Source organism: Variovorax paradoxus (genome assembly GCA_016806145.1).
Classification (GTDB): domain Bacteria; phylum Pseudomonadota; class Gammaproteobacteria; order Burkholderiales; family Burkholderiaceae_C; genus Variovorax.
In genome coordinates, this window is the sequence record CP063166.1 from 2,719,404 (window position 1) to 2,830,568 (window position 111,165).

104 protein-coding genes, 2 tRNA genes and 4 pseudogenes (1 of these 110 cut by a window edge) are annotated in these 111,165 nt (G+C 70.1%); 71 read left to right on the plus strand and 39 right to left on the minus strand.

The features are described from left to right. The 8 genes from INQ48_12540 to INQ48_12575 all read left to right on the plus strand — a co-directional run. On the plus strand, positions 1-531 hold the 3' portion of the coding sequence (locus tag INQ48_12540; protein ID QRF59989.1) for a TetR/AcrR family transcriptional regulator. 93 nt of this gene lie to the left of the window's left edge; the window shows 531 of its 624 coding nt (coding positions 94-624); its start codon lies beyond the left edge, outside the window; it ends in the stop codon at positions 529-531. Positions 532-623: 92 nt separating this feature from the next. Then, on the plus strand, positions 624-1,226 hold the full coding sequence (locus INQ48_12545; GenBank protein QRF59990.1) for an isochorismatase family protein: 603 nt from the start codon (positions 624-626) through the stop codon (positions 1,224-1,226). A gap of 183 nt (positions 1,227-1,409) precedes the next feature. Then, complete coding sequence (locus tag INQ48_12550; GenBank protein QRF59991.1) at positions 1,410-3,323, plus strand: propionate--CoA ligase; 1,914 nt, start codon at positions 1,410-1,412, stop codon at positions 3,321-3,323. 179 nt (positions 3,324-3,502) lie between these two features. Next, the gene (locus tag INQ48_12555) at positions 3,503-6,379 is read left to right on the plus strand and encodes a 2-oxoglutarate dehydrogenase E1 component (GenBank protein QRF59992.1); all 2,877 of its coding nucleotides are present in this window, start codon (positions 3,503-3,505) and stop codon (positions 6,377-6,379) included. Between the two features lie 138 nt (positions 6,380-6,517). Further along, positions 6,518-7,792 carry a 2-oxoglutarate dehydrogenase complex dihydrolipoyllysine-residue succinyltransferase gene (odhB, locus tag INQ48_12560; GenBank protein ID QRF59993.1) on the plus strand — a complete coding sequence of 425 codons (1,275 nt, stop codon included), beginning with the start codon at positions 6,518-6,520 and terminating at the stop codon, positions 7,790-7,792. Positions 7,793-7,952: 160 nt separating this feature from the next. Then, positions 7,953-9,380, plus strand: coding sequence for a dihydrolipoyl dehydrogenase (gene lpdA, locus INQ48_12565; GenBank protein ID QRF59994.1), 1,428 nt, complete (start codon positions 7,953-7,955; stop codon positions 9,378-9,380). A 73-nt stretch (positions 9,381-9,453) separates the two neighbouring features. Continuing rightward, the gene (locus tag INQ48_12570; protein QRF59995.1) at positions 9,454-10,551 is read left to right on the plus strand and encodes an AFG1 family ATPase; all 1,098 of its coding nucleotides are present in this window, start codon (positions 9,454-9,456) and stop codon (positions 10,549-10,551) included. Then, positions 10,548-11,210, plus strand: coding sequence for a hypothetical protein (locus tag INQ48_12575; GenBank protein ID QRF59996.1), 663 nt, complete (start codon positions 10,548-10,550; stop codon positions 11,208-11,210). Before INQ48_12570 ends, INQ48_12575 begins: the two co-directional genes overlap by 4 nt. Positions 11,211-11,247: 37 nt before the next feature. Here the strand turns inward: INQ48_12575 and INQ48_12580 are convergent, their stop codons facing one another. Next, on the minus strand, positions 11,248-12,015 hold the full coding sequence (locus INQ48_12580) for a serine/threonine-protein phosphatase (GenBank protein ID QRF59997.1): 768 nt from the start codon (positions 12,013-12,015) through the stop codon (positions 11,248-11,250). Positions 12,016-12,129: 114 nt separating this feature from the next. On the opposite strand from INQ48_12580, the gene INQ48_12585 reads away from it, so the two are divergent. Then, positions 12,130-12,333, plus strand: a complete 204-nt coding sequence (locus INQ48_12585) for a DUF465 domain-containing protein (protein QRF59998.1) — start codon at positions 12,130-12,132, stop codon at positions 12,331-12,333. A gap of 11 nt (positions 12,334-12,344) precedes the next feature. Next, a complete protein-coding gene (locus INQ48_12590; protein QRF60711.1) occupies positions 12,345-14,492 on the plus strand; it encodes an ATP-dependent DNA helicase in 2,148 nt (715 codons plus the stop codon). Positions 14,493-14,586: 94 nt separating this feature from the next. On the opposite strand, the gene INQ48_12595 is transcribed toward INQ48_12590, so the two are convergent. Continuing rightward, complete coding sequence (locus tag INQ48_12595) at positions 14,587-15,390, minus strand: outer membrane protein assembly factor BamD (GenBank protein QRF59999.1); 804 nt, start codon at positions 15,388-15,390, stop codon at positions 14,587-14,589. Positions 15,391-15,422: 32 nt separating this feature from the next. Here INQ48_12595 and INQ48_12600 point away from each other — a divergent pair, with 32 nt between their 5' ends. From INQ48_12600 to INQ48_12695, 20 genes and pseudogenes are all read left to right on the plus strand, one after another. Next, positions 15,423-16,430, plus strand: a complete 1,008-nt coding sequence (locus INQ48_12600; GenBank protein ID QRF60712.1) for an RluA family pseudouridine synthase — start codon at positions 15,423-15,425, stop codon at positions 16,428-16,430. Between the two features lie 139 nt (positions 16,431-16,569). Next, a complete protein-coding gene (scpB, locus tag INQ48_12605) occupies positions 16,570-17,466 on the plus strand; it encodes an SMC-Scp complex subunit ScpB (GenBank protein QRF60000.1) in 897 nt (298 codons plus the stop codon). After that, the gene (locus tag INQ48_12610) at positions 17,463-19,340 is read left to right on the plus strand and encodes an rRNA pseudouridine synthase (GenBank protein QRF60001.1); all 1,878 of its coding nucleotides are present in this window, start codon (positions 17,463-17,465) and stop codon (positions 19,338-19,340) included. The genes scpB and INQ48_12610 overlap by 4 nt, the downstream gene beginning before the upstream one ends. Before the next feature lie 158 nt (positions 19,341-19,498). Next, a complete protein-coding gene (ndk, locus tag INQ48_12615; GenBank protein QRF60002.1) occupies positions 19,499-19,924 on the plus strand; it encodes a nucleoside-diphosphate kinase in 426 nt (141 codons plus the stop codon). Positions 19,925-19,945: 21 nt separating this feature from the next. Beyond that, entirely contained in the window at positions 19,946-21,121 is a 1,176-nt protein-coding gene (rlmN, locus tag INQ48_12620; protein QRF60003.1) for a 23S rRNA (adenine(2503)-C(2))-methyltransferase RlmN, read from the plus strand. 4 nt (positions 21,122-21,125) lie between these two features. Beyond that, positions 21,126-21,977 carry a type IV pilus biogenesis/stability protein PilW gene (gene pilW / locus INQ48_12625; protein ID QRF60004.1) on the plus strand — a complete coding sequence of 284 codons (852 nt, stop codon included), beginning with the start codon at positions 21,126-21,128 and terminating at the stop codon, positions 21,975-21,977. Continuing rightward, positions 21,970-22,931, plus strand: a pseudogene (locus INQ48_12630) (helix-turn-helix domain-containing protein). Before pilW ends, INQ48_12630 begins: the two are co-directional and overlap by 8 nt. Then, positions 22,925-24,202, plus strand: coding sequence for a flavodoxin-dependent (E)-4-hydroxy-3-methylbut-2-enyl-diphosphate synthase (ispG, locus tag INQ48_12635; GenBank protein QRF60713.1), 1,278 nt, complete (start codon positions 22,925-22,927; stop codon positions 24,200-24,202). Before INQ48_12630 ends, ispG begins: the two are co-directional and overlap by 7 nt. Positions 24,203-24,216: 14 nt before the next feature. Continuing rightward, complete coding sequence (gene hisS, locus INQ48_12640; GenBank protein ID QRF60005.1) at positions 24,217-25,554, plus strand: histidine--tRNA ligase; 1,338 nt, start codon at positions 24,217-24,219, stop codon at positions 25,552-25,554. A gap of 89 nt (positions 25,555-25,643) precedes the next feature. Next, positions 25,644-26,336, plus strand: a complete 693-nt coding sequence (locus tag INQ48_12645) for a tetratricopeptide repeat protein (GenBank protein QRF60006.1) — start codon at positions 25,644-25,646, stop codon at positions 26,334-26,336. Positions 26,337-26,348: 12 nt separating this feature from the next. After that, positions 26,349-27,491 carry an outer membrane protein assembly factor BamB gene (gene bamB, locus INQ48_12650; protein ID QRF60007.1) on the plus strand — a complete coding sequence of 381 codons (1,143 nt, stop codon included), beginning with the start codon at positions 26,349-26,351 and terminating at the stop codon, positions 27,489-27,491. A 49-nt stretch (positions 27,492-27,540) separates the two neighbouring features. Continuing rightward, the gene (der, locus tag INQ48_12655; protein ID QRF60008.1) at positions 27,541-28,887 is read left to right on the plus strand and encodes a ribosome biogenesis GTPase Der; all 1,347 of its coding nucleotides are present in this window, start codon (positions 27,541-27,543) and stop codon (positions 28,885-28,887) included. Between the two features lie 144 nt (positions 28,888-29,031). Then, positions 29,032-29,295, plus strand: coding sequence for an RNA chaperone Hfq (gene hfq / locus INQ48_12660; protein QRF60009.1), 264 nt, complete (start codon positions 29,032-29,034; stop codon positions 29,293-29,295). 58 nt (positions 29,296-29,353) lie between these two features. Beyond that, entirely contained in the window at positions 29,354-30,523 is a 1,170-nt protein-coding gene (gene hflX / locus INQ48_12665; GenBank protein ID QRF60010.1) for a GTPase HflX, read from the plus strand. Between the two features lie 74 nt (positions 30,524-30,597). Further along, positions 30,598-31,959 carry an FtsH protease activity modulator HflK gene (gene hflK, locus INQ48_12670; GenBank protein ID QRF60011.1) on the plus strand — a complete coding sequence of 454 codons (1,362 nt, stop codon included), beginning with the start codon at positions 30,598-30,600 and terminating at the stop codon, positions 31,957-31,959. A 20-nt stretch (positions 31,960-31,979) separates the two neighbouring features. Further along, positions 31,980-32,879 carry a protease modulator HflC gene (gene hflC, locus INQ48_12675; protein QRF60012.1) on the plus strand — a complete coding sequence of 300 codons (900 nt, stop codon included), beginning with the start codon at positions 31,980-31,982 and terminating at the stop codon, positions 32,877-32,879. 28 nt (positions 32,880-32,907) lie between these two features. After that, positions 32,908-33,096: a DUF2065 domain-containing protein gene (locus INQ48_12680; GenBank protein QRF60013.1), complete on the plus strand. Its 189-nt coding sequence runs from the start codon at positions 32,908-32,910 to the stop codon at positions 33,094-33,096. A gap of 109 nt (positions 33,097-33,205) precedes the next feature. Then, positions 33,206-34,366, plus strand: coding sequence for an ATP phosphoribosyltransferase regulatory subunit (locus INQ48_12685; GenBank protein QRF60014.1), 1,161 nt, complete (start codon positions 33,206-33,208; stop codon positions 34,364-34,366). A 21-nt stretch (positions 34,367-34,387) separates the two neighbouring features. Beyond that, positions 34,388-35,719 carry an adenylosuccinate synthase gene (locus INQ48_12690; GenBank protein QRF60015.1) on the plus strand — a complete coding sequence of 444 codons (1,332 nt, stop codon included), beginning with the start codon at positions 34,388-34,390 and terminating at the stop codon, positions 35,717-35,719. Positions 35,720-35,809: 90 nt separating this feature from the next. Further along, positions 35,810-36,334 (plus strand): phosphoribosyltransferase, encoded by a 525-nt coding sequence (locus INQ48_12695; protein ID QRF60016.1) that lies wholly within the window; start codon positions 35,810-35,812, stop codon positions 36,332-36,334. A 61-nt stretch (positions 36,335-36,395) separates the two neighbouring features. On the opposite strand, the gene INQ48_12700 is transcribed toward INQ48_12695, so the two are convergent. Genes INQ48_12700 through INQ48_12715 form a run of 4 tightly spaced genes read right to left on the minus strand, consistent with a single transcriptional unit; the run spans position 36,396 to position 40,609 of the window. Continuing rightward, positions 36,396-36,854 carry a VOC family protein gene (locus tag INQ48_12700; protein QRF60017.1) on the minus strand — a complete coding sequence of 153 codons (459 nt, stop codon included), beginning with the start codon at positions 36,852-36,854 and terminating at the stop codon, positions 36,396-36,398. Positions 36,855-36,914: 60 nt separating this feature from the next. Continuing rightward, entirely contained in the window at positions 36,915-37,802 is an 888-nt protein-coding gene (locus tag INQ48_12705; protein ID QRF60018.1) for a helix-turn-helix transcriptional regulator, read from the minus strand. A 1-nt stretch (position 37,803) separates the two neighbouring features. After that, positions 37,804-40,125 (minus strand): VWA domain-containing protein, encoded by a 2,322-nt coding sequence (locus INQ48_12710; GenBank protein QRF60019.1) that lies wholly within the window; start codon positions 40,123-40,125, stop codon positions 37,804-37,806. Positions 40,126-40,147: 22 nt separating this feature from the next. Next, positions 40,148-40,609, minus strand: coding sequence for a MerR family transcriptional regulator (locus INQ48_12715; GenBank protein QRF60020.1), 462 nt, complete (start codon positions 40,607-40,609; stop codon positions 40,148-40,150). An 80-nt stretch (positions 40,610-40,689) separates the two neighbouring features. Between INQ48_12715 and INQ48_12720 the strand changes: the two genes are divergently transcribed. Together INQ48_12720 and INQ48_12725 are read left to right on the plus strand one after the other, a co-directional pair. After that, positions 40,690-41,886 (plus strand): PLP-dependent transferase, encoded by a 1,197-nt coding sequence (locus INQ48_12720; protein QRF60021.1) that lies wholly within the window; start codon positions 40,690-40,692, stop codon positions 41,884-41,886. 84 nt (positions 41,887-41,970) lie between these two features. Then, positions 41,971-42,174, plus strand: a complete 204-nt coding sequence (locus INQ48_12725; protein ID QRF60022.1) for a hypothetical protein — start codon at positions 41,971-41,973, stop codon at positions 42,172-42,174. Positions 42,175-42,289: 115 nt separating this feature from the next. Here the strand turns inward: INQ48_12725 and INQ48_12730 are convergent, their stop codons facing one another. Continuing rightward, positions 42,290-42,877 (minus strand): arylesterase, encoded by a 588-nt coding sequence (locus INQ48_12730; GenBank protein QRF60023.1) that lies wholly within the window; start codon positions 42,875-42,877, stop codon positions 42,290-42,292. 81 nt (positions 42,878-42,958) lie between these two features. Here INQ48_12730 and INQ48_12735 point away from each other — a divergent pair, with 81 nt between their 5' ends. The 4 genes from INQ48_12735 to rlmB are packed head-to-tail and all read left to right on the plus strand — an operon-like array spanning position 42,959 to position 45,955. After that, positions 42,959-43,669, plus strand: a complete 711-nt coding sequence (locus tag INQ48_12735) for an ATP-binding cassette domain-containing protein (protein QRF60024.1) — start codon at positions 42,959-42,961, stop codon at positions 43,667-43,669. Between the two features lie 40 nt (positions 43,670-43,709). Beyond that, positions 43,710-44,183: a ribosomal protein L7/L12 gene (locus INQ48_12740; GenBank protein QRF60025.1), complete on the plus strand. Its 474-nt coding sequence runs from the start codon at positions 43,710-43,712 to the stop codon at positions 44,181-44,183. A gap of 5 nt (positions 44,184-44,188) precedes the next feature. Beyond that, the gene (locus INQ48_12745) at positions 44,189-45,172 is read left to right on the plus strand and encodes a hypothetical protein (GenBank protein ID QRF60026.1); all 984 of its coding nucleotides are present in this window, start codon (positions 44,189-44,191) and stop codon (positions 45,170-45,172) included. 36 nt (positions 45,173-45,208) lie between these two features. Then, positions 45,209-45,955, plus strand: coding sequence for a 23S rRNA (guanosine(2251)-2'-O)-methyltransferase RlmB (gene rlmB, locus INQ48_12750; GenBank protein QRF60027.1), 747 nt, complete (start codon positions 45,209-45,211; stop codon positions 45,953-45,955). A 16-nt stretch (positions 45,956-45,971) separates the two neighbouring features. Here the strand turns inward: rlmB and INQ48_12755 are convergent, their stop codons facing one another. Together INQ48_12755 and INQ48_12760 are read right to left on the minus strand one after the other, a co-directional pair. Continuing rightward, a complete protein-coding gene (locus tag INQ48_12755; protein QRF60028.1) occupies positions 45,972-46,145 on the minus strand; it encodes a hypothetical protein in 174 nt (57 codons plus the stop codon). Between the two features lie 92 nt (positions 46,146-46,237). Beyond that, positions 46,238-46,846 carry a helix-turn-helix domain-containing protein gene (locus INQ48_12760; GenBank protein ID QRF60029.1) on the minus strand — a complete coding sequence of 203 codons (609 nt, stop codon included), beginning with the start codon at positions 46,844-46,846 and terminating at the stop codon, positions 46,238-46,240. Between the two features lie 55 nt (positions 46,847-46,901). Here INQ48_12760 and INQ48_12765 point away from each other — a divergent pair, with 55 nt between their 5' ends. Then, positions 46,902-47,423, plus strand: coding sequence for an N-acetyltransferase (locus INQ48_12765; protein QRF60030.1), 522 nt, complete (start codon positions 46,902-46,904; stop codon positions 47,421-47,423). A 3-nt stretch (positions 47,424-47,426) separates the two neighbouring features. On the opposite strand, the gene INQ48_12770 is transcribed toward INQ48_12765, so the two are convergent. The 4 genes from INQ48_12770 to INQ48_12785 are packed head-to-tail and all read right to left on the minus strand — an operon-like array spanning position 47,427 to position 50,133. Then, positions 47,427-47,903 (minus strand): DUF3237 domain-containing protein, encoded by a 477-nt coding sequence (locus INQ48_12770; protein ID QRF60031.1) that lies wholly within the window; start codon positions 47,901-47,903, stop codon positions 47,427-47,429. Positions 47,904-47,913: 10 nt separating this feature from the next. Next, the gene (locus INQ48_12775) at positions 47,914-48,888 is read right to left on the minus strand and encodes an aldo/keto reductase (GenBank protein ID QRF60032.1); all 975 of its coding nucleotides are present in this window, start codon (positions 48,886-48,888) and stop codon (positions 47,914-47,916) included. 52 nt (positions 48,889-48,940) lie between these two features. Further along, positions 48,941-49,540: a chromate transporter gene (locus tag INQ48_12780; protein QRF60033.1), complete on the minus strand. Its 600-nt coding sequence runs from the start codon at positions 49,538-49,540 to the stop codon at positions 48,941-48,943. Continuing rightward, on the minus strand, positions 49,537-50,133 hold the full coding sequence (locus INQ48_12785) for a chromate transporter (GenBank protein ID QRF60034.1): 597 nt from the start codon (positions 50,131-50,133) through the stop codon (positions 49,537-49,539). The genes INQ48_12780 and INQ48_12785 overlap by 4 nt, the downstream gene beginning before the upstream one ends. Positions 50,134-50,220: 87 nt before the next feature. On the opposite strand from INQ48_12785, the pseudogene INQ48_12790 reads away from it, so the two are divergent. Beyond that, positions 50,221-51,069, plus strand: a pseudogene (locus tag INQ48_12790) (YihY/virulence factor BrkB family protein). Positions 51,070-51,147: 78 nt separating this feature from the next. Here INQ48_12790 and INQ48_12795 read toward each other — a convergent pair. Next, entirely contained in the window at positions 51,148-51,720 is a 573-nt protein-coding gene (locus tag INQ48_12795) for a DUF924 family protein (GenBank protein QRF60035.1), read from the minus strand. Between the two features lie 141 nt (positions 51,721-51,861). Here INQ48_12795 and INQ48_12800 point away from each other — a divergent pair, with 141 nt between their 5' ends. The 4 genes from INQ48_12800 (at position 51,862) to INQ48_12815 (ending at position 55,318) form a co-directional block, all read left to right on the plus strand. Next, the gene (locus tag INQ48_12800; protein ID QRF60036.1) at positions 51,862-52,311 is read left to right on the plus strand and encodes a CHRD domain-containing protein; all 450 of its coding nucleotides are present in this window, start codon (positions 51,862-51,864) and stop codon (positions 52,309-52,311) included. Positions 52,312-52,523: 212 nt separating this feature from the next. Further along, positions 52,524-53,654 (plus strand): patatin-like phospholipase family protein, encoded by a 1,131-nt coding sequence (locus INQ48_12805; GenBank protein ID QRF60714.1) that lies wholly within the window; start codon positions 52,524-52,526, stop codon positions 53,652-53,654. Between the two features lie 90 nt (positions 53,655-53,744). Beyond that, complete coding sequence (locus INQ48_12810) at positions 53,745-54,521, plus strand: acetoacetate decarboxylase (protein QRF60037.1); 777 nt, start codon at positions 53,745-53,747, stop codon at positions 54,519-54,521. A gap of 14 nt (positions 54,522-54,535) precedes the next feature. Further along, positions 54,536-55,318 carry a 3-hydroxybutyrate dehydrogenase gene (locus tag INQ48_12815; protein ID QRF60038.1) on the plus strand — a complete coding sequence of 261 codons (783 nt, stop codon included), beginning with the start codon at positions 54,536-54,538 and terminating at the stop codon, positions 55,316-55,318. Between the two features lie 129 nt (positions 55,319-55,447). Here INQ48_12815 and INQ48_12820 read toward each other — a convergent pair whose 3' ends face one another. Then, on the minus strand, positions 55,448-56,392 hold the full coding sequence (locus INQ48_12820) for a bifunctional helix-turn-helix transcriptional regulator/GNAT family N-acetyltransferase (GenBank protein QRF60039.1): 945 nt from the start codon (positions 56,390-56,392) through the stop codon (positions 55,448-55,450). 219 nt (positions 56,393-56,611) lie between these two features. Here INQ48_12820 and INQ48_12825 point away from each other — a divergent pair, with 219 nt between their 5' ends. From INQ48_12825 to INQ48_12850, 6 genes and pseudogenes are all read left to right on the plus strand, one after another. After that, positions 56,612-59,026 carry a YgiQ family radical SAM protein gene (locus tag INQ48_12825; protein QRF60040.1) on the plus strand — a complete coding sequence of 805 codons (2,415 nt, stop codon included), beginning with the start codon at positions 56,612-56,614 and terminating at the stop codon, positions 59,024-59,026. 40 nt (positions 59,027-59,066) lie between these two features. Next, a complete protein-coding gene (locus tag INQ48_12830; GenBank protein ID QRF60041.1) occupies positions 59,067-59,303 on the plus strand; it encodes a hypothetical protein in 237 nt (78 codons plus the stop codon). 27 nt (positions 59,304-59,330) lie between these two features. After that, positions 59,331-59,846 (plus strand): helix-turn-helix transcriptional regulator, encoded by a 516-nt coding sequence (locus INQ48_12835; protein QRF60042.1) that lies wholly within the window; start codon positions 59,331-59,333, stop codon positions 59,844-59,846. A 63-nt stretch (positions 59,847-59,909) separates the two neighbouring features. Beyond that, on the plus strand, positions 59,910-60,845 hold the full coding sequence (locus tag INQ48_12840) for a DMT family transporter (protein QRF60043.1): 936 nt from the start codon (positions 59,910-59,912) through the stop codon (positions 60,843-60,845). A 258-nt stretch (positions 60,846-61,103) separates the two neighbouring features. Further along, positions 61,104-61,901 (plus strand): annotated as a pseudogene (locus INQ48_12845) (hypothetical protein). Positions 61,902-62,040: 139 nt separating this feature from the next. After that, a complete protein-coding gene (locus tag INQ48_12850) occupies positions 62,041-64,113 on the plus strand; it encodes an esterase-like activity of phytase family protein (GenBank protein ID QRF60715.1) in 2,073 nt (690 codons plus the stop codon). Here INQ48_12850 and INQ48_12855 read toward each other — a convergent pair. After that, positions 64,070-65,065 (minus strand): LysR family transcriptional regulator, encoded by a 996-nt coding sequence (locus INQ48_12855; protein QRF60044.1) that lies wholly within the window; start codon positions 65,063-65,065, stop codon positions 64,070-64,072. The two genes, INQ48_12850 and INQ48_12855, sit on opposite strands and share 44 nt — an antisense overlap. Positions 65,066-65,206: 141 nt before the next feature. Between INQ48_12855 and INQ48_12860 the strand changes: the two genes are divergently transcribed. After that, on the plus strand, positions 65,207-66,199 hold the full coding sequence (locus INQ48_12860; GenBank protein QRF60045.1) for a tripartite tricarboxylate transporter substrate binding protein: 993 nt from the start codon (positions 65,207-65,209) through the stop codon (positions 66,197-66,199). Between the two features lie 26 nt (positions 66,200-66,225). Here INQ48_12860 and INQ48_12865 read toward each other — a convergent pair whose 3' ends face one another. Beyond that, on the minus strand, positions 66,226-67,104 hold the full coding sequence (locus tag INQ48_12865; GenBank protein QRF60046.1) for a CoA transferase: 879 nt from the start codon (positions 67,102-67,104) through the stop codon (positions 66,226-66,228). 144 nt (positions 67,105-67,248) lie between these two features. On the opposite strand from INQ48_12865, the gene INQ48_12870 reads away from it, so the two are divergent. After that, positions 67,249-68,151: an SDR family oxidoreductase gene (locus INQ48_12870; protein ID QRF60047.1), complete on the plus strand. Its 903-nt coding sequence runs from the start codon at positions 67,249-67,251 to the stop codon at positions 68,149-68,151. 9 nt (positions 68,152-68,160) lie between these two features. Here the strand turns inward: INQ48_12870 and INQ48_12875 are convergent, their stop codons facing one another. After that, the gene (locus INQ48_12875) at positions 68,161-68,619 is read right to left on the minus strand and encodes an Lrp/AsnC family transcriptional regulator (GenBank protein ID QRF60048.1); all 459 of its coding nucleotides are present in this window, start codon (positions 68,617-68,619) and stop codon (positions 68,161-68,163) included. 131 nt (positions 68,620-68,750) lie between these two features. Between INQ48_12875 and INQ48_12880 the strand changes: the two genes are divergently transcribed. Next, positions 68,751-69,359 carry a glutathione S-transferase gene (locus INQ48_12880; GenBank protein ID QRF60049.1) on the plus strand — a complete coding sequence of 203 codons (609 nt, stop codon included), beginning with the start codon at positions 68,751-68,753 and terminating at the stop codon, positions 69,357-69,359. On the opposite strand, the gene INQ48_12885 is transcribed toward INQ48_12880, so the two are convergent. Beyond that, positions 69,360-69,749, minus strand: coding sequence for a DUF488 family protein (locus INQ48_12885; protein ID QRF60050.1), 390 nt, complete (start codon positions 69,747-69,749; stop codon positions 69,360-69,362). A 12-nt stretch (positions 69,750-69,761) separates the two neighbouring features. Next, complete coding sequence (locus tag INQ48_12890; GenBank protein QRF60051.1) at positions 69,762-71,633, minus strand: PhoX family phosphatase; 1,872 nt, start codon at positions 71,631-71,633, stop codon at positions 69,762-69,764. A 95-nt stretch (positions 71,634-71,728) separates the two neighbouring features. On the opposite strand from INQ48_12890, the gene INQ48_12895 reads away from it, so the two are divergent. Together INQ48_12895 and INQ48_12900 are read left to right on the plus strand one after the other, a co-directional pair. After that, positions 71,729-72,556 (plus strand): crotonase/enoyl-CoA hydratase family protein, encoded by an 828-nt coding sequence (locus tag INQ48_12895; GenBank protein QRF60052.1) that lies wholly within the window; start codon positions 71,729-71,731, stop codon positions 72,554-72,556. 357 nt (positions 72,557-72,913) lie between these two features. Continuing rightward, a complete protein-coding gene (locus INQ48_12900; protein ID QRF60053.1) occupies positions 72,914-73,228 on the plus strand; it encodes a hypothetical protein in 315 nt (104 codons plus the stop codon). A gap of 19 nt (positions 73,229-73,247) precedes the next feature. Here the strand turns inward: INQ48_12900 and INQ48_12905 are convergent, their stop codons facing one another. Then, entirely contained in the window at positions 73,248-74,474 is a 1,227-nt protein-coding gene (locus INQ48_12905) for a DSD1 family PLP-dependent enzyme (GenBank protein ID QRF60054.1), read from the minus strand. Positions 74,475-74,534: 60 nt separating this feature from the next. On the opposite strand from INQ48_12905, the gene INQ48_12910 reads away from it, so the two are divergent. Next, entirely contained in the window at positions 74,535-75,398 is an 864-nt protein-coding gene (locus INQ48_12910; GenBank protein ID QRF60055.1) for a LysR family transcriptional regulator, read from the plus strand. 102 nt (positions 75,399-75,500) lie between these two features. On the opposite strand, the gene INQ48_12915 is transcribed toward INQ48_12910, so the two are convergent. Together INQ48_12915 and INQ48_12920 are read right to left on the minus strand one after the other, a co-directional pair. Then, on the minus strand, positions 75,501-76,058 hold the full coding sequence (locus tag INQ48_12915) for a DUF4865 family protein (GenBank protein ID QRF60056.1): 558 nt from the start codon (positions 76,056-76,058) through the stop codon (positions 75,501-75,503). A 127-nt stretch (positions 76,059-76,185) separates the two neighbouring features. Next, positions 76,186-76,890: an FCD domain-containing protein gene (locus tag INQ48_12920; GenBank protein QRF60057.1), complete on the minus strand. Its 705-nt coding sequence runs from the start codon at positions 76,888-76,890 to the stop codon at positions 76,186-76,188. 133 nt (positions 76,891-77,023) lie between these two features. Between INQ48_12920 and INQ48_12925 the strand changes: the two genes are divergently transcribed. From INQ48_12925 to INQ48_12955, 7 genes and pseudogenes are all read left to right on the plus strand, one after another. Then, a complete protein-coding gene (locus INQ48_12925; GenBank protein ID QRF60058.1) occupies positions 77,024-78,034 on the plus strand; it encodes a VOC family protein in 1,011 nt (336 codons plus the stop codon). 46 nt (positions 78,035-78,080) lie between these two features. Continuing rightward, positions 78,081-78,935 (plus strand): fumarylacetoacetate hydrolase family protein, encoded by an 855-nt coding sequence (locus tag INQ48_12930; GenBank protein ID QRF60059.1) that lies wholly within the window; start codon positions 78,081-78,083, stop codon positions 78,933-78,935. A gap of 111 nt (positions 78,936-79,046) precedes the next feature. Further along, the gene (locus INQ48_12935; GenBank protein ID QRF60060.1) at positions 79,047-79,997 is read left to right on the plus strand and encodes a sulfurtransferase; all 951 of its coding nucleotides are present in this window, start codon (positions 79,047-79,049) and stop codon (positions 79,995-79,997) included. A gap of 79 nt (positions 79,998-80,076) precedes the next feature. Then, positions 80,077-81,287 (plus strand): annotated as a pseudogene (locus INQ48_12940) (YeeE/YedE family protein). Between the two features lie 110 nt (positions 81,288-81,397). After that, positions 81,398-83,029, plus strand: coding sequence for an FAD-binding protein (locus tag INQ48_12945; GenBank protein QRF60061.1), 1,632 nt, complete (start codon positions 81,398-81,400; stop codon positions 83,027-83,029). After that, complete coding sequence (locus INQ48_12950) at positions 83,026-83,355, plus strand: 4Fe-4S binding protein (protein ID QRF60062.1); 330 nt, start codon at positions 83,026-83,028, stop codon at positions 83,353-83,355. The genes INQ48_12945 and INQ48_12950 overlap by 4 nt, the downstream gene beginning before the upstream one ends. Continuing rightward, complete coding sequence (locus tag INQ48_12955) at positions 83,355-84,350, plus strand: ABC transporter substrate-binding protein (protein QRF60063.1); 996 nt, start codon at positions 83,355-83,357, stop codon at positions 84,348-84,350. Before INQ48_12950 ends, INQ48_12955 begins: the two co-directional genes overlap by 1 nt. A 102-nt stretch (positions 84,351-84,452) precedes the next feature. On the opposite strand, the gene INQ48_12960 is transcribed toward INQ48_12955, so the two are convergent. The 4 genes from INQ48_12960 to INQ48_12975 are packed head-to-tail and all read right to left on the minus strand — an operon-like array spanning position 84,453 to position 88,225. Further along, positions 84,453-85,463 (minus strand): transporter substrate-binding domain-containing protein, encoded by a 1,011-nt coding sequence (locus INQ48_12960; protein QRF60064.1) that lies wholly within the window; start codon positions 85,461-85,463, stop codon positions 84,453-84,455. After that, positions 85,456-86,238 (minus strand): ABC transporter permease, encoded by a 783-nt coding sequence (locus tag INQ48_12965; GenBank protein ID QRF60716.1) that lies wholly within the window; start codon positions 86,236-86,238, stop codon positions 85,456-85,458. The genes INQ48_12960 and INQ48_12965 overlap by 8 nt, the downstream gene beginning before the upstream one ends. 47 nt (positions 86,239-86,285) lie before the next feature. Continuing rightward, the gene (locus INQ48_12970) at positions 86,286-87,098 is read right to left on the minus strand and encodes an ABC transporter ATP-binding protein (GenBank protein QRF60065.1); all 813 of its coding nucleotides are present in this window, start codon (positions 87,096-87,098) and stop codon (positions 86,286-86,288) included. Positions 87,099-87,109: 11 nt separating this feature from the next. Beyond that, a complete protein-coding gene (locus INQ48_12975) occupies positions 87,110-88,225 on the minus strand; it encodes an ABC transporter substrate-binding protein (GenBank protein QRF60066.1) in 1,116 nt (371 codons plus the stop codon). Positions 88,226-88,368: 143 nt separating this feature from the next. Here INQ48_12975 and INQ48_12980 point away from each other — a divergent pair, with 143 nt between their 5' ends. Next, entirely contained in the window at positions 88,369-89,088 is a 720-nt protein-coding gene (locus tag INQ48_12980) for a nitroreductase family protein (protein QRF60067.1), read from the plus strand. On the opposite strand, the gene INQ48_12985 is transcribed toward INQ48_12980, so the two are convergent. From INQ48_12985 to INQ48_12995, 3 genes are read right to left on the minus strand one after another with little or no spacing between them, the layout of a single operon-like run. Continuing rightward, positions 89,085-90,248, minus strand: coding sequence for an acetyl-CoA C-acyltransferase (locus tag INQ48_12985; GenBank protein QRF60068.1), 1,164 nt, complete (start codon positions 90,246-90,248; stop codon positions 89,085-89,087). The genes INQ48_12980 and INQ48_12985 overlap by 4 nt on opposite strands. Further along, positions 90,245-91,651: an AMP-binding protein gene (locus INQ48_12990; GenBank protein QRF60069.1), complete on the minus strand. Its 1,407-nt coding sequence runs from the start codon at positions 91,649-91,651 to the stop codon at positions 90,245-90,247. Before INQ48_12990 ends, INQ48_12985 begins: the two co-directional genes overlap by 4 nt. Further along, positions 91,651-92,436, minus strand: coding sequence for a biotin transporter BioY (locus INQ48_12995; GenBank protein ID QRF60070.1), 786 nt, complete (start codon positions 92,434-92,436; stop codon positions 91,651-91,653). Before INQ48_12995 ends, INQ48_12990 begins: the two co-directional genes overlap by 1 nt. Here INQ48_12995 and INQ48_13000 point away from each other — a divergent pair. After that, positions 92,435-92,722 carry a hypothetical protein gene (locus tag INQ48_13000; protein QRF60071.1) on the plus strand — a complete coding sequence of 96 codons (288 nt, stop codon included), beginning with the start codon at positions 92,435-92,437 and terminating at the stop codon, positions 92,720-92,722. The two genes, INQ48_12995 and INQ48_13000, sit on opposite strands and share 2 nt — an antisense overlap. A 34-nt stretch (positions 92,723-92,756) precedes the next feature. Here the strand turns inward: INQ48_13000 and INQ48_13005 are convergent, their stop codons facing one another. Next, positions 92,757-93,026, minus strand: coding sequence for a hypothetical protein (locus tag INQ48_13005; protein ID QRF60072.1), 270 nt, complete (start codon positions 93,024-93,026; stop codon positions 92,757-92,759). Between the two features lie 221 nt (positions 93,027-93,247). On the opposite strand from INQ48_13005, the gene glgX reads away from it, so the two are divergent. The 5 genes from glgX (at position 93,248) to INQ48_13030 (ending at position 99,745) form a co-directional block, all read left to right on the plus strand. Then, complete coding sequence (glgX, locus tag INQ48_13010; protein QRF60073.1) at positions 93,248-95,371, plus strand: glycogen debranching protein GlgX; 2,124 nt, start codon at positions 93,248-93,250, stop codon at positions 95,369-95,371. Positions 95,372-95,580: 209 nt separating this feature from the next. Continuing rightward, the gene (locus INQ48_13015) at positions 95,581-97,080 is read left to right on the plus strand and encodes a DUF4331 domain-containing protein (protein QRF60074.1); all 1,500 of its coding nucleotides are present in this window, start codon (positions 95,581-95,583) and stop codon (positions 97,078-97,080) included. A 13-nt stretch (positions 97,081-97,093) separates the two neighbouring features. Continuing rightward, positions 97,094-97,378 (plus strand): hypothetical protein, encoded by a 285-nt coding sequence (locus INQ48_13020; protein QRF60075.1) that lies wholly within the window; start codon positions 97,094-97,096, stop codon positions 97,376-97,378. After that, positions 97,375-98,562, plus strand: coding sequence for a hypothetical protein (locus tag INQ48_13025; protein QRF60076.1), 1,188 nt, complete (start codon positions 97,375-97,377; stop codon positions 98,560-98,562). Before INQ48_13020 ends, INQ48_13025 begins: the two co-directional genes overlap by 4 nt. Further along, positions 98,549-99,745, plus strand: a complete 1,197-nt coding sequence (locus INQ48_13030) for a HupE/UreJ family protein (protein ID QRF60077.1) — start codon at positions 98,549-98,551, stop codon at positions 99,743-99,745. Before INQ48_13025 ends, INQ48_13030 begins: the two co-directional genes overlap by 14 nt. A 15-nt stretch (positions 99,746-99,760) precedes the next feature. Here the strand turns inward: INQ48_13030 and INQ48_13035 are convergent, their stop codons facing one another. The 7 genes from INQ48_13035 to INQ48_13065 form a co-directional block, all read right to left on the minus strand. Next, positions 99,761-101,848 carry a TonB-dependent receptor gene (locus tag INQ48_13035; protein QRF60078.1) on the minus strand — a complete coding sequence of 696 codons (2,088 nt, stop codon included), beginning with the start codon at positions 101,846-101,848 and terminating at the stop codon, positions 99,761-99,763. Positions 101,849-101,947: 99 nt separating this feature from the next. Next, entirely contained in the window at positions 101,948-102,223 is a 276-nt protein-coding gene (locus INQ48_13040) for a hypothetical protein (GenBank protein ID QRF60717.1), read from the minus strand. A gap of 281 nt (positions 102,224-102,504) precedes the next feature. Continuing rightward, positions 102,505-102,581: transfer RNA gene (locus INQ48_13045), tRNA-Arg, on the minus strand. A 41-nt stretch (positions 102,582-102,622) separates the two neighbouring features. Further along, a tRNA-Pro gene (locus INQ48_13050) sits at positions 102,623-102,699 on the minus strand. Positions 102,700-102,735: 36 nt separating this feature from the next. Then, entirely contained in the window at positions 102,736-103,443 is a 708-nt protein-coding gene (locus INQ48_13055) for a glutathione S-transferase N-terminal domain-containing protein (protein ID QRF60079.1), read from the minus strand. 116 nt (positions 103,444-103,559) lie between these two features. Then, the gene (locus tag INQ48_13060) at positions 103,560-103,823 is read right to left on the minus strand and encodes a UBP-type zinc finger domain-containing protein (protein QRF60080.1); all 264 of its coding nucleotides are present in this window, start codon (positions 103,821-103,823) and stop codon (positions 103,560-103,562) included. Positions 103,824-103,862: 39 nt separating this feature from the next. Further along, on the minus strand, positions 103,863-105,554 hold the full coding sequence (locus tag INQ48_13065; protein ID QRF60081.1) for an FAD-dependent oxidoreductase: 1,692 nt from the start codon (positions 105,552-105,554) through the stop codon (positions 103,863-103,865). Positions 105,555-105,718: 164 nt separating this feature from the next. Here INQ48_13065 and INQ48_13070 point away from each other — a divergent pair, with 164 nt between their 5' ends. From INQ48_13070 to INQ48_13080, 3 genes are read left to right on the plus strand one after another with little or no spacing between them, the layout of a single operon-like run. Next, a complete protein-coding gene (locus INQ48_13070; protein ID QRF60082.1) occupies positions 105,719-106,615 on the plus strand; it encodes a GNAT family N-acetyltransferase in 897 nt (298 codons plus the stop codon). Next, positions 106,612-108,942, plus strand: a complete 2,331-nt coding sequence (ppk1, locus tag INQ48_13075) for a polyphosphate kinase 1 (protein QRF60083.1) — start codon at positions 106,612-106,614, stop codon at positions 108,940-108,942. Before INQ48_13070 ends, ppk1 begins: the two co-directional genes overlap by 4 nt. A 25-nt stretch (positions 108,943-108,967) precedes the next feature. After that, entirely contained in the window at positions 108,968-109,429 is a 462-nt protein-coding gene (locus INQ48_13080) for a histidine phosphatase family protein (GenBank protein ID QRF60084.1), read from the plus strand. An 84-nt stretch (positions 109,430-109,513) separates the two neighbouring features. On the opposite strand, the gene INQ48_13085 is transcribed toward INQ48_13080, so the two are convergent. Next, a complete protein-coding gene (locus INQ48_13085; GenBank protein QRF60085.1) occupies positions 109,514-111,034 on the minus strand; it encodes a Ppx/GppA family phosphatase in 1,521 nt (506 codons plus the stop codon). Between the last annotated feature and the right edge of the window lie 131 nt (positions 111,035-111,165).

Below are 111,165 nucleotides of genomic sequence, written 5' to 3' on the forward strand. Positions count from 1 at the left end.
ATCGAGGGCGCGAGCATTCGCGAGATCGCGCGCCGCGCGGGCTACACGCCGGGCGCCATCTATTCGTATTTCGAGAGCAAGGAGGCGATCTACGCCGCGCTGCTCGACGAATCGCTGCTGCGGCTGTGCACCGCGGTGGCCGAGGCCGAGGCCTTCGCGGACCGGCCCGCGCTGACGCTGGCGTCCAAGGCGCGGGCCTGGTTCGGCTTCTACGCGGCCCATCCGCGCGAGCTCGACCTCGGCTTCTACCTGGTGCACGGCATGCGGCCGCGCGGCCTGACCAGCGAGCTCGACCATGCGCTCAACGACCAGTTGAAGGAAGCGCTCAACCCCTGCGAGGAAGCGCTGCGCGCGATGGGGCTCGATGCCGCCGACGCGCTGCGCGAGAACACCGCGTTGTTCGCGCACGGCGTCGGCCTGCTGCTGATGCGGCACACCGGGCGCATCCGCATGTTCGGGCAGTCGGCCGATGCGCTGTTCGAGGCCTACATCGGGCAGCTTGTGGACCGCGTCGGGGCGCCGGCCGCCTGAGCCGGTCCGCGCGCCGGTGCTTTGGTGTTAGTTTCCAGGGTTTCGGGCGCACGGCCGCCCCGCAACCCTCGTCAGAAGAAAGAACCCCGCCCATGCTGCTCGACGCATCCCAATCCCAACTCGTGCTGGTCGACTATCAGGCCCGACTGATGCCGGCGATCTTCGAGTCGGAGGCGGTGGCGCAGAACGCGGTCCGCCTCGCCAAGATGGCCCGGCTGTTCGACGTGCCGGTCTTCGGCACCGAGCACAACCCGTCCAAGCTCGGCGAGAACCTGCCCGACATCCGCGCGCTGTGCCGCCGCACGCTGCCGAAGATGCACTTCAGTGGCGTGGAAGAGGGACTGGGCGAATGGCTGCGCGTGCCGGCCAAGGCGCCGCAGGGCAATGCGCGCAGCCTGCCCAAGCACCTGCAGAAGCCGGCCGCGGCCGCCGAGGAGCGCAACACCATCGTCATCGCGGGCTGCGAGGCCCATGTCTGCCTGCTGCAGACGGCGCTCGACCTGCTCGAGGACGAGTTCGAGGTCTGGGTCGTCACCGATGCCTGCGGTTCGCGCACCGAGCGCAACCGCGACGCCGCCTTCGACCGCCTGGCCGGCGCTGGCGCCGAACTGGTGACGACGGAGATGGTCGGCTTCGAATGGCTGCGCACGGCCGAGCATCCGGCCTTTCCGGAGCTGCTCGCGCTGGTGCGCTGAGCGGGCCGGGCACCTTCCATCTAATAGAAGAGGGGCGGCAGACGGCCGGCCCCGGTTTCATCCGCTTGTGGTGCGCGTCAGCCTGCTGCAAGATCGGTCTCCATAATTATGAATTCAGTTTCGACGCCAGCCGCTCGCGGGGCCGGCGCCGGACCGATTTCCTAAGATCAGGAGACAACACCGATGAGCCGCTACGAAGATTTCCATCGCCAATCGATCGACGCGCCCGAGGCCTTCTGGGCCGAGCAGGCCCGGCTCATCGACTGGCAGAGCCCGCCGCAGCAGATCCTCGACGCCAGCCAGCCGCCGTTCGCGCGCTGGTTCGTCGGCGGCACCACCAACCTGTGCCACAACGCCGTCGACCGCCACCTCGCGGAGCGCGGCGACCAGCCGGCGCTGATCTTCGTCTCGACCGAGACCGGCACCGAGAAGAGCTACAGCTTCCGCGAGCTGCATGCCGAGGTGCAGCGCACCGCCGCCAGCCTGGTCGAACTCGGCGTGGGCCGCGGCGACCGCGTGCTGATCTACATGCCGATGATTCCCGAGGCCGCGTTCGCGATGCTGGCCTGCGCGCGCATCGGCGCCATCCACTGCGTGGTGTTCGGCGGCTTCGCGAGCGGCTCGCTGGCCACGCGCATCGAGGATGCCGAGCCCAAGGTGGTGGTGAGCGCCGACGCCGGTTCGCGCGGCGGCAAGGTGATCGCGTACAAGCCGCTGCTCGACGAGGCGATCCGCCTGTCGAAGCACAAGCCCGACGCGGTGCTGCTGACCGACCGCGGCCTGGCCCCCATGGCGCTGGTGGCGGGGCGCGACCACCTGGCGAGCGAGCTGCGGCAAAAGCACCTCGACGCGCAGGTGCCCTGCACCTGGCTCGAGTCGACCGAGATCAGCTACACCATCTACACCAGCGGCACCACCGGCAAGCCCAAGGGCGTGCAGCGCGACGTGGGCGGCTACGCGGTGGCGCTGGCCGCGAGCATGAAGCACATCTTCGACGGCCGGCCCGGCGAGACCTATTTCTCCACCAGCGACATCGGCTGGGTCGTGGGCCACAGCTACATCGTCTACGGCCCGCTGATCGCCGGCATGGCGACGGTGATGTACGAGGGCCTGCCCACGCAGGGGCTCGACGGCCAGCCCGACGGCGGCATCTGGTGGCGGCTGGTCGAGAAGTACAAGGTGACGGTGATGTTCAGCGCGCCGACCGCGGTGCGCGTGCTCAAGAAGCAGGACCCGGCGCTGCTCAAGACATACGATCTTTCCACCTTGCGCGCGCTGTTCCTGGCGGGCGAGCCGCTCGACGAGCCCACGGGCCGCTGGATCGCCGAGGGCCTGGGCGTGCCGATCATCGACAACTACTGGCAGACCGAATCGGGCTGGCCGATCATTACCATCGCCAACGGCATCGAGAAGAAGCCCAGCAAGTTCGGCAGCCCGGGCGTGCCGATGTACGGCTACAAGGTGAAGATCCTGCACGAGTCGACCGGCGAGGAGCTCACGGCGCCGAACGAGAAGGGCGTGGTCGTGGTCGAGGGCCCGACGCCGCCGGGCTTCATGCAGACCATCTGGAAGGACGACGCGCGCTTCGTCAACACCTACTGGAAGAGCGTGCCCGGCAAGATGGTCTATTCGACCTTCGACTGGGGCATCCGCGACGAGGACGGCTATTTCTACATCCTCGGGCGCACCGACGACGTGATCAACGTGGCCGGCCACCGGCTCGGCACGCGCGAGATCGAGGAGAGCATCTCGGGCCACGCGGGCGTGGCCGAGGTGGCCGTGGTGGGCGTGGCCGATGCGCTCAAGGGCCAGGTCGCGATGGCCTTCGTGGTGTCCAAGGACGGGCAGGCCGTGAGCGACGAGGCGGTGGCGCTCAAGCTCGAGGGCGAGATCATGAAGACCGTGGCCGACCAGCTCGGCGCGCTGGCCCGGCCGGCGCGGGTGCGCTTCGTGGGCGGGCTGCCCAAGACCCGCAGCGGCAAATTGCTGCGCCGCGCCATCCAGGCGGTCTGCGAGGGCCGCGATCCGGGCGACCTGACCACCATCGACGACCCCGCCACGCTGCAGCAGATCAAGCTGTTGCTCAAGCCGGCCTGAGCCCTCGCCTGGGGGGTTGTGCATCCGCTTTCAACCGTCATATGGTTGGCGTGGCACAATCGCCCGGTACTCAGGCCCTTCCCCAGCCACAGTCGCATCCGCCAATCGGTTCAGCCGTGTCGCGGAAGGTTTCTTAAACCAGCTCGTGCTTCCCACAGGGAAGCGAAGGTCAGCGCAATATGAGCGATTCATCGACTCCATCGGTGTATGCCGCCTACCAAGGCAACACCTATCTCTTCGGCGGCAACGCGCCCTATGTCGAGGAGATGTACGAAAACTACCTCGCCAACCCCGGCAGCGTGCCCGACAACTGGCGCACCTACTTCGACGCGCTGCAGCACGTCCCCGCCGCCGACGGCACCAACACCCGCGACGTTCCGCACCAGCCGGTCATCAACGCTTTCGCCGAACTGGCGAAGCAGGGCACGACCAAGGTCGTGCAGGCCAGCGGCGCCGACTCCGAACTCGGCCGCAAGCGCACCGCCGTCCAGCAGCTGATCGCCGCCTACCGCAACGTCGGCGCCCGCTGGGCCGACCTCGATCCGCTCAAGCGCGCCGAGCGTCCCGCCATTCCCGAACTCGAGCCCTCGTTCTACGGCTTCACCGACGCCGACCTCGAGACGGTGTTCAACACCAGCAACACCTTCTTCGGCAAGGACACCATGTCCTTGCGCGACCTGCTCAACGCACTGCGCGAAACGTACTGCGGCACCATGGGTGCCGAGTACATGTACACCACCGACCAGAACCACAAGCGCTGGTGGCAGCAGCGGCTCGAGAGCGCCCGCACCAATCCCAAGCTCAGCGCCGAGCAGAAGAAGCACGTGCTCAACCGCCTGACCGCGGCCGAGGGCCTCGAGCGCTTCCTGCACACCAAGTACGTCGGCCAGAAGCGCTTCTCGCTCGAAGGCGGCGAAAGCTTCATCGTCTCGATGGACGAGCTGATCAACCAGGCCGGCGCCAAGGGCGTGCAGGAAATCGTGATCGGCATGGCCCACCGCGGCCGCCTCAACGTGCTCGTGAACTCGCTCGGCAAGATGCCGGCCGACCTGTTCGCCGAGTTCGACCACACCGCGCCTGAAGACCTGCCCAGCGGCGACGTCAAGTATCACCAGGGCTTCAGCTCGGACGTGACCACCCCCGGCGGCCCGGTCCACCTGAGCCTCGCGTTCAACCCCTCGCACCTCGAGATCGTGAATCCCGTGGTCGAAGGCTCGGTGCGCGCGCGCATGGACCGCCGCGCCGACCCGCTGGGCAAGCAGGTGCTGCCCGTGATCGTGCACGGCGACGCCGCCTTCGCGGGCCAGGGCGTCGTGATGGAAACGCTGGCGCTGGCCGAAACCCGTGGCTACTCCACGGGCGGCACGGTGCACATCGTCATCAACAACCAGATCGGCTTCACCACCAGCGACCCGCGCGACAGCCGCTCGACGCTGTATTGCACCGACATCGTCAAGATGATCGAGGCGCCGGTGCTGCACGTGAACGGCGACGACCCCGAAGCCGTGGTGCTCGCCACCCAGATCGCGCTGGACTTCCGCATGGAATTCCAGAAGGACGTGGTCGTGGACATCATCTGCTTCCGCAAGCTGGGCCACAACGAGCAGGACACCCCCTCGCTGACCCAGCCGCTGATGTACAAGAAGATCGCCCAGCATCCCGGCACGCGCAAGCTGTACGCCGACAAGCTGGCCGCGCAAGGCCTGGGCGACACGCTCGGCGACGACATGGTCAAGGCGCAGCGCGCCGCCTTCGACGAAGGCAAGAACACGGTCGACCCGGTACTGACCAACTTCAAGAGCAAGTACGCCGTCGACTGGAGCCCGTACCTCAACAAGAAGTGGACCGACGCCGGCGACACCGCGATCCCCTCGAGCGAGTGGAAGCGCCTGGCCGAGAAGATCACCACCGTGCCGCAAGGCTTCACGGTGCATCCGCTGGTCAAGAAGGTGCTCGACGACCGCGCCGCCATGGGCCGCGGCGACGTCAACGTCGACTGGGGCATGGGCGAGCACATGGCCTTCGCCTCGCTGGTGGCCAGCGGCTACCCGGTGCGCCTGTCGGGCGAGGACTCGGGCCGCGGCACGTTCACGCACCGCCACGCCGTGCTGCACGACCAGAACCGCGAGAAGTTCGACGAAGGCACCTACACGCCGCTGTCGAACGTGGCCGACAACCAGGCCCCGTTCGTCGTGATCGACTCGATCCTGTCGGAAGAAGCGGTGCTCGCGTTCGAATACGGCTATGCCTCGAACGACCCGAACACGCTGGTGATCTGGGAAGCCCAGTTCGGCGACTTCGTGAACGGCGCGCAGGTGGTGATCGACCAGTTCATCGCCTCGGGCGAAGTCAAGTGGGGCCGCGTCAACGGCCTCACGATGATGCTGCCGCACGGCTACGAAGGCCAGGGCCCCGAGCACAGCTCGGCGCGCCTCGAGCGCTTCATGCAGCTGAGCGCCGACACCAACATGCAGGTGGTGCAGCCGACCACGGCCAGCCAGATCTTCCACGTGCTGCGCCGCCAGATGGTGCGCAACCTGCGCAAGCCGCTGATCATCCTCACGCCCAAGTCGCTGCTGCGCAACAAGGACGCGACCTCGCCGCTGGCCGAGTTCACCAAGGGCAGCTTCCAGACCATCATTCCGGAAAGCAAGGCGCTCAAGGCCGAGAAGGTCAAGCGCCTGGTCGCGTGCTCGGGCAAGGTCTACTACGACCTGGCCAAGAAGCGCGAGGAACGCGGCGACGAGGACGTGGCGATCATCCGCGTCGAGCAGCTCTATCCGTTCCCGCACAAGGCCTTCGCGGCCGAGATCAAGAAGTACCCGAACCTCGTCGACGTGGTGTGGTGCCAGGACGAACCGCAGAACCAGGGCGCTTGGTTCTTCGTGCAGCACTACATCCACGAGAACATGCAGGAAGGCCAGAAGCTCGGCTACGCCGGCCGCGCGGCCTCGGCCTCGCCGGCCGTCGGCTACTCGCACCTGCACCAGGAACAGCAGAAGGCACTGGTCGATGCCGCCTTCGCCAAGCTCAAGGGCTTCGTGCTGACCAAGTAATAGAACGATCCTTTCTCAACACGAACAACCCGCTCGGGCGCATGTGGCACGGCCACATCGCCCGATCCCCCACGAGGGGCGGGCCGGGCGAACCCCGGCCCCAGGGGCACACACAAATCAAAGCGGAGCAAACTCCAAATGTCTATCGTAGAAGTCAAAGTCCCTCAGCTGTCCGAATCGGTGGCCGAAGCCACCATGCTCACCTGGAAGAAGAAGGCCGGCGAAGCCGTCGCCATCGATGAAATCCTGATCGAGATCGAGACCGACAAGGTCGTGCTCGAAGTGCCGGCCCCCGCCGCCGGCGTGCTGGCCGAGATCGTGCAAGGCGACGGCGCCACCGTCGTGGCCGACCAGCTGATCGCGAAGATCGACACCGAAGGCAAGGCCGGCGCCGCCGCTGCCCCGGCCGCCGCGCCCGCCGCTGCCGCTGCGGCACCTGCCGCCGCCGCACCCGCGGCCGCTGCCGCCGCCACCGGCGGTGCCAAGTCCGACGTCGCCATGCCCGCCGCCGCCAAGCTGCTGGCCGACAACAACCTCAAGACCAGCGACGTGGCCGGCACCGGTAAGGACGGCCGCGTGACCAAGGGCGACGTGCTCGGCGCCGTGGCCTCGGGTGCCACCGCCAAGGCCGCGCCCGCCGCGATCCCCGCGCCGGCCGCCAAGCCCGCGCTGCCGCAGGTCGCCGCGCCCACCAGCGCGCCGGACCTGGGCGACCGCCCCGAACAGCGCGTGCCGATGAGCCGCCTGCGCGCGCGCATCGCCGAGCGCCTGATCCAGTCGCAGTCGACCAACGCGATCCTGACCACCTTCAACGAAGTGAACATGGCGCCCGTCATGGAACTGCGCAAGCGCTTCCAGGACAGCTTCACCAAGGAACACGGCGTGAAGCTCGGCTTCATGAGTTTCTTCGTGAAGGCCGCGGTGCACGCGCTCAAGAAGTACCCGGTGATCAACGCCTCGGTCGACGGCAACGACATCCTGTACCACGGTTACTTCGACATCGGCATCGCCGTCGGTTCGCCGCGCGGCCTGGTGGTGCCGATCCTGCGCAATGCCGACCAGATGAGCTTCGCCGACATCGAGAAGAAGATCGCCGAGTACGGCAAGAAGGCCCAGGACGGCAAGCTCGGCATCGAAGAGATGACCGGCGGCACCTTCTCGATCTCGAACGGCGGCACCTTCGGCTCGATGCTCTCGACCCCGATCATCAACCCGCCCCAGTCCGCGATCCTCGGCGTGCACGCCACCAAGGACCGCGCCGTGGTCGAGAACGGCCAGATCGTCATCCGCCCGATGAACTACCTGGCGATGAGCTACGACCACCGCATCATCGACGGACGCGAAGCCGTGCTGGGCCTGGTCGCCATGAAGGAAGCGCTCGAGGATCCGTCGCGCCTGCTGTTCGACATCTAACCTGACCCACCCCCGTTGCTCGCTCACTTCGTGTAGCCGCCTCCCCCCTCAAGGGGGCGCACCCAGCGGCCCGGCAAAGCCGGTTCCGCGGGTGCTCCCGAACGGCTTTCGCTTCGCTTGCCATTGAGCGGAGCCGGCACACGAAATCATGAAGGAAATCATGTCCAAACAATTCGACGTCATCGTCATCGGCGGCGGCCCCGGCGGCTACATCGCCGCCATCCGCGCGGCGCAGCTCGGCTTCAACGTCGCCTGCATCGACGAGTGGAAGAACGGCAAGGGCGGCCCGGCACCGGGCGGCACCTGCACCAACGTCGGCTGCATTCCCTCGAAGGCACTGCTGCAGTCGTCGGAGCACTACGACCAGGCGAACCACCACTTCGCCGACCACGGCATCAAGGTCGAGGGCCTCGGCATCGACCTCGCCAAGATGCTGGCCCGCAAGGACCAGGTCGTGAAGCAGAACAACGACGGCATCCTGTACCTGTTCAAGAAGAACAAGATCAGCTTCTTCCACGGCCGCGGTTCGTTCGAGAAGTCCGGTGACGCCGGCTACGACATCAAGGTGGCCGGCGCCGCCGAGGAAACCATCACCGGCAAGCACATCATCGTCGCCACCGGCTCCAACGCCCGTGCGCTGCCGGGCGCGGCCTTCGACGAGGAGAACATCCTCTCGAACGACGGCGCCCTGCGCATCGGCGCGGTGCCGAAGAAGCTGGGCCTGATCGGCTCGGGCGTCATCGGCCTCGAGATGGGCTCGGTGTGGCGCCGCCTCGGCGCCGAAGTCACGGTGCTCGAAGCGCTGCCGACCTTTCTCGGCGCGGTCGACGAGCAGATCGCCAAGGAAGCCAAGAAGGCCTTCGACAAGCAGGGCCTGAAGATCGAGCTCGGCGTGAAGGTCGGCGAGATCAAGTCGGGCAAGAACGGCGTGAGCGTGGCCTGGACCAACGCCAAGGGCGAGGCCCAGACGCTCGAGGTCGACAAGCTGATCGTCTCGATCGGCCGCGTGCCCAACACCATCGGCCTGAACGCCGAAGCCGTGGGCCTGAAGCTCGACGAGCGCGGCGCCATCGCCGTGGACGACGACTGCAAGACCAGCCTGCCGAACGTGTGGGCGATCGGCGACGTGGTGCGCGGCCCGATGCTCGCGCACAAGGCGGAAGAAGAGGGCGTTGCCGTGGCCGAGCGCATTGCCGGCCAGCACGGGCACGTCAACTTCAACACCGTGCCGTGGGTGATCTACACCAGCCCCGAGATCGCATGGGTCGGCCAGACCGAGCAGCAGCTCAAGGCCTCGGGCCGCGCCTACAAGGCCGGCACCTTCCCGTTTCTGGCCAACGGCCGCGCGCGTGCGCTCGGCGACACGACCGGCATGGTCAAGTTCCTGGCCGACGCGGCCACGGACGAGATCCTGGGCGTGCACATCGTCGGCCCGCAGGCCAGCGAACTGATCTCCGAAGCCGTGGTGGCGATGGAGTTCAAGGCCAGCGCCGAGGACATCGCGCGCATCTGCCACGCGCACCCCTCGCTGTCGGAAGCCACCAAGGAAGCCGCGCTCGCGGTGGACAAGCGCACGCTGAACTTCTGATCAGCGGCGACCCCGCTGCGGGCGGCCCTTCGCGGGCCGCCCGCAGCCACCCCATACCTAGCATTCCGATCCCTTGAGCGTCAAACAGGCCTATGAAGCGGAACTCGCGGCACGCGGGTTCAAGAGCGACCCCGCGCAGATGCGGGCCGTCGAGGCGCTCGACCGCTGCGCCGCGGAATGGGCGGCCTACAAGTCGCAGCGTTCCAACGCACTGAAGAAGCTCATCAACCGGCCCGAGCTGCCGCGCGGCGTCTACATGTACGGCGGGGTGGGGCGCGGGAAGAGCTTCCTGATGGACCTCTTCTTCAACGCCGTGCCGCTGCGGCGCAAGACGCGCCTGCACTTCCACGAGTTCATGCGCGAGGTGCACCGCGAACTGCGCGAGCTGCAGGGCACCGTCAACCCGCTCGACGAGCTGGGCCTGCGCATCTCGAAGCGCTACAAGCTGATCTGTTTCGACGAGTTCCACGTCGCCGACATCACCGACGCGATGATCCTGCATCGGCTGCTGATCGCGCTGTTCGAGAACGGCGTGGGCTTCGTCACCACTTCCAATTTCAAGCCCGACGACCTCTATCCCGGCGGGCTGCACCGCGACCGCATCCTGCCCGCCATCGAGCTGCTGAACCAGAAGCTCGAGGTGCTCAGCGTGGACAACGGCACCGACTACCGGCGCCGCACCATGGAGCAGCTGCGCATGTACCTCACGCCGAACGACGGCGAGACCGAGAAGGAAATGCGCAAGGCCTTCGAGAAGCTGGCCGAGACCGCCGACGAGAACCCGGTGCTGCACATCGAGTCGCGCGAGATCCGCGCGCGGCGCAAGGCCGGCGGCGTGGTGTGGTTCGATTTCAAGACGCTGTGCGGCGGTCCGCGCTCGCAGAACGACTACCTCGAGATCGCGAGCCAGTTCCACACGGTGCTGCTGTCCGACGTGCCGCACATGCCGGTGCGCATGGCCTCCGAGGCGCGCCGCTTCACCTGGCTGGTCGACGTGCTGTACGACCGCCGCGTGAAGCTCATCATGTCGGCCGAGGTGCCGGCCGAGGCGTTGTATACCGAGGGGCCGCTGGCGCACGAGTTTCCGCGCACGGTCTCGCGGCTCAACGAGATGCAGTCGGCCGAATTCCTCGCGCTGGAACGCCGCATCGTCGACACTCGCCTCACATGAAGAAAACCCTCGTCCTTGCCCTGTGGATGTCGTTGGCCGGCCTGCCGGTCTGGGCCCAGTCCAACGCCGCCGCCGGCGTCGCCGACCTCGAAGCCGAACGCAACCGCCTGGCCACCGAGCGCGCCGCCATCGAGGCGCGCTACGAGAGCGAGCGCAAGGCCTGCTACGCCAAGTTCGCGGTCGAGGACTGCCTGCGCGACAGCCGCGCGCGCCGCCGCACCGAGAACGACCACCTCAAGCGCCAGGAATCGTCGATCAACGACATCGAGCGCCAGCGCCGCGGCGCCGCCGAGCTGCGCAAGCTCGACGAGAAGAAGGCCACCGAACGCCCGCAGGATTCCGCGCAGCAGCGCGAGCAGTCCCAGCAGAACCAGCGCGAGCGCGAACAGCGCGCCGCCGACCACGCCCAGGGCCGTGCCACGACGGCCGCCGAGGCGCCCGAGCGCCAGCGCCAGTTCGACCAGAAGCAGACCAACCAGGCGGCCGAACAGGCCAAGGCCGCGCAGCGCCGTGCCGAAGCACCCGAGCAGGTTCAGCGCTACGAGGAGAAGCAGCGCAAGGCCGAGGAGCATCGCGCGAGCCGCGAGCGCCAGAACAGCCACCGCACCAAGCCGCGCGGCGCGCCGCTGCCGCCTGCGGAACCGGCCGCGAAGCCCTGAGCGCTTCGCAACGGCCCATGGACTTTGGGCCGCGGATTCAGGCCGCCGGCAGCGGTTCGAGCTTGAGTACCGCGATCGAGATGTTGTCGCCGGTGCCATGCGCCCGGCGGCGTGCTTCGCCCACCAGGATTTCCACCGCGTCGCGCGGCGGCTGCGCATTCAGCACGCTCGCGAGCTCCTCGGGGGTGAAGTAATGCCACAGGCCGTCGCTGCAGGCCATCAGCAGGTCGCCGGGCTGCATCCTCGGCACATGGTCGGGCGCGATCGGCGGCGGCGTCGAGCGCATGCCCAGGCAGCCGAGCAGGATGTTGCCCTGCGGATGCACGTTGGCCTCGGCCTCGGTGATCTCGCCGCGGTCGATCAGCGTCTGCACGTACGAATGGTCGCGCGTGCGCTTGATCAGCCGGCCGTCGCGGAAGTGGTAGATGCGCGAATCGCCCGCATGGATCCAGGCGCAGTCGCCGTTCGGGTTCATGAGGAAGGCGGCCAGCGTGCTGTGCGGTTCCTGCTCGCTCGACACGGCCGTGAGCTTGATCACCGTGTGCGCGTCCTCGAGCAACTGGCGCAGCAGCGCCTCGGCCTGGTCGCGCACGGGGTTGTAGCGCGCGAACAGCTGGCGCGCGGTCATCAGCACCTGGTCGGAGGCCTTGCGGCCGCCGCTGCGTCCGCCCATGCCGTCGGCCACCACGGCCAGCACGCAGCCCGGCGTTCGCGGATGCGCGATCAGCAGCACCTGGTCCTGCTGGTAGGGGCGGTCGCCCTTGTGTAGGCCGGTGGCGGCAACGAGTCGGAAGCCTTGGGTCATGAGCGCGAATGCGCCGATGCAGCGCCGCCTGTCTTCTCTGGAGTTCGTGTCACGACGTATTATCGAATGAACACGAGCACGGGCCGCGCAGAAGATGCGCTCGCTCCTCCCACGTTGGATTCCAATCTCCACTCCCTTTCCCGCCAACTGATCGAGCTGCGCATCGAGCATGCGGACCTCGACGCGTCCATCGACGGCCTGAGCGAGGTCGTGCCGCGGGACGAACTGCTGCTGCGCCGCCTCAAGAAGCGCCGCCTCGCGCTGCGCGACCAGATCGTGCGGCTCGAGAACGCGATCGATCCGAAGGAGCCCGCATGAGCGCGGTGGGCATGGAAGACACGCTCGCATCGAAGGTGCTGGAAGCTTTCTCGGACGGCGGCGTGCTCTCGCGCGCGGCCGAGCAGTTCCGCGAACGCTCGGGCCAGACCGAGATGGCGATGGCCGTGGCGCGCACCATCGAGCAGGGCGGCATGCTGGTGGTCGAGGCGGGCACCGGCGTCGGCAAGACCTTCTCGTACCTGGTGCCCGCGCTGCTGAGCGGCGAGCGCGTGCTGCTCTCGACCGCCACCAAGGCGCTGCAGGACCAGCTCTTCGGCCGCGACCTGCCGCGACTCGTGGAAGCGCTGGGCCTGCCGGTGCGCACCGCGCTGCTCAAGGGCCGCGGCAGCTACCTCTGCCTGCACCGGCTCGACATGGCGCGCCACGACGCCTCGCTGCCCGAGCGTGGCAGCCTGCGCACGCTGGCGAAGATCGAGCAATGGTCCAAGGCCACGCGCACCGGCGACCTCGCCGAACTGCCGGGGCTCGACGAGCGCTCGCCGCTGATCCCGCTGGTGAGCTCCACGCGCGAGAACTGCCTGGGCGCGCAGTGCCCGCAGTTCAAGCCCTGCCACGTCAACCTCGCGCGGCGCGAGGCGCTCGCGGCCGACGTGGTGGTCATCAACCACCACCTGTTCTTCGCCGACCTCGCGGTGCGCGAGACCGGCATGGCCGAGCTGCTGCCGAGCGTCAGCGTGGTGGTGTTCGACGAGGCGCACCAGCTCAACGAGACCGGCGTGCAGTTCCTCGGCACCAACCTCGGCACCGGGCAGGCGCTCGACTTCGCGCGCGACGTGCTCGCGGCCGGCCTCACGCATGCGCGCGGGCTTGTCGACTGGCAGGGCATCGTGGCCGGGCTCGAGCGCGCGGCGCGCGAGCTGCGGCTGACGGTGGGCAAGCAGTGGCCGGGTGCGAAGCTGCGCTGGGCCGGGCCCTCGCCAGAGGGCATCGGCGAACACGAATGGCAGGGTGCGCTCGACACGCTGCAGATCGCCTTCGAGGAAGCGGCCGAAGGGCTCGACACGGTCAGCGAGCTGTCGCCCGATTTCGTGCGGCTGCTCGAGCGCGCGCGCGAACTCGCGAAGCGCGCCGCCAAGTTCGCGCGCGCCTGCGCGCCGGAATCGGTGCGCTGGGTCGACGTGGGCACGCAGCTGCGGCTGGTGGAATCGCCACTCGACATCGCGGAGGCGATGCGCACGCGCGTGCTCAAGATCGCCAAGCCACGCGACGACGAGGCGCCGGCGCCCGGCGCCCGCGAGGCCGTCGACGACTACGACGCCTGGCTCGATGCGCAGGGCGGCGGCGACGACGATGACGACGAGCCGCCGCGCGCGCACGAGCCCGAACCCGCGGCCACCGAGCGCCGCCGCCGCGCCTGGGTCTTCACCTCCGCCACGCTGGGCGACGACCCCACGCTGCGCTGGTTCACCGAACCGTGCGGCCTCGAGGACGCGGAGGTGCTGCGCGTGCGCAGCCCCTTCGACTACGCCGCGCAGGCCGCGCTGTACGTGCCGCGCGCCTTCCCCAAGCCCAACGAGCCCTCGCACAGCCTGCGCGTGGCGCAACTGGCCGCGCGCGGCGCCGGCGCGCTCGGCGGCCGCACGCTGGTGCTGACGACCACGCTGCGCGCGCTGCGCACCGTGGGCGACGAGATCCGCCAGCAGATCGAGCGCCTGGGCATCGAGCGGCGGCCCGAGGTGCTGGTGCAGGGCGAACTGCCCAAGCGGGTGCTGATGGACCGCTTCCGCGAGGGCGACACGATGGGGCGCCCCGGCTGCGTGCTGGTCGCCTCGGCCTCGTTCTGGGAAGGCTTCGATGCGCCCGGCGACGCCCTGCAGCTGGTGGTGATCGACAAGCTGCCGTTCCCGCCGCCCAACGATCCGCTGGTCGAGGCGCGCTCGCAGCGGCTTGAGGCGCAGGGCCGCAGCTCCTTCGGCGACTACTCGCTGCCCGAGGCCGCGGTGGCGCTCAAGCAGGGGGCGGGGCGCTTGATCCGGCGCGAGACCGACAGCGGCGTGCTCGTGATCTGCGACACGCGCCTGGTCGCGATGGGCTATGGCCGCCGCCTGCTCGGGGCGCTGCCGCCGATGCGGCGGCTCGAGACCGAGGCCGACCTCGACGCGGCGATCGCGGAGCTGGCCGTGCCGGTGCAGGACTGAAGTTCGCGCCGCGCGGGCGATAAAAAAGCCCGAGGGCTCGCGCCGTCGGGCTTTTCGTGTCTCTGGCGTCAGCCGAACCGGCTGGCCAGCGCCATCACCACATCTTCCACCAGGGATCGTCCTTGGTCTTGAAGCCCTGGGTCAGGTAGGTGCTCTGCGGGTAGTTGGAGGTCAGCACGCGCTGCGCGTCGTCGCGCAGATCGTTCATGCCGAGCGCGTCGTATGAGCGCACGATGATGTAGAGCGCTTCCTCGACGGCGGGCACTTCGCGGTAGTCGGCGATCGCGCTCTGGGCGCGGTTGATGGCCGCCAGGTAGGCGCCGCGCGAGTAGTAGTAGCGCGCCACGTGAACCTCGTACTGGGCGAGCGAATTCACGATGTAGTTCATGCGCTGGCGCGCATCGGGCGTGTAGCGCGAGTCGGGGAAGCGGGTGACCAGCTCCTTGAACGACTCGAACGACTCCTTGGCCGCCTTCTGGTCGCGCTCCGACAGGTCCTGACGCGTGAGGAACGCGAACATGCCGAGGTCGTCGTTGAAGTTGACCACGCCCTTGAGGTACAGCGCATAGTCGAGCGCGGGGCTGGCGGGGTGCAGCTTCAGGAAGCGGTCGATGGTGGAGACCGCGGCGGCCTTGTCGCCACCCTTGTACTGGGCGTAGGCCTTCTCGAGCTGGGCCTGCTGGGCCAGGGGGGTGCCGGCGGCGCGGCCCTCGAGCTTCTCGTACAGCGGCACGGCCTTGTCGTAGGCGCCGGAACCGGCCTCGTCCTTGGCCTCGGCGTAGATCCGGTTGGGGCTCCAGGTCGCGGTCTTGTCGTCCTTGGTGCTCGAACAGCCGGCGAGCAGCGCGAGGGCGCCGAGCGCCATCCAGGCTGGGACCGATAATTTGGCGCGAATCATCACATGCGGCTTTCGTGAAACAGTTGCCCTCAATTATATCGACCGACCCCCGCGACAACTCCCCGGAGGCGGCCGAGCTCGACGAGGGCGCCGATCCGTCCGAAGCCAGCGAGTGGCGGGATTTCGTCGTCGACCCCGCGCAGCACGGACTGCGACTGGATCGCGCGCTGGCCGCGTTGGTTCCCGAGTTCTCGCGCAGCTACCTGCAGCAACTGATCGAGGCCGGCGCCGTCGAGCTGCAGGGCCGCGCCGCCACCAAGGCCTCGGCGGCCGTGCGGGCCGGGCAGGCGGGGCGCATCGAACTGCGGCCCACGCCCCAGAGCCAGGCCTTCCGGCCCGAGCCCATGGAGATCGTCACCGTCTACGAGGACGAGCACCTGCGCGTGATCGACAAGCCGGCCGGCCTGGTGGTGCATCCCGCCCCGGGCCACTGGAGCGGCACGCTGCTCAACGGCCTGCTCGCGCTCGATCCCAAGGCGCTGCTGCTGCCGCGCGCGGGCATCGTGCACCGGCTCGACCGCGACACCAGCGGGTTGATGATGGTCGCGCGCACGCGAGCCGCGATGGACGCGCTGGTGGCGCTGATCGCCGCGCGCGAGGTCAAGCGCCAGTACCTGGCGCTGGGCCACAAGCCCTGGACCGGCCCGGCCGCGCGCCAGGTCGACGCGGCCATCGGCCGCGATCCGCGCAACCGGCTGCGCATGGCGGTGCTCGACCTGCAGCAGCACGCCGGCAAGACCGCCCGCACCCTGATCGAGCGCCTGGACAGCGAGGAGCGCGGTTGCGTGGTGCGCTGCACCCTCGAAACCGGCCGCACGCACCAGATCCGCGTGCACATGGCATCGATCGGCCATCCGCTGGTGGGCGACACGCTCTACGGCGGCACGGCCGCCGCAGGCCTCGCGCGGCAGGCGCTGCATGCGTTCCGGCTGGCCTTCGTCCATCCGGTGACCAAGGCGCCGATCGCGTTGCATTCGGCCTTGCCGGCCGATCTCGCCGAGGCCTTGCGGGCCTGGGGGCTGGACTACAATCGGGCCTGACGGCCCCCAGGGCCGCCGCGCCGGCCACTGCTTGATGCCGGCCCCGCGTTGCATTCGCCGCGTGCCGGCAACGCCTCCTTCCATCCTTCTGAACAAAAAAAGCGTCCTCCAAGGCGCCTTTTCCCGGACAACGCGAACCATGAATACGGCGGATGCCAAGCGCATTCTCGAAACCGCCTTGATCTGTTCGAGCCAGCCGCTGCCGGTGCGCGAATTGCGCGTGCTGTTCGACGACGCACTGGGTGTGGACACGATCAAGTCGCTGCTTCTCGAGCTGCAGGAAGACTGGACGCAACGCGGCCTCGAACTGGTCAGCGTGGGCAGTGGCTGGCGCTTCCAGAGCCGGCCCGAGATGCGCGACCACCTCGACCGCCTGCACCCCGAGAAGCCGCCGCGCTATACCCGTGCGGCGCTCGAGACGCTGGCCATCATCGCCTACCGTCAGCCGGTCACGCGCGGCGACATGGAAGACATCCGCGGCGTCACCATCAACTCGCTGATCCTCAAGCAGCTCGAGGACCGCAACTGGGTCGAGGTGATCGGCCACCGCGAGACCGTCGGGCGTCCGGCGCTGTACGCGACCACGCGCCAGTTCCTCGATGACCTCGGCCTGGCCTCGCTCGACCAGCTGCCGGTGATCGAGACGCCGGCGCAGCAGGCGGCGCTGGTCGATTCGCTCGAGCGCGCGGGCGGCGGCAACCAGCCGGCGCTGCCGATCGATGAGCCCGCCGCCGACGATGCGGCGGTTGCCGTGGCAGTGGAAGAGGCGCAGACTGCGCCCACCACCCCGGCAGAAGAACAACAGCCCGAAGCCCTGCAGGCGGTCGCTGACGCAGCGTCGCCCGACACGGCACCCGAGCCCGGCGATGCCGTCGCCCTCGACGAGCGAGGCAACGGCGACGCCGAACAGCCAGCCCCCGCGCAAGCCCAGGCTTGCGCCGATACCGAACCCTCCGAAGAACCCCGCATCGATCCCGACGCTCCGCCGCCGGACGCGACCGATCCTGACGCAGTCCTCCCCGGAAAGACCTCATGAGCTCATCCGACCCCGACGAAGCGGCGATTCTGCCGATCGACCCCTTGTCCAACGAAAACACGCCGGAAGCGACCGGCCAGTCCGCGGGAGATGCTGCGAAAGCCGTAGCGACGGCGGAGGAGGGCGCGGCACCGAAGCGGCGTCCGCGGCGCAAGAAGGAGGCCGTGGAGGCCGCCGAAGCGCCGGCGCCGGCCGTGGCTGAACCCGAACCCGAAGCGGCCGTGGCCGCCGAGAGCGCCGAGGAACCGGCCAAGCCCGCCAAGCCGAAGCGCCCGCGCAAGCCGAAGGCCGTCGCCGAGGCAGCGCCCGAGGCGCCCGCGGCCGACTCCGAGCCGCCCGCGCTCGAGGCGGCACCCGAGCCCGTCGCGGCAGCGACGCCCGAGCCGGAACCCGAACCCGCGCGCGCCGAACCGGTGCGTGCGCAGTCGCGCGACGAGGACGACTCGGACGACCGCTTCGACGATGAAGAAGACGAGGAAGACCCCGACGACGAGGAGGACGACCTCGACCGCGCGCGCCGCGCCGCCGAGCGCGAGCAGCGCAATGCGCCGCCGCCCGAGCCGATCCGCTTCGCCGACGTCATCTCGGGCCAGTTCGACGCCGACGAGGACAGCCCCGAGGTGCCGCCGCTCAAGCGCGTGCTGCTGCCCGAGGCCGATTCGCCCAAGCTGCACAAGGTGCTGGCGCAGGCCGGCCTCGGCTCGCGTCTGGAGATGGAGCAGCTGATCCTGCAGGGGCGAATCTCGGTCAACAACGAGCCGGCCCACATCGGCCAGCGCATCCAGTACGGCGACCAGGTCAAGATCAACGGAAAGCCGATCCGCTACCGGATCGCGCCGCCGCCGCCGCGCGTGATCGCCTATCACAAGCCCGTGGGCGAGGTCGTCACGCACGACGACCCGCAGAACCGCCCGACCGTGTTCCGCAAGCTGCCGCGCCTGCACCAGGGCAAGTGGCAGTCGGTCGGCCGGCTCGACCTCAACACCGAAGGCCTGCTGCTGTTCAGCAGCTCGGGCGACCTGGCCAACCAGTTGATGCATCCGCGCTTCGGCCTGGAGCGCGAGTACGCGGTGCGCGTGCTCGGCGCGATCAGCAGCGAAGAGCGGCAGAAGCTGCTCGACGGCGTGCGCCTCGACGACGGCATGGCGCAGTTCGGCACCATCGAGGACGGTGGCGGCGAAGGCTCCAACTGCTGGTACCGCGTCACCATCTCCGAAGGCCGCAATCGCGAAGTGCGCCGGCTGTTCGAGTCGGTGGGTCATGCGGTCAGCCGGCTGATCCGCATCCGCTACGGCGCGATGGTGCTGCCGCGCGGCCTCAAGCGCGGCGCCTGGATGGAGCTCGACGAGCGCGACATCCGCGCGCTGTTCCAGGCCTCGGGTGGCGCGCAGGCGCGGCCGGGCCCGCAGCAGCAGCGCGGCCAGGGGCCCGATGGCGGCGGTGGCCGCAACGGCCGCAACAAGAAGCGCCGCGGCGGCCGCAATGGCGGTGCCGGTGCCCAGGCGCGCGACGACGGTCCGATCCCGAGCCCGATGGGCGAGGCACGCCCGCCGCGCGGCCCGCGCAACAACCGCGGCCCGGGTGGCGGCAACGGCGGTCCGCCGCAACAGCAGCAGGGCCGGCGCAACAACAACAACGGCGGCAACCGCAATCGGCAGGGCGGCGACGACCGTCCGCCGAGCGGTGCCAACCAGCCCGATCCGATGAAGACCTCGCTGGGCTACATCGGCGCCGACAGCTTCACGCGCCAGCGCAAGGAACAGCGCCAGGGCGGCTCCGGCCGCCGTGGCGGTGGGGGCGGCGGCGGCGGGGGGGGTGGTGGCGGCGGCTTCGGCGGGCAGGGCGGCGGCGGTGGCCGGCGCCGCGGACGCTGAACAAAAACAGCCGCGCCCGCGCGGCCTTTCGCGGGGTTTTCACCAAGGTGGTGAATCCCGCCGGTTAAAATCGCGGGCTTTGTCGGGATACAGCGCAACAATATCGTTGCAGTTGTGACAAAAAACTTCAGAATCAAGCAAGCTCAGAAAGCACTTCCATGGCTATCGAACGTACCCTCTCCATCATCAAGCCCGACGCCGTCGCCAAGAACGTCATCGGCAAGATCGTTTCCCGCTTCGAGGCTGCCGGCCTGAAGATCGTGGCCGCCAAGCTGGTGCATCTCTCGCGCAACGAAGCCGAGCAGTTCTACGCCGTGCACAAGGAACGCCCCTTCTTCAAGGACCTGGTCGAGTTCATGATCTCGGGCCCGGTGTTCGTGCAAGTGCTCGAAGGCGAGAACGCGATCGCCAAGAACCGTGACCTGATGGGCGCCACCGACCCGAAGAAGGCCGCCGCCGGCACCATCCGCGCCGACTTCGCCGACAGCATCGACGCCAACGCCGTGCACGGCTCGGACGCTCCCGAAACCGCCGCCAACGAAGTGGCGTTCTTCTTCGCCGGCCTCAACGTCTACGCACGCTGAAGCCGTATCTCGACCGAATCCATGACCACGGCCAACCTGCTCGATTTCGATCTCGAGGGGTTGGCTGCGTTCTGCGAAAAACTCGGCGAGAAGAAATTCCGCGCCACGCAGCTGTTCCGCTGGATCCACCAGCGTGGCGCCAGCGACTTCTCCCAGATGACCGATCTGGCCAAGTCGCTGCGCGAGAAACTCGCGACGACCGCGCGCGTCGAGGCGCTGCCGGTCATCACCCAGCACGAATCCAAGGACGGCACGATCAAGTGGCTGTTCGACGTCGGTGACGGCAATGCCGTCGAAGCCGTCTTCATTCCCGAGGACGACCGCGGCACGCTGTGCGTGTCGTCCCAGGCCGGCTGCGCGGTGGGCTGCCGCTTCTGCTCGACCGGCCACCAGGGCTTCAGCCGCAACCTGAGCACGGGCGAGATCGTCGCCCAGCTGTGGTTCGCCGAGCATTTCCTGCGCAAGCACCTGAAGCGCGACGAGCGCGTCATCTCCAACGTGGTGATGATGGGCATGGGCGAGCCGCTGCAGAACTATTCGGCGCTGGTGCCCGCGCTGCGCACCATGCTCGACGACAACGGCTACGGCCTCTCGCGCCGCCGCGTCACGGTCTCGACCTCGGGCGTGGTGCCGATGATCGACCGCCTGGGCACCGACTGCGCGGTGGCGCTCGCCGTCTCGCTGCACGCGCCCAACGATCCGCTGCGCGACGACCTGGTGCCGCTGAACCGCAAGTACCCGATCGCCGAGCTGCTCGAGGCCTGCAAGCGCTACCTCGCGCATGCGCCGCGCGATTTCATCACCTTCGAGTACTGCATGCTCGACGGCGTCAACGACCAGCCCGAACATGCGCGCCAGCTCATCGAGCTGGTGCGCACGCACGGCGTGTCGTGCAAGTTCAACCTGATCCCGTTCAACCCGTTCCCGGCATCCGGCCTGCTGCGCTCGCCGCAGCCGCGCGTGCTGGCCTTCGCGAAGATGCTGAGCGAAGCCGGCCTGGTGACCACGGTGCGCAAGACGCGCGGCGACGACATCGACGCCGCCTGCGGCCAGCTGGCCGGCGACGTCAAGGACCGCACCCGCGCGGCCGAGCGGATGGCGCAGCGCCGCCTGGCGTCGTCCGCCTCGGGAACGGAGCGAACGGTCGTGTTGCATCCGGTCCGAAAGGCCGCTTCCACCGCCTCCCAGGAGCATTGAACCGATGAGCATGGCTTTTCCGACGGCGAGCGCCGGGCTGCAACGCGTGCTGGCCGTCAGTGTCGCGGGCTTCGCGGCGCTGCTGCTCTCGGGGTGCGTGAACACCCGCACCACGACCACCAGCCTCGATTCGGCCAGCTCGTCCGCGGGCACCCAGCTCGTCACCGAGTCGGACGAGTCGAACGCGCGCCGCCGCGCCCGCCTGCGCATGGAGCTCGCGGCCGGCTATTTCGAGCATGGCCAGAACACGGTCGCGCTCGACGAGATCAAGCAGGCGCTCAACGCCGACCCCAGCTATGCCGACGCCTTCGCGCTGCGCGGGCTGGTCTACATGCGCATGGAAGACGCCGGCCTGGCCGAGGACAGCTTCCGCCGCGCGCTGGCACTCAATCCGCGCGACGGCAACACGCGCCACAACTACGGCTGGCTGCTGTGCCAGCAGAACCGCTACCGCGACGCGGCCCAGCAGTTCACCGAGGCGCTGGCCACGCCGGCCTACACCGAGCGCGCCAAGACGCTGATGACGCAGGGCCTGTGCGAGATGCGCGCGGGCCAGCCCGTCGAAGCCGAGCGCTCGCTGCAGGCGGCCTACGAGATCGATGCCGGCAATCCGGTGGTCGGCTTCAACCTCGCCTCGCTGCTCGCGAAGCGCGGGGAATGGTCGCGCGCGCAGTTCTACGTGCGCCGTGTCAACAACGGTCCCTCGGCCAATGCCGAAACCCTGTGGCTGGGGATCAAGATCGAGCGCAGTCTCAACAACCGCGAGGCGGTCGCGCAGCTGGGCGGGCAGCTGCAGCGCCGCTTCCCGCAGTCGCGCGAAGCTTCGGCGTTCGAGCGCGGGAATTTCAATGACTGAACGGGTTTCCGAATTCGGCACTTCCGCGGTGGTCCCGCTCGAGGAAGCCGACAACAGCGACAAGTCCGCCGGCACCATGCTGCGCGAGGCGCGCGAGGCGCACGGCCTGCACATCGAGATGGTCGCGGCCGCCCTCAAGGTGCCGGCGCAGAAGCTCTTGGCGCTCGAGGCCGACGACATTGCCGCCTTGCCCGATCCAGTGTTCGCGCGCGCGCTGGCCAGCAGCGTCTGCCGTGCGCTGCGCGTCGATCCGGCGCCGGTGCTCGCCAAGCTGCCGGGCGCGCCCAAGGCCACGGTGGCGATGGCCGACCGCAATCTCAAGACCCACATCGTCTCCGGCACCTCGCGCTGGGGCAGCGGTCGTTCGACCGGGCTGCCGTCGCGCGCGCTGCTGACCGTGGTCGCGCTGCTGCTGGTCGGCGCGGCCGCGATCTTCTGGCTGCCGCAATCGGTGTTCGATCGCATCGGCGCCACGATGTCGCGCATCACGGCGCGCGGCGCGGCCGAGATCGGGCCGAACGCGGGCGATGCGCCCGCGGCCGCCGGCGCCACGCCAGGCATCGCGACCGAGAGCGTGCCGGTTCCGGCCGCCGCCATCGGCAGCGCCACCACGCCGGCGCCGGCCGTTGCGACCGCCCCGGCGACGCCGGCCGCGGCAACGCGCCCGCCGCCACGCCGCCCGCTGCCGCGGCCTCCGCCGCCGCCGCGAGCGGCCAGGCGCTGGTCTTCGTGGCGCGCGAGGAATGCTGGATCACCGTCACAGACTCGGCGGGCAAGCAGTTGCTGCGGCGCAGCCTGCTGGCCGGCGAGACGGTCGGGCTGTCGGGGGCGCTGCCGCTCTCGGTGGTGGTCGGGCGCGCATCGAGCGTCGATGTGCAGGTGCTCGGCAAGCCCTTCGATCTCAAACCCTTCACGCGCAACGGCGGCGTTGCGCGCTTCGAGGTGAAATCGTGAGCGAACCCCAGCCGATCGAATCCGCGGCGCCCAAGGCGCGCCGCTCGCGCCAGGCCCGCGTGGTCTGGGGCCCGCGCGTGGTCACGGTCGGCGGCGATGCGCCGGTGCGCGTGCAGTCGATGACCAACACCGACACGGTCGACGCGATCGGCACCGCGATCCAGGTCAAGGAACTGGCCCAGGCCGGCTCCGAGATGGTCCGCATCACGGTCAACACGCCCGAGGCGGCGGCGCAGGTGCCCTACATCCGCGAGCAGCTCGACCGCATGGGCATCGACGTGCCGCTGGTCGGCGACTTCCACTACAACGGCCACCGGCTGCTGACCGACTATCCGGCCTGCGCCGAGGCGTTGAGCAAGTACCGCATCAACCCCGGCAACGTGGGCAAGGGCGACAAGAAGGACCGCCAGTTCGGCCAGATGATCGACGCGGCCATGCGCTGGAACAAGCCGGTGCGCATCGGCGTGAACTGGGGCAGCCTCGACCAGGAGCTGCTGGCCAGCCTGATGGACACCAACAGCCTGCGCGCGCGGCCCTGGGACGCCAAGCAGGTCATGTACGAGGCGCTGATCACCTCGGCCATCGAATCCGCGAAGCTGGCCGAATCCATGGGCATGGCCGGCGAGCAGATCATCCTGTCGTGCAAGGTCAGCGGCGTGCAGGACCTGATCTCGGTCTACCGCGAACTCGCGCGGCGCTGCGACTATGCGCTGCACCTGGGCCTGACCGAGGCCGGCATGGGCACCAAGGGCACGGTGGCCTCGGCCACCGCGCTGTCGATCCTGCTGCAGGAGGGCATCGGCGACACCATCCGCGTGTCGCTCACGCCGCAGCCGGGCGAGTCGCGTACGCAGGAGGTGGTGATCGCCTCCGAGATCCTGCAGTCGCTGGGCCTGCGCATCTTCGTGCCGAGCGTCACCGCCTGCCCGGGGTGCGGCCGCACCACCAGCACCACCTTCCAGGAACTGGCCAAGCAGATCGACGACTACCTGCGCCTGCAGATGCCGGTCTGGCGCAAGAAGTACCCGGGCGTCGAGACGATGAAGGTGGCCGTGATGGGCTGCATCGTCAACGGCCCCGGCGAGAGCAAGCACGCGGACATCGGCATCAGCCTGCCCGGCACCGGCGAGGCACCCGCCGCGCCGGTCTTCATCGACGGCGAAAAGGCCCTCACGCTGCGCGGCGACAATATCGCCAACGAGTTCCACCAGCTCGTCGAAACCTACATCGAAAAGCGCTTCGGCCAGCCCCAGGCTGCCGACGTCGCCTGACCACTCCCTCTTCCATGGCTGACAAGATCAATGCCGTCAAAGGCATGAACGACATATTGCCGGCGAGCGTGCCGCGCACCGACCGCCTGCCCGACTCGGCCCTGTGGTCGTGGTTCGAGCAGACGGTGCGCTCGCTGCTCGCGCGCTATGGCTACCAGTACATCGTCACGCCGGTGGTCGAGCCCACGGCGCTGTTCGTGCGCGGCCTCGGCGAGGTGACCGACATCGTCGAGAAGGAGATGTACTCCTTCACCGACTCGATGAACGGCGACCGGCTCACGCTGCGTCCCGAGGCCACCGCCGGCATCGTGCGCGCCATGGTCGAGCACAACGCGCTCTACAACGGCCCGCTGCGGCTGTGGACCATGGGCGCGATGTTCCGCCACGAGCGGCCGCAGAAGGGCCGCTACCGCCAGTTCCACCAGCTCGACGTCGAGGCACTGGGCTTCGCGGGGCCGGACGTCGATGCCGAGCTGATCCTCATGGTGCGCGCGCTGTGGCGCGAGCTCGGGCTGGTCGAGGGCCAGCACGTGCGGCTCGAGCTCAACAGCCTGGGCCAGCCGGCCGAGCGCCAGGCGCACCGCGAGGCGCTGATCCGCCACTTCGAGGCGCATGCCGAACTGCTCGACGCCGATGCGCAGCGCCGCCTGCACAGCAACCCGCTGCGCATCCTCGACACCAAGAATCCCGCCATGCAGGCGATGGTCGAGGCCGCGCCGCAGCTGATGGACTTCCTCGGCGAGGAATCGCGCACCCACTTCGCCGCGGTGCGCGCGGTGCTCGACGCCGCGGGCCTGGCCTACCGCGTCAACCCGCGCCTGGTGCGCGGCATGGACTACTACAACCTGACCGTGTTCGAGTGGGTCACCGAGCAGCTCGGCTCGCAGGGCACGGTGTGCGGCGGCGGCCGCTACGACGGCCTGATCGGCCAGATGGGCGGCAAGTCCGCGCCGGCCGTGGGCTTCGGCCTGGGCATCGAGCGCCTGCTGCTGCTGATCCAGGAGCTCGGCCTGCCGGTGCCCGGCAGCGCGCCCGCGGCCTATGCCATCGTGCCCTCGGCCACGGCGCTGCCGCAGGCGATGGTGGTGCTCGAGCAGTTGCGCGCGGCCGGCGTGGCCGTGGTGCAGCATGCGGGCGGCGGCGCCATGAAGGCGCAGTTCAAGAAGGCCGATGCGAGCGGGGCGCGCTTCGCGCTGATCTTCGGCGAGGACGAACTCGCGCGCGGCGAAGTCACCGTGAAATCCTTGCGGGACGGCAGCGGTTCGCAGGTGGCCCGGCCGCTCGCGGACGTGGCCGGCTGGGCCGCCACCCTACAATCGCCGGCTCCCGGGGAATCATCGGGCCGTACTTGAGTCTTTCAGCCTCACGGAGGCGGATCATGAAAACACACGGGCGCATCCGGCGCACCGCGGCCTCGAGTCCTTCCAACCACTGACAGCGCATGGCAACCCATCTCGATCTCGAAGAACAGGAACAGCTCGACCAGCTCAAGCATTTCTGGAACACCTACGGCACCCTGATCACCTGGGTCGTGCTGCTCGTCGCCGGCGCCTTCGTGGCCTGGAACGGCTGGCAATACTTCCAGCGCAGCAAGGCGGCCCAGGCCGCGGCGCTGTACGACGAGGTCGAGCGCAGCGCCCAGTCGGGCGATGCCGCCCGCATCGAGCGCGTGTTCAACGACATGAAGGAACGCTTCGCCGGCACCGCCTATGCGCAGCAGGCCGGCCTGCTGGCCGCCAAGACGCTCTACGACAAGGGCAATGCCGAAGCCTCGCGCGCCGCGCTCGGCTGGGTGGCCGACAAGGCCACCGATCCCGGCTACCAGGCCATCGCCCGGCTGCGCCTCGCGGCCGAACTGCTCGATGCCAAGTCCTACGACGACGCGATCAAGCAGCTCTCGGGCAACGTGCCGAAGGAATTCGAACCGCTGGTGGCCGACCGCAAGGGCGACATCTACATGGCCCAGGGCAAGCGCGACGAGGCGCAGGCCGAGTACCGCAAGGCCTGGACCGGCCTGGGGGCCGCCTCCGAATACCGCCGGCTGGTCGAATTCAAGCTCAACGCGGTCGGCGTCGACCCCAAGAGCCTGGCGCCCAGCATCACCGTCACCCCCGCAGTTCCTGCCAAATCCTGATCGCCCGCCATCATGAATTTCATGCGTTTCATGCCTGAATCGACCGCCGTGCGCGCGGGGTCCGCTCTTGTTCTGGTAGCGGTCCTGGCCGCCTGCTCGAGCACCTCCAAGCCGAAGCCGGCCGAACTGCCGACCAATGCCTCGCTGATCGGCGTGCGCCAGGCCTGGAGCGTGAAGATCCCGGCGGTCAAGTTCCCGCTCACCACCGACATCAGCGGCGACATCGTGACCGTGGCCGCGGCCGACGGCACCGTGGTCGGCATCGATGCCCGCGCGGGCCGCGAAACCTGGCGCGCCAGCGTCGGCGCGCCGCTGGCGGCGGGCGTGGGCAGCGACGGCTCGATCACTGCCGTGGTCACCACCGGCAACGAGCTGGTCGCGCTGCAGGGCGGCAAGGTGATCTGGAAGCAGCGCCTCACGGCGCAGGCCTTCACCGCGCCGCTGGTGGCCGGCCGCCGCGTTTTCGTGCAGACCGCCGACCGCAACCTCAGCGCCTGGGACGGCGAGAGCGGTCGCCGCCTCTGGTCGCAGCAGCGCACCGGCGAGAACCTCGTGCTCAAGAAGCCGGGCGTGCTGCTCGCCGTGGGCGACACCCTGGTGGCCGGCATCGGCGGCCGACTCGCGGGCATCAACCCGGCGAACGGCACCTCGCGCTGGGAGTCGCCGATCGCGGCCCCGCGCGGCACCAACGACGTCGAGCGCCTGGTCGACCTGACCGGCAGCGTGAGCCGCGTGGGCGACACCGTCTGCGCGCGCGCCTACTACGCCAGCGTCGGCTGCGTCGACACGCTGCGCGGCACGCTGTCCTGGAGCAAGCCGGCCTCGGGCGCCGAAGGCCTGGGCGGCGACGACGGCTTCGTCTACGGTACCGAAGCCGACGGCAGCGTGAACGCCTGGCGCCGTGCCGACGGCGAGCGCGCCTGGCAGACCACCACCTTCAAGAACCGCACGCTGACCGCGCCGCTGGCCGTGGGCCGCTCGCTGGTCATCGGCGACAGCACCGGTCTGCTGCTGTTCGTCTCGCGCGAGAACGGCGGCCTGCTGAACCGCGTCACGCCCGATGGCTCGGCCATCGCGGCAGCACCGGTGGTCGTGGGCAACACGGTGGTCGTCGTCACGGCCAACGGCGGCGTCTTCGGCTACCGTCCCGACTGATCTTCTTTCCAGGCATGGCCATGAATTGCGAATCCGCGAAGGAGCGGCCATGAAACCCGTCATGGCCCTGGTGGGCCGTCCCAACGTCGGCAAGTCGACCCTGTTCAACCGGCTGACCCAGACGCGCGACGCCATCGTGGCGGACTTCGCCGGGCTGACGCGCGACCGCCATTACGGCAACGGCCGCCTGGGCAAGCACGAGTTCATCGTGATCGACACCGGCGGCTTCGAACCCGACGCGGGCAGCGGCATCTTCAAGGAGATGGCCAAGCAGACGCGCCAGGCCGTGGCCGAGGCCGACGTGGTGGTGTTCGTGGTCGACGCCCGCGAGGGGCTGTCGGCGCAGGACCACGACATCGCCAACGAGCTGCGCCGCCTGGGCAAGCCCTGCATCCTGGTGGCCAACAAGTCCGAAGGCATGCACGACGGCGCCAAGCTGGTCGACTTCTACGAGCTGGGACTGGGCGAGGTGCATGGCGTCTCGGCCGCGCACGGGCAGGGCATTCGTGGCCTGGTCGAACTCGCGCTCGAGTCGCTGAACCTGCCCGAGCCCGAAGACGACGAGGACGGCGAGGACGACGTCAACAAGCCGATCAAGCTCGCGGTGGCGGGGCGGCCGAACGTGGGCAAGTCCACGCTGATCAACACCTGGCTCGGCGAAGAGCGGCTCGTGGCCTTCGACATGCCCGGCACCACGCGCGACGCGATCTCGGTGCCCTTCGAGCGCAACGGCCAGCGTTTCGAGCTGATCGACACCGCCGGACTGCGCCGCAAGGGCAGGGTGTTCGAGGCGATCGAGAAGTTCTCGGTGGTCAAGACGCTGCAGGCCATCGAGTCGGCCAACGTCGTGCTGCTGCTGCTCGACGCGACCCAGGGCGTGACCGACCAGGACGCCCACATCGCGGGCTACATCCTCGAGAGCGGCCGCGCGGTGGTGATCGCCATCAACAAGTGGGATGCGGTCGACAGCTATCAGCGCGAGCAGATCCAGCGCCAGATCGAGACCCGGCTGGTGTTCCTCAAGTTCGCCTCGCTGCATTTCATCTCGGCCATCAAGCGCCAGGGCCTGGGACCGCTGTGGCAGGCCATCGCGCAGGCCCACAAGTCGGCCACGCGCAAGATGTCGACGCCGGTGCTGACCCGGCTGCTGCTCGAGGCGGTGCAATTCCAGACGCCCAAGCGCACCGGCATGTTCCGTCCCAAGCTGCGCTATGCGCACCAGGGCGGCATGAATCCGCCTCTCATCGTGATCCACGGCAATTCGCTCGAGCATGTGACCGACGCCTACAAGCGCTTTCTCGAAGGACGCTTTCGCAAGGAATTCGATCTGGTCGGAACGCCGCTGCGAATCGAATTCAAGAGCTCCCACAATCCTTACGCCGACAAGGACGAATGAGTCTTTGAGGGCTGTTGGCGGCCGATGAGCGGGCGCCGGAACGGAAGTTCCGCCTTTTGAGAACCGTTATTTTTCAAAGGCTTTTGGCGCGGAATGCTGCAGCGCGGGAGGCCTGTGTTAAGGTCCCTTTTCCAACAACTACTCTTGAACACGGAGAATATCGTGAGCAATAAAGGGCAACTTCTACAAGACCCGTTTCTGAACACACTGCGTCGCGAGCATGTGCCGGTTTCCATTTATTTGGTGAACGGTATCAAGCTGCAGGGTCAGATCGAGTCTTTCGACCAGTACGTCGTGTTGCTTCGCAACACGGTGACACAGATGGTCTACAAGCACGCCATTTCCACCATCGTGCCGGGTCGTGCCGTCAACTTCTCGGCCAACGAGAACGACGACGCCGCAGCCTGATCGGCGCGGAGCGCGGCGGTGTCAAACCCGCCGCGCTTTTCCCCTTTTCTGATACCGCTTGTCTGAACTGAATTCCCGCCAGGAAGGCGCCGTCGTTCTCGTCGGCGTCGACTTCGGGCTGCCCCATTTCGACAGCGAACTCGAAGAACTCGGCCTGCTCGCGCAAACCGCGGGCCTCTCGCCCGTGGCGCGCCTCGTGTGCAAGCGCAAGGTGCCCGATGCGGCGCTTTTCGTCGGCAGCGGCAAGGCCGACGAGATCAAGGAGCTCGCCGCGATGCATCGCGCGAGCGAGGTCATCTTCGACCAATCGCTGAGCCCGGCCCAGCAGCGCAACCTCGAGCGCCAGCTCGACGTCGCGGTGTACGACCGGACCTTCCTCATCCTCGAGATCTTCGCGCAGCGCGCGCGCTCGCACGAAGGCAAGCTGCAGGTCGAGCTCGCCCGCCTGCAGTACCTGAGCACGCGCCTCGTGCGCCGCTGGTCCCACCTGGAGCGCCAGACCGGCGGTGCCGGCGTGCGCGGCGGCCCGGGCGAGAAGCAGATCGAGCTCGACCGCCGGATGATCGCCGAGTCGATCAAGCGCACGCGCGAGCGGCTGGCCAAGGTGCAGAAGCAGCGCGGCACGCAGCGGCGCCAGCGCGAGCGCCGCGAGACCTTCAACATCTCGCTGGTGGGCTACACCAACGCCGGCAAGTCCTCGCTGTTCAATGCGCTCGTGAAGGCCCGCGCCTACGCGGCCGACCAGCTGTTCGCCACGCTCGACACCACCACGCGCAACCTCTACCTCGGCGATGCGCGCCGGCAGGTGTCGATCTCCGACACCGTGGGTTTCATCCGCGACCTGCCGCACGGCCTGGTCGACGCCTTCAAGGCGACCCTGCAGGAAGCGGTCGATGCCGATCTGCTGCTGCACGTGGTCGATGCCTCGAACCCGCACCATCCCGAGCAGATGGCCGAGGTGCAGACGGTGCTGCGCGAGATCGGCGCCGACACCGTGCCGCAATTGCTGGTCTTCAACAAGCTCGATGCCCTTGAAAGCACGCAACGTCCGCTGCATCTGCAGGACGACATGGACATCGACGGCGTGCAGGTTCCGCGCATCTTCCTGAGCGCCCGCAGCGGCGAGGGCCTGCCCCTGCTGCGCGCGGAGCTGGCCCGCCTCTCGGGCTCGATCGCCGATACCATGACCCCTGAGGGTGACGCTGAATTGCACGGCGCCACCCATTGATTGGGCACAATCCCGCCACTGACAAGAGAACGACGCGAATGAATGCAAAGCCAGTGTGGAAAGGGTTCTTGGGCATGTTCAACCTGAACGATGGCCGATGGGGGCGGGGCGACGATTCGTCCTCCTCCAATGGCGATCGCCCTTCGGGCAACAGGCCTCCCGACGCCGATCCCCCGGGTGCCCCCACGCCCCCGCCTTCGGGCAACAACGGCAACAACAACCGCCCGCGCGGCCAGGGTCCGAACCAGGGTCCGCCGGACCTCGACGAACTCTGGCGCGATCTCAACCGCAAGCTCGGCGGCTTCTTCGGCGGTGGCCGAGGCAACAACAACCGTCCCAGCGGCGGCAACGGTGGCGGCAATGGCTACAAACCCGACATGAAGAACGCCGGCTTCGGCATCGGCCTCGTGGCCATCGTCGCCGTGCTGATCTGGCTCGGTACCGGCTTCTTCATCGTGAACGAAGGCCAGCAGGCCGTCATCACCCAGTTCGGCCGCTACAAGACCACCGTGGGCGCGGGCTTCAACTGGCGCCTGCCGTACCCGATCCAGCGCCACGAGACCGTGGTCGTCACGCAGATCCGCTCGACCGACGTCGGCCGCGACGCCATCGTGCGTTCCACCGGCCTGCGCGAGTCGGCCATGCTGACCGAGGACGAGAACATCGTCGAGATCAAGTTCGCCGTGCAGTACCGCCTGAGCGATGCGCGCGCCTGGCTCTACGAGAGCAAGACGCCCGCCGACACGGTGGTGCAGGTGGCCGAGACCGCCGTGCGCGAAGTCGTCGGCAAGATGAAGATGGACGCGGCCCTCGCCGAGGAACGCGACCAGATCGCGCCGCGCGTGCGCCAGCTCATGCAGAACATCCTCGACCGCTACCAGGTCGGCGTCGAAGTGGTCGGCATCAACCTGCAGCAGGGCGGCGTGCGTCCGCCCGAGCAGGTGCAGGCCGCCTTCGACGACGTGCTCAAGGCCGGCCAGGAACGCGAGCGCGCCAAGAACGAGGCGCAGGCCTATGCCAACAACGTGGTGCCGCTGGCCACCGGTACCGCTTCGCGCCTGAAGGAAGAGTCCGAGGCCTACAAGGCACGCATCGTGGCGCAGGCCCAGGGTGATGCGGGCCGCTTCGCCTCGGTGCTGACCGAATACCAGAAGGCGCCGCAGGTCACGCGCGACCGCATGTACACCGACGCCATGCAGCAGATCTACGCCAGCACGACCAAGGTGCTGGTCGACAGCAAGCAGGGCTCGAACCTGCTGTACCTGCCGCTCGACAAGTTGATCCAGCAGACCGGCAACAACCAGGCCACCCCGGTCGATGCCGCCAGCCCGAGCGTCGCCGGTACCGCGCCGGTGCAGTCCTCGGTGATCCCGGTCGCGCCGACCAACGACATGCGTGCCCGCGACGGCCGCTCGCGTGACCGCGACGTGCGTTGAACCTGGAAGGCAACAAGAACATGAACAGAATCGGATTCATCGCTTCGTCGATCCTCGTGCTGCTGGTGCTGCTGAGCTCGACCCTCTTCGTGGTCGACCAGCGCCAGTTCGGCGTGGTCTACGCCCTGGGCCAGATCAAGCAGGTCATTACCGAGCCCGGCCTCAACTTCAAGCTGCCGCCGCCGTTCCAGAACGTGTCGTACATCGACAAGCGGCTGCTCACGCTGTCGAGCCTCGACACCGAGCCCATGCTCACGGCCGAGAAGCAACGCGTGGTGATCGACTGGTACGTGCGCTGGCGCATCACCGACCCGCAGGCCTACATCCGCAACGTCGGCCTCGACGAGAACGCCGGTGCCATGCAGCTCAACCGCGTGGTGCGCAACGCGTTCCAGGAAAACATCAACAAGCGCACCGTGCGCGACCTGATCTCGGTGCGCCGCGAGGCCCTGATGGCCGACGTTCAGCGCGAGGTGCTGACGGTGGTGAAGGGTGCCAAGCCCTGGGGCGTCGATGTGGTGGACGTGCGCATCACGCGCGTCGACTACGTGGAAGCCATCACCGAATCGGTCTACCGCCGCATGGAGGCCGAGCGCAAGCGCGTGGCCAACGAGCTGCGTTCCACCGGTACGGCCGAAGGCGAGAAGATCCGCGCCGACGCCGACCGCCAGCGCGAAGTGATCGTCGCCAACGCCTACCGTGACGCGCAGAAGATCAAGGGCGAGGGCGATGCCCAGGCCGCCTCGGTCTACAGCGAGTCCTTCGGTCGCGATCCGCAGTTCGCGCAGTTCTACCGCAGCCTCGAGGCCTACAAGCAGAGCTTCAACAAGAAGAGCGACGTGATGGTGGTCGATCCCTCGTCGGACTTCTTCCGCGCGATGCAGGGCTCGGGTTCGGCCGCCGGCGCCCCGCGCCGTTGACGCCTCCGCTCGCCTCGGTTTCGGGAACGTGAGTTCCGACACCTTCTGGAGCGCGCTGGCGCTGGTGCTGGTGATCGAGGGCATCCTGCCCTTCGTGTCGCCCGGCGGCTGGCGCCGCGGCTTCGGCCAGCTGATGCAGCTGCGCGACGGGCAGCTGCGCTTCTTCGGCCTGTGCTGCATCGTGCTCGGCCTGTGCCTGCTCTGGCTGCTGGCCTGAGGCCGGCAGCGCTGCTTTTCGACCGCCTCGCCGCCCGCTTCGAGCGGGCGCCGCCGGGGCGCTTTTCGGCTGCCGGTAGAATTCCGGTTTAACCACGCCCCCGATCCCCATGTCCGCCTGGGTCCTCCCGGATCACATTGCCGATGTGCTGCCCTCCGAGGCGCGCCACATCGAAGAACTTCGCCGCCAGTTGCTCGACACCGCCCGCAGCTACGGCTACGAGCTGGTGATGCCGCCGCTGCTCGAGCATCTGGAGTCGCTGCTCTCGGGCACCGGCGAGGCGCTCGACCTGCAGACCTTCAAGCTGGTCGATCAGCTCTCGGGCCGCTCGATGGGCCTGCGGGCCGACACCACGCCGCAGGTCGCGCGCATCGATGCCCACCTGCTCAACCGCGATGGCGTGGCACGGCTGTGCTACTGCGGCCCGGTGCTCCATACCCGGCCCGACCGCCCGCACGCCACGCGCGAGCCGCTACAGTTCGGCGCCGAGATCTATGGCCATGCCGGCCTCGAGGCTGACACCGAAACCCTGCTGCTCGCGCTCGACTGCCTCGACGCGGCCGGCCTGCGCGAGGGCGTGATCGTCGACCTCGCCGATGCCCGCATCGTGCGCGCGCTGTTCGCCGGCGTGCCGGTCGATGCGGCCGTGCTGGCGCGCGTGCATGCGGCGCTGGCCGCCAAGGACGCGAGCGAGCTGCGCGCGCTGACGCGCGATTTCCCCGCGGCCTCGCGCGAAGGCCTGCTGGCCCTGATCCAGCTCTACGGCGACGCCGCCGTGCTCGACGAGGCAGCCCAGGCGCTGCAGGGCACGCCCGCGGTGCGCGCGGCCCTGTCCGACCTGAAGCTGCTGGCCGCCGGCCTCGACGGCGTGGCGGGCCGCAAGATCACGTTCGACCTGGCCGACCTGCGCGGCTATGCCTACTACAGCGGCATGCGCTTCGGCATCTACGTGCCGGGCGCGGCCGATTCGCTGGTGCGCGGCGGCCGCTACGACGAGGTGGGGGCGGTGTTCGGCCGCAACCGTCCGGCGGTCGGCTTCAGCCTCGACGTGCGCGAGCTGGTCGGCGTGCTGCCGAAGCGTCCGCTGCGCGCGGCGATCCGCGCGCCGTGGAGCGACGCAACCGGCCTGCGCCAGGCCATCGCCGGGCTGCGCAAGGCCGGCGAAACCGTGGTGTGCGTGCTGCCGGGCCATGGCAGCGAAATCGATGAGTTCCACTGCGACCGCGAGCTCGTCGAGCAGGCCGGCCAGTGGCACGTCCGAACGATCTGAATTTTTAGCAATGGAACGAGCATGAGCGTAACCACCGGAAGAAACGTGGTCGTCGTCGGCACCCAGTGGGGCGACGAGGGCAAAGGCAAGCTGGTCGACTGGCTGACCGAGAGCGCCCAGGGCGTGGTCCGCTTCCAGGGCGGCCACAACGCGGGCCACACGCTCGTGATCAACGGCGTGAAGACCGCGCTGCACCTGATCCCCAGCGGCATCATGCGTCCCGGCGTGAAGTGCTACATCGGCAACGGCGTGGTGCTGTCGGCGGCCAAGCTGTTCGAGGAGATCGAAGGGCTCGAGAAGGCCGGCGTGGAAGTGCGTTCGCGCCTGCGCATCAGCGAGGCCTGCCCGCTGATCCTGCCGTTCCACTCGGCGCTGGACATCGCGCGCGAGGCCTACCGCGAAAAGGGCGGCGTCGAGAAGATCGGCACCACCGGCCGCGGCATCGGCCCGGCCTACGAAGACAAGATCGCGCGCCGCGCGCTGCGCGTGCAGGACTTGAAGCACCCCGAGCGCTTCGCGGCCAAGCTGCGCGTGCTGCTCGAGCTGCACAACCACGTGCTGACCGAGGTGCTGGGCTCGACCGCGATCGACTTCGACACCGTGTTCGACGAAGCCATGCGCCACGCCGCGCTGCTCAAGCCGATGATGGCCGACGTCTCGCGTGAACTGAACGACGCCCATCGCGACGGCGCCAACCTGCTGTTCGAAGGCGCGCAGGGCACGCTGCTCGACGTCGACCACGGCACCTACCCCTATGTCACCTCGAGCAACTGCGTGGCCGGCAACGCCGCCGCCGGCTCGGGCGTGGGCCCGGGCATGCTGCACTACATCCTCGGCATCACCAAGGCCTACTGCACGCGCGTGGGCGGCGGTCCGTTCCCGACCGAACTCGACTGGGCCACGCCCGGCACCCCCGGCTATCACATGAGCACGGTGGGCGCAGAGAAGGGCGTGACCACGGGCCGCAGCCGTCGCTGCGGCTGGTTCGACGCCGCGCTGCTCAAGCGCTCGGCGCAGGTCAACGGCCTGTCGGGCCTGTGCATCACCAAGCTCGACGTGCTCGACGGCCTCGAGAAGCTCGAGCTGTGCACCGGCTACGAGCTCGATGGCGAGACCACCGACATCCTGCCGATGGGCGCCGACGAGATCGAGCGCTGCACCCCGATCTACGAAACCCTCGAAGGCTGGAGCGAAAGCACGGTCGGCGTGACGCAGTACGACAAGCTGCCGGTCAACGCGCGGCTGTACCTGCAGCGCATCGAGCAGGTCACCGGCGTGCCGATCCACATGGTGTCGACCAGCCCCGACCGCGATCACACGATCATGATGCGCCACCCCTATCTGGCCGACTGATTTCCCGGCTCGACGACAACCCCAAAAAAGAAGCCCCCTGCGCCCGCTGACCCGGGCGACATCCGCTATTCATCCAGGAGCCCATCCCCCATGTTGACCGAAGACGGCAAGCACCTCTACGTGAGCTACGACGAGTACCACAACCTGATCGAGAAGCTCGCGATCAAGGTGCACCAGTCGGGTTGGGAGTTCGACACCATCCTGTGCCTGGCCCGCGGCGGCATGCGCCCGGGCGACGTGCTGTCGCGCATCTTCGACAAGCCGCTGGCGATCATGTCGACCAGTTCCTACCGGGCCGATGCCGGCACCGTGCAGGGCCACCTCGACATCGCGCGCTACATCACCACGCCCAAGGGCGAGATCGCCGGCAAGGTGCTGCTGGTCGACGACCTGGCCGACTCGGGCCATACGCTGCATGCGGTGATCAACATGCTGCGCAACAACTACGCGCCGATCACCGAGCTGCGCAGCGCGGTGCTGTGGACCAAGGCGCTCTCGACCTTCACGCCCGACTACTCGGTGGAGTTCCTGCAGACCAATCCGTGGATCCACCAGCCCTTCGAGGGCTACGACTCGCTGCGGCCCGAGAACCTGATCGAGAAGTGGTCGGTCTGAGGTTCGTCCCCAGACGCCGAATCTCGACGCCCCGGCCTGCCGGGGCGTTTTTCATGGCGCGTCAGCAGGCGCCGTCGCCGTTCTCGAACATCGCCGTGTAGCGCCGCTGCATCTCCTCGGGCGACAGCTTCTCGATGCTGTGGCCCACGTTCCAGCGATGGCCGAAGGGATCGCGGAACACGCCCGAGCGCTCGCCGTAGAAGCGGTCCTCGGTCGGCATCTCGAGTGTGGCGCCGGCCGCCACCGCGCGCGCGACCACCGCGTCGGCGTCGTCCACGTGCAGGTGCAGGGTGACCGCGCTGCCGCCCAGCGTCTTCGCGCTCGGGATGCCGTACTCGGGGTACTCGTCCGAGATCATCAGGATCGCGCCGTTGTGGAAGTCGAGCTCGACATGGCCGACGCGGCCGCTGGGCTCGACCAGGCGGAAGATCTCCTTGACCTGGAACACCTCGCAGTAGAAGTCGACCGCGGCCTTGGCATCGTGGACGCAGATGTAGGGGAAGAGCTCGTGGATCGCCATGGGTGCCTCTCGTCGTGGTTCGTGGAAGAAATCGCGTGTCGGCACCGATTCTGGAAGCCTTCAGCGCGGCCGTCTTGAACGAATTTGACCGGTAGCGGCGTCCGCGGGCGCCGCCACGTGGCGCGGCGACGTGGCGCCCGTGCGCCGCCAGGCCTGCGGCGCCATGCCCGCGAGCGCCGAGAACTCGCGGCTCAGGTGCGCCTGGTCGGCATAGCCGGCCTCGAAGGCGATCTCGGCCCAGGGCCGCGCCGGATCGGCCGCCAGCGCCAGCGCGCGGTCGAAGCGCATCACGCGCGCGTACTCCTTCGGCGAGAGCCCGATGGCGCCGCGGAACAGCGCGATGAAGCGCCGGTGGCTGTAGCCGCTGTCGGCCACCAGCGCGCCGATGGCCGGGTTCTCGCCCGCGAGCGGCCCGAGCGCCGCCGCGATCGCCGGATGCAGCCCGCGCAGGCCGGCGCGCAGCGCGAGTGCCAGCCGCGCCGACAGCATCGCCTCGAACAGCGCGAGCTGGCGCGCCAGATCGTCCTCGGCATGCAGCCGCTCGAGCGCATCCGCCGCCTCGCGCGCGCCCCAGAGCGCGTCCAGCGGTGTGTGCTGGCCCGACAACGCGTCCTCGGGCGCGCCCAGCAGCGCGCGCGCCGCGCCGGGCTGCAACTGGGCGCCGACCGAGCGCGTGGCCACCGAGACGTCGCGCAGGTAGAAGCTGCTGCGCGCGCCGCCGACGATGGCATGGCCGTAGGTCTGGCCCTCGGTGTCGGCCGCGTGGCCGAAGAGCTTGAGCGGCGGCCCCGAGAGCCGGAACACCAGGTGCATGCCGCCCGTGGGCAGCACGTGCTCGCGCGCGCCGGGGTGTTCGGCACCCGCGCTCTCGGCGCCCGGCGCCCAGGCCCAGACCTGCCGCACGAAGGGCCGCAGGTGCGGCACGGGCGCGCGCGTGAGCTGCCGCATCTCAGGCCTGGGCCTCCGCGTGCAGCGCGTAGACCGGGTCGGGCCAGCGCTCGGGCGTCATGCCGGCCAGTTGGGCCGCCAGTTGCTCGACGAAGCGCATGTCGACCTCGGGGGCCATGCTGGCCGGCCCGCGGCCGAAGGCCTCGCGCAGGCGGCGCACGGCATGGGCGGTGCCGCGCAGCACGCCTTCGGGCTGGCCGGACTGCTCGAAGACCCGCACGTTGGCCAGCAGGTGCAGGAACGAGGCCACCACGGTCGCCTCCGTGCGCTGCGTGCCGTCCAGCGCCGCCATCACCAGCTCGAGCCAGTCGACCACTTCCTGCGGAATGCCCTGGGCCGCCAGCGCGGCATAGGTGGTCGGCCAGGCGCCGGCCGGTGCCTTGCGCAGCCAGGCGCCCAGGGCGCGCGGCGTGCCCGCCGGGGCCATCGCCGCGGACTCGGCGGCCGAGTTCGCCTGCATCTTCATCATTCGGCGGGGCGCGCCACCGGCGGCGGCCGCCATCGGCATGCCGCGCGTGCGCATCAGCATCGGCGCCGACGCCGGTGCCGCAAGCATGGCGTCGAACTGCACGGAGCCGGCGCCGCCCCAGCCCGCCGGCACCATCTGCGCCACCTTGCGCAGTTCGGGCATGTCGGTCGCGCGCTCGCCCTCGGCGCGTTCGACCACGAGCAGGTAATTGGTGAGGTCGGTCACGAGCTGGTAGGCCACGGCGAGGCGGCGGGCTTGCGCCACGTCCGTCGCGCCGAGTTCGGCCACCCGGGCGTGCGCGGCGATCCGGCCGAGCGCCTCGATCGGCTCGGTCAGGGCATCCAGGCGCGCGTTGCCGATGACTTCCTCGGCCTCGTCGCCGCCCGCGCGCATGCCGAGCAGCCGCACCTCGCCTTCGGGCACCGCGTCGAACAGCGCGAACACGTTCACCGTGTCGGCGCCGAAGGCCGAGAGCGGCAGGGCGGAGGTCCACCGCGGCCGCGCGCCGCCCGGCCATTCGACGCGCAGCGCATCGAGCCGCGGCGAGCGCAGCCGCGCGAACATGCGCAGCACGGCCGGCTCGACCGCCTCGCCGGGCGAGACGAAGTCGCAGGCCCCGCCCGTGGCCTCGGCCAGGCGCCGCAGGTGGCTCTCGGCCGGGCTGCTGCCGATGCCGACCACGAACACGCGGTGCCCCGAGGCCTTGGCCGATTCGACGGTCGCGTCGATGGCGCTGATCTCGCCGTCGGTGACCACCAGCACGTCGCTCGACACGCCGGTGCCCAGCGCGAAGGTCGAGGCCAGCGCGCTCTCCATCTCGGTGCCGCCCAGGTCGGCCTGCAGCGCGCCGATCCAGCGCTGCGCGGCCAGTCGCGTGACCTCGGTGAGCTGCCACAGGCCACGCGAACGGTGCTCGACCGTGGTGCCGAAGCGCGAGAGCGAGAAGCGGTCGCCCGCGCCCAGCTGCGTAACGATCGATTGCAGCGCGCGCCGCGCGGCATCGATGCTGTCGCCGGCCATCGAGCCCGAGCAGTCGACGAGCAACTGAACGTCGGTGGTGGCCGGGCCGCGCGCCGGCACCCGTGGGCAGAAGCTCGCGAGCGCGACGATGCCGCCGGGCGCGACATCGTCGGGCGCCACCACGGCCACCGAAGACTGCGCGAGCTCGTCGAGCACCAGCACGAAGTCGCGGTCGAGCGCGCCGTGGCGCGCCAGCGACACCTGCAGTAGGCCGCTCGCGGGCCGCATCGCCACGCCCACCGGATGGCTGGGCGAGGCCACGCGCGCTCGTGCCAGTTCGCCATGCAGGCGCAGTTCGATGTCGAAGGGGTAGGACGCCACCGCGCTGTGCTCGGGCGCCTGGTGCGGCTGCAGCCCGCCGTCGGCGACCGGGTCACCGTAGCGCGGCGCGATCACCGTCGGGATCAGCAGGCGCAGGCCCTGCTGCTCGAAGGACAGCGTCTGCGCATAGCGCAGGGTGACCACGCAGGCCTCGTTCGCCGCGAGGTTGCCGAGGTTCAGCGTGTAGCTGCGGTCGTGGTTCTTCTCCAGCATGATGGCCGCGTGGCCCTCGGCCAGCGCGCCTTCGTAGGCGACCTCGGCCTCGGCCTTCTCGACCACCGTGCCGCGCAGTTGCCGCTCGCCGAGCTGCACGTCGACGCCCAGCAGCACAGCGCCCCACGGCAGCGGAAAGCCGTAGACCACCTCGACGTTGGAGGCTCCCGGATTGCGGAAGCGCTGCTCGACCGTCATCTCGAGCAGCACGCCGCGCAGGTCGCCGCTGGCTTTCACGCCTTCGAGCAGCACGTGCTCGCCGTTCGCGGTCGTCATGCGTGCATGTTCCTGATGGCTCATGGGATGTCCCTTTCCTGTGTCTTCAGTTCTTCTTCGGAACGTCGGCGGCGGGGCCGTCGACGGGGGAGGGGGCGCTGGCCGCCGCGAAGGCCGCCATCACGCCCTGGATGAAACCGCGCACCTGCTCCGGCGACAGCCCGGCCCGGCCGGGTTCGATCACCACCTCGACGCCGTCGGCCACCGTCAGGTGGCTGCGCACCTCCACCGAGCCGGCCATGCGCGGGCGCGCCGGCACCGGCGCCTCCTGGCCCTGCAGCAGCTCGCGGATGCGCTCGAGCGAGACGCCGGCCGCCGTCCACTTCCTGATCAGCAGCAGCTGCTCGAGGTGGCGCGCGCCATAGCGCGCCGCGCGGGTCTCGCCCTCGGGCCGGTCGACGATGCCGATCTGCACGTAGTAGCGCACCGTGCGCGGCGGCAGGTCGGCCAGCACGCACAGGTCCGCGAGCGCATAGGAGGCCGCCGGGGAGGGTGGGTTCGATTTCATACACTTTATTTAAACACAAGAACTGTTTTTATAAAAGCACACGAAAGCCCGGCCCCTGGGGGCGCGCTAGCATCGACCGCATGAGCAAGCCTTCCACGACCCTGATCCACCACCCCTACGTGCCGCCCGCCACCTTCGACGCGCCCCAGCCCGGCGTCTACAAGGCCTCGACCGTGTTCTTCGCCGACGTGGCCGCGATGCGCGCGCGCGACTGGAAGACCAAGGCCGGCTACACCTACGGCCTGCACGGCACGCCCACCACCTTCACGCTCGAGGAGCGCCTGGCCACCCTCGAGGGCGGCACCGAATGCCTGCTGGTGCCCAGCGGCCTCGCGGCGATCTCGCTCGTGGCCTTCGCCTTCCTCAAGACCGGCGACGAGGTGCTGATCCCCGACAACGCCTACGGCCCCAACAAGGCGCTGGCCACCGGCGAGCTCGCCAACTTCGGCATCGCGTACCGCCTGTACGACGCCATGAACCCCGAGGACCTCGCGGCCAAGATCTCGCCGCGCACGAAGCTGGTGTGGCTCGAGGCCGCGGGCTCGGTGACGATGGAGTTCCCGGACCTGCCCGCGCTCGCGGCCGCCTGCCGCGCGCGCGGCGTGCTCAGCGCGCTCGACAACACCTGGGGCGCGGGCCTGGCCTTCGCGCCCTTCGACTTCAACGCCAGCGGGCAGGGCGTCGACATCTCGGTGCATGCGCTGACCAAGTACCCGAGCGGCGGCGGCGACGTGCTCATGGGCAGCGTGGTCACGCGCGACGAGCGGCTGCACCGCGCGCTCAAGCTCACCCACATGCGCATCGGCTTCGGCGTGGGCGTGGGCGATGTCGAGACGCTGCTGCGCTCGCTGCCGAGCATCGGGCTGCGCTATGCGGCGCACGACCGCGCGGCGCGCGAGCTCGCGCGCTGGCTCACCGACCGCGACGAGGTCGCCCAGGTGCTGCATCCGGCGATCGAGAGCTCGCCCGGTCACCGCCACTGGCGCGCGCTGTGCGGCGAGGTCGACCTCGCGGCGGGCCTGTTCTCGATCGTCTTCGACGAGCGCTACGGCACCGAGCAGGTCGACCGCTTCTGCGACAGCCTGCAGCTGTTCCGCCTCGGCTATTCGTGGGGCGGGCCGATCAGCCTGGTGGTGCCCTACGACATCGGCCTGATGCGCGACCCCGACGTCGCGCCCTGGCCCTACAAGGGCACGCTGGTGCGCTTCTCGATCGGCCTGGAGGACGTGGACGATCTGCGCGCCGACCTGCAGCAGGCGCTCGCGCGGATGGCCTGACCGGCCCGCGCCGGAGGCGCTCCGGTTATCGCTTACAGTACCCCGACGCGCAGTCGTCGACTGCTTCGCCTGAAGGAGAGATCAGTGGCAACACCGAATTACGGTTACGAGAAGCGGCAGAAAGAGCTGGCTCGCAAGAAGAAGAAGGAAGAAAAGCTCCGCGAAAAGGCGAACCGCAAGCTTTCCCCGAGCAGCGACGGCCTCGCGCCGGGCGATCCGGAAGACGACGTGGCCTCGCTCGAACGCGATCCGCCGACCGTGCCGGAGCTGCCGACCAAGAACGGTTGAACGCTGTCCCGCCCGGAACCTTTTCCGTTCTCGATGACGAAGCCGCTGGGGGCCTGTCGGTCCCGCAGCGGCTTTTTGTTGGCGCGCGATCGGCGCAGGGCCCGGCCCTTCGGCCCTACTTGGCGGCGAGCAGCTTGCGCAGTTCGGGCCAGACGTTGTCGAGCAGTTGCGGCTGCGCCGCTGCGGTCGGATGGATGCGGTCGGCCTGGAACAGCGACATCGCATTCGGCGCGTCGGCCACGCCCTTGAGCAGGAAGGGCACCAGCGCGGACTTGGTGGTGGACGCCACCTTGGCGAACACCGCCTCGAAGCGCCGCGTGTAGTCGCCGCCGTAATTGGGCGGCACCTGGATGCCCACGATCAGCACCTTGGCGCCCGCGGCCTGCGCGGACTGCGTGATCTGCAGCAGGTTGGCCTCGGTGTCGGCGAGCGGCAGGCCGCGCAGCGCATCGTTGGCGCCGAGCTCGAGCACCAGGTGGCTGGGCTTGTGCTGCGCGAGCAGCGCCGCGAAGCGCGCGCGTCCGCCCGAGCTGGTGTCGCCGCTGATGCTGGCGTTGACCACGGTGGCGTCGAGCTTCTGCTGCGCGAGGCGCTTCTCGAGCAGCGGCACCCAGCCTTCGCCGCGCTTGAGGCCGTACTCGGCGCTCAGCGAATCGCCGAGCACCAGGATCACCGGCTTGCGCGCGGCGGCGCCCTGCGCCATCGCCCCACGCCATGGCCCGGAACTGCCGAGCGCGGCAGTGGTCAAGATAAAGTCACGTCGATTCAAAACCAAAGCCTTTCCATGTCCCAACCCCCGTCCAATGCGATTGTCGCCGTCGAGCATGTGTTCAAGTCCGTCACCGACTCGACCGGTACCCTGGACATTCTGCAGGACATCGATTTCACCCTCGGGGCCCGGGAAACCGCGGCCATCGTGGGTGCGTCGGGGTCGGGCAAGAGCACCTTGCTGTCGATCGTCGCCGGGCTCGACACGCCCACGCGCGGCACGGTGAAGCTGGCCGGCGACGACATCTTCGCCATCGACGAGGATGACCGGGCCGCCTTGCGCGCGCAGCGCGTGGGCTTCGTGTTCCAGAGCTTCCAGCTGCTGGGCAACCTCAGCGCCCTCGAGAACGTGATGCTGCCGCTGGAGCTGGCCAACCGCAAGGATGCCCGCAAGGCCGCGACCGAGATGCTGGGCCGCGTCGGCCTGGGCCAGCGGCTCAACCACTATCCCAAGGTGCTGTCGGGCGGCGAGCAGCAGCGCGTGGCGCTGGCGCGGGCCTTCGTGGTGCAGCCGGCCTTGCTGCTGGCCGACGAGCCCACGGGCAGCCTCGACTTCGCCACCGGCGAGCAGGTGATGCGGCTGATGTTCGACCTCAACCGCGAACTCGGCACCACGCTCGTGCTGGTGACGCACGACCGCGGCATCGCGGCCCAGTGCGAGCGCCGCATCATGATCGAGGCCGGCCGCGTGATCCTCAACGAGAAGAACGCCGACGCGGCAGTCTGAGGGCTTCGGGTACAACCGGACCTGCAGGAGGAGATTCAAGATGCAGGACGAGCTACCCCCCGATGCCCGACTCGCGCTGCAGCGCGGCAACCTGATCGAGGCCATCAAGATCGTGCGCGACCGCACCGGCCTCGGCCTCAAGGAGTCCAAGGAACTGGTCGAGCGGCATGCCAACGCGGTGGAGGGCGAACCCGCGCCCGAGACTGATGAATGGAACCGGCTTTTGAGCGGCGGTGCGCAGGGCCTGCCGGCCGAGGCGATCGCGGCGCTGGCGCAGGGCCGCAAGGTCGAGGCGGTGAAGATCGTGCGCGAGGCCACCGGCCTCGGCCTGGCCGAATCGCTGAAGCGGGTCGACGAGCACATGCATGGCGAGCAGGGCCAGTCGGTGCCGCATGGCGCCTTCGACCCGATGGCCGAGCCCGGCCGCGTGCCTTCGGGCGGCGGCGTCAAGTGGCTGGCGATCGTGCTGGTGGTCGCTGTGGCGGCCGCGGTCTTCTTCTTCGTCAGCGCCTGAGCCTGATGATCGTTCCGCAGTTCTGGGCCGAAGGCCGCATCCAGGAACGCATCGACGGCCGCCAGCTCACGGTGCGCCGTTTCGGCTGGTCCGACGACAGCCCCGTGGCCGCGCAGGCCCACGCCGACCAGCGCACGCGCGAGGCCTTCGAGCGCATCGCCGGCGGCGAGAAGCTCGAGCGCCGCGAACGCAAGGTGGCCTACAACGGCGCCGACGGCATGCCGATCCGCGAGGAGATCGTCGAGCGCCACGGCGAGGACATCGTCACGCGCAACGGCTATGGCGCGCGCTGCCTCAACACGCCCGACGTGCTGTTCGTCGATGTCGACTTCGAGAATGCCCAGCGCGGCAATGCGCGCGGGCTCACCGTCATCGGCGCCGCGCTCATCGGCGCGCTGGTCGCGGGCTATGCCACCAAGTCGTGGCCGCTGGCCGTGGCGGCCGCCGTGCTGGTGGCGGGCTTCGGCTTCTGGCGCGTGCGCGCCGAGGGCCTGCGCCTGGCCGAACCCCAGGGCGATCCACTGGCGGCGGTGCGCGCGCGCATCGAGCGCTTCATCCACCAGCATCCCGATTGGCACCTGCGGCTCTACCGCACCCCCGCGGGACTGCGCGCGCTCGCCATGCACGACGTGTTCGCGCCTTCCGATGCCGCGGTCGCCGACGTCTTCCAGACGCTGGGCGCCGACAATGTCTATGCGCGCATGTGCCGCAACCAGAACTGCTTTCGCGCGCGCGTGAGCGCCAAGCCCTGGCGCATCGGCATCGGCGATCCGATGCGGCCGCGCCCCGGCGTCTGGCCCGTGGCGCCCGAGCGGCTCGCGCAGCGCGAGGCCTGGGTGGCGCGCTACGAGCAGATGGCCGACCGCTTCTCGGCCTGCGAGTACCTCGAGAGCGTGGGCGACGCGCAGCGCGTGCATCCGCGCGCGCTCGCGGTGCAGCAGCTGCACGACGAACTGGCGCAGGCGCGCGCCGGCCTGCCGCTGGCCTGAAGCCGGGCAAGGGCGGGCTCCCTCGATAATCGGCGCATGTCTTCTCCCAAAGTGATCTTCGGCTTCCATGCCGTGGGCGTGCGCATCAAGACCGCGCCCAAGTCCGTGCTCGAGGTGCTGTTCGACGCCAGCCGGCGCGATGCGCGCATGAAACAGTTCATGGCGCGGGCCCAGGATGCCGGCGTGCGGCTGGTCGAGGCCGACGGCGCGCGGCTCGCCAAGCTCAGCGGCAGCCACGGCCACCAGGGCGTGGTGGCGCGCGTGGAGCCGGCCGCTCAGATCCATTCGCTCGACGAACTGCTCGAGGGCCTGGAGGAGGCCGGCACCGTGCCGCTCTTGCTGGTGCTCGACGGCGTGACCGATCCGCACAACCTCGGCGCCTGCCTGCGTGTGGCCGACGGGGCCGGTGCCCATGCGGTGATCGCGCCCAAGGACCATGCGGCCGGCATCAACGCCACCGTGGCCAAGGTCGCGAGCGGCGCGGCCGAGACGGTGCCCTATTTCATGGTGACCAACCTCGCGCGCACGCTCAACGAGCTTAAGGAGCGCAGCATCTGGTGCGTGGGCACCAGCGACGACGCGCCCGGCACCATCTACCAGAGCGACTTCAAGCGCCCGCTGGCGTTGGTGCTCGGTGCCGAGGGCGAGGGCATGCGCCAGCTCACGCGCAAGACCTGCGACGAGCTGGTCAGCATCCCGATGGCGGGCGCGGTCGAGAGCCTCAACGTCTCGGTCGCCAGCGGTGTGTGCCTCTACGAGGCGATGCGTCAGCGCGGCGCCTGAACGCCGCGCCGCGGCCTTACTGCGACGGGTCCTTGCCGCGGGTGCGGCCGACCGCGCTGAAGATGCCGATGCCCAGCAGGATCAGCGAGCCGATGCCGATGTAGAGCGTCGGCACGCCGGCCACCGAGGCGCCCCAGATCAGGCCGGCCATGAAGATCAGAAAACCGATCATGTAGAGCGCGAACGACATGCGTGTTCCTCCGAAGCTGTGATGTCTCGCAGTATCTGGAGCGCGCGGGCCGCCCGCACCGGCCGGTGCCGCCAGCGGCTGTGGGAGCGGGCCTACTGGGGACGCAGGTCCTGGTCGGCCACCAGCAGGTAGCGGCAGCCGCCGTCGCCCAGCGCCTCGAACCCCAGCGCGCGGTCGACCCCGAAATCCAGGCAGTCGCCGCTCGCGAGCCGGAAGCGCTCCTCGCCGTAGTCGACCTGCAGTTGGCCCTCGAGCAGCCACAGGCATTGGCGGTAGGGCTTGCCGCTCCAGCGCGGATAGGCGACCCGCGCCGCGCGCGGCAGCTCGACCTCGACCAGCTCGATGCCGCCGGCCGCGCCGCGCTCGAGCACCTGCCGGCGCAGGTAGCCCGCGCCCGGGTCGCGCCACACCGCCTGCGCGGCGCGGGGACGCAGCCGTTGCGTGTCGCGGCCTTCGTCCTGCGTCAGCAACTGCGCCAGCGGCACGCCCAGCCCCGCGGCCAGCCGCCCCAGCAGCACGGCCGTGGGGCTGCTCTGCGCACGCTCGACCTTGGAGATCATCGCCTTGCTCACGCCCGAGCGCTCGGCCAGTTCCGCGAGGCTCAGACCCTGCGCCTGCCGCAGCGCCAGCAGCCGCCGGGCGATCAGCGCATCGATGGGCTCGGCCGGTTCCGTGGCGGAAGAGGATGCATCGTTTCTCATAAGAGACTATTATTCTCCTATAGTGAACAACCGCGCAATGCCGCAAAGGAGCCCCATGCGCCTGATCCCCTGCACCGAGGAAGCCCACGCCGGCACCATCCTCGCGATCCTCAACGACGCCATCGTCACCTCGACCGCGCTTTACGACTACAAGCCGCGCACGCCCGAGCAAATGGCCGGCTGGTTCGCCACCAAGCGCGCCAACGGCTTCCCGGTGATCGGCGCGGTGGACGATGACGGCCGCCTCATGGGCTTCGCGAGCTACGGCACGTTCCGCGCCTTCCCGGCCTACAAGTACACGGTCGAGCACTCGGTGTACGTCGATGCCGCCGACCGCGGCAAGGGCCTGGGCCGCACGCTGCTCGAAGCGATCGTGGCCGAGGCGCAGGCGCGCGAGGTGCACGTGCTGGTCGGCGCCATCGACGCCCAGAACGCCGGCAGCATCGCGCTGCACGAGCGCCTGGGCTTCGAGCACGCGGGCACGGTGCGGCAGGCGGGCTTCAAGTTCGGCCGCTGGCTCGACGTGGCCTTCTACCAGCGCATCCTGGCCACGCCCGCCGAGCCGGTCGACGGTTAAGCGCTAGTTCACGGCCCAGAAGCGCATCACCACCTCGGCCGGCCGGCGCACGCCGGCGCCGAGGAACAGCCGTTCGGCGATCCAGGCCAGCGCGGGCGAGGCGGTCTCGAAATGCGGCGTGCAGCGGAAATACACCTGCGCCGGATCGACCGGCTCGCCGCGCAGCAGCCGCGCCATGGTCTCGCGCGAGGCGCTGCGGATCGCATGGTTCTGCACGTAGACGAGGTCGCCGGCATCGGTCTCGAGGCCATAGCGCGCATCGAGCACCGAGAGGGTCTCGCCCACGATCAGTTGAAAGTCGCTGCCGCCCGGCAGCACGCGCGCGGTCCAGCCATGGCCCCGCGCCTGGCCGCCGGTGATCGGCACCACGCGGCGCAGGCCGCCCGGCCCCTGGCCCAGCACCTGGGGTTGGCCGACCTCCACGCGCAGGTCGGCGAAGTGCTCGAGCGAAGGCGTCGCGATGGCTTCGAAGTCGCTCATCGCCGCGTCCTCAGGCGGCCGCCTTGCCTTCTTCCTCGCTCGCGCGGTCGAGCATCGCGATCGTGCCCGCGTCGAGCTTGAGCTGGGTGGCGGTCACCAGTTCGTCGAGCTGGGCGATCGAGGTCGCGCTCGCGATCGGCGCGGTCACCGAGGGCCGCGCGATCTGCCACGCGATCGCCACCTGGCCCGGCTTCGCGTTGTACTGCTGGGCTACCTTGTCGAGCGCCTCGAGGATGCGCAGCCCGCGCGGGTTGAGGTACTTCTTGGTGGTGCTGGCGCCACGCGCGCTCTTGGCCGCGTCGGCCTCGGTGCGGTACTTGCCGGTGAGGAAGCCGGCGGCCAGCGCATAGAAGTTGATCACGCCGACCTCGCGCTTCAGGCACAGCGGCTCGAGGTCGTCCTCGAACACGGCGCGGTCGTAGAGGTTGTACAGCGGCTGCAGGCTCTCGTAGCGCGCGATGCCCAGGCGCTCGGAGACGTCGAGCGCCTCGGCCAGCCGCGGCGCCGTGAAGTTCGAGGCGCCGATGGCGCGCACCTTGCCGGCCTTCACGAGGTCGTCGAAGGCGCCCAGCGTGTCCTCGAGCGGCGTGTTGGCGTCGTCGTCGTGCGACTGGTAGAGATCGATGTAGTCGGTCTGCAGGCGCTTGAGCGAGGCCTCGACCGCCTCGCGGATGTAGGCCGGCGAGAGCCCGACCTTGCCTTCGCCCATCGGCTTGCCGAGCTTGGTGGCCAGCACCACGCGGCTGCGTTTGCCGCTCTGCTTGAGCCACTTGCCGATGATGGTCTCGGACTCGCCGCCGCTGTGGCCCGGCACCCAGTACGAGTAGACGTCGGCGGTGTCGACGAAGTTGAAGCCGGCGTCGAGCCACGCATCGAGCAGCTTGAACGAGGCGGCCTCGTCGACGGTCCAGCCGAACACGTTGCCGCCGAAGGCGAGCGGGGACACCTGGAGGCCGGAGCGGCCGAGGGGGCGAAGTTGCGACATGGGAAAGCTCCTGAGGAAGGAAGAAGAGGGTGGACGAAGAAGGGGGCGAAGTTCAGACGAAACCGATGGCGCCGAGCGCCGCGCCGGCGCCCAGCAGCCACAGCAGGTGGATGCGCGTGCGCCAGACGATGAGCGCGGCCACGCCGGTCAGCAGCCACAGGTGCCAGGCCGGTGCGTTGCCCACGTGGTTGCCGGCGGCCAGTACCCAGCCGGTGGCGATCAACAGGCCCACCACCACGGGCGCCATGCCCTGCTTGAAGGCGCGCACGCCGCGGCGGGTGCGGTTGCGGTGGCCCCAGCGGGTGGCGAAGTAGGTCAGGGTGGTGCTCGGCAGCATGATGCCGACCATGGTCACGGCCAGCCCGAACAGGCCGAGCAGCCAGGCCGAGGGCCCGGCGCCGATGCCGCCGCCCGCGTTGAGGCCGACGTTCCAGCCCATCAGTCCGACGAACAGCACGTTGGGCCCGGGCGCGGCCTGCGCGATGGCAACCGAGGAGGTGAACTGCGCGTCGGTGAGCCAGCCGTGCTGCGCCACCAGGTAGCGGTGCATGTCGGGCACGGTGGTGATGGCGCCGCTGATCGAGAGCATCGACAGCAGCATGTAGTGGCCGAACAGCGCGAGCCAGTCGTGCCAGTGCATAACGATGTTCATGGCTCGATCCTCTTCCAGGTCCAGCCGCAGGCCACGCCGCCGAGCACCAGCAGCACCCAGCCCAGCGGGATGCGCGCCCACGCGATGGCGCCGAACACCAGCGCCACGAACACCACGCAGGTGGCGAAGCCCAGCGGATGCTTGCGCAGCTGCGGGATCAGCTTGATGCCGGTGGCCGCGATCAGCCCGCCCGATACCGCGCCCATGCCGCGCAGCGCGCCCGCGACCTGCGGGTTGCCCGCGTAGTGCGCGTAGAGCACCGCGAGCGCGAGGATCACGAACAGCGGCACCGTGAGCATGCCGGCCACCGCGGCGAGCGCGCCGCGCAGGCCGAAGTAGCGGTCGCCGATCATCAGCGCGAGGTTGATCACGTTGGGCCCCGGCATCACCTGGGCCACGGCCCAGTCCTCGAGGAACTGCTCGGGCGTGAGCCACTTCTTCTTCTCGACCATCTCGCGCTGCACGATGGCCAGCACGCCACCGAAGCCCTGCAGCGCCAGGAAGGTGAAGGACACGAAGAGGTCGCGCGGCGACTGCGGGTGCGAGGGCGTGGAGGGCGCCGCCGCGCCGGAGGCTGGGGGAGACGGTTGCATGTTTGAGCGATTATCGTAGGCAGACGGCAAGATGCCGGGTGCCGCTCCGACAGGACGGCACCGCTCACCGACAGGAGACTGTGCGCCATGTACCTGCGACCCCTCTTCGATCTCTGCCGCCGCGCCGTCGCCTCCTGGTCGAACGACTACGCCCCGAGCATGGGCGCCGCGCTCGCCTACTACACCGTGTTCTCGATCGCGCCGCTGCTGCTGATCGTGATCGCCGTCGCCGGGCTGGTGTTCGGGCAGGAGGCCGCGCGCGGCGAGATCCTCCTGCAGCTCTCGGGCCTGATGGGCGAGCAGGGCGCGGCCGCGGTGCAGAGCATGCTGCAGGCGGTCAACAAGCCGCGCGAGGGCATCGTCGCCACCCTGATCGGCATCGCGCTGCTGGTGGTCGGCGCCACCACCGTGTTCGGCGAACTGCAGGACGCGCTGGACCGCATCTGGCGCGCCCCCGCGCGCGCCAAGAGCAGCGGCATCTTCAACCTGCTGCGCGTGCGCCTGCTGTCCTTCAGCATGGTGATGGGCATCGGCTTCCTCTTGATGGTGTCGCTGGTGGCGAGCGCCGCGCTGGCCGCGCTCGGCAAGTGGTGGTCGCCGATGTTCGGCGCCTGGGAAACGCTGGCCCAGTGGGTCAACTTTGTGTTCAGCTTCGGCATGGTCACCGTGATCTTCGCGATGATCTACAAGATCATGCCGCGCACCAAGGTGCAGTGGCGCGACGTGTGGGTGGGCGCGGCGGTGACGGCGCTGCTGTTCACCGTCGGCAAGCACCTGATCGGGCTGTACATCGGCAAGAGCAGCGTGGCCTCGGGCTACGGCGCCGCGGGCTCGCTGGTGGTGGTGCTGGTGTGGGTCTACTACTCGGCGCAGATCTTCCTGCTGGGCGCCGAGTTCACCTGGGTCTATGCGCGCAGCTATGGCTCGCTCAAGCACTCCGACGTCGGCATCGGCGCCGGCAAGGACGAGCATGTGCCGGCGCGCACGCGCTCGGGCGGCGATCTCTGAACGCGCTCAGCCCTTGAAGCCGCCCTCGGCGAGGAACTGAAGCTCCTCGGGCGTGCTCGCGCGGCCCAGCATCCGGTTGCGATGCGGAAAGCGGCCGAAGCGCGCCACGATGTCCCGATGCAGCACCGCGAAGCGATGGGTGTTGGCATCGAGCGCGCTGCAGTGCACGACCGAGCGCTCCTGCTCGGCCAGCACCTCGGAATGCATGAAGGGCATGTAGAAGAATGGCCGCAGCACTTCCTCGAGCTGGCGATCGAAGCCGGCGTCGACTGCATGGTGCGCGACGGCCAGCGCCTTGCCGTCGGTCGCCAGCATGTGGGCGTTGTCGCGCCAGGCATTGCGCGGCAGCTGGTCGAGCAGCACCAGCAGCGCGAGCGTGCCTTCGGCATCGTGCATCCAGCCGTCGAGCTCGCCGCGCGCGGCGGCATGGTGGACCTCGACGAAGCGATGGGCGAACTCGGCATCGAAGGCCTCGTCCTTGGCGAACCAGCGCTTGGGGCCGGCCTCGCGCCAGAACTGCACCACATCGTGCGCCGAGGGCAGGGCGGGGGAGGTTGAGGATTCGGGGGCTGAAATCATCGCGGCATTGTCTTCTTTCAATCGGCTTTCAATGGCGAGGCCGGCGCCGTGCGCACGGCGAACTCGCGGTGGTGGCCGACAAGGGATCGCGGATGCCCTGCCTATGCTGGTCCGCATTCATTCACGATCAGGAGACTTCCCATGAACCGATACGGCACCCTCTTGCGCGCCGCCCTCGTCGCCGGCGCGGCCAGCGCGGCACTGGCCGGCTGCGGCATGATGTCCAAGGCCAATGTCGCGAGCTTCAGCGGCACCATGAACGCGGCCAGCGAGGTGCCACCGAACATGACGCGCGGCAGCGGCATGGCCGAGGCCTGGCTCAACCGCGACACCAACGTCCTCAAGTACAAGATCACCTACACCGGCCTCAGCGGTCCGGCCACGGCGGCCCACTTCCATGGTCCGGCACCGGCCGGCGCCAATGCCGGCGTGGTGCTGCCGTTTTCGAACGCGGCCAGCCCGATCGAGGGCGAGGCCACGCTCACGCCGGCGCAGGCGGCCGACCTCAGCGCGGGCAAGTGGTACGCCAACGTCCACACGGCCGCCAATCCGGGTGGCGAAATCCGCGGGCAATTGCTGCCGAAGATGTGAAGCAGGTCCGCTGAACGCCGCTTCGAGTGTCCCCTGGTCAGTCGGGGGTCACGGGGCTGATGTCAAATGCCCGCATGACGACGTCCCCGAAGAAGCCCCGTTCCTCCCCTGTCTCTCCTTCCCCCCGTTCCCCGTCTTCTCCCACCCGCCGCAAGAGCCAGGCCGCTTCCGCGGCCCGCAAGCTCGAAGCCTTCGTGGCGCGGCGCGAGGACATGCGCTCCGCGCGCAAGGCCCTGGTGCTGCAGGGCGGCGGCGCGCTCGGCGCCTACCAGGCCGGCGTCTATGCGGCGCTCAGCGAGACCGAGCTGCAGCCGCACTGGATCGCGGGCGTGTCGATCGGCGCGATCAACGCCGCGCTGATCGCGGGCAATGCGCCCGAGCACCGGGTCGACCGGCTGCGCGAGTTCTGGCACCTCGTGTCCTCGGGCCCTTCGCAGCGCCTGCCGTCCTGGCTCGGCGACCGCGCCACGCAGAACCAGTGGAGCGCGACCATGGCCTCGCTGGTGGGCATTCCCGGCTTCTTCGAGCCGCGCTATTCGCCGGCCCTGCTGCTCGGCGGCGCGGCACCGCTCCTGAGCTACTACGACACCACGCCGCTGAAGGCCACGCTCGAGCGCCTGGTCGACTTCGACCGCATCAACCACTGCGAGGCGCGCTTCAGCGTGGGCGCGGTCAACGTGCGCACCGGCAACTCGGTGTATTTCGACAACACGCGCCAGCGCATCGGGCCCGAGCACATCATGGCCAGCGGCGCGCTGCCGCCGGGCTTCGCGCCGGTGCACATCGACGGCGATGACTTCTGGGACGGCGGCATCGTCTCGAACACGCCGCTGCAGTACGTGCTCGACCTGCATCCGCGCAGCGAGCCGCTGGTGGTGCTGCAGGTCGACCTGTTCAATGCGCGCGGCGAGATGCCGCGCACGCTGTCGGGCGTGATGGAGCGGCAGAAGGACATTACCTATTCGAGCCGCACGCGCATGAACACCGATGCGCTCGCGGCCAACATGAACCTGCAGCAGGCGATCGCCGACCTGATCGAGAAGCTGCCGCCGCATCTGCGTCGCGATCCCGCGGTCGAGGCGGTGCAGGCCGAGCTCACGCACCACCCGATCGACATCTTCCACCTGATCTACCGCGACAAGCCCTACGAGCTCGAGTCGAAGGACTACGAGTTCTCGCGCGCGGCGGTCGAGGAGCACTGGGAGTCGGGCGCGCGCGACATGCGCCGCGTGCTCGCGCATCCCGAGACCTTGCGCAGCGACGCCGCGGTCAACGGCGTCACCACCTTCGACCTCGGCGAGGGCGGCAGCGGCCGCGTGAAGCGGCCCGGCCTGTCACGCTGACGAGAGGAATCGCCCTCACGATTCAGCCCCGGCTAAGAAACCGGCACGAGACTGGTTGCCGGATTCAAGATGCTTCAAAGGAGGAATGTCGTGAACATTGAAGACGTGCGGCGCCAGGCTTTCGCCATGCCGCTGACCAGCCCCGCCTTTCCGCCCGGACCGTACCGCTTCATGCGGCGCGAGTTCATGGTGATCACCTACCGCACCGACCTCGACGCACTGCGCGCCGTGGTGCCCGAGCCGCTCGAGGTGGTCGAACCGCTCGTCAAGTACGAGTTCATCCGCATGCCCGACTCCACCGGCTTCGGCGACTACACCGAGTCGGGCCAGGTCATCCCGGTGCAGTTGCGCACCGCGCGCGGCCTGGAGCAGGGCGCCTACGTGCATGCGATGTACCTGAACGACCACCCGCCGATCGCCGGCGGGCGCGAGCTCTGGGGCTTTCCGAAGAAACTGGCCTCGCCGCAGTTCGACTACGAGACCGACACCATCGTCGGCACCCTCGACTACGGCAAGCTGCGCGTGGCCAAGGCCACCATGGGCTTCAAGCACCGTGCGCTCGAGCCCGGCCCGATCCTTGCAGGCATCGCGCAGCCCAACTTCCTGCTCAAGATCATTCCGCACGTGGATGGCACGCCGCGCATCTGCGAGCTGGTGCGCTACCACATGGTCGATGTCACGCTGCACGGCGCCTGGACCGGCCCGGCCTCGCTCGAGCTGCATCCGCATGCGCTCGCGCCGGTGGCCGAGCTGCCGGTGCGCAAGGTCGAATCGGCCGTGCACTACATCGCCGACATGACGCTCGCGCTCGGCACGGTCGAGCTCGACTATCTCGCTTCGCCTTCTTCGTCTTCTTCGCAACCCTAACCCAAGGAACCCACATGCAACTCAAGGACAAGGTCGCCTACATCACCGGCTCGGCCAGCGGCATCGGCAAGGAGATCGCGATCCTCTTCGCGCAGGAAGGCGCGAAGATCGTCATCGCCGACCTCAACAAGGACGCCGCCGACGCCACCGCGGCCGAGCTCAAGGCCACGGGCGCGCAGGCCATCGGCGTGGCGGTCGACGTGACCAACGAAGCGCAGGTCGACGCCTCGGTCGAGGAGGCCGCCAAGGCCTTCGGCGGCATCGACATCCTGGTGAGCAACGCCGGTATCCAGATCGTGCATCCGGTCGAGGAGTTCAGCTTCGCCGACTGGAAGAAGATGCTCGCGATCCACCTCGACGGCGCCTTTCTCACGACCAAGGCCTGCCTCAAGCACATGTATGCGCAGGGCCGCGGCGGCAGCGTGATCTACATGGGCTCGGTGCACTCGAAGGAAGCCTCGCTGCTCAAGGCCCCCTACGTGACGGCCAAGCACGGCCTGATCGGCCTCGCGAAGACGGTGGCCAAGGAAGGCGCCAAGCACGGCGTGCGCGCCAACGTCATCTGCCCGGGCTTCGTGCGCACGCCGCTGGTCGAGAAGCAGATCCCCGAGCAGGCCAAGACCCTGGGCATCAGCGAGCAGGAAGTCATCAAGAACGTGATGCTCAAGGAAACGGTGGATGGTGAATTCACCACCACCGACGACGTGGCGCGCGTGGCGCTGCTGTTCGCGGCCTTCCCGACCAATGCGCTCACCGGCCAGTCGCTGGTGGTGAGCCATGGCTGGTACATGCAGTGAGTCTTTCTCCCTCCCCCGCTGGGGGAGGGCAGGGGTGGGGGCACGGGCGCTCGCAAGGCGCCGCGGCGGTGGAAACGCCCGGTGCCCCCATCCCGACCTTCCCCCAGAGGGGGAAGGAGCAAGGCAGGATCAGAGCTTCAGCGACCAGGTCTCGCCGACCAGTTGCTGGCCGAAGCCCTCGTAGGCTTCGGTCTTCTCGAGTTCGAAGCCGCGCCTGGCGTAGATCGCACGCGCGGCCGTGAGGCAGCTGTTGGTCCACAGCACCATCTTGCGATAGCCCTTGGCGCGCGCGAAGGCGATGCATTCGTCGGTGAGCCGGCTGCCCAGGCCCAGGCCGCGCGCGGCGGGCGTGAGCAGCAGCAGCCGAAGCTGCGCGGTGGTGGCCGACTTGCGCACCACGAAGATCGCGCCCACGCGCTCGCCGTCGAGCTCGGCGATCCAGCCCTTCTCCCATTCGGGCTGGAACTTGCGGATGTACTGCGCCACGATCTCCGCGACCAGCGCCTCGAACTCGCCGTTCCAGCCGTACTCGCGCGCATAGAGCTCGCCGTGCTGCTGCACCACCCAGCCCATGTCGCCGGGCTTGGGATCGCGCAGCACCACCGTGCGCGTGGGCGCGCGCGGCGCGGCGGGGTCGAGCAGGCGCTCGATCCGTCCCATGGCCTCGACCACCTGTTCGCGCTCGCGCGGCGGCAGCGGCGCGAGCAGGGCGGCGGCTTCCTCGCGCGACTTCTGCTGCAGTGGCGCGAAGGCGGCATGGCCGGCCTCGGTCAGGGTCAGCAGGCTCTGGCGCGCGTCGCGCGGGCTCGGCGAGCGCACGATCCAGCCCTCGGTCTCGAAGCGCTTGAGGATGCGGCTCAGGTAGCCCCCGTCCAGGCCCAGTTCGCGCGCCAGATCGGTCGCGACCAGCGCGTCGCGATGCGCGAGTTCGTAGAGCACGCGCACCTCGGTCAGCGGCAGCGCGCCGCCGAGGTAGGGCTCGAGCACGCCCGCCTGACGTGTGAAGAAGCGGTTGAAACGGCGCACGGCCTTGACGGCCTCGACAGGAACGGCGGGGGATTCGGTGGACGGCATGGGCTCGACTGTGCGTCAAGTGATTGACAAAAGCAAGTAATTGACTGACTTTGGCTTTCAATAAAAGAGAGCCCAGCCTGGGCCGATGCCCCTAATCGAGACCCCGTCCCATCGCTTTCACGGGACAGGAAGGGTGGAAAACCCTAAAATCGCGGGTTACCCATCGCAGCCGCACCTCTCGTTTCCGTTCGAGGCCGCCTGCCGCACCACCCCCATTTGATGAACGCCCCCGTCGACGTCTCCTTTTTCGCGCGCGCCGCCAAGCCGCTGACCAGCTACCGCAAGTACTGGGCAGCCCGCTTCGGCACGGCGAAGTTCCTGCCGACCACGCGCCAGGAGATGGAGGCGCTCGGCTGGGACAGCTGCGACGTGGTGATCGTCACCGGCGACGCCTACGTCGACCATCCGAGCTTCGGCATGTCGGTGATCGGCCGCATGCTCGAGGCGCAGGGCTTCCGCGTGGGCATCATCGCCCAGCCCGACTGGCAGAGCGCCGAGCCCTTCAAGGCGCTCGGAAAGCCGAACCTGTTCTTCGGCGTGACCGCCGGCAACATGGATTCGATGATCAACCGCTACACCGCGGACCGCAAGATCCGCAGCGACGACGCCTACACGCCCGGCGACGTCGGCGGTTCGCGGCCCGACCGCGCGGCCATCGTCTATTCGCAGCGCTGCAAGGAAGCCTGGAACGACGTGCCGATCGTGCTCGGCGGCATCGAAGGCAGCCTGCGCCGCATCGCCCACTACGACTATTGGCAGGACAAGGTCCGCCGCTCGATCGTGGTCGACTCCAAGTGCGACCTGCTGCTCTACGGCAACGCCGAGCGCGCCATCGTCGAGATCGCGCACCGCCTCGCGGCGCGCGAACCGGTGCACCAGATCGACGACGTGCGCGGCACCGCCTACGTGCGCCGCGAAACGCCCGAGGGCTGGTTCGAGATCGATTCCACCAGCGTGGACGAGCCGGGCCGCGTCGAGGCGCACGTCAATCCCTACCTGATGGTCTCGGACCAGGCCAAGGCCAACGGCGCGAGCTGCGCGCGCGAGGACGAGGCCGAGGCGGTCGCCAAGGCGGCCGAGGTCGCCGGTTCGCCGGCCGTGGCCTCCGCGGCCGTGAACCCCGCCATCAAGCCGCTGCAGTTCGTGCCCAACCCCGCGCTGCAGGGCCGCGGCAAGACCAAGGTGCCGCCGCGCGACCGCTCGGTGATCCGCCTGCCCTCGTACGAGCAGGTGCGCGCCGACCCGGTGCTCTATGCCCACGCCAACCGCGTGCTGCACCTCGAGACCAACCCCGGCAATGCGCGCGCGCTGGTGCAGGCGCATGGCGAGGGCACGACCGCGCGCGACGTCTGGATCAACCCGCCGCCGATCCCGCTGACCACGGCCGAGATGGACCACGTGTTCGACCTGCCGTATGCGCGCAGCCCGCATCCGCGCTACGCCGACGAGAACGGCAGCCACGACGGCGCGACCAAGATCCCGGCCTGGGAGATGATCCGCTTCAGCGTGAACATCATGCGCGGCTGCTTCGGCGGCTGCACCTTCTGCTCGATCACCGAGCACGAGGGCCGCATCATCCAGAGCCGCTCGGAAGACTCGATCATCAAGGAGGTCGAGGCCATCCGCGACAGCGTGAAGGGCTTCACCGGCACCATCTCCGACCTCGGCGGCCCCACGGCCAACATGTACCGCATCGGCTGCAAGTCGCCCGAAATCGAGGCCGCCTGCCGCAAGCCCAGCTGCGTGTACCCGGGCATCTGCCAGAACCTCAACACCAACCACGATCCGCTGATCAAGATCTACCGCCGCGCGCGCGCGCTGCGCGGCATCAAGAAGATCCTGATCGGCTCGGGCCTGCGCTACGACCTCGCCGTGCAGTCGCCCGAGTACGTGAAGGAACTGGTGCAGCACCACGTGGGCGGCTACCTGAAGATCGCGCCCGAGCACACCGAGCAGGGCCCGCTCAGCAAGATGATGAAGCCCGGCATCGGCAGCTACGACAAGTTCAAGCAGATGTTCGAGAAGTATTCGGCCGAGGCGGGCAAGAAGCAGTACCTGATCCCGTACTTCATCGCCGCGCATCCGGGCACCAGCGACGAGGACATGATGAACCTCGCGATCTGGCTCAAGAAGAACGGTTTCCGCGCCGACCAGGTGCAGACCTTCTACCCGAGCCCGATGGCCACGGCCACGACCATGTACCACAGCAACCGCAACCCGCTGCGCAAGATCACGCGCGAGAGCGAGACGGTGGACATCGTGCGCGGCGAGAAGCGGCGCCGGCTGCACAAGGCCTTCCTGCGCTACCACGACGCCAACAACTGGCCGCTGCTGCGCGAGGCGCTCAAGGCCATGGGCCGCGCCGACCTGATCGGCAACGGCAAGCACCACCTGATCCCGACCTGGCAGCCGCTGACCGACGGCGGCTACACCAGCGCGCGCCGCAAGAACTCGACCAGCGCACCCGCGACGAAGACCGCCAAGGCCGCGCCGTCGGTGAAGCTGCCGATGGTCAAGCCCTCGAAGGGCCGGATCCTCACGCAGCACACCGGGCTGCCGCCGCGCGACACCGGTTCGGGCCGCCCCTCGGCCAAGCCCGCCGGCGGCAAGCCCTCGGCGCGCAAGGTGCGCTGAGGCGGCGGGCGATCCGGCTCCGGCGATCGCCCCGGCCGCCATGGCACAGCAACGCGTCCTCCTGGCCACCGATCCGCGCTGGCGCGTGGAGCGCGTGCGTTCGCACGAAACCGCGCCGCAATGGAGTCCCGTCTACACCGCGCCCTCGGGGCGACTGGTGCTGCCCTTCGATGCCGCCGCGATGGAGTTCCGCGGCGACGACGGCCCTGGTGCCTGGATCGATGCGTTGACGGCCTTGCGCGTCGCGCCCGCCCAGCGCTACCAGTTGCGCCCCTAGGCGCGCGAGTCGCGCTGCAGCGTGGTGGTGAGCGCCGCCGACGGCGTGGCCGACGCGCCCTGGACCGGCGACGCAGCCCAGCGCCTGCTGTCGCCGCGCGCCCTGTACCGGCTGCGCCTGCACTGGCGCCGCCTCGAGGCGGGGCTCGATGGCGTCGATGCCACGCCGCGATTGATCGCCGACGCTCTCGCGGCGGGTGGTTTCGCGCACAGCGAGGGCGCGGTGGGTCGCGCGCGGCGCTGCCTGGTGGCGGAGGTCGCGGACGGCCGCACGTTGTCGCTGCACGAACTGGCCGAGGCGGCCAGCAGTTCGCCGTTCCATCTGGCCCGCAGCTTTCGCCGCCGCACCGGCCTGAGTCCGCACCAGTACCGGCTGCACCTGCGGCTGGCCGCGGCGCTCGCGCAACTCGATGCCGGCGAGCGCGATCTCGCGGGCCTGGCGCACGCGCTCGGCTTCTGCCGCCAGAGCCACCTCGGCGCGCTGCTCCTGCGCGAGGTCGGCGTGACGCCCGGCGAGGCACGCCGCGCGCTTCACGCCGCATGAGCTAGCGCGCGACTGCGCAGGATCTTGATAGCGCCGCCGGGCGCGCGCGGCCAGACTGGCCGCATGAACCGATCCCTTCCCTGGACAGGCGTCCTCGCCGCGCTCGCCACCGCGCTGATCGGCAGCGGCTGGCAGATCGCCTCGCGCCATGGCGTCACCACCTCGCTCGGCCCGCTCGAACTCGCGGTGCTGCGCTATGCGATTCCCGCGCTGGTGCTGCTGCCGGTGGCGTGGGCCTCGCGCGCGGTGCTGCGCGCGCTGCCGGCACGGCAGGGCGCGTTGCTGGTGCTCGGCGGCGGCCTGCCGTTCGGGCTGGTGGTGATGGCCGGCGCGCAGTGGGCGCCGGCCGCCCACATGGGCGTGTTCGTGGCCGGCAGCGTGCCGCTGTTCACCGCGCTGGGCGGCTGGTGGCTCGACGGCGAGCGGCCGGCGCGCTCGCGCTGTCTCGGGCTGGCGCTGATGGCCGCGGGGCTCGCGGTGTCCGGCCTCGGTGGCCTGGCCGCGACCGCCTCGGCATGGCGCGGCGACCTGCTGTTCGTGCTCGCCGCGCTGCTGTGGTCGGGCTACACCCTGGCGCTGCGCCGCAGCGGTCTCACGGCCTGGCAGGGCGCGGCCGCGATCAACCTCGGCTCGACGCTGCTGCTGCTGCCGCTGCTGTGGTTCGCGGGCGCGCCGAAGCTGTTGAGCGCGCCCCTGCGCGACGTGGCACTGCAGGCCGTGGGGCAGGGGCTGTTCGCGGGCCTGCTCGGGCTCGCGCTCTACGGCGTGGCCGTCGCGCGGCTGGGCGCGGCGCGCGCCTCGCTGTCGGGCGCGCTGGTGCCGCTGATGACCGCCGTGGGCGCGGCCTGGCTGCTGCGCGAGCCGCTCACGGCCTCAACCTGGCTCGCGCTCGCGCTGGTGCTGCCGGGCGTGGCGTTGGCCGGCGGCGCCTGGACTGCGCGTACTGCATCGCTGCGTTCCCGAACGACCGGTTCTCCTCGACCATCTCGACCAGGCTGATGAAGACGTCCTCACGGCGCACTGGTGTCGTGCTCGATCGGCTTGATCGCGGGGCGGGAAGCGCCCGAGCACGCGAAAGGCCGCGCCGTTGTATGGTGTGGCCCGATGCGCATTTCGTTCTACCGGCCCGGTCCCGGCATGTTCTTACCAGCGCGGCGCCTGGGGCGTGCCTGTGGCGCCGTCCTGTGCGGCTGGCTGCTGGCGGGCAGTCTCCAGGCCGGCGCCGCGCCCACGGCCACCGAGCCGGCGGCCGGCGAAGCGCCCGCGCAGGCCCTGCGCGCCCGGCACAAGCAGATCAAGGACAAGCTCGAGCGCAGCAGCTTCGGCCGCCCCATACAGCTCGATTCGATCGAGACGCCCGACGGGTTGCAGGGCGACGTCTACGCGGTGGTCGAGCATCCGCTGTCGGAGGTCGGCAGCGCGCTCAAGGGCTCGGCCAACTGGTGCGAGCTGATGCTGCTGCACGTCAACAACCGGCGCTGCCGCGTGAGCGGCGCGCCGGGCCGCGAGACGCTCACGCTCTACGTGGTGCGGCGCTACGACAAGCCGGTCGACCAGGCCTTCGAGTTGCCCTTCGCCTACCGCGTGGCGAGCGCGACGCCCGAGCACCTGATGATCGACCTGTCGGCCGCCAGCGGCCCCTTCGGCACCAGCAACTACCACGTCACCTTGGAGGCGGTGGCGCTCGACGAGCGCAAGAGCTTCCTGCACTTCAGCTACAGCTACGACCACAGCATGATGGTGAAGCTCGCCACCCAGGCCTACCTCGCGACCTTCGGGCGCGACAAGGTCGGCTTCACCGTGGTGGGGCAGGCGCCCGACGGCAAGCCCGAGTACATCCGCGGCATGCGCGGGCTGGTGGAGCGCAATGCGATGCGCTACTTCCTCACGCTCGACGCCTACCTCGCGGCCGATGCCAAGGGCCAGTCCGAGCAGCGGCAGCGCCACTGGTTCGCGGCCGCCGAGCAGTTCCCGCGCCAGCTGCACGAGATCGACCTCGACACCTACCTCGCGCTCAAGCGCGAGGACCGGCAGCGCGAGGGGCTGGGCCGCTGACGGTCCGGCCCGCACTTTCACGTTCCTGTCACACGCGCCGGAGCTAATCGCCCGGCCCGCGCGCAACCGCGCGCGGCCATGACACGGAGATGAAAGACACATGACGAAGAAGATGCAGAGGGCGGCCGCGCGGCCGGGGATCGGATGGCTGGTGCTCGCGGGCGCGAGCGCCTTGCTCGCGGCCTGTGGCGGCGGCGGAGGAGGCGGCGGTGGCTTCGTGTTCCAGCCCGGCGGCGGTAGCGGCAACAACCCGCCCGCCGCGTCATCGAAGACCGGCACCTTCCTCGACGCCGCCGTCGAGGGCCTGGACTACGTGGCCGGCGGCGGCGCCAAGGCCGCGACCAATGCCAACGGCGAGTTCACATGCAAGGACGGCGAGACGGTGAGCTTCTCGGTCGGCGCGCTTGCCATCGGCAGCGCCGCCTGCGGCAGCACGGTCACGCCGCTGAACCTCGTGGGCGGCAGCGACGTCAAGGCCGACGCGGTGGTCAACCGCCTGCTCGCGCTGCAGAGCTTCGACGAGGACCTCGATCCCTCCAACGGCATCCGCCTCGCGCCCGCGCTGAAGGCCGCGCTCAAGGCCGGCTCGCTCGACTTCGCGGCCTCGGCCGAGGCCTTCAACACCGCGCTCAACGCCGTGCTGGCCGGATTGCCCGCGCCCTACGCGAGCCGCAGCGTTGACGCCGCGCGCCGCATGCTCGCGCGCGAGCACTTCGAGAACACGCTGGCCGCGCGCCTCAACGCGCCCGTGACCGAGGCCTTCACCCAGTCGAACGCGCTCGGCAGCATCGGCGCCAGCGTCACGCGCTACCAGCTGCAGGCCGACCAGAAGTTCAACGTGCCCTACGAGGGCGCGAACCCGAAGGTGCAGGCCGATTTCCCCAAGGGCTTCCTGCCGGCCTACGGCTCGGGCCTGGCCTTCAAGGGCAAGGCCGACGACGGCGCGCTCGAGTTCTATGCCATCACCGACCGCGGCCCGAACGGCGACGGCCCGAACGCGCCGATCCCCGGCAGCGACACGCTCAGCATCAGCAAGGTGTTCCCGGCGCCGTCGTTCGCGCCCAGCTTCGGCCTGATCCGCATCGGCAAGACCGGCGCGGTGCTGAGCTCGAGCGTGCCCCTGCGGATCGACGCCAACCGCAAGATCACCGGCCTGCCGCCGCGCTCGGGCATCGGCTCGACCGGCGAAACGCCGCTGACCGACCGCTACGTGTTCGACGAGGCCAAGGCCGGCTACGACGCCAACGGCCTCGACCCCGAGACGCTGGTGCTCGACAAGGCGCGCAACGTGCTGTGGACCAGCGACGAGTACGGCCCCTTCATCGCGCGCCTGAACATTGCCACCGGCGTGATCGAGAAGAAGTATGCGCCCGGCGACTCGGCGCACGACCTGCCGCTGGTGCTGGCCAAGCGCCGCCCCAACCGCGGCATGGAAGGCCTGACGCTCGATGCCGCCAGCGGCCGGCTGCACGGTTTCCTGCAGAGCCCGATCGATCCGCGCGACGAGAGCGGCAAGTCGATCAAGGCCAAGCCGCCCGGTGGCAGCAACACCGACGTGCGCCACATCGCGAAGTTCACGCGCTGGCTCGAGTTCGATCCGGCGACCGAGACCTCGAAGCTCTACGCCTACCCGATCGACGGCAGCCAGTACGACAAGGACCGCACCGGCAATGCCAAGCTCGGCGACGTGGTGAGCCTGGGCAACGGCCGCTTCATCGTGATCGAGCAGGGCGCGCGCAAGAGCGACGCCAAGGTGGTCAACAAGCTGATGCTGGTGGAACTGCCGGCCAACGCGACCGACATCGCGGCGCAAGGGCACGAGCTCGAGATCAGCAGCATCACGCAGGCGCCCTCGGGCACGGCCGACTATTCGAAGGTCGTGACGATGCGCAAGACCGAGCTGCTCGATCTCAATGCGCTGGGCTGGCTGGCCGAGAAGGCGGAAGGCCTGACCATCGTGGACGACCAGACGCTGGCGCTGGTCAACGACGACGACTTCGGCCTGCGCACCATCCTGCTCGACGCCAACGGCAACACCGTGGCCGGCAGCGTCGAGGACTGCACCGTGAACGCGGCCGGCGCGATCGTGAGCGGCTGCCCCGAGGGCGTGACCGGTGCGCGCCTCACGCGCGGCACCGACCTCGAGCGGCCCACGCGGCTGTGGCTGATCAAGCTCGATAGGAAGCTCGGGGCGCTGCGCCTGCCTTCCTGAGTTCCGGCGCCGGCGGCATCCGCAGATGCCGCGTGGCGCCGGCCGTGCGCATCACGGCCGACAGCAGGGAGCGGAACCACACGTGGCCCGGCGCGCGCTGGTGGCGTGCATGCCAGAGCTGGTAGAAGCGCATCGGCGGAAAGTCGAGCGGCGCCGGCACGATCGCCAGCGGCAGCAGCGCGGCGTAGTGCTGCGCGAAGTGCCGGCTGGTGGTGAAGATCAGGTCGGTGCCGGGCAGGAGCTGCGGCGCCATCGAGAAGTAGGGCACCGTCACGGTCGGCGTGCGCGCCAGGCGCAGCGTGGCCAGGTGGCTCTCGACCACGCCGCGCTGCAGGGTGCTGTAGAGCTGCGGCACCACGTGGGCGCCGTGCAGGTAGTCGCTCAAGGTGAGTCCGTGCGCGCCCGGATGGTCGCGATCGACCAGGCAGACGATCTCGTCCTCCATCAGCAAGGTGGTGTGCAGGTGCTCGGGCGGCTGCGGCCAGTTGCCGACCACCACGTCGAGCGAACCGTCGGCCAGCGCGGCCTCGACATCGAACTCGGGTCCCAGCGGATGCATGAACAGGCGCGCGCCCGGCGCGGTGCCGCGCAGGTACTGCACCACCGCGGCCATCAGCGGCGGCGCCAGGTAGTCGGGCGTGCCGAGGTGGAAGGTCAGCCGCGTGGTCGCGGGATCGAAGCTGTCGGCCGGCGCGAGCAGGGCGTCGATCTCGCCGAGCACCACGCGCACCGAGGCTTCGAGCCGCAGCGCGCGCTCGGTCGGCACCATGCGCTGCTTGTCCTTCACCAGCAGCGGGTCGCCGAAGACCTCGCGCAGCCGCTTGAGCGCGGTGCTCACGGCCGGCTGCGACTGGTTGAGGCGGGTGGCGGCGCGCGAGACGCTGCGCTCGGCCAGCAGCACGGCGAAGACGCGCAGCAGGTAGGTGTCGAAAGGATCGTTGGCGCGGGACATGGAGGGAAGGGCGCCGCACAGCTTTGGTGCCGAGCCATCGTGCAGGCCCGGCGCTTTGCTATGCCGCGCATAACGCGCTAGCGATTGGCGTGCCATGGGTGCGTTCCTAGAGTGCGGGCATCCCTCTTGCTGGACCGTGCCATGAACTCCACCGACCTCTCCCTCGCTCGACCCTCGCGCCGCGGCGCGCTGCAGCTGCTGGCGGCCGGCGCCGCCGCGCTCGCGCTGCCGGCTTTCGCGCAGTGGCCCGACCGTCCGATCAGGATCGTCGTGACCTTCCCGCCCGGCGGCTCCAGCGACATCCTGGCGCGCGTGATGGGCGAGCAGCTCGCGCGCCGGCTCGGCCAGGCGGTGGTGATCGACAACAAGCCCGGCGCGGGCGGCACCATCGGCGGCGCCCAGGTCGCGGCCGCGGCGCCCGACGGCTACACGCTGATGCTCGCCAACACCACGCCGATCGCGCTCGGCCCGTTCACGCTCGACAAGCAGCCCTACGACCCGGTCGCGGCCTTCAGCCACATCGCCGCGCTGGGATCGGCGCCGCTGGTGGTGATGGCCAGCAAGGGTTCGGGCATCGCGAGCTTCGCCGACCTCGAGGCCCGCGCGCGCAAGGACGGGCGGCTGGACTTCGGCTCGGGCGGTCCGGGCTCGATCGGCCACATCCACGGCGAGCTGATCCGGCGCGTGACCGGGCTGCACCTGGAGCATGTGCCCTACCGCGGCGGGGCGCCGATGACCACCGACCTGATCGCCAACACCATTCCCGTGGGGATCGATGTGATCACCGCCTATGTGCCGTACTTCAAGAGCGGCCAGCTGGTGCCGCTGGCGGTCACGGGCAGCGCGCGCTCGCCGCTGATGCACGAGGTGCCGGCCATCGCCGAGGTGGGGCAGCCCAAGCTGGTGCTCGAGAACTTCTTCGGCTTGAGCGGCCCCGCGAAGCTGCCGCCCGAGGTGGTGGCGCGCCTGCACGCCGCCTGCAACGAGGTGCTGGCCATGGCCGAGGTGCAGAAGAAGCTGATCGATCTGGGCATCGTCGCCAAGCCCGAGACGACGGCCCGCTTCGAGGGCATCGTGAAGGAGCAGGTGGCGGTGCTCGGGCCGACGGTGAAGGCGGCGGGCATCAAGCTCTGAGAAGCTCCGAGGTCCGCCGGCGCGCTTCAGTCGGCGAGCGTGAGCAGCGGCACGTCGCGCTCGCGCGCCATCGCCTCGAGTTCGGCGCGGCTGCGCTGCGCGATCCAGGCCGCCACGCCCTCGTGCGTGGCCGGCGCCATCATGTCGCGCGAGGCCAGGCCCGCGGCCTCGCACAGCCGGTGGGCGAAATGCGGCTCGAGCGCGGCCACCGCCACGCGGCCGTCGGCGCAGGGATAGACGCGGTAGCCCGCATGCGCGCCGCCGACCGCGCCCTGCGGCTGCGTCAGGCCCCAGGTGCGCGGCAGCGCGAGCCAGTCGGCCGAGACATTGAGCGCGACCTCGAGGTACACACCGCCGGTCATGCCGCCGCGCGAACGCAGCAACAGCGCCTTGAGCACCGCCTCGCTCGCGAGCAGCGCGCCGCCCATGTCGGCGAACAGCGTGGCCGGCAGCGCGGTGCCGGTGACCAGGCCGCTCTCGGCGAGGTAGGTCAGGTCGTGGCCCGGCTCCTCGGCGCGCTCGCCGTGGGCGCCGACGATCGCCACCTGCGACAGCGCCGGATGGCGCGCATGCAGCGCATGCCAGTCGAGCCCGAGCTTGGCCAGCGCCGAGGGGCGGAACGAGGTCAGCAGCACGTCGGTGCGCGCGAGCGCCTCGTGCAGCGCGCGCTGGCCGGCCTCGCTCTTGAGGTCGGCCTGCTCGATGGCGATGCCCTCGTGCAGCGCGGCGTAGGCTGCCTGGTTGTAGAGCGCCATCGGGTCGCCCGCGGGCGGCTCGAACTTCAGGCAATCGGCGCCCATGCGGCGGCAGCGCAGCAGCGCGGCCGGGCCGGGCAGGTTGAGCGCGAGGCTCAGGATGCGCACGCCGGCGAGCGGCTGCGAGGAGGCGTCGATGAAGTCGGGCATGGGTGGCGAGGGGCTCGGGGCAGTCTGCGGAAGCGGCCATTCTCGCCCCAGCCCCGCGTCGCGCCCGCGACCCGGCCCCCGATGCGCGCGGCGCCCGCCGCGCGTAGCATGGCCGCCGTCAGGCAAACCTCCAGGAGACGACGCATGTTCCAACCTTCCCTCATGAGCGGCCAGCGCATCCTCGTGACCGGCGGCGGCACCGGGCTCGGCCGCGCGATGGCCGAGCGCTTCCTCGGCCTGGGCGCCGACATCGCGATCTGCGGCCGGCGCCAGTCGGTCTGCGAGGAGAGCGCGGCCGAATGGCGCCAGCAGTTTCCCGAACGGCGCATCGACACCTTCGGCGTCGACATCCGCGTCGCCCAGAGCGTCGACGAGATGGTCGAGAGCCTCTGGCAGAGCGGCGGCCTCACCGGCCTGGTGAACAACGCGGCCGGCAACTTCGTCTCGCCGACCGAGAGCCTCTCGCCGCGCGCCTTCGACGCGATCGCGAACATCGTCTTCCACGGCAGCTTCTACGTCACGCAGGCCGTGGGCAAGCGCTGGGTGGCCGAGGCCAAGTCGGGCCAGTGGAAGGCCGGCGATGCCTTCCGCAGCGTGATGAGCATCATCGTGACCTGGGTCGACAACGGCAGCCCCTACGTGGTGCCCTCGGCGATGAGCAAGGCCGGCATCGAGGTGATGACCAAGTCGCTCGCGGTGGAGTGGGCGCGCTACGGCGTGCGGCTCAATGCCGTGGGCCCGGGCGAGATCCCGACCGAGGGCATGAGCAAGCGCCTGAACCCCGGCGAGGAGCCCGGCGCGCGCACCATCGCGATGAGTCCGATGGCGCGCACCGGCCGCATGAGCGAGCTGCAGAACCTCGCGGCCTTCCTGATGTCGCCGGGCCAATGCGACTGGCTCACGGGCCAGAGCATCATGATGGACGGCGCCAACGCGCTGGCCAACGGCGGCAACTTCTACGAGCTGCGCCAGTGGAGCGACGGCGACTGGCTGGCCGCGCGCGAGCGCATCGAGGCACAGAACCAGAAGGACAAGACGCAGCGCTGAGCCTGCGCGCTACTTCCTCGGCGGCTTCGCCGCGTGCACGGTGACGTGCTTGTTCACGGGGCTCGACAGCACCAGCGAGGTGGTGACTGCGCCGTCGACCGCGAGCGCGTCCACCACGCGCTCGAGGTCGGCCGGCTCGGCGATCGCGCAGCGCACGATGAAGCAGTCCTCGCCGGTCACGCGGTCGGCGCTCAGCACCTCGGGCATCTGCTCGAACAGCTTGAGGTAGCGCGCGATGCCTGCATGCGTGGTGTCGATGCGGATGATGGCCTGCAGCCCCACGCCGAGCGCGCGCAGGTTGACGCGCGCGCCGTAGCCCTCGATCACGCCCGCGTCCTCGAGCTTGCGCACGCGCTCGCTCATGGCCGGCTGCGACAGGCCGATGCGCTTGCCCAGCGCCGCGAGGCTCTGGCGCGCGTCGGCCTGCAGGGCCTCGAGGATCAGGCGGTCTTTCTTGTCGATGTCCATGCGTGATGAGAAGAGGGGTTCGCCGATGGTCCATCGGCCGGGAGCGCCGATTTTCGATGAATGCCCGTGGCCCGCGCGCGCAGGCACCGCTAAGGTCGTGGCTTCGTTCAAGACCCAAGGAGGAACCCTCGATGCAACTCGTCGGCATGCTCGACTCGCCCTATGTGCGCCGCACCGCCGTCTCGCTGCGGCTGCTGGGCATTCCTTTCGAACACCGCTCGCTCTCGGTGTTCAGCACCTTCGAGCAGTTCCGCGCGATCAACCCGGTGGTCAAGGCGCCGACGCTGGTGCTCGACGACGGCGCGGTGCTGATGGATTCGACCTTGATCGTCGAGTACGCCGAGTTCCTCGCCGGCCGCAGCCTGTGGCCGGCCGAGGCGGCGGCGCGGCTGCGCGCGCTGCGTCTCACGGGGCTCGCGCTCGCGGCCTGCGAGAAGACGGTGCAGATCGTCTACGAGCGCAACCTCCGGCCGGCCGAGAAGCTGCACCAGCCCTGGGTGGACCGGGTGCTGGGTCAACTGCTGGCGGCCTATGACGAACTCGAGCGCGAGGTGGCGGCGGCGCCGTGGACCGCCGAAGAAGCGGCGCTGACGCAGGACGCCGTCTCGGCGGCCGTGGCCTGGTCGTTCACGCAGCTGATGCTGCCCGAGCTGGTGGCGCCCGCGCGTTGTCCGGCACTGGCGGCCCATGCCGCGCGCGCCGAGGCCCTGCCGGTGTTCGCGGCGCTGCCGCAGGCCTGATCAGGCCGCGATGTCGGCGCCGCGCTCGGCCAGCAGGCCGCGCAGCAGCGAGCGGTGGCAGCGCGACTCGTCCTCGCAGTAGCAACCCACGGCCAGCGCGGTCTGGTGCGAGAGCGCCGCGAGCAGGTCGAGGCTGCGGCTCGCGTCGGCCTCGGCCATCTCGGCCTTGTACTTGCGCATGAACACATTCCACTCGGCCGGCGTCTGCGCGGCCTGGCCCAGCTTCATGGTCTCGGTCGAGGGCGCGAGGTTCGGGTACCAGACGTCGTACCAGTCCTGCGACGCGAATTCGCTCTTGGGCACGCCGCGCGGCGGGCGCCGCACGGTGCCCACGCGCAGGCCTTCGCCGGGGCTGCGCGGCGTGCCGAGTCGAACGATGCGGATGCTCATGGGTGGTCTCCTCTAGGTGCCGACGATGCCGCCGTCGCGCCGCCGGATCACCAGCGTGGCCGAGCGCGGTCGCGCGCTGCCCGGTGCTGTGCCGTCGGGCCAGGCGCTGTTGTGCGTGGCGCTGCCGTCGTCGCGCGACTCGCCCGGATGCTGGACGTTGACGAACAGCGCGCGGCGGTCGGGCGCGACCACGCAGCCCGTGATCTCGCAGCCGCTGGGTCCGGTCAGGAAGCGCTTGATGCGGCCCGTGGCCGGGTCGGCCACCAGCATCTGGTTGTTGCCCAGGGCGGTGTAGGGCGGCTTGCCGATCAGCTGGCCGCTCATGTCGGTCTGGATCCACAGCAGGCCGCCGCTGTCGAAGTGCAGGCCGTCGGGGCTGCCGAACAGGTCGGCATCGGCGCTCGGGTAGCGCGCGCCGCTGCCGGGCTGCGCGGTGTCGCCCGCGAGCACGAAATGCTCCCAGGCGAAGCCCGCGCTCGCCGCGTCGCCGTCGTCCTCGCGCCAGCGCAGGATGCCGCCGAACAGGTTGTCGGCGCGCGGGTTCGCGGCATCGGGGCCGGGCTTGCCGAGGTCGCCGCGCTGGCTGTTGTTGGTGAGCGTGACGTAGACCTCGCCGCCGGGGCTGATCGCGATCCACTCGGGGCGGTCCATCTTCGTGCCACCCACCGCGTCGGCCGCGAGCCGCGCGTGGACCAGCACCTCGGCCTGGTCGGCGAAGCCGGCCGCGGCATCGAGCCCGTGGCGGCCGTGCACCAGCTCGATCCAGCGGCCGCGGCCGTCGGCGTCGAAGCGCGCCACGTACAGCGTGCCCTCGTCGAGCAGCCGCGCATTGGCCGCCGCGCGCGAGCCCTCGCCGGCGGGCGCGATGCGGTCGGTGCTCAGGTACTTGTAGATGTATTCGAAGCGCGCGTCGTCGCCCATGTAGACCGCCACGCGGCCGTCCCTGGTCACGGTGCAGGTCGCGCTCTCCTGGCGCTTGCGGCCCAGCGCGGTGCGCTTGACGGGCTTGGCGGCGGGATCGAAGGGGTCGATCTCGACCACCCAGCCGAAGCGGTGCGGCTCGTTGGGATGGCGGCTCAGGTCGAAGCGCTCGTCGAAGCGCCAGTACTCGACCCATTGCGAGCCCGCCACCGTGCCGTAGCGGCGCTGCGCGGGCGTCGCCTCCTTGGCCGCCTCCTTCGGACCGCCGAAGTAGCCGTGGAAGTTCTCCTCGCAGGTGAGATAGGTACCCCAGGGCGTGACGCCCATCGCGCAGTTGGCGAAGGTGCCGAGCACCTCGGTGCCGGCGGGATCGAGCGCGGTGCGCAGGCGCGGCGAACCCGCGGCCGGGCCAGCGATGCGCATCGGCGTGTTGCCGTGCACGCGGCGGGCATAGGGCGAGGGCAGCACCTGGCGCCAGCCGCCTTCGGGCGTGCGCGCGATCTCGATCACCGACACGCCCATCGCATGCAGCGACTTGCGCACCTTCTGCGCGTTCCATTCCTTCGCGCCGTCGGCATGCAGCAGCTGCTCGTCGGTGTACTCGTGGTTCATCACGAGCAGCGCGCGCCCGGGCGTGGCGAGCGGAAAGAAATGCATGCCGTCGTGATGCATGCCGGCCTGCAGCGCCTGGTCGGCCGCGCTGTTGCCGCCGTCGGGCGCGAAGGCGGGCATCGGCTGGCCCGCGATGCCAGTGGGCGTGCCCCAGGGGTAGAGCAGCTGCCATTCGTACTCGGGCGGCACCACGACCGCGTCGCGCAGCGAGGCCGGCACGGCCGTGAAGCCCAGCGCTTCCGCGGCTTCGATGGACACCGTGGGCTTGGTGGCCCCGGCGGGGTGCTGGGCCAGCAGCGCCACCACGGCGGCGGTGCCCGATTGCAGGAAGCGGCGGCGGTCGAGGGACATGGGCGGCGGTGCGGTGTTGGGTCGGCGACAGCCGCCATCATCGCCGAGCGCCGCGGCGCGCGATACTTTGCCAACGACCCCAGGAGACACACCGCATGACCGAACGCATCGAAACGATCCGCCACCCCGACGGCGTGGTGGAACTGCAGCTGGACCGCGCCGACAAGATGAACGCGCTCGACCCCGCGATGTTCGATGCGCTGATCGCCGCCGGCGAAGCGCTGCGCGCCGACGCCACGGTGCGCGCGGTGGTGATCGCAGGTCGCGGCAAGGCCTTCTGCGCGGGGCTCGACATGGCCTCGTTCCAGCGCATGGAGCAGGGCGCGGCCGGCGAGGTGCTGGGCCAGTCGGCCGATGGCGCCGGGCTGGTGGCGCGCACGCACGGCCTGGCCAATGCCGCGCAGCAGGTCGCGATGGTGTGGCGCGAGGTGCCGGTGCCGGTGATCGCCGCGGTGCATGGCGTGGCCTTCGGCGGCGGCCTGCAGGTGGCGCTGGGCGCGGACATCCGCATCGTCGCGCCCGACACCAGGCTGTCGGTGATGGAGATCAAGTGGGGCCTGGTGCCCGACATGGGCGGCATGGTGCTGATGCGCGAACTCGCGCGCAGCGACGTGGTGCGCGAGCTCACCTACACCGGCCGCGTGTTCTCGGGCGAGGAGGCGCTGCAGCTGGGCTTCGCCACGCGCCTTGCGGCCGATCCGCTGGCCGAGGCGCTCGCGATGGCGCACGAGATCGCGGGCAAGAGCCCCGACGCGATCCGCGCCGGCAAGCGGCTGCTCAATGCCTCGCTGGCGCACAGCGCGGCCGAGCTCTTGATCGCCGAGTCGGTGGAACAGCAGGCGCTGATCGGCAGCCCGAACCAGGTCGAGGCGGTGCGCGCCAACATCGAGCGGCGCGCGCCGCGCTTTACCGCGCCCGGCTGAGCGACCGCGACACCCTCCCGGGGAAATCTCACCGTCACCGCCCGCGAGGCGGTCCGTTCTCGTCCGCGACGCGTCCCGCGCCGCGGCGCGCGCCTGCGCGTCAGCCCGGCGCCGCCTGCCTGATGGCCGTCACATGTGATCTTTTTCGCTCAAACGATTAACAAATTGATGCGGATCTGACACAAAGATTTACGTTCATGTAAAATGTAAGTATTCTTTTTGGCGTCCTGAGGCTGTTCAGGCCACTTGTGTGCAGTAGGTCACGGACTGATGGTCAGTTCACGCCAGTTCCGGGAAATTCTTCGTATCACCTTCATCAACTACTAAAAGAACCTTGCCAAACGGCAGCGATCCTGCATGTCGACGACCACGTTTTTCTGCAATCTGAACGTCCCCATCCTGGTGGGCGAGGATCGCTACAAGTACGTCCCGATCGTCGGCGTGTTCCGCACCATCGCGATGGACGACGTCGATGCCTGGGTGATGCATGCCGACGGCCGTCCGCGCAGCGATCGCGAGCTCGCGGCCGAGGTGCTGGTCGAGATCCGCAAGCCGCTGGGCGCGACCGGGCGCACCGCGCCCCATGCCTTCGACGTGGCCGACATCCTGCAACTCGACCGCGCGGCGGCGATCGTGGTGTCGACCTACCTGGCCGCCTTGCCGCGCGTCTGAGCGGCCTTCTTCCTCTTCCTCAGCGTTTCCCGCGCGCATCCACCGGCCAGATGGCGACCAGCGTGTCGTCCTCGACCACGTGGTAGACGTCGTGCAGGTTCACCGTCGGATCGCAGTGCGGCGTCACGAACTCGACACGCGCGCCCAGCGCCGGGCGCGCGTCGGCCGGCACCAAGAGCTTGCCGTGCTCGTCGCCGAAGAAGGCATAGCGGCTGCCCGTGCCGGCGCCGCGCGCCACCAGCGGCACGCCGCTGTCGGTGGCGAAGCACTTGCTGCCGCCGTCCACCGTCACCCAGTCGGCCGCCTGCGTGCTGACCACCGCGGTCTGCACGAACAGCGAGACCTCGAATGCCTGGCCGGGCGCGTTGCCGGCCAGCACCTGCGCGTATTCGGCGTCCATGAACACGTACGAGCCGGCCTGCAACTCGGTGAAGCCGTCGCCCTGCGCATCGAGGTCGTGGGTGCCGGTGCCGGCGCCGGTCACGATCTCGAAGCGAATCCCCTGGCGCTCGGCCGCGGCCACGATCCGCGCCACCGTCTGGCGCAGGCCCGCGGCCGAGGCGCTGCGGTGTTCGCGCTCCACGATGTGCTGCAGGTTGCCCGCATAGGCCTGCAGGCCGCGCAGCCGCAGCCGCCGTTCGGCCGCGATCGCCGTGGCCAGTGCCAGCACCTGGGCTTCGGTGGCGGCGCCGGTGCGGTTGTAGCCCGCGCCGTAGTCGACCAGCACGTCGAGCGGATGGGGCAGGGCGGCCGCCGCGCGCGCGAGTTCGGCGGCATTGCGCGGATCGTCGATCACCACCATCAGCCCGCCGGGGCCGGCCTGGCGCGCGAGCTTGAGCACGCGCGCGATCTTGCTCGGCGTGACCGCGGGCGAGGTCAGCAGCACGCCCGGGATGCCGCCCGCGACCATCACCTCGGCCTCGCCCACCGTCACGCAGCTCACGCCGATGGCGCCGGCCGCGACCTGCATGCGCGCGATCGCCACCGACTTGTGCGTCTTCACGTGCGGCCGCAGGCCCACGCCGCGCGAGCGCGCGAAGGCGGCCATGCGCTCGATGTTGCGCGTCATCGCGCTCAGGTCGATCAGCAGCGCCGGCGTGTCGAGCTGCTGGCGGCCGCCGGGCACGCCGATCAGCGGTGCATTGACGGGGGAGTGGGTTTCGAGGGACACGGGATGTCTCTTTCTGTGGAGGGTCGATGTGCCGCGCCGGAACACGCGGGCGAATGCCTTGTGAAATGATCGCATCGAAATGAGCGCGCCTTCCATCGTCCCCACCGATCCCCGAGCCTTCGACGGGCGCGCGCCATGAAGGCGCTCGACATCGAGGCCGTGCAGGCCTTCGTGCTGGTCGCCGACCTGCGCAGCTTCACGCGCGCGGCCGAGGCGCTCGACGGCACCCAGTCGGCCGTGAGCCTGCGCATCAAGCGGCTCGAGGATGGGCTGGGCCGCCGGCTGCTCGAACGCACGCCGCGCAGCGTGCGGCTGTCGGCCGAGGGCGATGCCTTCCTGCCCTTCGCGCGCAACCTGCTGGCCGCGCACAGCGGCGCGCTCGATGCCTTCGCGGCGCCGCGCCGCAGGCTGGTGGTGGGCCTGAGCCACCACATCGTCGGCGCCGAGCTGCCGCTGCTGCTGCGCCGCGTGAAGCAGGCCGAGCCCGGCGTGGTGATGGAGGTGCGCATCTCGACCTCGCGCGAACTGCTCGATGCCTTCGACCGCGGCGCGCTCGATGCCGTGCTGGTGCTGCGCCACGACAGCCGCCGGCTCGACGGCGAGGTGCTGTTCGAGGAGCCCTTCGGCTGGATGGCCGCGCCCGACTTCATCCACCGCTCGGGCGAACCGCTGCCGCTGGCGACGCAGGCCGAGCCCTGCAGCGTGCGGCAGATGGCCATCACGGCGCTGGCGCAGGGCGGCGTGTCCTGGTCCGAGGTGTTCGTGGGCGGCGGCATCCTCACGGTGGGCGCGGCCGTCTCGGCCGGGCTTGCGGTGGCCGCGCTCGGGCGCCGCGTGGCGCCGGCCGGCACGATCGAGATCGGCCCGGTGCTGGGCCTGCCGCCGCTGCCCGAGCGCGACGTGGTGCTGCATGCGGGCGTGTCCGACGCGCCCGCGCGGCGCGCCCTGAAGTCGCTGTCGGATGCGATGCGCGCGACGGCCGGCGGCTTCAGGCGCTGAACGCGCGCAGGGCGATGGCCGCCACGGCGGTGGCCATCGCCAGCACGGCGGCGCTCGAAAGCACGGCCAGCAGATGGCCCGCGAGCAGGTCGAAGGCGGTGCTCATGGCAGCGCCGCCAGGCCCGGCTTCGCGAGGTGCAGCACCTCGTAGATCGCTTCGCCGTCGGCCGGCTCGGGCGCGTCGGTCAGCAGCGTGAAGCGCACGATGCGCCAGGCGGCCAGGTCGAGCGCGCTCCAGGTCGCGACCACGCCGGCTTCCGGCTCGCGGGCCTGCGCGGCGAGCACCGCCGCGCGGTCGGCATCGGCGTCGAGCGTCTGTTCGCTGCGTCGCAGCCAGGCCGCGCGTTCGGTGCGAGCCGCGCCGGCGCGTGCATCGAGCGGCAGCCAGCTCTCCACGCTCGGCCGTCCGAAGCTGTCGATCACGTTCTGGAAGCGCTCGGTCATCAGGAACGAGGTCGCGGCCGCCGGTTCGCGCCACAGGTAGACCGAGGCGTAGAGGTTGCCGACGGCACGATGCCGTCCGCGCTCCTGCGAGACGAAGGCCTTGAACACCAGGCCCTCGGTGTCGTCCCACAGCGGCCCGCGCTGCGCCGCGCGGCGGCGGATGGCTTCCATGTCGTGGCCGGCCGGCAGCCGGTGCGAATACTGCATCGCGAACATCGTGTCGCTCCTTGCATGCTTTGTTGAAGATGCAGCAAGCTTGCGATGCCGGGCGGGCCGGTTGAAGGGGCCGAGCGATATAGCTGTGATGTGGCGGCGCAATGGCCGCGGGATGGCTGCGTGGCGGCTACGCCCGGCGCTTCGCGGCCTTCGGCGCCTGCGCGCGCAGTCCCTCGACCAGCAGGCGCCCCGTGGTCTGCAGGTGCTCCACGATCAGCGCCTGCGCGGCCTGCACGTCCTTGCCGAGCACCGCGTCGACCAGCGCCTGGTGCTCGCCGCGCACGTCGCGCTGGTCGCCGCCCAGTGGTGCCGACAGCTGCCGATAGCGCTCGCTCTGCTGGTAGAGCATCAGGTGCATGCGCAGCAGCCAGCCGTTGGGGCAGCCGCTCACCAGCGCATGGTGGAACTCGGCATGGGCCGTGGTCCAGTCCTCGCTCAGCAAGGTTCGCGGCAGCTCGTGTTGCAGCTCGGCCAGCCGCGACAGCCGGTGGTGGGCCGACACCACGCGGCCTTCCCATTCGAGGCCGCCGTGGCGGATCGCCTCGGCCAGGCACAGCTTCTCGATCTCGATGCGTGCCTGCACCAGGTCCTCGAGCTCGGGCTCGGAGATCGGGCTGACCCGGAAGCCGCGCGCGGGCTCCGACACCACCAGCGATTCGGCCTCGAGCATCGCCAGCCCCTCGCGCACCGCGCCCGCGCTCACGTCGAGCTCCTCGGCCAGCGCGGCGATGTTGAGCTTGGCGTCGGGCAGCAGGCGGCCGCCGACGATGGCGGCGCGCAGGTGGGTGAACACCAGCCGGGTCTGGCTCATGCCCTTGGTCTTCTCGTTCATCGCGTCCTTTCGCGCCGTGGCGTTGCGTTGGCCCGGATCATACTTGGCAGGCTTCTAAATCTATGATTCAATAAATAATATATTATTCGAACGAAAAACCACGGATCCACCCGCCCACTGGAGACACGCCGCCATGACAGACACCCCGCTTCGCACCGTCAAGAACCCGCCGCGCGCCGCGCTGCAGGCCGTGCATTCGCTCGACCGCTTCGTGTTCACCGTGCCCGACCTCGCCGAGGCCGAGCGCTTCTATGCCGCCTTCGGCCTCGATCCGCGCCGCGATGGCGGCCGGCTCGACCTCCACACCGTCGGCCATCCGCAGGCCTGGGGTTCGCTGTACGAAGCGCCGGGCCAGCCCAAGAAGCTGCAGTACCTGCGCTTCGCCTGCTTCGCGGAAGACTTCGACGCCATCGCCGCGCGTGCCCAACAGCTCGGCCTGCCGCGCTGCGAGGCCCATCCGCTGAGCGCGGGGCAGGGCGGCGAGGCCGGCCTCTGGCTGCTGCATCCCGACGGCTTTCCGGTGCAGGTCGCGGTGGCCGCCAAGAGCTCGCCCGAGGCCGCGAGCGAACGGGTGCTCGCGCCGCGTCCGCCGCCGGGCGTGGGCGCTTCGCTGAACCGTGCGCGCATCCCGAAGGTGCAGCCGCGCCGGCTCTCGCACGTGCTGCTGTTCAGCGCCAAGGTGCCGGAAGCGGTGCGCTTCTTCGAGGAGGCGCTGGGCCTGCGCGTCTCCGACCGCTCGGGCGACCTGATCGTCTTCATGCACGGCGTGCACGGCAGCGACCACCACCTGATCGCGATGGCCAAGTCGGGCGGGCCCGGCCTGCATCACCTGAGCTGGGACGTGGCCGACATCGACGAGGTCGGCCGCGGCATGGAGCAGATGCTGGCCGCCGGCCATGTGCGTGGCTGGGGCGTGGGGCGCCACGTGCTGGGCTCGAACTACTTCCACTACGTGCGCGACCCGTGGGGCAGCTACTCCGAGTATTCGTACGACATCGACTTCGTGCCCGGCGACTTCGACTGGCCCGCCGCCGACCATCCGCCCGAAGACTCCTTCTATGCCTGGGGCCCGCGCGTGCCCGAGGACTTCGTCACCAACTTCGAGATCGAGCCGGCGCCGCCGGCCGCCGATCCAGCCGCCTGATCCTTTCGCCTTCCCTTTCCTCTTTCACCCACCACAAGGAACTCCCATGCGCCTCCTGGCCTTTCAAAGCAGCGGCAAGCCCGCCCTCGGTCTTCGTCTTGGCGACGAAGTCGTGAACCTCAGCGCCGAAGGCCTGCCCGCCACGCTCGACGAGCTGCTGCGCGCCGGCCCCGAGGGCCTGGCCGCCGCGCGCCGCGCCGGCGAGACCGCGCGCAGCCGGCTGCCGCTGGCCGGCCTCGACTGGCTGCCGCCCGTGCAGTCGCCCGCCAAGGCGATCGCGGTCGGCCTCAACTACATCGACCATGCGGCCGAGAGCAAGTTCGACCCGCCGACCTACCCGGTGCTGTTCCACCGCTTCGCCTCCTCGTGGGTGGGCCACGGCAAGGCGCTCGAGCGCCCGCACGTCTCGACCCAGTTCGACTACGAGGGCGAACTGGTCATCGTGATCGGCAAGGCCGGCCGCTACATCGCCAAGGACCAGGCGCTCGACCACGTGGCGGGCTACTCGGTGTTCAACGACGGCTCGATCCGCGACTACCAGTTCAAGTCGGCGCAGTGGATGATGGGCAAGAACTTCGACCGCTCGGGCTCGTTCGGCCCCGAGTTCGTGACCGCCGACGAGCTGCCCGCGGGCGCCGCCGGCCTCAGGCTGCAGACCCGGCTCAACGGCCAGGTGCTGCAGGACGCCAACACGCGCGACATGATCTTCGACGTGGCGACCCTGGTGTCGGTGTGCTCCGAGCCCTTCGCGCTGCAGCCCGGCGACATCATCATCGCGGGCACGCCCTCGGGCGTGGGCCTGGCGCGCAAGCCGCAGGTGTTCATGAAGGCCGGCGACGTCTGCGAGGTCGAGATCGAGGGCGTGGGCCTGCTGTCGAACCCGGTGGTCGACGGGGCCTGAAGCCTCCCGGGCGTTCAGATGCATTGGTCATAGCCATATCGCAAACGCTTCGTTGGTGAGCGTGCGTCGACTCCCTACAGTGCGGCCTGCACTTTTCACAAGGAGTTACGCATGTCGATCCTGAGCCGCTGGTGGCGAGTCGCCTCCCTTGCCACGCTGACCTTCCTCGCGAGCGCCCCCGCGGCCTTCGCCCAATCCACGACCGAGGCCGGCGAGGCGCTGGTGTCGACCGAGTGGCTCGAGAAGAATCTCCGCAACGCCAAGGTGCGCGTGATCGAGGTCAGCGTGAACCCCGGCCTCTACGAGCGCGGCCACATCCCCGGCGCGGTCAACTTCTCGTGGCATAACGACCTCAACGACCGCGTGCGCCGCGACATCGTGAGCCAGGCCCAGTTCGAGAAGCTGCTGTCGGCAGCGGGTGTCGACAAGGACACCACCATCGTGCTGTACGGCGACAACAACAACTGGTTCGCGGCCTGGGGTGCCTGGGTGTTCGAGCAGTACGGCCTGAACAACGTCAAGCTGCTCGACGGCGGCCGCAAGAAGTGGGAGGCCGAGAACCGCACGCTCGAGAACCGCACGCCCGAGTACGCCGCCACCGCCTTCAAGGCGAGCCGGCCCGACCCGGCGCTGCGCGCGCGCCTGACCGACGTGGTGGCGGTGGCCGACGGCAAGTCGGACACGCGCCTGGTCGACATCCGCTCGGCCGACGAATACAGCGGCAAGATCTTCGCGCCGCCGGGCGCCGCCGAACTCGCGGTGCGCGCGGGCCACATCCCCGGCGCGGCCAACGTGCCCTGGGGCCGCGCGGTCAACGAGGACGGCACCTTCAAGTCGCCGGCCGAGCTGAAGGCGCTGTACGCCGCCGCCGGCATCGACGGCAGCAAGCCGGTCATCACCTACTGCCGCATCGGCGAGCGCTCGAGCCACACCTGGTTCGCGCTGCACCGCATCCTCGGCTACAAGAACGTGCGCAACTACGACGGTTCGTGGACCGAGTACGGCAACGCGGTCGGCGTGCCGGTGAACAACCCGAGCGGCACCGTCTGGGCGTCGAAGTGAATCGAGGAGCGAAGAAGAACGAGGAGGGTGCGTGAGTCACCAGGAGTTGGGTGGCCGTCCGCATCAAGCGCGGACGGCATTGGGCGAGCCTTCGGGCTCGTTTTTTTTGGATGGCACGGGCGCGGCGCGCTGGTCCGCGCTGGCCGCGGCCTCGGTCGTGCTGGTGCTGCTCGCGGCCGGCGTGCACCTGCTCGGCGAGCGCAGCGGCGGCCGCGCGCTGGCCTTCGCGCTGGGCATCGGCGCGGTGCTCGGCATCGTGCTGCAGCGCTCGCGCTTCTGCTTCTACTGCCATGCGCGCGACTACTTCGAGCGCGGCGACGCGCGCGGCCTGCTCGCGATCGTCGCGGCGCTCGCGGTGGGCACGCTCGGCATGCACGTGGTGATGAGCGGCTGGCTGCCGGTGCCGCAGCCGGGCCGGCTGCCGCCCGATGCGCACATCGGCCCGGTGAGCTGGGCGCTGGTGCTCGCGGGCCTGGCCTTCGGCGCGGGCATGGTGGTGTCGGGCTCGTGCATCAGCGCGCACTGGTACCGGCTCGGCGAGGGCTCGCCCACCGCGCCGTTCGCGCTCGCGGGTGCGGCGCTGGGCTTCGTGCTCGGCTTCAACACCTGGAACCCGCTCTACAGCGCGACCATCGCCACCGCGCCCGTGCCCTGGCTGCCGCATCACCTGGGCTATGCGGGCTCGGCGGCGCTGCAGCTCGCGGTGCTGGCGCTCGCGAGCGCGCTGCTGTGGCGGCGCTTGCCGCCCGCACGGAACGCTGCCGCGCCCGCGAGCTTCGGCGCCGCGCTGCGTGCGCTGCTGCAGGGGCGCTGGCCCTATGTCTGGGGCGGCCTCGCGGTGGGTGCCATCGCCGTGATCGTGGTGTTGCGGCTGCGGCCGCTGGGCGTGACGGCCGCGCTCGGCAGCGCGCGCGCGCGCGGCCGGCGAAGGGCAGGGGCCTGCTGCCGCAGCGGCTCGAGGGCCTCGATGGCTTCGCCGGCTGCGTCACGGCCGTGGCGCAGAGCCTGTGGCAGACGCCGAACGCGCTGCTGGTCGGCGGCCTCGTCGCCGGCGCCTTCGCGGCCGCGCTCGCGAGCGGGCAGTTCCGGCCCGCGTGGCCGCGGCCGGCGCAGATCGCGCGCGGGCTCGGCGGCGGCTTGCTGCTCGGCTGGGGCGCGATGACCGGCCTGGGCTGCACCGTCGGCAACCTGCTGTCGGGCACCATGGCCGGCGCGCTCTCGGGCTGGGTGTTCGGCGCGGCCGTGCTGTTGGCGGTCTGGGCCGGGCTCAGGCTGCGGCTGGGTACCTGAGCGGCATTCCAGGGCCGCGCATATCGAAGCACGCATTCCTTCTTTGTGCCGCGCCCGAGCCGGCGCTACGGTCGGTCCTCTTTTCTTTCTTGCAGCAGAGGACACGCGACATGGGCGCCAGGGATTTCGAGCGGCAGCTTCTTTCGGGCGCCGATGGCGGCACGCGCCATGAGGCCGACGTGCTGGTGATCGGCGGCGGCCCGGCCGGCGCCTGGGCCGCGGTGAGCGCGGCCGCGCGCGGCGCGCGCGTGCTGCTGGCCGACAAGGGCTTCTGCGGCACCTCGGGCGCCACCGCGCCCTCGGGCACCGGCCTGTGGCACGTGCCGGCCGAAGGCACGGCGCGCGAGGAGGCCAAGGCCAGCCGCTTCGCCATGGGCGGCCAGTTGGCCGAGCACGCCTGGATGGACCGCGTGCTCGAGCAGACCTGGCGCAACGTCGAGACGCTCAAGGAATGGGGCTATCCGTTCCCGGTCGACGACCAGGGCGCGCTGCGCTGCACCTCGCTGCAGGGCCCCGAGTACATGCGGCTGATGCGCAAGCGCGTGAAGGCCGCGGGCGCGCGCATCCTCGACCACAGTCCGGTGCTCGAGCTGCTGGTCGACGAGCACGGCACCGTCTGCGGCGCCATCGGCGTGAACCGGCAGACGGGCGAAAGCTGGGTGGCGCGCACTGGCGCGGTGGTCATCGCCACCGGCGGCTGCGCCTTCCTGAGCCGCGCGCTCGGCTGCAACGTGCTGACCGGCGACGGCCAGCTGATGGCGGCCGAAGTCGGCGCGGCCCTGTCGGGCATGGAGTTCTCCAACGCCTACGGGCTCGGCCCGGCGTTCTCGTCGGTCACCAAGTCGCTGTTCTACAACTGGGCCACCTTCTACACGGCCGACGGCGTGGCGATCGAGGGCGCGGGTTCGTCCAAGGGCCGCGGCGTGATCGCGCAGACGCTGCAGACCCAACCGGTCTACGCCTGCCTCGACCGCGCCGACGCGCAGATCCGCGCCTGGATGCGCACCGCGCAGCCGAACTTCTTCGTCTCCTTCGACCGCCAGGGCATCGACCCCTTCACGCAGCACTTCCCGGTCACGCTGCGGCTCGAGGGCACGGTGCGCGGCACCGGCGGCCTGCACCTGGTGGACGACAGCTGCGCCACCACCGTGGCCGGCCTCTATGCCGCGGGCGACGCGGCCACGCGCGAGCTGATCTGCGGCGGCTTCACCGGCGGCGGCAGCCACAACGCGGCCTGGGCGCTGTCCTCGGGTTTCTGGGCCGGTGCCGGCGCGGCCGACTTCGGGCGCGATGCGCGCGCGCGTTCGCAACGCGCGGCCCTGCGTGCCGGTGGCGTCGCGCTGGCCACGCGCGGCGCGCAGGCCTGGGACAGCCAGGCCGTGGTGCGCGCGGTGCAGGCCGAGGTCTTTCCCTACGAACGCAACTGGTTCCGCGAAGGCGACGCGCTGCGCGATTCGCTCGCGCGGCTCGACGCCCTGTGGGAGCGTCTGCGCCAGGGCGCGCCCGCGGCCAGTGCCGCAGACGCGGTGCGCGCGCGCGAAGCGGCCGCCATGCTGGCCACTTCGCGCTGGATGTACCGCAGCGCGCTGCAGCGCACCGAGACGCGCGGCATGCACCGCCGGCGCGAGCATTCGGCCATCGATCCGAGCCAGCGCCATCGCCTCCTGAGCGGCGGGCTCGACGAGGTCTGGGTGCAACGCCACGCCGTGCAACGGCGCGCCGAGGAAGAGGTGGCCGCATGATCGAACTCATCAGCGCCGAACGCTGTACCGCCTGCAACATCTGCGTGAGCGCCTGCCCGACCAACGTGTTCGAGGCCGTGCCCGGCGGCCTGCCGCGCATCGCGCGCCAGGACGACTGCCAGACCTGCTTCATGTGCGAGCTCTACTGCCCCGAGGACGCGCTCTATGTCGCGCCGATCGCCGACCGCGGCGCCACCGCCGAGGAGCGCGACGTGGCCGCCCAGGCGCTGATGGGCAGCTACCGCCGCGACATCGGCTGGGGGCGCGGCCGCCAGTCGACGGCCTCGGCCGACGCCAGCTTCGAACTGCTGCGGCGCGCGCACTGATGGCGGCGCCCGTCGATATCCGCCGCCGGCGGTTGCTGCGCGGCGCCGTCGCCGCAACCGCTGCCACGCTGCCGCTGTTCTCGATCGCCCAGGGCGCACCGGGCGCGGGCGTGCTGCGCCTGGGCTACATCGGTCCGGGCAGGAAGCCCGCGGCCGCCACCGGCTGGGCGCTGCGCCAGGGCTTGTTGCAGCGCGAGCTCGCGCCGCTGGGTTTCAAGGAGGTGGTCACGCGCAACTTCCCGAACGGACCCGATCTCAACGAAGCCTTCATCTCGGGCGTGCTCGACGTCGGCATCTACGGCGACACGCCCGCCGTCGTCGCGCGCTCGCGCGGCCTCGATGCGCGGCTGATCGGCTTCGACACCGTGGGCATGAACGTCTGGCTGCTCACGCCGCGCGACGGCGTGCGCAGCGTGCGCGAGCTCGAGGGCCAGGCCATCGGCGTGGCGCGCGGTTCCTACATGCACCGCTACGTGCTGGGCCTGCTCAAGGAGCATGGCCTGCAGAAGTCGGTGAAGGTGATCCACATGTTCCCGCGCGACGGCGAAGCCGCGCTCGACCAGCGCTCGATCGCCGCCTTCGCGGCCCAGATCGACGTCGGGCCGCTGCTCGCATCGCGCGGCTACCCGGTGATCGACGAGGCCGACCGCCATCCCACCCTGCGCGGCACCTCGGTGATCGTCGCCTCGTCGAAGCTGCTGGCCATCGCGCCCGGCCTGCCCGCCGCCTGGACCCGCGCGCGCCGCGCGGCCATCGCCGAGATGCGCGCCGACAGCGCGGCCTACTACGCCTTCCATGCCGAGGTCAGCGGCTTCCCGCTCGATGCGGTCAAGGCCTCGCATCCGCTGAGCCAGTACCCGGAGTCAGCCTATCCCGCCGAGGGGCTGGGGCTGATCGAGGAGGTGAAGAAGTTCCTGCTGGCGGAGAAGCTGGTGACGCAGGACTTCGCGTTGGGGCAGTGGCAGTGGGCGTCGCGCGAGGGCGCAGAAGGCTGAATGCCTCCAACCGTTCGGGCTGAGCCTGTCGAAGCCTCGCGCGGCGCTTCGACAAGCTCAGCGAGAACGGTTTTTGAGCGGCTGCGTGTTGGCTGCCCGTCCTCACGAATGGCAGACCAACCCATCCTTCAACAACGTGATCTCGAACTGCAGATTCCCCGCACGCGCCCCCCGCGCCTGCGCGAGCGTGCCGTCGGCGCGCCAGCGGCGCAGCGCGGCGGCGATGTAGTCGCGCGACACGGCGTCGCCGGCCGCGAGCCGCACGGCCGCGTCGGCCGGCGCGCGCAGGTCCTGCGCCACCGGCTTGTAGAAGCGCCATTCCTCGTTGCCCATCAGCCGCTCGAGCACCTGCGCGTCTTCGGCCAGCGCCGCGCATTCGCCGGCCATGAAGGCCGAGGCCGCATGCACCGCCGAGGGATAGTTGCGTGGCTGCGCGCCGTAGCGCAGCGCCACCGCGCCCGCGTAGCCCGAACCTTCGCCGACGCAGACCGAGGCGCCGCGCAGCGCCTCCTCGTCCTGCACGCGGCCGCGGCGCAGCGCGACCACCTGGCCGCGGCCGGTGTCGTAGCTGCCGGGCGCGGCATCGATGCCGGCGCCGCCCTCGTCGGTGCGTGCGCCCTGGGCCGGCACGCCGGCCACCAGCAGGTCGACACGGCCGTCGCGCAGGGCTTCGTCGCGTTCGTCGGGCGCGAGGCCGACCAGCACGGCCTTCACGCCGAGCGAGGCCGCGAGCTCGCGCGCCAGGGTGGCGTCGAAGGCATCGGGCTCGGGCGGCGTGGGCGAGCCGGGCGGGGCCGGGCGCGGATAGCGCCGCACGCCGACGATCAGTTCGCCGCGCGCGATCGCGCGTGCGAGCACCGGGCCCTTGGGCAGTTGATTCAGCGGCGTGGCCAGCGCGGGCACGGCCAGCGGAGGCAGCCACGCGAGCCAGGTCGCGGGGCCCGACAGGCCGCGCTCGCGCGGCGCGTTGTCGGCATTCGGCCAGGCACCGCCGGCGGCGGCCAGCGCGGCGACCACCGCGAGCACCGGACCGGCCGCGACCAGGCTGGGCCAGCGGCCGATGCCGTCGAGCAGGCCGGCCACGGCGGAGGAAGGACGCGGGTTCTCACTCATCGAGGCTCAACCCGCGCCGCCAGCGCAGCAGCCGGCGCTCGAGCAGCGCCAGCAGGTAGTTCAGCAGCAGCCCGAGCACCGCCAGCAGCAGGATGCCGGCATACATGGTCGGGATCTGGAAGGTCTCCTGCGAGTTGAGCGTGAGGAAGCCCAGCCCCGAGTGCGCGCCGATCATCTCGGCCGCCACCAGCGCCGTGATGCTGTAGGCACCCGCGAGCCGCACACCCGTGAAGATCGAGGGCAGCGAGGCCGGCAGCACCACCTTGAAGAAGACGAAGCGGCGCGAGGCGCCCATCGACAGCGCGGAGTTCACGAGCAGCCGGTCGACCTGCTTCACGCCGCTTACGGTGCTCAGCAGCACCGGCCAGAACGAGGCCCAGAAGATGATCGCCACCTTCGACAGCTCGCCGATGCCGAGGAACAGGATGAAGACCGGGAACAGCGCGAAGGCCGAGGTCTGGCGGAACAGCTGCAGCACCGGGTCGACGATGGCCGCGAGCCGGCGGAAGCCGCCGATCAGCAGACCCAGCAGCACGCCCGCGCCGCTCGCGAGCACCAGGCCCCAGAGCGAGCGCTGCAGGCTCGCGGCCACGTGCTTCCAGAGCTGGCCGTTGTCGAGCAGCTGGCCGATGCTCGCGAGCACGGCCGAGGGCGGGCTCAGGTAGGCGTCGCTCACGATGCCCAGGCGCGGCAGCGCTTCCCACAGCGCGAGGAACAGCACGATGCCGGCGGCGCGTTCGGCGAAGCGGCCCGCGAACCGGGCGAAGCGCGCCAGCGTGCGGCGCGGCGCGGGCGCGGCGGGCGCGCCTTCGAGCACGGCGCTCACGAGACCACTCCCTCGAGGGAACGCGGCTTCAGCCCGACCTGCACCTCGTCCTTCAGCACCTCCCAGGCGCGCTGGCGCAGGGCCGCGAACTCGCTCGAATGGCGCAGCTCGGCCGAGCGCGGTCGCGCGAGCGGGATGTCGATGATCGCCTTGATGCGGCCGGGCCGCTGCGTCATCACGGCCACGCGGTCCGACAGGTAGACCGCCTCCTCGAGGCTGTGCGTGATGAAGACGATGGTCTTGCGGTACTGCTCCCAGATGCGCAGCAGCTCGCCCTGCAGGATCTCGCGCGTCTGCGCGTCGAGCGCGGCGAAGGGCTCGTCCATCAGCAGCACGTCGGGCCGGTAGGCCAGCGAGCGCGCGATCGCCACGCGCTGCTTCATGCCGCCCGAGATCTCGTGCGGATAGCGTTCGCCGAAGCCGTGCAGGCCCACCAGCTCGAGGTACTCCTGCGCGGTGCGGCGGCGCGCGGCCTTGCCGATGCCGCGGATCTCGAGGCCCACCGCGATGTTGTCGAGCACCGTGAGCCACGGGAACAGCGCATAGCCCTGGAACACCACGCCCTGGTTGCGGTGCACGCCCGCGACCGGCTGGCCGTCGATGGCGATGCGCCCGCCGGTGCGTTCGGTGAGCCCGGCCAGGATGCCGAGGAAGGTCGACTTGCCGCAGCCCGAGGGGCCGAGCACCGAGAGGAACTCGCCCTCGCGCACGTCGAGGTCGAAGCCTTCGAGCACGCGCACGCGCTCGCTCGCGCCGCGCGCCGCGTAGTCCATGCGCACGTCGCGCGCCGAGATCTTGATGCCGCTCATGCGCGCGCCGCTCAGGTCTTCGCCGCGGCGGGCTGCGAGGGTGCCTGCGCGTAGGGGTTGAACTCGTTCGTGTAGACGTCCTTCACCGCCACCTTGCCGGCCGGGATCTTGCCCTCGGACTGCAGGATGTCGACGTAGTACTCGATCGGCGGCTCGGTCACCACCAGGTCCTCGACGTAGGCGTAGCGGTCCACGTTCTGCAGGTCCATGTTGATGCGCTTGGCGACCAGCTTGCGCGCTTCCTCGGGATTCGCGTTGACCCAGTTGCCGGCCTTGGCCAGCGCCGTCACCACGTCGCGCACCGCCTCGGGATGCTCGCGGATGAAGCGGCCGTGCGCGCTGTAGGGCGCCATGCCGCCGAGGCCGCCGTCGAGGTCGAAGTCGCTCCACAGCCGCACCAGCGCGTCGGCATGGTCGGCGCGGCCCGAGAAGGGCGCATGGATGATCGCGAGGTCGGTGTTGCGCGTGACCAGCGTCTGCTCGGCCTGCTCGTCGGGCACCACCACGAAGTTGATCTTGTTCACGTCCACGCCATGCTGGCGCAGGTACTTCTTGGTCACGAACTCGGCGCAGGCGCCGAAGCTGTTGAAGCCGATGGTCTTGCCCTCGAGGTCCTTGGGCTTGGAGATGCCCGAGTCCTTGCGAACGAAGTACTTCATGTGCGGCGCTTCCTCCAGCGTCTTGCCGCCGGCCGCCACCACCTTGAGGTCGGCACCCGAGGCAATGGCCGAGATCACCAGCGGCACCATGCGGCTGCCGAAGTCGATCTCGCCGGTGCCCACGAGCGGAATGATCTGCGGCGCCGCGATCTTGCCCACGTACTGCGGCCGCGTGTTCGTGCCCTCGAAGTAGCCGAGCTGGTCGGCCAGGTAGATCAGGTCGAAGGAGGGGTTGTCGGGGTACTTGAACGCGACCTTGTCGCCGGTCTTCCTGACGATGGCCGGCGCGTCGGCCGAAGCGGACTTCGCCTCGTCGCGCGAGCAGCCCACGAGCGCGGCCGCGCCGAGCCCGCCGAGGCTGCCGACCGTGCCCAGCGAGACGAGGGTTTGCAGCAGGCCGCGGCGCGAGGGCGCGCGCAGCGCATTGGTTGCGAATTCGCGGGAGGGGGAGAGCTTCTCGATGGACATGGCGACCGGCAGCGGAACTGCCTCTGAACAGGGATGGCCGATGCTAGGAAGCGGCCGGGGCCGGACCAACGAAGAAATCCATGCATGGATATGCGGGGAGTGGGGAAAGCGGGGGCGCCGTGCATTGCTTGCGAAAATGCGGCATGCACAGCCTCCTCGCTACCGACCCGGCAGCCGCTTCTCCCGTCTCCGACCCCCTCGCACTCCAGACGCTGCTCGCGCAACGCGGCTCGACCCGCGGCTTCACCGACCAGGCTCTGCCCGAGGGCTGCCTCGAGCAGCTCCTGATCCAGGCGCGCCGCGCGCCGAGCGGCGCGAACCTGCAGCCCGGCGAATTCATCTCGCTCGAAGGCGATGCCCGCGCACGCCTGAGCGCGGCGCTGGTGGGCGCGTTTCGCAACGGCGAGCAGGAAGCCGAGGACTACAGCTACTTTCCGCGTCCGATGCCGCACAGCCTGCGCCGGCGCCAGGTCGCGGCGGCGCAGGCGCTCTATGGCGCGTTGGGCGCGGCGCGCGAGGACCGTGCCGCGCGCGATGCGCAGTTCGAGCGCAACTTCCGCTTCTTCGATGCGCCGGTGGCGCTGCTGGTGCTGATCGATGCGCGCATGGGCAGCGGCTGCTACATGGACCTGGGCATGTGCCTGTTCGGACTGATGATGGCCGCGAACGCGCAGGGCATCGGCAGTTGCGCGATCGGCGCGATCGCGTCCTATCCGGGCCTGGTGCGTTCGACGCTGGGACTGGGCGACGAGCACCACATCGTCTGCGGGATGGCGCTGGGCTATGCCGATCCGCGGGCGCCCGAGAACGCGGTGCGGACCGCGCGGCGGCCGCTCGACGACTTCTTTCGCGTGATGCGTTAGAGCCGCTGCACCAGCCCCGCCGCGCCCAGGCCGCCCGCGCCGGCAATCGCCGCGAGGCCGTGCGCGCCCGACGGCGCCTCGTGCGCCATGTCGGCGAGCAGGCGCACCAGGCTGACCGCGCCCGAGGCGCCGATCGGATGGCCGCGGCCCAGGCCGCCGCCGCCGCGGTTGAGGCGCGAGGGCTGCAAACCCAGGGCTTGCATGAACGACAGCGCCTGCACGGCGAAGGCCTCGTGCAGCTCCGCGCCCCAGAGCGCGTCCGCATCGAGGCCGGCGCGGCGCAGCAGGGCTTCGGCGGCGGTGGAGGCGCCGAGCATCGGCATCTCCGGCGGCACGCCGATCGAGGTGCCACCCAGCCAATGGAAGCGCGGCGCGATCTTCAGCGCGGCTGCGGCCTGCGGCGTGGCGAGCAGCACGAAGGCGGCGCCGTCGGCGCGCGGCGCGATCGCGAGGCGGCTGACGGCCATTTCTAGCGCGACGACCGGGTCGGACAGCGTGTCGGCGACCGCCTCGATCGGCATGCGGGCCATGCGCGAGGCCGTCAGTTCGCGCGCGTAGCTGTCGTGCGTGGCGGCGCCGATGGGCACGATCTCCGGCGACATGCGTTCGCGCCATGCGAGCGCCTTCGCATGGCTTCGGGCGGCGAAGTCATCCTGTTGCGCGCGGCCGATCGAATGCAGCGCGGCATGGCGCGCGGCGGCGAGCAGCAGGTCGGGATCGCGCGCCGGATCGGGCGCGAAGGCGGGGCGGTCGTAGGGCACGGGCGCCTCGTTGGCGTCGCGTGGGCGATGCTGGCGGATGGGCGCGCGGCTCCAGGCCTCGACACCGCCCGCGATCGCGATGGCGGCATTGCCGCTGGCCAGCAGGCCGGCGGCCAGGGTCACGGCATCGAGGCCGGCGCAGCACTGGGTGTCGACCGACAGCGCGGCGATGCGGTCCGGCAGGCCGGCGGCCAGCGCGACCATGCGCGCGGGATTGCCGCCCGCGCCCAGCGCGTTGCCGGCGACGACCGCATCGACCGCCTGCGCCGGAACGCCCGAACGCGCCAGCAAGGCCTGCAGCACCGGTGCGCCGATCTCGTGCGCGGCCAGCGCGCCGAGTGCACCGCCGACCGGCACCACCGCGCTGCGGGCCCAGCCGAGGATCACGGGTGGATTCACAGCCGGCTCCATGGCTCCGAGGACGCGTCGGCCAACTGTCGCGCCAGTGCGGCGTGATCCGTCTTGCCGCTCGGCGTGCGAGGCCAGGCATCGACGCGGTAGAAGCGCCTCGGCAGCTTGAAGGGCTCCAGCCGGTCGCGGCACCAGGCCTGCAGTTCTTCGCGCGAGACCGGTTGCGACAGTGCGAGCAGGGCCACGGCCTCCATGCCGCGCAGCGGATGCGGCAGCCCCTGGATCGACGCGGCCGCGATGGCCGGATGCCCGGCCAGCACGTTCTCGACTTCCTCGGGGAACAGGTTCTTGCCCTGCACGAGCAGCATGCGCTGCTGCCGGCCGACCAGGTGCAGGAAACCGGCCTCGTCCACATGGCCCATGTCGCGCACCGAGAGCCAGTCGCCGTCGCGCAGCACGGCGGTGCCGTCTTCCTCGGCCGTCAGCGTCGCGTAGTCGCTGAACACCATCGGGCTGCGCACGTAGATCAGTCCGGGCAAGGGCGGCTCGATCCTGAGCTCGACATTGGCGAAGGGCCGGCCGACCACGTCGTCGGGCAGGGCCTCGTCGCTGTCGGCCCAGGCGATGAACGAGGTTTCCGAGGCGCCGTAGAACTCGACGATGCGCGCCGCGGGAAACAGCGCGCGCAGCGCCGCGGTGCGCGCGCGCGGCCACGGGGCGCCGCTGATCATCACGAGGCGCGTGCCGGTCACGGGCGCCAGGCCATGGCGCTGCGCATGCTCGAGCATCAGCAGCAGCTGGCTGGGCACGGCGACCAAGCTGCCCGCGAGGCCGCGCTGCAGCGTGTCGAGCGCGGCCGCCGCCGAGAACTGGCGTTGCAGGCGCATGCCGGCGCCGGTCCACAGGCCCAGCAGCGCGCCGAACAGGAACAGCGAATGCGAGAGCCGGCCCGGCACCAGCACGGTGGTGCCGGTGGCGGGGCCGAAGCTTTGCACGCAGATCTCGAAGCTGTGGGTCCACGATCCGTGCGTGCGCCGGAAGCCCTTGGGCACGCCGGTGCTGCCCGAGGTGAAGCCGATGTAGAAGGGCGTGCTCGCGCGCGCTTCCTCGATGCCGGAGGCCGTGCCCAGGTGCTGCGCCATGCGCGCCCTTACCTTGTCGCGGACGGCCTCGGGCCAGTCGGGATCGCCGACGGCCGCCGTGCGGTTGCTCGCGAGGATCGCGAGGAAGCTCGCCAACTGGTCGGCCGGCGAGGCGCTCGCGCTGGCCCAGGCGACCGTCGGCGTGGCCGCGGCGTCGAGTGCGAGAGCCTCACTTGCGACGCGGTCCGCGAGCGCGGCGAAACCCAGTCGCGTGTGGCCATCGTCGAGCGCGAGGGCATCGGGCGTGTGCCGCGCCCACCAGGCGAGCGGCGCGTGAACGGTCTGGAAATCGGGCGCCGGGCCGGTCATCAGTCGCGATCGAGGCGCCAGCTCGGAAGGCCGCGCGCCACGGTCTGCACCACCAGCGCGCAGACCACGCACTTGACGAGGTCGCCGGGCACGAAGACCAGACTCGCGAGCGCCGCCTTCTGCAGCGGCAGGTGGGCCACCAGCGACAGCCCCGCGATGCCGAACAGGTAGACCACGACGATGCCGCCGATGAACGAGGCGGCCAGTGCCGCGGCGAACAGCGCGCGTCCGCGCGCGGCGGCGAAGCGCCGCATGATCCAGCCGCAGGCGAAGGCGCCGAACAGCCAGCCCACGAGGAAGCCGGCGGAGGGCGTCACGAACGCGCCGGGACCGCCGCGGCCGCCGGACAGCAGGGGCAGGCCGAGCGCCACGCCCACGAGCAGCAGCGCCACCGCGAGAAAGCCGCGGCGCGGTCCGAGCAGACAGCCCGCGAGCATCACGCCGAGGGTCTGCAAGGTGATCGGCACGCCCAGCGCCAGGTCGATGCGCGGGACGGCGCCCAGCGCGGCGATCAGCGCGGCGAACAGCGCGACGTAGGACAGCGTGCGGGAGGAGGTGATCGGGGTGGAGGTGGACAAGGAAATGGAATGTCGGGGAAGGTTGCGCTGCAGGCCGTGGCCTTGGCTTCCTTGCGTGGCGGACGGGCCGCGGGTGGCTGGGCCTTCACTGCCTGCACGGGGGGCGGGCAGGAGGGCGCCCGAGAGCGTAACACCGTCGCCGCCAGGCCCGCGCTGGTACGCTATCCGTCCGACTTCAGACCCAGGCGCGAGGAGGCGCCGCCCCATGAAACAACAGATCTCGCGGCTCTCGCCGCATCAGAACGGCAAGGTGTTCGGCGTCATGATGGCGGTCACCTCGCTGGTGTTCCTCATTCCCTTCGCGCTGCTGTTCGCGCTGGTGCAGCCGGCCGGCAAGAGCGGGCCGTCGCTGCTGCTCCTGCTGCTCGCGCCGCTCATGTACCTGGTCTTCGCCTACTGCGCGGTGGCCATCGGCTGCCTGATCTACAACGTCCTGCAGAAGTTCGTCGGCGGCATCGAGTTCGAGACCTCGACCGAGCTGGACGCGCGATAGCGGCTCGGGCCGCCGCTGCCGCCGAACGCGGGCGTCAGGCCTTGTCGGCGTCCGCCTTCTTGTCGATCGCCGCCTGCAGCTCCCGCGCATAGGCCAGCAGCTGGTCGCGCATGGCATCGGCGCCCTGCAGCAGCGCGTCCGACGTGGGCTGGCCCAGCAGGATGCCCGCCTGCTGGTTGCCGAAGCGCTCCATCCGGTCGAACAGCAGCCGGGGATTGGGGTGCGAGGACATCAGGGCGAGGCAGAAGCTCTTGAGCGCGGCCACTTGTCCCTGGAGGTAGTCGAGGCGTTCTTTGTCGGTCATGGGAGGGGAAGGCGGTTGCGAAGGAGCTGGGGTCGACTCGGGCGGGGAGCCCGGGGTTCCGGGTCCGGCGACGGGCCGCATTATGAGCCGCACCCGCCTCGGCGGGATGACGGGCGCGCCGCCTACGCGAGGCCGCGCCAAGTGCTGCCGCACGCGGGCGCGGGGGACACGGAGACTTTGCCGTCCCTTCCCGCAACTCCCAGCCCGATCACCCACACGCCATGGCCGACACCCCTCACGCTACGACCCCCCTGACGGTGCTCGAAGGCACCGCGCACCCGCTGGGCGCCACCTTCAATGGCGACGGCGTCAACTTCGCCGTGTTCTCGGCCCATGCCACGCGGGTCGACGTCTGCATCTTCGACGAGGCCGGCACCACGCAGGTCGGTTGCGTCACGCTGCCCGAGTACACCGACGAGATCTGGCACGGCTTCGTGCCCGGCCTGCAGCCCGGCGCGCGCTACGGCCTGCGCGTGCACGGTCCCTACGAGCCCGAGAAGGGCCACCGCTTCAACCACCACAAGCTGCTGCTCGACCCCTATGCCAAGGCCTACATGGGCGAGCTCAAGTGGGGCCCCGAGCTGTTCGGCTACACCGTTGGCCATGCCGACGGCGACCTGAGCTTCGACGAGCGCGACAGCGCGCCGCTGGTGCCCAAGTGCGTGGTGGTCGATTCGCGCTTCGAGTGGACCCAGACCGATGCGCTGCGCGTGCCCTGGCCCGAGACCGTGTTCTACGAGACCCATGTGCGCGGCTTCACCATGAAGCATCCGCAGGTGCCCGAGCAGTTCCGCGGCACCTTCGCGGGCATGGCGCGCGACGAGGTGCTGGCGCCGATCCGCGCGCTCGGCGTGACCAGCGTGGAGCTGCTGCCGGTGCAGATGTTCCTGAACCAGTCCTCGCTGCTCGAGAAGGACCTGACCAACTTCTGGGGCTACGACACCATCGGCTTCTTCGCGCTCGATCCGCGCTACATGGACGGGCCGCAGATCGACGAGTTCAAGCACATGGTCGACCGCTTCCATGCGCACGGCCTCGAGGTGATCCTCGACGTGGTCTACAACCACACGCCCGAGGGCAACGAGCTCGGCCCGACGATCTCGTTCAAGGGCATCGACAACGCGAGCTACTACCGGCTGCTGCCCGACACGCCGCGCTACTACATCAACGACACCGGCACCGGCAACACGGTGAACCTCAGCCATCCGCGCGTGCTGCAGATGGTGACCGACAGCCTGCGCTACTGGGTGACCGAGATGCGCGTGGACGGCTTCCGCTTCGACCTCGCGACCATCCTCGCGCGCGAGCCGCATGGCTTCGACGAAGGCGGCGGCTTCCTCAAGAGCTGCCGGCAGGACCCGGTGCTCTCGAGCGTGAAGCTGATCGCCGAGCCCTGGGACATCGGCCCGGGCGGCTACCAGGTCGGCGGCTTCCCGCCCGGCTGGGCCGAATGGAACGACCAGTTCCGCGACACCGTGCGCGCCTGGTGGAAGGGCGAGGAGGGCATGGCCGGCAAGCTCGCGCAGTGCCTCACCGCGAGCGGCGAGCGCTTCAACCACCGCGGCCGCCGGCCGTGGGCCAGCGTCAACTTCATCAGCGCGCACGACGGCTTCACCCTGGCCGACACCGTGAGCTACAACGACAAGCACAACGAGGCCAACGGCGAGGACAACCGCGACGGCCACTCGGACAACCGCTCGTGGAACTGCGGCGTCGAAGGCCCGACCGACGACGAGGCCGTGCTCGCGCTGCGCGCGCGCCAGCAGCGCAACCTGCTGGCCACGCTGCTGCTGTCGCAGGGCACGCCGATGCTGCTGGCCGGCGACGAGTTCGGCCGCACGCAGCAGGGCAACAACAACGCCTACTGCCAGGACAACGAGATCTCGTGGGTGGACTGGGCCACGGCCGGTGGCGACGCGGGGCGCGCGCTCGGCGAGTTCTCGGCCCGCCTGCTCGCGCTGCGCAAGGAATTCCCGGTGCTGCGGCGCAACCGTTTCCTGGCCGGCGCCTGGTTCGAGGACATCGGCGCCAAGGACTCGACCTGGTTCACCCCGGCCGGCGAGGAGATGCAGCCTTCGCACTGGGATGATCCGCAGACGCGCTCGTTCGCGCTGCTGCTCGACGGCCGCGCGCCGGTATCGGCGATCCCGGTGGCGGCGCACGACGCGAGCGTGCTGCTGGTGTTCAACGCCTGGCACGAGGCCGTGCCCTTCACCCTGCCGGCCGCACCCGCCGGTGCCTGGACGCTGGTGCTGGACACGGCCGATCCGGCCCTGGGCGACGACGCGCCGCGCGCCGACTATCTCGCGACCGGGCGCTCGGTGCTGGTCTTCGCGAGCCGCTGAGTCCGCGGCATTCCGGTGACGCAAGGAGAGACCGCGCGCGCCCTCGCGGGAGCGCGCGCATAGCACTTCCACGCCCGCGCGGCGCGGTGAATACCCTCGGTAAAAAAAGCGCATCCGGTTGAACTTCCGGCCCGTACTCATCCAGAGCCGACGTTCGCGTCGGACGAGTCGTGCCTGCCGAATCCACCATTTACACCGAGGTGATGCCGATGAAATTCTCCCTGCCGCCCGCGAGGGCCTGTGTCTTCGTGCTGACTGCCGTGACCGCCGTGGGTGCCATCGCATCCAGCCACCGCGAGGCGCCGTCGATCGCGGGCATGCCCAAGCTCGATGCCACCGACTTCTACATGTTCCGCAGCTACGAAGCCGGCCGCCAGGACTTCGTGACGCTGATCGCGAACTACCAGCCCGACCAGAGCCCGTACGGCGGCCCGAACTACTTCACCATGGACCCGAACGGCCTGTACGAGATCCACCTCGACACCGACGGCAACGCGGTCGAGGACATCACCTTCCAGTTCAGGTTCAAGAACACGCTGCGCGACATCCAGCTGCCGATCGCGGGCAAGCAGGTGTCGATTCCGCTGGTGCAGGCCGGCGGCATCAGCGCGCCGAACCAGGCCACCAGCAATCTGCGCGAGACCTACACGCTCAACATCGTGCGCGGCGACCGCCGCAAGGGCAAGGTGGAGGCCGTGACCAAGGCCGGCGGCGGCACCGAGTTCGACAAGCCCACCGACAACATCGGCGACAAGACCTTCGGCGGCCCGACCGGCTATGCCAGCTATGCCAACCAGCATCTCTACACGGTCAACATCCCGGGTTGCGCCACGCCGGGCCGCGTGTTCGTCGGCCAGCGCAAGGACCCGTTCAGCGTGGCCCTGGGCCAGGTGTTCGACCTGATCAACCTCAATCCGCTGGGCTCGAGCTCGGCCAACCCCGACGCGCTGGCCGGCAAGAACGTGACGACGATGGCGCTCGAGGTGCCGATCTCGTGCATCACCACGGCCGGCCAGCCGATCGTGGGCGGCTGGACCACGGCCAGCGTGCGCCAGGGCCGCCTGATCGCCAGCCCGCCCAAGAGCGGCCACGGCACCACCGCGATCAACGGCGGTGCCTGGGCGCAGGTCTCGCGACTGGGCATGCCGCTGGTCAACGAGGTGGTGATCGGCCTGAAGGACAAGGATCGCTTCAACAGCTCCAAGCCGCAGGACGACGCGCAGTTCGCCGACTACGTGACCAACCCGACCCTGCCGGCGCTGGTGCAGACGCTCTTCCAGGCGCCCGCGCCCACGAATTTCCCGCGCACCGACCTGGTCGCGGCCTTCCTCACGGGCGTCGAGGGCCTGAACAAGCCGGCCAACGTCAAGGCCTCGGAGATGCTGCGGCTGAACACCTCGATCGTGCCGACGATCAAGGCGAACCAGAGCAACCTCGGCGTGCTCGGCAACGACCTCGCGGGCTTCCCGAACGGACGCCGGCCGGGTGACGACGTGGTCGATGCCGAACTGCGCGTGGCGATGGGGGTGCTGTGCGTGGCCACCGGTGCCAACGACACCTTCAAGGTCGGCTGCAAGCCGGCCGACGCGCCCGCGGGCAGTGCCCCTCTGACCGACGGCGCCGCCCAGAGCCCCACGGAGTTCCCCGATGCCTTCCCGTACCTGAACACGCCGCTGCCGGGTTCGACCTCGGTCTCGGCCGCGCGCTGAGGAGGATGCCGGCATGAACCGCAACATTCCTCGCATCGCCGGCCTGCTGCTGGCAGCCGCCTTCCTCGCCGGCTGCGGCGGGGGCGGCGGCGGTGGCGCCGCGTTCTATCCGTTCCCGCCGGTGAGCGGCAACAACCCGCCCGAGAACCCGCCGCCGCAGGCCGACGCGTACGACAGCTTCATCGCCTACGTGCAGTCGCTGGTCGCCTCGGTGCTCGACACGGCGGAGCCGGCCAACGTGGCGGCCTTCGACCCGGCGCCGACGTCGGAGACCAAGGACCCCGTCGCCACGCAATGAGGCTGGCGCAGCGGTCCGCGGCGGCGCTGGTCCTGTCGCTGGCCGCGGCCGGCGCCGCGCTCGCGGCGCCACGGGTGCCGGCCAGCGACGACGAGGTGGTCGAGAAGCTGCCCGCGATCGCCGGCTGGCTCGATGCGCAGCGCAAGCTGCGCCGCGAACTCGCGCAGCGGCCCGGCGACGAGGCCACCGCGATCGAGGCCGCGACCACCTACCTCGATCTCGCGCGCTCGCAGGGCGATGCGCGCTACGCCGGCCAGGCCGCGGCCGCGCTGCAGGCCTGGGACGCCACGCCCATCGCCCAGACACCGCCCGCGGTGCTGGTGATGCGCGCCACCGTGGCCCAGTTCCTGCACGACTTCGACGGCGCCGAATCCCTGTTGAAGGCCGCGCTGGCGCGCCGGCCCGCCGATCCCCAAGGGTGGATCACGCTCGCCACCGTGCTGCGCGTGCGCGGGCGCTACAACGAATCCGATGCCGCCTGCCGCGCGCTCGGCCGCGTGGGCCCGGCGCTCTATGGCGTGGCCTGCCTGGCCGAGAACGCCGGCCTGCGCGGCAACCATGCCGCCGCGCGCGACGCGCTGCGAGGCCTGCTGGCCGATCCCGCGCTGGCCGGTGCGCCGCAGGCCGGCACGCGGCAATGGCTGTGGACCTCGATCGCCGAGATCGAGGAACTCGCTGGCCGGCCCGCCGAGGCGGATGCCGCCTACCGCAAGGCGCTCGCGGCCGAGCGCTCCGGCTATCTGCTGCTGGCCTACAGCGACTTCCTGCAGCGCGCGGGTCGCGCGGGCGAGATCCCGTCGCTGCTCGCGAAGGAAGCGCGCAGCGATGCGGTGCTGCTGCGGCTGGCCATCGCGCGCACGCAGGCAGGCAAGCCGCCGGCATCGCGCGCGGTGGTTCCCGAAGCCGAGGAACTGCGCGAGCGCTTCGAGGCCGCGGCATTGCGCCCCGGCACCACCGCGCAGCATGCGCGCGAGGAAGCGATGTTCGCGCTCGACGTGCAGGGAGATGCGAAGCGCGCCGTCGAGCTGGCGCGCCTCAACGTGCGCCTGCAGCGCGAGCCGGTCGACCTGCTGGTGTTCGCGCGCGCGGCCTCGGCCGCCGGCGATGCGGCAGCGCGCGAGGAGGCGAGGGCGCTGATGCGCGAGATCGGACTGAAGGACGCCCGTGTCGATGCCATTCCCTGAACGACGCCGCATCGGGTTGGCGACCGCCTTGCTGTTCGTGCTGGCGCTGCTGCTGGCGCTCGCGCCGGGCAGCGCGCGCGCCCACAAGGCCAGCGATGCCTACCTGCAGATCCAGCGCGATGCCGAGGGCCTGGACCTGCGCTGGGACATCGCGCTGCGCGATCTCGACGCGACGCTCGAACTCGACCGCGACGGCGACCGCCAGCTGCGCTGGGGCGAGGTGCGTTCGCGGCTCGACGACATCCGCGCCTATGCGCTCGCGCGGTTGCAACTGCAGCATGGCCGCTGCGCGCTGGCCGAGGCGCGGCCGCCCGCGGTCGAGGACCGCGTCGACGGCGCCTACCTCGTGCTGCAACTGCATGCGCGGTGCGATACGGGGCCGACGCTCGAGATCGACTACCGGCTGTTTCGCGAGATCGATCCGACGCATCGCGGTTTGCTGCGGCTCGCTTCGGACGCTGGTGCTTCGCCCGCCGTGCACTCGCTCGATCCAGCGGCCGGCAGCGTGGCGCTGCCATGGCCGGGCGCGGCGGCAGGAGCTTCCTCGCCCGCGGCGAACGCCGAGAGCGACAGCCCCGGCTTCTTCCGGGATGGCATCCATCACATCCTGATCGGCTACGACCACATCCTGTTCCTGCTGTGCCTGCTGCTGCCCGCCGTGCTGTTGCGGCGCGGCGATGGCGGCTGGACACCGGTGAGGCATTGGCGCGACGCGATCTGGCCGATGCTCGGCATCGTCACCATGTTCACCATCGCGCACTCGATCACGCTGGCACTGGCCGGGCTCAAGATCGTGAGCCTCTCGCCGCGCATCGTCGAACCCGGCATCGCGATCACCATCATCCTCGCGGCCGTCGACAACCTGCGGCCGCTGCTGCGCGGCCGGCGCAAGCTCTTCAGCTTCCTGTTCGGCCTGATCCACGGCTTCGGCTTCGCGGGCGCGCTCGGCGAACTCGACCTGCCGCTGCGCGGCTTCGTGCTCGCGCTGCTGCAGTTCAACCTCGGCGTGGAAGCGGGCCAGCTCATGGTGGTGGCCGTGGCGCTGGTCGTGCTGCTGTCGCTGCGCGGCTGGCGGGGCTATGCGCCGGTGGTGCTGCGCGGTGGCTCGGTCGTGGCCGTGGCGGTGGCGGCCATCTGGTTCTGCGAGCGCGTGTTCGACGTGAAGATCCTGCCGTTCGCCTGAACGGGGACGCCCGATCTAGAAGGTCCAGCGCGCGCTGACCCGCGCGCTGCGCGGCTCCATCGGATGGATGTGGCGGCCGTCGATGCCGTCGCCGCAGGCGCCGCGCGCCACTTCGCCCGCGCTGCAAGAGGCATAGAAGTATTCGATGTCGTTGCCCTTGCGGCCCGCGAGGTTGAACACGTCCAGGCCCAGCGTGAGCTGCTTGTTGACGGCATAGCGCGCGCCGAAGTTCAGCAGCGTGGTGGCGCGCGAGCGCACCGTGTTCAAGGTGTCGAGCGCGCGCGGGCCCATGTAGCGCAGCCGAAGCGAGGCCGTCAGGGGGCCTTCGGTGTAGATCACGCCCGCGGCGAACACGCGCTCCACCGCGTTGTCGATGTAGTTGCCCTCGCCCTCGGGCGCCAGGCCCCGGAAGCGCGCACGCGAGATCGCCGCATCGGCCTCGAAGCGCCAGCGCGAACCGAGCTTCCAGCGCATCGTGGCCTCGATGCCGCGGCGGCTGCTGGCGCGGCCGGGCTCGGTGGTGCCGGCGTCGCCGACATAGACCAGTTCGGAGTCGAGCCGCAGCTGCCACAGCGCGGTGGTGAGGCTGAAGTCGTCGCTGGGCTGGAAGCGCCAGCCGATCTCGGCGCCGCGGCCTTTCACGAGCGCGGGCACGCGGTCCGCGGGCAGGCCGTTGGTCGGATCGACGTTGATCGTCGCGCCGCGCACGTCGTTGCTGTGGAAGCCGGTGCCCACGTTGAGGTAGAGCTCGTGGGCCGGCGTCACGGTGAAGGCCAGGCCGGCCTTGGGGCTCACGAGCGAATCGTGGCCGCGTCCGCTGTTGACCGGGCCGTAGAGCGGTTCGCGCCCCTGCACGTCATAGCGCAACAGGTCGCCGCGCAGGCCCACGTAGCCGCGCCAGCGCTCGCTGAAGTTCACGAGCTGCTGCGCGTGCACGGAGAACAGGTCCTGCTGCACCTTGTCGTTGCGCACGGTCGAGGTCCGCTCGCGCGCCACCGTGTTGTAGAGCCCGACCTCGCCGATGCGGTCGCCGCGCCAGCTGCCGCCGAAGCTCAGCACGCCATCCAGTCCGCCGATCTGATTCGGCCGGCTGTGCGTGCCCTGCAGCCCGAAGACCCGGCGGCGGTCGGTCTGCTCGAACTGGTCGCCCTGCTCGGGATTGTTGAGGAAGTAGGTGAAGTCCGAGAACAGGTCGAAGCGGTAGTCGATGACATAGCCACTGAGTTGCGTCTGCCCCTCGGGACTGTTGTCGAACCACTTGCCCGACAGGCTGAGGCGCCGCGTCTTGCCGCCGTCGGTGGTGTTGAGCGAGCCGAAGCGCGAGAGCTCGCCGCTGTCGACCAGGCGCTCGGGGATCTGGTCGGTCGAGTTCCAGCGGCTCTGGTAGGCCATGGCCGTGATGCTGAGGCCGCGCATGGGCGAGCCCTGCGAATAGCGCAGCACCGCATTGGCCTTGCGCAGCCGTTCGGGCGTGTCCCAGGGCCCGTTGTTGCCTTCGAGCTCGATCGCCCCGAGCCAGGTCTGGTCCTGCACGGTGCGCGAGCCGGCCGCGAGCAGGCGGCGGAAGTTGTTCGCGCCCAGCGTGACTTCGGCGAAGGGCGCATCGAGCGCGCTCACGTAGTCGAGCGAGGCCGTGCCCGCGAGCGCGAAATCGCCGCCATCGGCGAAGTAGGGTCCCTTGCGATAGCGCACGCCCGAGACCAGGTCGGGGATCAGGAAGTTGAGGTCAGCGAAGCCCTGGCCGTGGCCGTGCGAGGGCATGTTGACCGGCATGCCGTCGACCGTGACCGCGAAGTCGGTGCCGTGGTCGAGGTTGAAGCCGCGCAGGAAGTACTGGTTGGCCTTGCCGTCGCCCGAGTGCTGCGTGGCGACCACGCCGGGCACGGCCTCGACGATGTCGCCGGGGCGCAGCTTGGGGCGGGCCTGGAACGAGGCTTTCTCCACCGCGCCTTCGCTCGCGCTGTCGGCCGTGCCGATGGCCGCGTCGCGCGGGCCGCTCACTTCGATGGGCGGCAGGTGGACGGGCTGGGCCCAGGCCGTGGCGCTGCTGAGCAATGCGCCGAACATCCAGGGCCGGCGCGCAAGGCGGATCGAAGGCTTCATAGGTCTCCCGCGTCTTCAATGTCCGCGCGGAGCGGAAATGCTCGTTGCCATGACGCGCCACTGATACGCACGCAAGCGCGCTTCGGATTCGGCGCGCCCTCAGGGCTTCCGGGGCTGCAGCAGGCCCGAGTAGCACTCGGGAATCTTCTCGTTGCCTTGCGTGCAGTCGGAGTGCCGGTACAGGGCCTCGATCTCGATCACCGGCACCGGCTTGCCCAGGATCATCCGCTGCCCGGCCACGCGGCCGTCGAAGCTCACGAGCGTGTACTGGGCCACGAGGTTGCCGTCGTAGTAACCAGCGCCGCAGGCGATGAACTCCTGTTCGTTGCGCGGCCACTGCAGCACGCCCTGCGCATCGAAGGTGGCGTGCAGCAGGGTGAAGCACTGGCGAGAGCCTTCCTCTGGCGTGATGGCGTTGATGCCGCCGCTCCAGTGGATGCGTTTGCCTTGGGCTTGAGGCGTCAGGGCTTGCGCGGGCGAGAGTTGGGTGGGAGGGGTTGCGGACGAGGGCGCGGGCCGATCGGCTGCGCGATCGATGGACGTGCCGCAGGCGGTCGCCAAGGCTGCGGCACACAGCATGGCGACGATGTGTCGTTCTCTGGAAAGAAGCATGGAGGGGAGAGAGCTGTGCTGCGTGCAGCGGCGGACGCCGATGTTGGCCTGCCCGGAGGGGATCGAACCCCCGACAACCTGCTTAGAAGGCAGGTGCTCTATCCAACTGAGCTACGGGCAGATTCCAGGCGGAACAGAAAGCAAAGCAGGAAAGAAGATTCTTGGTCGGGGCGAAAGGATTCGAACCTTCGACCCTCTGGTCCCAAACCAGATGCGCTACCAGGCTGCGCTACACCCCGACAAGCCTTCTATTCTAGCCCGAATATGAGGCGGTCTCAGCGCTTCTCGTACTGGGTCTTGCCGAAAAGCATCTCGCGCGCCTTGTCGTCGGTGATGGGCTTGCGCAGGTCGGCCAGCACCTTCACGCCGCGCTGCACGGCGGGACGCTCGGCGATGCCGTCGAACCAGTCCTTCAGGCGCGGATAGTCCTCGAGGGTGATGCCCTGGTTCTGCCAGCTGCGCAGCCACGGGAAGATGGCGATGTCGGCGATGCTGTAGTCGGGGCCGGCGATGAAGCTGTGTTTCGACAGCTGCTTGTCGATCACGCCGTAGAGGCGCCTGGCCTCGTTGGTGTAGCGGTCGATGGCATAGGCGATCTTCTCGGGCGCGTAGAGGCGGAAGTGATGCGCCTGGCCGAGCATGGGGCCGACGCCGCCCATCTGGAACATCAGCCACTGCAGCACGTCGTAGCGCGCGCGGTCGCCCTGGGGCAGAAACTGGCCGGTCTTGCCGGCCAGGTAGACGAGGATGGCGCCCGATTCGAACAGCGAGATGGGCGCGCCGTCCGGACCGTCGGGGTCGGTGATGGCGGGGATCTTGTTGTTGGGGCTGATGCGCAGGAAGTCGGGCGCGAACTGGTCGCCCTTGCCGATGTCGATGGGATGCGCGCGGTAGGGCAGGCCGCACTCCTCGAGCATGATGTGGATCTTGTGGCCGTTGGGCGTGGGCCAGGAATAGACCTCGATGGTCTTCGGTTCGGGCATGTTGTCGAGTCTCCGGTCTGGATGGGGGCGGCGAAGAGGGGCTCCTCGACGCGGCAGCCAGCATATACAGGCGGCCGCGCGGGCGTGTGCCGCACGGCCAATGACCGGCGCGCGCCTCAGCCCACCTGTCGCTCGTGCGCGTTGCACCACATCCAGTCCTCGCCGGGCTCGAGCGACTGGATCACCGCATGGCCCTCGGCCTGCGAGTGGCGCGTCGCATGCCGGTTCTTCGACGAATCGCAGCAGCCCACATGGCCGCAGTGCACGCACAGGCGCAGATGCACCCAGCTGTCGCCGGTCTTGAGGCATTCCTCGCAGCCGCGCAGGGTGTGGGGCGCGGCGATCTCCGCGGGGACGTGTTCGCAGGGCTTGATGCGCATGCGCGGGTTCTCCTGGATGAATGGGTGAGGGATCGGGACTCAGGCCACGGCCGAGTTCGAGGCCAGGTGCTGGTGGATCAGCGCGACCACGGCCGCGCCTTCGCCGATCGCGCCGCCCACGCGCTTGACCGAGCCCGAACGCACGTCGCCGACGGCGAAGACGCCGGGCACGCTGGTCTCGAGCGCGGTGGCCGGGCGCGCGGGAAAGCCGGCGCTGGCGTCGGAACCGGTCTGCACGAAGCCGTGCTTGTCGACCGCGACGCCGCAACCCGCGAGCCAGTCGGTCTCGGGTTCGGCGCCGACGAAGAGGAAGATGTTGCGCGCGGGGCAATCGTGCTCGGCGCCGGTGCTGTGGCAGCGCCAGGTGGCGCCGGTGAGGCCCGCGTCGGGATCGCCATGAAGTCGCACGAGTTCGGTGTGCGGCTGCAGCGAGATGTTGGGCGTGGCCTCGATGCGGTCGATCAGGTAGCGCGACATGCTGGCCGCGAGCGAGGGCCCGCGCACCAGCACGTTGACCTTGGCCGCATGGTGCGAGAGGAACACCGCCGCCTGGCCGGCCGAGTTGCCGCCGCCGACCAGCGCGACCTCCTGCTGCGCGCAGAGCTTGGCCTCGATGGCCGAGGCCCAGTACCAGATGCCGCGGCCCTCGAATTCGTGCAGCCTGGGCACGCCGGGCCGGCGGTAGCGCGCGCCGCTGGCCACGACCACTGTGCGTGCCGAAATGCGGCGGCCGTCGGCCAACGCGATGGCGAGGCTGCCGTCGGGGTTGGTGCGCGCGCAGTCGAGCGAGGCCACCTTGGCCGGGATCAGCATCTCGACGCCGAACTTCTGCGCCTGCACGAAGGCCCGGCCGGCCAGTGCCTGGCCCGAGATGCCGGTGGGAAAGCCCAGGTAGTTCTCGATGCGCGCGCTGGCGCCGGCCTGGCCGCCGAAGGCGCGGCAGTCGAGCACGATCACGCGCAGCCCCTCGGAGGCGGCATAGACGGCGGTCGCGAGGCCGGCCGGGCCGGCGCCGACCACGGCCACGTCGTAGAGCTCGTCGTGCGCGGCGGCATCGACCATGCCCAGGCACAGCGCCAGCGCGTCCTCGCTCGGGTTCACCAGCACCGAGCCGTTGGGGCACACGGCCAGCAACTGGTGGTTGCCGTACTGCGCCAGCAGCGCGGCAGCGTCGGGGTCCTGGTCGGCGTCGACCAGGTGATAGGGATGGCCGTTGCGGCGCAGGAAGTTCTCGAGCCGCGCCATGTCGGGCGACTGCGGCTGGCCGATCAGCACCGGGCCGGCGGCGCCCGATTCGATCAGTGCCACGCGCCGCAGGATCAGCGCGCGGGTGATGCGCTCGCCGAGGTCGGCCTCGGCCACGAGCAGCGCGCGCAGCTGCGCGGGCGGCAGCACCAGCGCCTCGACGTCCTCCTCGGCATGGCCGTCGACCAGGGCGGGGCGGCCGCTGAGCTGGCCGACCTCGGCCAGGAACTCGCCCGGCCCCTGGCGCACGATCGGCACCACGTGGCCCAGGCCGTCGCGCTGGGTGACCGAGACCACGCCCTTGAGCAGCACGAACATGCCGGCGCCGACCTCGCCGGCGGTGAACAAGCGGCTGCCGCGCGCGAAGTGCTGCACGCTGCCGAAACGTGCGATGCGCGCGATCTCGGTGTCGTTGAGCACCGGAAAGGTCTGCAACTGTCGGTTACCGCCGGCGGCGGCGGTGCTGGAAGTATCTGCGGTGGCCATCGGTCCAGGGTCTCCGGTGGGGGGTGCCGAGCGTCGGCGGTCGGGGCATTAGACGCCAAAGACGGGCGCCCGGCGGCCCGTCACATCGTCATGCAATTGCCACGGCCATGACACGCGCTTTTCACCACGGGTGCCGAGACTCGCCCAGCAGAAAGGGTTTCCACATGAAAGAACTGCCCAACCCGACATTTCCGCTGTCGCAGATCGGGCTCCGCGCAGCCCTCTGGCCCGCGCCCGTTGTCGCCGGCACCGCCGCCGCCGTCAGCGCGACGCCCAAGGCCCCCGCTGCCATCGGCCCCGCGGTCGTGCTGCCGGCCCCCGTCATCGAGGCCAAGCAGGGCATCACCGTGGGTTGGGCCCGTCACCAGGACGATGTCCGTGCCGCCCAGCGCCTGCGCTATGAAGTGTTCGTCGGCGAGATGGGGGCCCGCATCTCCACCTCGCTGCCCGGCCACGACGTGGACCTGTTCGACGATTTCTGCGAGCACCTGCTGGTGCGCGACGAACTGACGCAGCAGGTCATCGGCACCTACCGCGTGCTGACGCCGGCCCAGGCGCGCCGCGTGGGCAGCACCTACAGCGACACCGAATTCGACCTGACCCGCCTGCGCGACCTGCGCGAGCGCATGGTGGAGCTGGGCCGCAGCTGCGTGCACCCCGAGCACCGCCAGGGTGGCGTGATCCTGGCCCTGTGGGGCGCGCTGGCCGGTTTCATGCACCGCAACAAGCTCGACACGATGATCGGCTGCGCGAGCATCCCGATGTCGCACAACGGCGTGACCTGCGGCGACGCGGCGGCCAGCATCTGGCGCCAGCTCTCGGCCAGCCACATGGCGCCGATCCAGTACCAGGTGCAGCCGCGGCTCGCGCTGCCGGTCGAGCGCCTCGACGGCAGCCTCGACGTGGAACCGCCCGCGCTGATCAAGGGCTACCTGCGCCTGGGCGCCAAGGTGCTCGGCGCGCCGGCCTGGGACCCGGACTTCAACACCGCCGACCTGCCGATGCTGATGCGCATCGACGACCTGCCGGCGCGCTACCGCAAGCACTTCCTGGGCGCATGAAACCAGCGGTCGTCCGACCCGCGAACGGGTCGTCCGTCCTGCCTGCGGACGGGGAAGAGCGGTCGAAAGTAGGCATGTCGACAGCGTCACGGGACAGTCATCCAAATGTCACAAACCCGCATGACACTGTCACATTCCCTTTATCGAGCACGGCAGTGGTGCCGCTTGTTCCAGAATCCGTGTCCATGCCTTCAGATCCGGCCGATTCGCTGCCTTCGGTGGCCGAGACGCCGAAATTCACCTTGCTTGACCGCGACCACAGCATCCTGTCGTTCAACGAGCGGGTGCTCGACTGGGCGCATCGCCCCGAGGTGCCGCTGATCGAGCGGCTGCGCTACCTGTGCATCGTCTCGTCGAACCTCGACGAGTTCTTCGAGGTCCGCGCCGCGCCGCATCTGATCGCGGGCAGCGCCGACGACCACAAGGGCACCTACACGGTCGAGTCGTTCCGCCGGCTGGCCGAAGCGGTCCACAAGCTGGTGGCGCGCCAGTACGCGCTCTACAACGACGAGCTGATGCCGACCTTCGGCACGCACGGCATCCACATCATTTCGCACGGCGAGCGCAACCCGGCGCAGCGCAAGTGGGTGGCCGAGTATTTCGAGCGCGAGGTGCGCCCGCTGCTGCTGCCCGTGGGGCTGGATCCCTCGCACCCGTTCCCGCAGGTGGCGAACAAGTCGCTCAACTTCATCGTGCGCCTGGGCGGCAAGGACGCCTTCGGGCGCGAGAATCCGATCCAGATCGTCAAGGTGCCCCGCGTGCTGCCGCGGCTGATCAAGATGCCGGCCAAGGTGTCGGACGGCAAGACGCTGTTCGTGGCGCTGTCGAGCGTGGTGCGCGCGCACCTGTCCTCGATGTTCACGGGGCGCGAGGTCGGCGACTTCTCGCAGTTCCGCGTCACGCGCCATTCCGACCTCGCGGTGGACGAGGAGGACGTGAAGAACCTGCGCACCGCGCTGCGCCAGGGCCTGCAGCACCGGCACTTCGGCCAGGCGGTGCGCCTGGAGGTGTCGGCCAGCTGCGCCGAGTCGCTCGCGAGCTTCCTGCTCGAGCAGTTCAACCTGCCGCCCGAGGCGCTGTACCGCGTGCACGGCCCGGTCAACCTCGCGCGCTTCACCCAGCTGGCCGACCTGCTCGACGAGCCGAAGCTGCGCTTCAAGCCGTACCAGGCCTCCTACCCGATCACGCTGTCGCCCTCGCAGTCCTTCTTCGAGCGGCTGCAGCGCGGCGACGTGCTGATCCACCAGCCCTTCGAGAGCTTCGAGGGCGTGCTGGCCTTCCTGCGCGAGGCGGTGCAGGACCCGCAGGTGCTGGCGATCAAGCAGACCATCTACCGCACCGGCGCCGATTCCGAGCTGATGGAGCTGCTGCGCGAGGCGGTCCGGCGCGGCAAGGAAGTCACCGTCGTGGTGGAGCTCAAGGCGCGCTTCGACGAAGAGGCCAACATCAACTGGGCCGAGATGCTCGAGTCGATCGGCGCCCAGGTGGTGTACGGCGTGGTGGGACTGAAGACCCACGCCAAGATGCTGCTGGTGACGCGCCGCGAGGGCAAGCAGATGCGCCGCTACGGCCACCTGTCGACCGGCAACTACAACCCGCGTACCGCGCGCCTGTACACCGACATCAGCCACCTCACGGCCGATCCGCTGCTGACCGCCGACATGGAAGCGGTGTTCGTGCACCTCGCGAGCCAGAGCAAGCTGCCCAAGCTCCACCGCGTGTGGCTCGCGCCCTTCGACCTGCACAGCAACATCCGCGCGCAGATCGCCACGCTGGCCGCTGCCGCCGAGCGCGGCGAGCCCACGCGCATCGTCGCCAAGATGAATGCGCTGACCGACGAGGAGCTGGTCGCGGCGCTGGTGCATGCGGGGCAGAAGGGCGTGAAGATCGACCTGATCGTGCGCGGTGCCTGCACGCTGCCGGCCCAGGTGCCGGGGCTGACCGACAACATCCGCGTGCGCTCGGTGATCGGCCGCTTCCTCGAGCATTCGCGGGTGTTCTATTTCCGCCATGGCGAGGACGAGTCGCTCTACCTCTCGAGCGCCGACTGGATGAACCGCAACATGATGCGGCGCATCGAGCTCGCCTGGCCCGTGACCGACCCGGTGCTGCGCCAGCGCCTCATCGACGAGTGCCTGGTCGCCTACCTGCACGACGGCCGCGATGCCTGGGACCTGGGCGCCGACGGGGTCTACACCCGGGTCGACCACGACACGCACCCGGGCGAGGCCGGCGCGTCGCGCGCGATCGAGGCACATGGCGCGCAGGCGGCCCTGATGAACCGCTACGCAGCGCGAGGGCCCCGTGACGTCGCATCCGGTCAATGAAGCCGAAGTTCGAAAGACGATGACCATGGACCTGATCTTCTGGCGCCATGCGGAAGCCGATGACTGGACCGAGGGCTGCGACGACATGCAGCGCTCGCTCACCGCGCGCGGCGAGAAGCAGGCCAAGCGCATGGCCAGCTGGCTCGACCGCCAACTGCCCGACGGCACGCGCATCATCAGCAGCCCCGCGCGGCGCTGCGAACAGACCGCGCTGGCGCTCGGGCGCAAGTACAAGCTGCGCAGCGAACTGGCGCCCGACACCACCGCCGACGCGCTGCTGGCCTCGGCCGGCTGGCCCAACGGCAAGTCGGTGGTGCTGATGATCGGCCACCAGCCCTCGCTGGGGCAGGCGATCTCGCTGCTGCTGGGCCTGAAGCAGGACAGCTGCCCGGTGCGCAAGGGCGCGCTGTGGTGGATCCGCACGCGCGAGCGCGATGGCGACGTGCAGACCGTCGTGGTGACGGTGCAGTCGCCCGAACTTCTCTGAGGCTGCGCGCGGCCACGCCGCGCATTCGGTGCCGGCGCCGCGGGCAGCGCTGCCCGCTGTCCGCCGGCCATCCGGCCGGACGGCTCAGCAGCCCGCCAGATCGACGCGCCAGGTGCTGATCTTCTGCCAGGCCAGCACCTCCTCGCGCAGCAGGTGGGCCGACTGCGGAAAGGCCTCGGCCCAGTCGGGGGCGCAGGCGATCGAGAAGGTGCGGGTGCCGAGCGTCGACAGGTGCAGGGCGTCGGGCGCGGGGTCGCGCCGCGCGTGGCACAGGATCACCGCGAGCCGCAGCGCCAGCAGCTGCATGACGAAGGTCTCGTCGTCGAGCGAGGCCTCGAGCTTGCGCAGCTTGCCGCGCTGACCCAGCACCAATTGGGCGAGGGCGTGCAGCTCGTTGACCGCGAAGCCGGGCGCGTCGGTGTTGTCGAGGATGTAGGCGCCGTGCTTGTGATAGTCGCTGTGCGAGACCAGCGCGCCGATCTCGTGCAGCTGCGCGGCCCAGCCGAGCTTGCGCAGCGCGCGGCCGGCGCGGCTGGTGGTGCTGCCGCCGCGCGCGGCCGGCGCCAGCTGCACGAACAGGGCGGCGGCGGCGTCGCCCACGCGCCGGGCCTGGACGGGGTCGACCGCGAAACGGGTGGCGAGCCGCGCGACCGTGGTGGTGCGCATGTCGGCCACGCTCTCGTCGCGTTCGAGCAGTTCGTAGAGCACGCCATGGCGCAGCGCGCCCTGGGCCACCTTCATCTCCTCGATGCCCAGCAGGTCGAACACCGCGCGCAGCACGCTGAGGCCGCCGCCGATGACCGCCTTGCGGTCATCGCGCATACCCTCGATGCGCAGCTTGTCGGCGCCGCCGGCCTTGAGCAGCCGGTCGAGCAGCCAGTCGAGGCCCTCGCGCCGGACCACGCCGGGCTCGCCGCCGGCCGCGGCCAGCACGTCGCCGACCGCGCCGATCGTGCCCGAGGCGCCATAGGCCACGTCCCACTGGTCGCGCGTGTAGCTGCCGAGCGCGTCGTCGAGCACGGCCTTGGCCGCGACCTCGGCGGCCCGGAAGGCGGCGGCGGTGAACTGGCCTTCCGGGAAGTGCTTCATCGACCAGGCGACGCTGCCGACGCGGTACGACTCCATCAGCTCGGCCTCGAGGGCGCGGCCGATGATCATTTCGGTGGAGCGCCCGCCGATGTCGATCACCAGCCGGCGTTCGCGGTCCGAGGCGTCGTTGTGCGGCAGCATGTGTGCCACGCCCTGATAGATCAGCCGGGCTTCCTCGCGCCCCGGGATCACGTCGATGCCGAAACCCAGGATGGTGCGCGCGCGCAGCAGGAATTCCTCGCGGTTGCGCGCCTCGCGCAGCGTCTGGGTGGCGACGGCCCGCACCTGCGAGCGCTTGAAGCCGGCCAGCCGCTCGCCGAAGCGGGCAAGGGCGTCCCAGCCGCGCTGCATGGCTTCGGGCGTGAGGTTGCGCGCGCTGTCCAGGCCGTTGCCCTGGCGCACGGTCTCCTTCAGGTATTCGGTGCGGTGGATCTGGCCGTGGTCGACCTGGCCGATCTCGAGCCGGAAGCTGTTGGAACCGAGATCGACCGCTGCGAGGCGGGTGCCGTTTTGCATGTTGTAGTAAAGAGGCGGAGCCTGATTCGTATGTCGTTGACGGTTTCCCCACCGCCTTCCAACCCCACCGCAGCGAGGTTCGAGAGGCTAGTTGGGGCGCATGACGGTTGTGTGACAGCGTCACAGAGCCG

What these genes read in the sequence shown, in the direction of transcription:
- ndk (QRF60002.1), top strand. Translation starts at nt 19,499, where the DNA reads ATGGCTATCGAACGTACCCTCTCCATCATCAAGCCCGACGCCGTCGCC.
- hflK (QRF60011.1), top strand. Translation starts at nt 30,598, where the DNA reads ATGTTCAACCTGAACGATGGCCGATGGGGGCGGGGCGACGATTCGTCC.
- INQ48_12840 (QRF60043.1), top strand. Translation starts at nt 59,910, where the DNA reads ATGAACCGATCCCTTCCCTGGACAGGCGTCCTCGCCGCGCTCGCCACC.
- INQ48_12945 (QRF60061.1), top strand. Translation starts at nt 81,398, where the DNA reads ATGGGCGCCAGGGATTTCGAGCGGCAGCTTCTTTCGGGCGCCGATGGC.
- INQ48_12695 (QRF60016.1), top strand. Translation starts at nt 35,810, where the DNA reads ATGTTGACCGAAGACGGCAAGCACCTCTACGTGAGCTACGACGAGTAC.
- INQ48_12775 (QRF60032.1), bottom strand. Translation starts at nt 48,888, where the DNA reads ATGTCGCAACTTCGCCCCCTCGGCCGCTCCGGCCTCCAGGTGTCCCCG.
- INQ48_12800 (QRF60036.1), top strand. Translation starts at nt 51,862, where the DNA reads ATGAACCGATACGGCACCCTCTTGCGCGCCGCCCTCGTCGCCGGCGCG.
- INQ48_12770 (QRF60031.1), bottom strand. Translation starts at nt 47,903, where the DNA reads ATGAGCGACTTCGAAGCCATCGCGACGCCTTCGCTCGAGCACTTCGCC.
- INQ48_12580 (QRF59997.1), bottom strand. Translation starts at nt 12,015, where the DNA reads ATGACCCAAGGCTTCCGACTCGTTGCCGCCACCGGCCTACACAAGGGC.
- odhB (QRF59993.1), top strand. Translation starts at nt 6,518, where the DNA reads ATGTCTATCGTAGAAGTCAAAGTCCCTCAGCTGTCCGAATCGGTGGCC.
- INQ48_12705 (QRF60018.1), bottom strand. Translation starts at nt 37,802, where the DNA reads ATGCGGCAGCTCACGCGCGCGCCCGTGCCGCACCTGCGGCCCTTCGTG.
- INQ48_12685 (QRF60014.1), top strand. Translation starts at nt 33,206, where the DNA reads ATGTCCGCCTGGGTCCTCCCGGATCACATTGCCGATGTGCTGCCCTCC.
- bamB (QRF60007.1), top strand. Translation starts at nt 26,349, where the DNA reads ATGAATTTCATGCGTTTCATGCCTGAATCGACCGCCGTGCGCGCGGGG.
- INQ48_12830 (QRF60041.1), top strand. Translation starts at nt 59,067, where the DNA reads ATGGCACAGCAACGCGTCCTCCTGGCCACCGATCCGCGCTGGCGCGTG.
- INQ48_12595 (QRF59999.1), bottom strand. Translation starts at nt 15,390, where the DNA reads ATGATTCGCGCCAAATTATCGGTCCCAGCCTGGATGGCGCTCGGCGCC.
- INQ48_12855 (QRF60044.1), bottom strand. Translation starts at nt 65,065, where the DNA reads ATGTCCCGCGCCAACGATCCTTTCGACACCTACCTGCTGCGCGTCTTC.
- ppk1 (QRF60083.1), top strand. Translation starts at nt 106,612, where the DNA reads ATGAAACCAGCGGTCGTCCGACCCGCGAACGGGTCGTCCGTCCTGCCT.
- INQ48_12910 (QRF60055.1), top strand. Translation starts at nt 74,535, where the DNA reads ATGAAGGCGCTCGACATCGAGGCCGTGCAGGCCTTCGTGCTGGTCGCC.
- INQ48_12760 (QRF60029.1), bottom strand. Translation starts at nt 46,846, where the DNA reads ATGAGAAACGATGCATCCTCTTCCGCCACGGAACCGGCCGAGCCCATC.
- INQ48_13065 (QRF60081.1), bottom strand. Translation starts at nt 105,554, where the DNA reads ATGGCCACCGCAGATACTTCCAGCACCGCCGCCGCCGGCGGTAACCGA.
- INQ48_12895 (QRF60052.1), top strand. Translation starts at nt 71,729, where the DNA reads ATGACCGAACGCATCGAAACGATCCGCCACCCCGACGGCGTGGTGGAA.
- INQ48_13030 (QRF60077.1), top strand. Translation starts at nt 98,549, where the DNA reads ATGCCATTCCCTGAACGACGCCGCATCGGGTTGGCGACCGCCTTGCTG.
- INQ48_12785 (QRF60034.1), bottom strand. Translation starts at nt 50,133, where the DNA reads ATGCAACCGTCTCCCCCAGCCTCCGGCGCGGCGGCGCCCTCCACGCCC.
- INQ48_12980 (QRF60067.1), top strand. Translation starts at nt 88,369, where the DNA reads ATGCACAGCCTCCTCGCTACCGACCCGGCAGCCGCTTCTCCCGTCTCC.
- scpB (QRF60000.1), top strand. Translation starts at nt 16,570, where the DNA reads ATGAATACGGCGGATGCCAAGCGCATTCTCGAAACCGCCTTGATCTGT.
- INQ48_12710 (QRF60019.1), bottom strand. Translation starts at nt 40,125, where the DNA reads ATGAGCCATCAGGAACATGCACGCATGACGACCGCGAACGGCGAGCAC.
- INQ48_12700 (QRF60017.1), bottom strand. Translation starts at nt 36,854, where the DNA reads ATGGCGATCCACGAGCTCTTCCCCTACATCTGCGTCCACGATGCCAAG.
- INQ48_12875 (QRF60048.1), bottom strand. Translation starts at nt 68,619, where the DNA reads ATGGACATCGACAAGAAAGACCGCCTGATCCTCGAGGCCCTGCAGGCC.
- INQ48_12820 (QRF60039.1), bottom strand. Translation starts at nt 56,392, where the DNA reads ATGCCGTCCACCGAATCCCCCGCCGTTCCTGTCGAGGCCGTCAAGGCC.
- INQ48_12865 (QRF60046.1), bottom strand. Translation starts at nt 67,104, where the DNA reads ATGCCCGACTTCATCGACGCCTCCTCGCAGCCGCTCGCCGGCGTGCGC.
- INQ48_12755 (QRF60028.1), bottom strand. Translation starts at nt 46,145, where the DNA reads ATGTCGTTCGCGCTCTACATGATCGGTTTTCTGATCTTCATGGCCGGC.
- INQ48_12735 (QRF60024.1), top strand. Translation starts at nt 42,959, where the DNA reads ATGTCCCAACCCCCGTCCAATGCGATTGTCGCCGTCGAGCATGTGTTC.
- INQ48_12740 (QRF60025.1), top strand. Translation starts at nt 43,710, where the DNA reads ATGCAGGACGAGCTACCCCCCGATGCCCGACTCGCGCTGCAGCGCGGC.
- INQ48_12765 (QRF60030.1), top strand. Translation starts at nt 46,902, where the DNA reads ATGCGCCTGATCCCCTGCACCGAGGAAGCCCACGCCGGCACCATCCTC.
- INQ48_13025 (QRF60076.1), top strand. Translation starts at nt 97,375, where the DNA reads ATGAGGCTGGCGCAGCGGTCCGCGGCGGCGCTGGTCCTGTCGCTGGCC.
- INQ48_12885 (QRF60050.1), bottom strand. Translation starts at nt 69,749, where the DNA reads ATGAGCATCCGCATCGTTCGACTCGGCACGCCGCGCAGCCCCGGCGAA.
- INQ48_12555 (QRF59992.1), top strand. Translation starts at nt 3,503, where the DNA reads ATGAGCGATTCATCGACTCCATCGGTGTATGCCGCCTACCAAGGCAAC.
- INQ48_13020 (QRF60075.1), top strand. Translation starts at nt 97,094, where the DNA reads ATGAACCGCAACATTCCTCGCATCGCCGGCCTGCTGCTGGCAGCCGCC.
- INQ48_12880 (QRF60049.1), top strand. Translation starts at nt 68,751, where the DNA reads ATGCAACTCGTCGGCATGCTCGACTCGCCCTATGTGCGCCGCACCGCC.
- INQ48_12930 (QRF60059.1), top strand. Translation starts at nt 78,081, where the DNA reads ATGCGCCTCCTGGCCTTTCAAAGCAGCGGCAAGCCCGCCCTCGGTCTT.
- INQ48_12915 (QRF60056.1), bottom strand. Translation starts at nt 76,058, where the DNA reads ATGTTCGCGATGCAGTATTCGCACCGGCTGCCGGCCGGCCACGACATG.
- INQ48_12860 (QRF60045.1), top strand. Translation starts at nt 65,207, where the DNA reads ATGAACTCCACCGACCTCTCCCTCGCTCGACCCTCGCGCCGCGGCGCG.
- INQ48_12995 (QRF60070.1), bottom strand. Translation starts at nt 92,436, where the DNA reads ATGGGGCGGCGCCTCCTCGCGCCTGGGTCTGAAGTCGGACGGATAGCG.
- glgX (QRF60073.1), top strand. Translation starts at nt 93,248, where the DNA reads ATGGCCGACACCCCTCACGCTACGACCCCCCTGACGGTGCTCGAAGGC.
- INQ48_12805 (QRF60714.1), top strand. Translation starts at nt 52,524, where the DNA reads ATGCGCTCCGCGCGCAAGGCCCTGGTGCTGCAGGGCGGCGGCGCGCTC.
- INQ48_12795 (QRF60035.1), bottom strand. Translation starts at nt 51,720, where the DNA reads ATGATTTCAGCCCCCGAATCCTCAACCTCCCCCGCCCTGCCCTCGGCG.
- rlmN (QRF60003.1), top strand. Translation starts at nt 19,946, where the DNA reads ATGACCACGGCCAACCTGCTCGATTTCGATCTCGAGGGGTTGGCTGCG.
- INQ48_12575 (QRF59996.1), top strand. Translation starts at nt 10,548, where the DNA reads ATGAAGAAAACCCTCGTCCTTGCCCTGTGGATGTCGTTGGCCGGCCTG.
- INQ48_12815 (QRF60038.1), top strand. Translation starts at nt 54,536, where the DNA reads ATGCAACTCAAGGACAAGGTCGCCTACATCACCGGCTCGGCCAGCGGC.
- INQ48_12545 (QRF59990.1), top strand. Translation starts at nt 624, where the DNA reads ATGCTGCTCGACGCATCCCAATCCCAACTCGTGCTGGTCGACTATCAG.
- INQ48_13060 (QRF60080.1), bottom strand. Translation starts at nt 103,823, where the DNA reads ATGCGCATCAAGCCCTGCGAACACGTCCCCGCGGAGATCGCCGCGCCC.
- INQ48_12890 (QRF60051.1), bottom strand. Translation starts at nt 71,633, where the DNA reads ATGTCCCTCGACCGCCGCCGCTTCCTGCAATCGGGCACCGCCGCCGTG.
- INQ48_12720 (QRF60021.1), top strand. Translation starts at nt 40,690, where the DNA reads ATGAGCAAGCCTTCCACGACCCTGATCCACCACCCCTACGTGCCGCCC.
- INQ48_12955 (QRF60063.1), top strand. Translation starts at nt 83,355, where the DNA reads ATGGCGGCGCCCGTCGATATCCGCCGCCGGCGGTTGCTGCGCGGCGCC.
- INQ48_12825 (QRF60040.1), top strand. Translation starts at nt 56,612, where the DNA reads ATGAACGCCCCCGTCGACGTCTCCTTTTTCGCGCGCGCCGCCAAGCCG.
- INQ48_12990 (QRF60069.1), bottom strand. Translation starts at nt 91,651, where the DNA reads ATGACCGGCCCGGCGCCCGATTTCCAGACCGTTCACGCGCCGCTCGCC.
- INQ48_12690 (QRF60015.1), top strand. Translation starts at nt 34,388, where the DNA reads ATGAGCGTAACCACCGGAAGAAACGTGGTCGTCGTCGGCACCCAGTGG.
- hflC (QRF60012.1), top strand. Translation starts at nt 31,980, where the DNA reads ATGAACAGAATCGGATTCATCGCTTCGTCGATCCTCGTGCTGCTGGTG.
- INQ48_13085 (QRF60085.1), bottom strand. Translation starts at nt 111,034, where the DNA reads ATGCAAAACGGCACCCGCCTCGCAGCGGTCGATCTCGGTTCCAACAGC.
- INQ48_13080 (QRF60084.1), top strand. Translation starts at nt 108,968, where the DNA reads ATGGACCTGATCTTCTGGCGCCATGCGGAAGCCGATGACTGGACCGAG.
- INQ48_12925 (QRF60058.1), top strand. Translation starts at nt 77,024, where the DNA reads ATGACAGACACCCCGCTTCGCACCGTCAAGAACCCGCCGCGCGCCGCG.
- INQ48_13070 (QRF60082.1), top strand. Translation starts at nt 105,719, where the DNA reads ATGAAAGAACTGCCCAACCCGACATTTCCGCTGTCGCAGATCGGGCTC.
- INQ48_12550 (QRF59991.1), top strand. Translation starts at nt 1,410, where the DNA reads ATGAGCCGCTACGAAGATTTCCATCGCCAATCGATCGACGCGCCCGAG.
- INQ48_12950 (QRF60062.1), top strand. Translation starts at nt 83,026, where the DNA reads ATGATCGAACTCATCAGCGCCGAACGCTGTACCGCCTGCAACATCTGC.
- INQ48_12730 (QRF60023.1), bottom strand. Translation starts at nt 42,877, where the DNA reads ATGGCGCAGGGCGCCGCCGCGCGCAAGCCGGTGATCCTGGTGCTCGGC.
- INQ48_12900 (QRF60053.1), top strand. Translation starts at nt 72,914, where the DNA reads ATGTCGACGACCACGTTTTTCTGCAATCTGAACGTCCCCATCCTGGTG.
- der (QRF60008.1), top strand. Translation starts at nt 27,541, where the DNA reads ATGAAACCCGTCATGGCCCTGGTGGGCCGTCCCAACGTCGGCAAGTCG.
- INQ48_13015 (QRF60074.1), top strand. Translation starts at nt 95,581, where the DNA reads ATGAAATTCTCCCTGCCGCCCGCGAGGGCCTGTGTCTTCGTGCTGACT.
- hisS (QRF60005.1), top strand. Translation starts at nt 24,217, where the DNA reads ATGGCTGACAAGATCAATGCCGTCAAAGGCATGAACGACATATTGCCG.
- INQ48_12645 (QRF60006.1), top strand. Translation starts at nt 25,644, where the DNA reads ATGGCAACCCATCTCGATCTCGAAGAACAGGAACAGCTCGACCAGCTC.
- INQ48_13055 (QRF60079.1), bottom strand. Translation starts at nt 103,443, where the DNA reads ATGCCCGAACCGAAGACCATCGAGGTCTATTCCTGGCCCACGCCCAAC.
- INQ48_12970 (QRF60065.1), bottom strand. Translation starts at nt 87,098, where the DNA reads ATGAGCGGCATCAAGATCTCGGCGCGCGACGTGCGCATGGACTACGCG.
- rlmB (QRF60027.1), top strand. Translation starts at nt 45,209, where the DNA reads ATGTCTTCTCCCAAAGTGATCTTCGGCTTCCATGCCGTGGGCGTGCGC.
- INQ48_12745 (QRF60026.1), top strand. Translation starts at nt 44,189, where the DNA reads ATGATCGTTCCGCAGTTCTGGGCCGAAGGCCGCATCCAGGAACGCATC.
- INQ48_12780 (QRF60033.1), bottom strand. Translation starts at nt 49,540, where the DNA reads ATGAACATCGTTATGCACTGGCACGACTGGCTCGCGCTGTTCGGCCAC.
- INQ48_12715 (QRF60020.1), bottom strand. Translation starts at nt 40,609, where the DNA reads ATGAAATCGAACCCACCCTCCCCGGCGGCCTCCTATGCGCTCGCGGAC.
- INQ48_12905 (QRF60054.1), bottom strand. Translation starts at nt 74,474, where the DNA reads ATGCGATCATTTCACAAGGCATTCGCCCGCGTGTTCCGGCGCGGCACA.
- INQ48_12975 (QRF60066.1), bottom strand. Translation starts at nt 88,225, where the DNA reads ATGTCCATCGAGAAGCTCTCCCCCTCCCGCGAATTCGCAACCAATGCG.
- lpdA (QRF59994.1), top strand. Translation starts at nt 7,953, where the DNA reads ATGTCCAAACAATTCGACGTCATCGTCATCGGCGGCGGCCCCGGCGGC.
- INQ48_13000 (QRF60071.1), top strand. Translation starts at nt 92,435, where the DNA reads ATGAAACAACAGATCTCGCGGCTCTCGCCGCATCAGAACGGCAAGGTG.
- INQ48_12920 (QRF60057.1), bottom strand. Translation starts at nt 76,890, where the DNA reads ATGAACGAGAAGACCAAGGGCATGAGCCAGACCCGGCTGGTGTTCACC.
- INQ48_12870 (QRF60047.1), top strand. Translation starts at nt 67,249, where the DNA reads ATGTTCCAACCTTCCCTCATGAGCGGCCAGCGCATCCTCGTGACCGGC.
- pilW (QRF60004.1), top strand. Translation starts at nt 21,126, where the DNA reads ATGAGCATGGCTTTTCCGACGGCGAGCGCCGGGCTGCAACGCGTGCTG.
- INQ48_12610 (QRF60001.1), top strand. Translation starts at nt 17,463, where the DNA reads ATGAGCTCATCCGACCCCGACGAAGCGGCGATTCTGCCGATCGACCCC.
- INQ48_12590 (QRF60711.1), top strand. Translation starts at nt 12,345, where the DNA reads ATGGAAGACACGCTCGCATCGAAGGTGCTGGAAGCTTTCTCGGACGGC.
- INQ48_12960 (QRF60064.1), bottom strand. Translation starts at nt 85,463, where the DNA reads ATGAGTGAGAACCCGCGTCCTTCCTCCGCCGTGGCCGGCCTGCTCGAC.
- INQ48_13005 (QRF60072.1), bottom strand. Translation starts at nt 93,026, where the DNA reads ATGACCGACAAAGAACGCCTCGACTACCTCCAGGGACAAGTGGCCGCG.
- INQ48_13035 (QRF60078.1), bottom strand. Translation starts at nt 101,848, where the DNA reads ATGAAGCCTTCGATCCGCCTTGCGCGCCGGCCCTGGATGTTCGGCGCA.
- INQ48_12935 (QRF60060.1), top strand. Translation starts at nt 79,047, where the DNA reads ATGTCGATCCTGAGCCGCTGGTGGCGAGTCGCCTCCCTTGCCACGCTG.